Below are 115,343 nucleotides of genomic sequence, written 5' to 3' on the forward strand. Positions count from 1 at the left end.
GAATTTATGGTGCTTTCAGAAATTGGGGAGGATACCATTGCATATAGCGATGCTTCCGATTATGCGGCAAATACGGAAATGGCGCCCGTTTTACACATGGAAAAAAAATCTCATGAAAAAGAAGCGGAACTTGAAAAAGTAGCGACGCCTGAAAAACGAACCATTGAAGATATTGTTTCGTTTTTAGAAATTCCAATTGAAAAAACGTTGAAATCAATGTTGTTTGATGTGGATGGCGAAATCATCATGGTACTCGTTCGCGGCGACCATGAAGTGAATGATATTAAAATTAAAAATGCGCTTGATGCGAAAAGTGTTGAACTTGCGGATCCTGCTGTGGCGATTCAATTGCTTGGCGCGGATTTTGGGTCGCTTGGGCCAGTCGGTGTGCCGGATTCGATTCGGATTTATGCGGACAATGCGGTGGCAGATATTGTGAATGCGGCAACTGGGGCAAATGAAAATGACTACCATTATATAAATGTAAATCCAGAACGTGATTTTACGGTCAGCAGTTATTTTGATCTTCGGATGATTCAAGCGGGGGACTTATCGCCTGACGGTCAAGGCATTATTAAATTTGCTGAAGGTATTGAAGTAGGCCACATTTTTAAATTGGGAACAAAATATAGTGAAGCGATGAATGCGACATTTTTAGATGAATTCGGTCGTGCGAATCCTTTAATTATGGGCTGCTACGGAATTGGCGTATCGCGACTTTTATCTGCGGTAGCAGAACAGCATCATGATGAGAACGGTTTAGTCCTAGAAAAAGGAATTGCGCCGTTTGATATTCACCTGATTCCAGTAAACATGAAGAATGATGAGCAGCGCGAATTTGGGGAAGGGCTTTATGCGAAACTGCAAGAAGCGGGCTACAGTGTGTTGCTTGATGATAGAACTGAGCGCGCTGGCGTGAAATTTGCGGATGCAGATTTGATTGGCTTACCAATTCGTGTGACGGTTGGGAAGAAAGCGGCGGAAGAAATTGTGGAAGTGAAAATTCGGAAGACGGGCGAAATGATTGAAGTGCGTCAAGATGAACTTTTAAATACGCTACCAATTCTTTTTGGCGAAAACTGATTTTTTTAGTACAATAGAGATGACGGAAAAGTACCTTGGCTTTTGTAAGGTACTTTTCAAGTTTTCTGGAAGGAGTGTCAGAGATTGAGTGCTACCGAACAAGATAAAAAAGAACGATTTAAACTTCTTTTAGAACAGGTTGGTTTAAGCGATGTGTCGACTTTTGCCGACTACACGAATGAAACGCAAATTGAAAAATTGATTGCGGATAAGGCAACAAAAACGTGGCAATTTCATTTGAAGACGCCGCAAATTTTTCCGCAAGCGTTTTATCAAATGCTTGATACGGGAATGAAACGTGCTTTTAGTGAGATTGCAGAAACGGAACTGCGAATCATGACGACAGATGCACGCTTGGATGAGGCGCTTATTCAAGATTACTGGAACATGATTGTCGAGCCGATTTTTAAGACGTCGCCAATGATTGGGCAGGTGTTGATGGAACAAAAACCGACTTTGAAGGAACCGCATTTTTTGGAGATTTCGGTTCATAATGAGATGGAGCAAACTAAAATAGCGCAGAGCTTTCAGAATCAGATTCTTGAAGCCTACCGTGATGCGGGGTTCCCGCGTCTTACAATCCGGATGAATATTTTAGCCCAAGAAGAGACGGAAGCGTATAAAGCGTTTGCGAAGGCGAAAGAAGAAGAGGACGCGATGAAGGCGCAGGAGGCTGTTCAGGTGATGCAAAAGCGCCAGATGGAGGCGGCATCTAATGATGTTCAAGCAGCCCCACTTGATGGTCCGTTCCAAATTGGTTATAAAATTAAAGATGATGAAGAAGTGAAACGGCTCGGCGATATTTATGATGAGGAACGCCGGATTACGGTGCAAGGTTATATTTTTGCAACGGAGATTCGCGAGCTTCGGAGCGGAAGAAGCTTACTTCAATTTAAAATAACGGATTATACGAGTTCGATGATTATTAAAATGTTCTCGCGCGATAATGATGATGCGGCGATGTTCCAAAACCTTAAAAAAGGGATGTGGGTCAAAGTTCGCGGTAGCGTGCAAAATGATACTTTTGTCCGCGATTTAATTATGATGGCGCAAGATATTAATGAGATTGCACCGAAAATGCGTCACGATAAAGCGGAAGAAAAACGTGTTGAATTGCATTTACACACGAACATGAGTCAAATGGATGCAACAAATTCCATTAGCGATTTAACGAAACAGGCGGCTGATTGGGGACACAAAGCGATTGCACTTACAGATCATGCGGCGGCACAGTCGTTCCCAGAAGCCTATGCGGCTGGGAAGAAAAATGGCATCAAGATGATTTACGGCATTGAAGCCAATTTAATTGATGACGGCGTTCCGATTGCTTATAACGACCAACATACTGGTTTAAAAGACGCAACTTATGTGGTGTTTGACGTTGAAACAACTGGGCTCTCTGCGGTTTATGATACGATTATCGAGCTTGCCGGAATTAAAATGCATAACGGGGAAGTCATTGATAAATTCGAAGCGTTTATTGACCCTGGGCATCCACTTTCGGCGACGACGATTAATTTGACAGGCATTACAGATGATATGGTAAAAGGCTCTGATCCGATTGAAGTCGTTCTAAAAAACTTCCGCGAATGGTGTGGCGATGATATTTTAGTTGCCCACAATGCATCATTCGATATGGGCTTCATCAACACGGCGTACCGCAAAATTGGTTTGCCTGACGCGCCGAACGCGGTTATTGATACGCTGGAGTTAGCGCGATTTTTATACCCGCATTTTAAAAACCACCGCCTGAATACGTTGACGAAAAAGTTCAACATCATACTCGAACAGCATCACCGTGCCATTTTTGATGCCGAAGCAACTGCGTATTTGGCGTGGAAGCTCATCAAAGATGCGAAGGAAATGCATGATATTGATTTTCACGACGCGCTCAACAATTATATGGGAGAAGGCGACGCTTACAAACGTGCACGCCCATTCCACGCGACCATTTATGCAAAAACGCCTGAAGGTTTAAAGAATTTATTTAAACTGGTTACGCTGTCCAATTTGAATTATTTCTTCCGTGTGCCGCGTATTCCGCGGTCGCAGCTGCAAAAATTGCGCGAAGGTTTAATTGTCGGGACGGCCTGTAGTCAAGGTGAATTATTTGAAGCGATGATGCAAAAAGGTATGGCGGAAGCTGAAAAAGTCGCTGGGTTTTACGATTTCATTGAAGTTCAGCCGAAACCAGTTTATGCGCCGCTGATTGAACGCGAAATGATTCGCGATGAGAAAGCGTTAGAAGAAATTTTGAAAAACATCGTTAAAGTGGGCGAAAAAACGGGGAAACCTGTTGTAGCGACTGGAAACGTCCATTACAAAGATCCAAATGACAAGATTTACCGTAAGATTTTAGTCCATTCAATGGGTGGGGCGAATCCTTTAAATCGAAATGAAATGCCAGACGTGCATTTCCGTACGACGGATGAAATGCTCGCCGAATTTAGCTTTTTAGGAAGCGAGAAGGCACATGAAATTGTCGTAACGAATTCGAATCTCGTTGCTGATTGGATGGAAGACTTAAAGCCGATTAAAGACGAATTATACACGCCTAAAATTGAAGGTGCTGAATACGAAGTCCGCAACATGAGTTACGAAATGGCACACAAATTGTACGGCGAAAAGCTACCTGAAATCGTAGAGGCACGTCTTGAAAAGGAACTAAAAAGTATTATCGGACACGGATTTGCCGTTATCTATTTAATTTCCCATAAGCTTGTTAAAAAATCGCTTAACGACGGCTATTTGGTAGGTTCTCGTGGGTCTGTTGGTTCGTCTTTTGTGGCGACTATGACCGAAATCACCGAAGTAAACCCACTCCCACCGCATTATTTGTGCCCGAACTGTAAGCATTCCGAGTTTTTCGACGACGGTTCGATTGGTTCAGGTTTTGACCTTCCAGATAAAGTTTGCCCACACTGCGGCACGAACTATCAAAAAGAAGGGCAGGATATTCCGTTTGAGACGTTCCTAGGTTTCAAAGGGGATAAAGTGCCCGATATTGATTTAAACTTTTCTGGTGACTATCAACCCGTTGCGCATGCGTACACGAAGGAAATTTTCGGTGAGGAGTATGTGTATCGTGCGGGAACTATCGGTACGGTTGCGGAGAAAACCGCTTTCGGCTTTGTTCGCGGTTACGAAAGAGACATGAATATGAATATTCGCGGAGCAGAAGTGGACCGACTCGTTGCAGGGTGTACGGGCGTTAAGCGTACGACTGGACAGCATCCCGGCGGTATTATTGTTATTCCTGACTATATGGATGTTTACGATTTTACACCGGTGCAATTCCCAGCTGACGCAACGGATTCGGAGTGGAAAACGACGCATTTTGACTTCCACTCGATTCACGATAACGTGTTAAAACTCGACATACTCGGACACGATGATCCGACCGCCATTCGGATGTTGCAGGATTTAAGTGAAATTGATCCGAAAACCATTCCAACTGATGACCCCGAAGTCATGAAATTGTTTGGCGGGACAGAATCATTAGGCGTGAAACCGCAAGATATTGATTCAAAAACAGGAACGCTTGGTATTCCTGAGTTTGGAACGCGTTTCGTACGTCAAATGCTCGAGCAAACAAAACCGACGACATTTTCCGAGCTTGTGCAAATTTCTGGTCTTTCTCACGGGACAGACGTATGGCTTGGCAACGCGGAAGAACTTATAAAAAACAAAATTTGTGAGCTCCCTGACGTTATTGGTTGTCGTGATGACATTATGGTCTTCCTGATTTATCAAGGATTAGACAGCTCACTTGCTTTTAAAATCATGGAATCCGTGCGTAAAGGGAAAGGTTTAACGGAAGAAATGGAAGCTGCGATGATTGAAAATAAAGTGCCGGCTTGGTACATCGATTCTTGTAAAAAAATCAAGTACATGTTCCCGAAAGCCCATGCGGCAGCTTATGTTCTGATGGCCGTTCGAATCGCGTATTTTAAAGTCCATCATCCATTGTTCTTTTATGCGACTTACTTCTCCGTCCGCGCAGACGATTTTGATTTAACGGCAATGGTTAACGGGCGAGAAGCGGTGCGCGCTGTCATGAAAGAAATTAATGACAAGGGACTTGAAGCGAGTACGAAAGAGAAAAACTTGCTTACGGTACTTGAAATCGCGAATGAAATGATTGCGCGTGGTTTTAAATTCCAAAAAGTGGACTTATATAAATCTACCGCAGATGAATTTATCATTGAAGGCGATACGCTTATTCCGCCGTTTAATGCGATTCCAAGTCTTGGAACAAACGTTGCGAAACAAATCGTTGAGGCGCGTCTTGATGGCGAGTTTTTATCAAAAGAAGATTTGCAACAACGCGGGAAAGTATCGAAAACGATTATTCAATACATGGACGATCAAGGCTGCCTAGAAGGTCTTCCTGATCAAAATCAGTTATCATTGTTTTAAAATTAGAGCTGCTTTTGCTTTATCAAGGCAACCTTTTAAAAAAGGGGGAAAACAAATGGATTTAGCTAAACAGCTATGTAAAGTGCTTTATTATTTGGATAAAGGTAAAGAATTAGAAGCGATAAAAACGTTAGATAACATTATTCCCACTGCAAAAAATGAAGGAAATCAAGAAGTGTTTGTCAGGGCAACAATTGTTTTAGCAGACATTTCATATAAGCGGGGCGAACGATTTTCTGAGATGGCGAACAATTTGACAGAAGTTTTGCAACTTGAACGGGGAGATTTTGATGACTCACTAAATGTCGAATTGGAAAAAGCCAATGAATTACAGCAAATTTTTAAAAAGTATTTTGAAGAAGAAGGAAAATTTTTCAAAGGGCTGGATTTAAAAACTTTTTTCAATACTAGCTATGGCGATGAATACCAAGATGCTTACCCGACTGATGAAATTATTCAAGAGATTGAGGCGGAGCTTGGATTTAAGTTGCCTGCTTCATATATTTACCTCATGCGCCATGCACAAAACGGCGGCATACCGTGCAAAGATTCTTTTCCTACAAATGAAGCAACTTCTTGGTCAGAAGATTCTATTGCCATTACAGGCATTATGGGGATAGGAAAACAGGCCACTTCTTCTTTATGTGGGGAATTTTCCACTGAATTCTGGGAATCAATTTGGGGCTATCCTAAAATTGGTGTAAGCATTTGTGATTGCCCATCAGCTGGGCATGATATGGTTTTTCTTGATTACCGTGCATGTGGTTCTGAAGGTGAGCCGACTGTTGTTCATGTTGATCAAGAAGCGGATTATAAAATCACTTTTTTAGCAAAAAATTTTGAGGCATTTATTACAGGCTTATATAGCGAAGTGTACTAAAAATGTTACTAAAGGCGCCAAGTTTCCATTCGAAGCTTGGCGTCTATTTTTGTGCGCATTCATAGTCCAAACTATTGTCATCTGTGCTGACAAATAAAATCATAAGGCATGTTGAACGTTTGAAATCAAACTACTATTATGAAGATGTAATCAAAATATGACAATTTGTGGAGTAAGTTAAATGAGTGGAGGCGTCTTATATGACAGAGGTAAGAAAAATGAAAAACTTTATCGGCGGAAAATGGATAGAGAGTAGCACGGATAATTTTGAAAACGTTATCAATCCGGCAACTGGAGAAGTCATTTGCCAAGTGCCGATTTCGACGCGCGCGGAATTAGATAGCGCCGCACAAATTGCGCAAGCGGCTTTTCTAAAATGGAGTAAAGTGGCGGTTCCTAGGCGTGCAAGGATTTTATTCAACTTTCAACAATTGCTACAAAAAAATAAACAAGAACTGGCTAAATTAATTACGATGGAAAATGGGAAAAATTTGTCCGAAGCACTTGGCGAAGTCGGACGTGGCATTGAAAACGTTGAATTTGCAGCTGGTACGCCGTCACTTATGATGGGGGATTCGCTTGCAAGCATCGCGACAGACGTGGAAGCTGTAAATTATCGTTATCCAATTGGCGTCTGCGGCGGCATTGCACCATTTAATTTCCCCATGATGGTACCTTGCTGGATGTTCCCGATGGCCATCTCGCTTGGCAACAGCTTCATTTTAAAACCATCAGAACGCACCCCACTGTTAATGGAAAAATTGGCCAATTTATTTGCCGAAGCAGGACTGCCAGATGGCGTGCTAAACATTGTATACGGGGCGCATGATGTCGTAAATGGTATTTTGGAAAATGAAACGATTAAAGCGGTTTCGTTTGTTGGCTCGAAGCCCGTTGGGGAATATGTCTACCAAACAGGAAGCGCTCATTTAAAACGCGTTCAAGCTCTTACGGGGGCTAAAAACCATACCATCGTACTGAATGATGCGGACCTTCAGGATACGGTGACAAACGTCATTGCGGCGGCTTTTGGCTCTGCTGGCGAACGTTGCATGGCGTGCGCGGTGGCGACCGTTGAAGATGGCATTTATGATGAGTTTGTCGAAGCTCTAAAACAGAGAGCGTCGGAAATAAAAATTGGCAACGGCCTCGATGATGGCGTCTTTTTAGGGCCAGTCATTCGCGAGGAGAACAAAGAAAGAACGCTTTCGTATATTGAAAAGGGAGTTGCAGAAGGCGCAAAATTGGTTGTTGATGGACGCGAAAAAGTACCAGCAAACGGCTACTTTGTTGGCCCAACCATTTTTGAAGACGTGACAACGGATATGACTATTTGGAAAGATGAAATTTTTGCGCCCGTTTTATCCATCATTCGGGTGAAAAATTTACAGGAAGCGGTTGAGATTGCGAATCAATCGGAGTTTGCTAATGGGGCTTGCTTATTTACAGATAGTGCGAAAGCGGTGCGCTACTTCCGTGAAAATATTGATGCGGGCATGCTTGGCGTTAATTTGGGTGTGCCAGCTCCAATGGCCTTCTTCCCATTCTCTGGTTGGAAGTCATCATTTTATGGGACTTTGCATGCGAATGGAAAAGATAGCGTAGATTTCTTCACGCATAAAAAAGTAGTAACGGCGCGTTATTCACAAAAAGGTTACTAGGAGGCAAAGTGAACATGGCAAAACTTTTAAGAAAACCGCAAAACGAGCTTTTAAAGGAAGGGATTACTTGTGTGCACCGCGTGACGGAGGACAATGCGCCGCTGCACTATGTGGCTTTTATGATGCTTGATGTCAAAAAAGGGGCAACGTACGGGGAAACTTTGGCAGATATGGAAGTTTGTATCGTTGCTTTAACCGGAAAAATCACAGTACGCACTGAAAATGAGATTTTTGAACAGATTGGGACGCGAAAATCTGTTTTTGAAAAAATTCCAACCGATAGTGTGTATGTGGGACGCGGTCAGCGGTTTGAAATTGCTGGCGAATCGGAAATGGCGCGCGTGGCACTTTGCTATTCACCAACTGAAAAGGCTTTGCCTGTGCGTTTTATTCCCGCAAGTAGTAATACGATTGAAGCGCGTGGAAAATATCAAAATAGGCGTTTGGTGCATAATATTTTGCCGGATGATTCTGACGTGGCGGATAGCGTTTTAGTAGTGGAAGTATACACAGAAGGCGGCAACTTTTCGAGTTATCCACCGCATAAACATGATCAAAATAATTTGCCAGCGGAATCTTTTTTGGAAGAAAGTTATTATCATGAAATGAATCCAGCGCAAGGCTTTGTGTTCCAGCGTGTGTATACAGATGACCGGTCGATTGATGAAACGATGACGGTGGAAAATCGCGATATGGTACTGGTGCCTGCTGGCTATCACCCGGTTGGCGTACCAGACGGTTATACGTCTTATTATTTGAATGTGATGGCAGGACCAGAGCGGATTTGGAAATTCCATAATGACCCGGCACACGCTTGGATACTGGACCGCAAATAGAGGAGGACTAAAAATGGATTTAAATACACATAAAGAACGAAAATTTGATATTATCGCCATTGGCCGCGCATGCATTGACTTAAATGCGGTGGAGTATAATCGCCCGATGGAAGAAACGATGACTTTTTCTAAATATGTAGGTGGAAGTCCTGCAAATATTGCCATTGGTGCTTCCAAATTGGGCCTCTGTGCTGGATTCATTGGGAAAATTCCAGATGACCAACATGGTCGTTTTATTGAAGGCTATATGAAACAAGTTGGTGTAAATACGGACGGCATGGTCGTGGATACGGAAGGGCATAAAGTTGGGCTTGCCTTCACGGAAATCAAAAGCCCCGACGAATGTAGTATTTTAATGTACCGCGATAATGTGGCGGATTTATATTTGCAGCCAAACGAAATCGATGAAGCATATTTAAGCTCGGCACGCCTTTTGCTCGTATCTGGAACGGCACTCGCCAAAAGTCCATCTCGTGAGGCTATTTTAAAAGCGATTCAGCTTGCACGAAAAAACGATTGCCTTGTCGCGTTTGAACTAGATTACCGCCCGTACACTTGGGTTTCGGAAGAAGAAACCGCGATTTATTATTCGCTTGTTGCCGAACAGGCTGATATTGTCATTGGAACGCGCGATGAATATGATGTGATGGAAGGGCGTTCAGGCGGTGCGAATGAGGTGACGACGAAGCATCTATTTTCCCACCATGCGAAGCTTGTTGTGATTAAACACGGCGCAAGTGGTTCAAACGCATATACGAAGGCAGGCGAGGTTTTCCGAGCTGGGGTGTACAAAACGAACGTCTTGAAAACATTTGGAGCGGGCGACTCGTATGCATCTGCTTTTCTCTATGCTTTATTCACAAATAAAGGGGTGGAAACGGCACTAAAATACGGGAGTGCATCGGCCTCGATTGTAATTAGTAAGCATAGTTCTTCAGATGCGATGCCGACTTCGCATGAAATTGAAGCGCTGATTGAAGCGCAAAAATAGTAAAACTGGAGGTGCGCCTTATGCCAAATGAAAAAATTCGGTTGACGACGGCACAAGCATTAGTGAAGTTTTTGAATGAGCAATATATTGAAATTGACGGTGAAGTGACGCCATTTGTGGAAGGCATTTTCGCGATTTTTGGTCACGGAAATGTGGTCGGCATCGGCCAAGCGCTTGAAGAGCACCAGGGACATTTAAAGATTTATCAGGGGAAAAACGAGCAAGGCATGGCGCACGCCGCGATTGGTTTTGCGAAACAGAACAACCGTAAGAAAATTTTCGCCTGTACTGCATCAGCTGGCCCAGGGAGCGCCAATTTCGTGACGGCGGCTGGAACAGCACTTGCGAACAATATTCCGGTGCTCTTCTTGCCGGCGGATACATTTGCCACACGCCAGCCTGATCCTGTGTTACAGCAACTTGAACATGCGTACAGTGCCGATGTGACAACAAATGATGCGCTCCGCCCGGTTTCGCGCTACTGGGATCGAATTGAGCGCCCAGAACAAATCATGAGCGCGCTTATCCGCGCGTTTGAAGTGATGACCGACCCTGAAACCGCAGGCCCCGCAACAATTTGCATTGCGCAAGATACAGAGGGTGAAGCGTATGATTATCCGGTTGAATTTTTCAAAAAGCGAATTCACCACATGAATCGCAGAATACCGACTGAACGCGAATTAATTGGTGCGGCGGATTTAATTACAGCGAGTGAGCGCCCGGTCATCATTGTGGGCGGCGGGGCGCGCTATTCTGGCGCACGTGAGGCATTAATCGCGCTTTCAGAGCGGCATAACATTCCACTAGTGGAAACGCACGCCGGGAAATCGACGGTGGAAAGTACATTTGCGAACAATTTGGGTGGCAGCGGCATTCTAGGTACGCTTGCGGCGAATAAAATCGTGCAGTCGGCCGACCTCGTCATTGGCGTTGGCACGCGCTACACGGATTTTATCACCAGTTCAAAAACAGCCTTTCAAGCGCAAACGAAATTTTTGAATATTAATGTGAGTCGGCAACAAGCGTATAAATTTGATGCGTTTCAAGTGGTAGGGGATGCTAAAACGGCGCTTACCGCGCTACAGCCGCGCCTAGAAGGTTATCTCACGTCTTACGGGGATGAACTGCAAATTTTACAAGAAGAGTGGGACAAAGAGCGTGAACGTCTGGCAAATGTGAAGTTTACGCGTGAGAATTTTGAACCCGAAATCAAAAATCAATTTGCGACCGCAACATTAAACGAATATGCCGATGCTTTGAACACAGAATTTACCCAAACAGAAGCACTGCTCACGATTAATGAGGTGGTAGATGCAAACAGCATTGCGCTCACTTCGGCTGGTTCGCTGCCTGGCGATTTGCACCGTTTGTGGAACACAGAGGTGCCAGAAACGTATCACCTTGAATACGGCTACTCGTGCATGGGCTACGAGATTAATGGGGCGCTTGGGGCGAAAATCGCGGCGCCGGAGCAAGAAGTTTACGCCATGGTGGGAGATGGCAGCTTCAACATGCTTCACTCAGAGCTTCTAACATCTCTCCAGTACGGCCATAAGCTCAACATTATGCTGTTCGACAATTCTGGTTTCGGCTGTATCAACAACCTACAAATGGCAAACGGGAGCAAAAGCTTTTACTGCGAATTTCGGGATGAAAATGACCGGATTTTGAATGTCGACTATGCAAAAATTGCAGAAGGCTACGGGGCAAAAATATATCGGGCGAACAACAAAAAAGAGCTTACGCAAGCGCTCTTAGATGCGAAAAAGCAAACACGTACAACGCTCATCGAAATGAAAGTCCTCCCAAAAACCATGTCCGACGGCTATTTAGGCTGGTGGAACGTTGGCGTCTCCGAAGTTTCTGGAAAAGAAAGCATTCAAAAAGCCTATAAAGACAAGCAGGAAATGTTGAAGAATGCGCGGTTGTTTTAATAAAAGTTCTTATTATTACAATACAGGTTGTGGATAAAACAAAACTATTAATTCTATAATATATTTTAGGAATAGAGGAACATATTGCCTCTATTCTTTTTGTTTTATTGTCACGCGGTATAAAATTGTATATAATCAAATTGTGAGATAATAAACAAAGGAAGGTGGCACCATGTCAAAATATGACGAAGAAATCACATATTGCAAACAAATGCTTTCTAAACAACAGACCAGGCAACAACGGCTAGAATCTTTTCTAAACCAAACTAAAGAAAAAGAAGGGCAAATAAATCAGCTTCAAATCCGAAGTCATTCTTTAGCGGAGGATTTTTGGCGGGATAGCTCTTCAAATACTATTAGTCAAATGATGAATCAAAACAAGCATTATTATTCTAGCCAAGTGTCGCGAGTGGAAACTATGATATGGGGAATTCAAAAAGAAATCGAGTTAGGAAACGGGCATATGGCAGAGTATAAAAATAATGTCCAACACTATGCCAATTTAAAGCGACTGGAGGAGGCAAAGAATGTCTAGCATAAAATTAAATGAAGCTAACCTTTTGCAAAGTACCCAGCAGTTCTCAGCTAAACAAACGATATTAATCAAGAAAACAACGATACCTATGCGGAAAAACCAATTGGAGAGTTGTAAAAGGATGGACGCTATTTTGCGTATAAGAACAACGCAACTTGACCAAGTCCAGCAGTTTGGAACAGATACAACAAAAGATATGGAAGAGAACTGTGCTGAATTTGTTCAGCTGGACAAAAGTCTACTAGACAATATTGAAATTACGGGGTGAAAATAACCTATGAGGATAGATGTACAAGCATTACGGGATCATGTACAAGAAACAATAGCTGACTTGAATGAGGAACAAACGAGTTTAAACGACGCCTTGCAGGCTACCGACACATTTATTATAGAAACAAAGGATAGTTTTGAGGGGAAAACAGCAGATGCAAGTCGGGCATACTTAGAAGAAGTGTATAAACCAGTTCAACAAAAGACACTAGAAATTAACAAACTCATGATAGCGACATTGCAAAAATATATGGCAGATGCTGAGGCCCAGTTTGGGAGATATGGTATTGTTGATATACCAGCTATCAAGCATGAATATAAGCGCGAATTAGAACAAATGATGCAAGAGGAGATGCACGTATATCGGGAATTAAATCAACTCATTGATGAAGTGAATGAATTTGTTCCGATTGAATCTGCGAATTTAGGTCAACTTGAGCAATTGCATTATGATGTTCTGCGAGAAATCACTTTGGTTGAAGCGAAATTGGCAGACTTTGATATAAAGTGGAACAGAAAGTTTAGAAATGTGGAAGTTCTACAAGAAGAACTTGCCAACATGCTAACTAAAGTTGGAAATCAAACAATTACTCCAACGACTTATCAAAAAGGGACAATAGTTTTTAATGATATAGAAGCAGAATTTTTATTGACTATGCAAGCTCAATTTGGATTCAGCGAGGAAGAATCTGAGATTATGTATAAAGTATATGAGTCTTTACGTAGTCAATCAATTAATGAGGAAGAAACTTTTAAACTTTTTTTTGCTTACATGGGGTCTTTCTTTTATGGTGATACTGAGAAATACGGTGTTGAAGCATGGGGAATTGTTTCGGGGACATTAAATAATGAAGAACTAAAAAAGAAACTACTTGCCTTAGGTATCAATGAAGAAGAATTTAGTACTCTAGAAAAAGCAATTATTAATCAACATAATGCTTGTGCATGGAATAGTCCAGCAAATTATGTGGAAGCAATTTTTGATTTAGATTATGATGCATTGTCCCCTGAGGATAAAGCACGCTACAACAAAATATATAATCAGTATAAAAATACTGGTGATTTTGCTCATATGTCTGTTACGCTTGCCGCACAACTTCATTCAGATTCATTGAAATGGGGAGCAAGTGCATACAGTGGTTTTGAAAATGGTGTTTTCTCAGCAGAAGATAATGCGGGATATGCGGGTGATATATTTGGCGTATTTGGAGCAGATCCGAGTATGAGTAACGATGATTATAAAGCCGATTTAGATGCTGTTAATTTAGCTTTTACAATGAAAAATAATCCTACTGATGGTCTGGAAATTATAAATACTTATTATGCTGATATTAATTCTGGAGAACGGAATAGATCGATAGAATTTCTATCTAATATTGGTAATGGTTCTGTTGAAGAAGGTCATAAAATTTTAGAAAATCAATTTAAAGACCATACAATGAACTACGTACAAACTGACCTTCCGTTTACCTATCTACTGGAAGGAGAAGAAGGTTTGGAGGAACATTTTAGTATATCGCTTCAATTTATGCTGAATTTAAGAAATGAAAATAATGAGTGGGTGGAGTATGAAGAGAAAGAATAGATTAGGCATTAAAATATTTTGTTGGATATTTTTAATTGGAGTAGTGGTATGGATTTTATCAATACCAGTTAGGAATATATTGTGGCTCGAACATGCAACTGAGAAAGAACGAACACAATATTTTCTACAAACAAAATTCAATGATGAATGGAGAGAAATTGATTCTCAAATTTCCTTTGAATTTAATGTTGAAAGTGGTCGAAATAAACTCACTACTAAACAGTTTAGTTTATCTGCACAAGTGGAAAATAAAAAAGATGATTTTCATACTTTTCGCACTAAAAATTTTGAAGATTTAAGTAAACTAATACCGTTTACTGTTTCTTTGGAAAATAATTTAGTTGCGCGCACAACAATTGAACCATTAAATGTTATTTATGTGAGTGTTCCAATAATTGATGGAAGTGAGGAAGTCTACGAAATCTCAGCAGTTGGTGGCAAGTATGTTACGAATGAAAAAATGGAGCAATCTTTGGATATAGAAACAAGTCATGTTGTACAGCAAGTTCGGAACGGGCAGGAATCTTATAAGTCTTTACTTACAAAAATAACTGAAAATTGGTTAGCTAGAACGAGATTGATTACCTATGTATTAGTAATCGTAGGCATCATTCTTAACACAGCGTTTTATTATTTCTTCTTTCATTCTAAAAATAAGAAAGATAAATCTAATAGCAATTCAAAGAATACATAACTTGAAATGAAAGTTTATGAGTTATCTAATGACTGCATCTATTTCACTAGGCAGACCTTTTCATTTTAGGTATACTGCACATAGAGGTGATAAAAAATGGCGAAAGTAAAATGTGAGTTTTTTTCAGAGGTGCTCGGGATTTCGACTTCAATGACGGTGCTCCTTCCTGAAGTTGGAAAAAATCGAATTGGGATGGCAGGAGCTAAAAAACAGGAGGCTTATCCCGTTTTGTATTTATTACATGGACTTTCTGACGATGATAGCACGTGGACTCGTCGGACGGCGCTTGAGCGCTATGTCGCTGAACTTGGAATTGTTGTCGTCATGCCAAATGGGTATCGGGGATTTTACACGAATACGAAAACCGGCGAGAACTATTTTGACTACATAGCAAACGAAGTGCCAAGTCTAGTGCAACATTACTTTCCAATTAGCAGTGCGCGAAATGAAACGTTTGTTGCGGGGCTCTCCATGGGCGGTTACGGAGCGATGAAATTAGCACTCCATTTTCCGGAGCGGTACGCTGCTGCAGCTAGTTTTTCAGGTGCTTTAGACATGGAAAGTTATTTAAAAGAGGTTTCAGGAGAAGCAGCTCGGGAGAAAAATAATACGTTTGGAACGGCGGCGGACTTTGTTGGAAGTGAAAACGATTTGTTCGCGCTGGCGAAAAATGTGTCTGGGGAATCGCCAAGACTGTACCAGGCGTGCGGGACGGAAGATTTTTTATATGCGCATAATCAAAATTTCCGTAAATTTGTAACAACGGAAACGAACTTGCCGTTAACATACGAGGAAGGCCCAGGTAGTCATACGTGGGATTACTGGGATTCGCAAATTCAAAAGGCGTTGCAATTTTTTTCTTTTACAAAATAAGGAAAAAACCCGTAAATTTGCTTAATTGCGCCGTTTGTGATATGATTACTTATGAAATACTACGATAACTCAGCTAAGAGTGGGCATTTGCCCACTCTTTCGTTTTGCGAAAAGCAAGCGAGCGAGAATCTAGAAGGAGGCTGAAATGAGTAAAGTCCTAGACCAAGTAGAGTCCATCGTAAAGCCTATTACGGAAGAGCTCGGCTTTGAACTTGTCGATTTAGCTTTTGAAAAAGAAGGGAAAAATTGGTTTTTACGTATCTTTGCTGATAAAGAAGGTGGCATTGATATCGATGATTGCGCCGTAATTAGTGAACGCGTTAGCGAAAAGCTAGACGAAGCTGATCCGATTTCTGAAAACTACTTTTTAGAAGTATCATCACCAGGTGCAGAACGCCCGCTTAAAAAAGAAGCTGATTTTGAAAATGCTGTAGGGGCTTACGTACATGTCACATCTTACGAGCAAATTGAAGGTCGTAAAATGTGGGAAGGCACGCTAACTGCATATGATGGAAGCACGTTAACGGTAGAAATTATGGATAAAACACGCCAAATTATTTGTGTGATTCCAAAAGACAAAGTTGCCAAAGCAAGACTAGCCATTAAATTTTAAAATTAAATAAGGAGTGAGCAAAAAATGAGCTCAGAACTACTAGACGCTCTTCATGTGTTAGAACATGATAAAGGAATTTCGCGTGATGTCATTGTGGAGGCGATTGAAGCCGCACTGGTATCCGCCTACAAACGAAACTTTAACCAAGCCCAAAACGTTCGGGTGGAACTAAACTTAGAAAATGGTTCGATTCGCGTTTTTGCAAGAAAAGATGTTGTGGATCAAGTGTTTGATTCGCGCCTTGAAATTTCGCTTGAAGAAGCACACAAAGTAAATCCGGTTTATAAAACAGGGGATGTTGTGGAGCTTGAAGTAACACCAAAAGACTTCGGCCGAATTGCAGCACAAACGGCAAAACAAGTCGTGACGCAACGAGTTCGCGAAGCTGAACGCGGTATTATTTACGATGAATTTATCGACCGCGAAGATGATATTATGACGGGGATTGTCGAGCGTCAAGATTCACGATTTATTTATGTAAACTTAGGTAAAATTGAAGCGATTTTATCTCAAAATGAGCAAATGCCAAATGAAACATACCGTGCGCATGACCGCATTAAAGTTTATTTAACGAAAGTTGAAAAAACAACAAAAGGTCCGCAAATCTTTGTTTCAAGAACGCATCCTGGATTATTAAAACGTCTTTTTGAGATGGAAGTTCCAGAAATTTATGATGGCATTGTAGAAATTAAATCTGTCGCACGTGAAGCGGGCGATCGTTCGAAAATCTCGGTGTACACATCGAATCCAGAAGTGGATCCTGTTGGTGCATGTGTTGGCCCTAAAGGTGCACGTGTGCAAACGATTGTAAATGAATTGAAGGGTGAGAAAATCGATATTGTGGAATGGTCAGATGACCCGTTCACATTTGTCGCTAGCGCGCTCAGTCCGTCAAAAGTGTTAGATGTTATTGTGGACGAAGAAGAGCAAGCGACAACGGTTGTCGTACCGGATTATCAACTTTCACTTGCTATCGGTAAACGCGGTCAAAACGCGCGTCTTGCGGCAAAACTGACTGGTTGGAAAATCGATATTAAGAGCGAAAGTGTCGCGCGTGAAATGGGTATCTATCCGCGCGAAGGTGCACCAATTTTGGAAGAAGAATTACCAGTTTCTGACGATGAAGAATAAAAGGAGAAACCAAAATGCGTAACAAAAAAATTCCACTTAGGAAATGTATGGTTACAGGGGAGCGTCTGCCTAAAGGAGAGCTTCTTAGAATCGCGTATTCGAAAGAAGGCACGCTAACGATTGATCCTACTGGTAAAGCGCCTGGACGTGGTTTTTATATTAAAAAAGATGTTACAGTTGCAGAGCGCGCCAAGCAAAAAAATGCGCTTTTTAGAGGTCTTAAAATAGATGAGCAGGAAAGTTTTTATGATGAACTTATTTCATACTTAAAAGCGGTAGAGGATGCAAATCATGAATGATAAAGCACTTGCACTTCTCGGACTTGCAAATCGAGCGAAGAAATTAACGACCGGAGAAGAATTAGTTTTGAAAGCTGTTCGAAGCGGAAAGGCGAAATTAGTCATTATCGCAGAAGATATTTCAGAGAGAACAGCGAAAAAAATCCATGATAAATGTGAGTACTATGAAGTGGCTATAAAACAAGCTGGCACAAGAGATGAACTAGGGGGTGCCATCGGGAAAGAGTCACGAGCAATTATTGCAGTACTTGATGCTGGATTTGCAAAAAAACTAAAAGAACTCCTCGGTTGATTACCTAATGGAGGTGTACGGCATGAGTAAAATTCGTGTATATGAGTACGCAAAAAAACAGCAGTTGTCTAGCAAAGATGTTATTGAAAAGTTACGTGGGTTAGGTGTAGAGGTCGCCAATCATATGTCGACGATTAACGATAATGCACTTAGACAACTCGACGAATCTTTTTCGAAAAAAAATCAGCCTGTAAAAGATACGAAAGAAACGAAGCAGAGCACAGGGACAAGTAGGGAGCCAAACAAACTGAATAGTCAAGGAAACAAAAAACCAACGAATCAAAATCGTGCGGAAAAACCGCAAACAAATACGCAAAATAAAACGCAAGGTCAAGCGAGTCGTGGGACTCAAACTGTGCAAAATGCGAACCGTTCGAATAATCAAAACAGTAATTCGGGTGGCAATAGAAACAACAATCAAGGCGGTAAAAATAATAATCAAAATCGCGGTGGGAAAAACAATAACCAACGCGGTGGATTTAATCAGCAAAATCGTAGCGGTAAAAATACGAAGCGCAAAGGGAAAACAAATTTCAGCACGACACCACCAACTCCGCCGAAACCAAAAGAGCTTCCAGAAAAAATTGTTTTCAGCGAATCTTTGACGGTTGGCGAATTGGCGAAAAAGCTATATCGTGAACCATCAGAAATTATCAAAAAACTCTTCTTACTTGGCGTAGTTGCCACAATTAACCAATCTTTAGACAAAGATGCTATTGAACTTATTTGTTCTGAGTACGGTGTTGAAGTAGAAGAAGAAATTAAAGTGGATATTACGGATTTAGATGTTTACTTTGAAAATGCAGTTGAAGAAGACGCTGGACTATTAAAAGAACGTCCTCCTGTTGTTACAATTATGGGACACGTTGACCACGGGAAAACAACGCTTCTTGACTCCTTGCGCAATACGAAAGTGACGCTTGGTGAAGCAGGCGGGATTACGCAACATATCGGGGCTTATCAGCTTGATGTGCGCGGGAAGAAAATCACGTTCTTAGATACGCCTGGTCACGCGGCTTTCACTGCGATGCGTGCGCGTGGTGCCCAAATTACGGATATTACGATTCTTGTTGTGGCTGCTGATGATGGCGTTATGCCACAAACGATTGAGGCAATCAACCATGCGAAAGCTGCTGGTATGCCAATTATCGTTGCTGTAAATAAGATTGATAAACCACAAGCGAATCCTGATCGCGTCATGCAAGAATTAACAGAGTATGAGCTTATTCCAGAAGATTGGGGTGGCGATACGATTTTTGCGCCGATTTCAGCGAAGTTTGGTGAAGGTTTAGATAACCTATTAGATATGATTTTACTTGTATCTGAGGTAGAGGAACTAAAAGCGAATCCTGAACGCCGTGCAATTGGTACAGTTGTCGAAGCGGAACTTGATAAAGGCCGCGGATCAGTGGCAACACTGCTTGTTCAAGATGGAACGTTAAATATCGGCGATCCAATTGTTGTCGGAAATACGTTTGGACGTGTTCGGGCGATGGTGAATGATTTAGGACGTCGTGTGAAAAAAGTTGGACCAAGTACACCAGTTGAAATTACTGGTTTAAATGGTGTGCCACAAGCGGGCGATCGTTTCGTAGTCTTTGAAGACGAAAAAACAGCTCGTAGCGTCGGGGAAACTCGTGCATCGAAAGCACTCCAAGAGCAACGTTCAGCAACAAATCGCGTCAGCTTAGACAACTTGTTTGAACATATGAAAGCCGGCGAAATGAAAGAAGTTAACGTCATTATTAAAGCAGACGTTCAAGGTTCTGTTGAGGCGCTCGCAGCATCACTTCGTAAAATTGAAGTGGAAGGCGTTAACGTTAAAATCATTCATACAGCAGTAGGGGCTATTAACGAGTCGGATATTACCCTCGCGGCTGCTTCAAATGCCATTGTGATTGGATTTAACGTTCGTCCAACTGCTCAAGCACGTGAAGGTGCGGAAAATGAAGGCGTAGATATTCGCTTACACCGCGTTATTTACAAAGCGATTGAAGAAATTGAAGCAGCGATGAAAGGAATGCTTGATCCTGAATTTGAAGAAAAAATCATTGGACAAGCGCAAGTTCGCCAAACATTCAACGTATCTAAAATTGGTACAATTGCCGGCTGTTATGTGACAGATGGTAAGATTACACGCGATAGCGGAGTCCGCTTAATCCGCGATGGTATCGTTGTATTTGAAGGCACACTTTCTACGCTGAAACGCTTTAAAGATGATGCAAAAGAAGTAGCTAAAGGCTTTGAATGTGGGATTACTATTGAAAACTTTAATGATATTAAAGAAGACGATGTGATTGAAGCATTCATTATGGAAGAAATCGAAAGAAAATGATCATTTACAGTGCCGCTCTTACATTTCACATTTATGAAGCCCAAAATTTAAAAGAAAAGCGTGCCGTATTACAACGTGTTTTAATGCGCGCCCGCCAGAAATTTAATGTGTCTATGGCTGAAATAGGCTTCCTAGATAAGTGGCAGCGCACGGAAATTGGTTTTGTGATTGTCGGAAGTTCGCGAGTTCAAACGGAGAAGGAAGGTCAGGAAGTGTTACGCTTTCTAGACTCCTTCCCCGAATGGGAGCGCCTTTTGACGGACATTGAATGGTTATGAGGTGAACAAAATGAGTTTGAGAGCAAATCGTGTTGCGGAGCAAATGAAGAAAGAACTCGGCGACATTTTAAACCGAAAATTAAAAGATCCTCGTCTTGGCTTTATCACGATTACTGATGTGGAAGTGACAGGCGATTTGCAGCAAGCGACGGTATTTATTTCGATTTTAGGGAATGAAAAAGAGCGTGAAGATACGCTTCTTGCGCTTGAAAAGGCACACGGCTTTATTCGTTCTGAAATTGGCAACCGGATGCGCCTGCGAAAAGTTCCAGAGCTGCTGTTTGAAATGGATAGCTCGCTAGAATACGGCAATCGTATCGATGAACTTTTAAGAGATTTAAATAAAGGTGAATAACTTTCTAGAGGGGCGCTGTTTGCCTCTCTTTTTGTGAAAGGAGGATTTTTTAATGGACGGAATTATTCCGCTATTTAAAGAGCGTGGCATGACGAGCCATGATTGTGTGTTTAAACTGCGCAAAATTTTAGGAACAAAAAAAGTTGGGCACACCGGAACGCTCGATCCAGAAGTTGAAGGAGTACTGCCGATTTGTGTTGGCCGGGCGACAAAGCTTGCCGAATACATAACAAGTGAAGGAAAAGAATACGTTGCGACAGTCACGCTCGGCACAAGTACGACGACAGAAGACGCAACAGGCGAAGTCGTTTCAAAAAAAGACCTTCAAACGGCGATTTCGGAGGAAAAACTAGTTGCGGTTTTAGATAAATTGACAGGCGAAATCGAACAAGTTCCGCCAATGTATTCTGCTGTAAAAGTAAACGGCAAAAAACTCTACGAATACGCACGTGCTGGGCAAACCGTGGAACGACCAAAACGCACCGTGCAAATTTATGCGCTTGAGCGACTAGATTCAGGCGAGCTGACGGCCGCGAATCCGACGTTCCAAATCCGCATTGCTTGCGGGAAAGGGACGTATATTCGTACGCTAGCCGTGATGATTGGCGAACAATTTGGTTTGCCGGCGCATATGGCTACTCTTGAACGCACAAAAAGCGGCTTTTTTGAAAAAGCAGACTGCCTGACTTTGGGGGAAATCGAAAAACAAGTCAATAGTGGCAATTTTGACTTCCTTCAGCCACTCGAAAAAGGCATTTTTAATATGCCACAGCTCGAATTAGATGACACGCTGTACAAAAAAGTATTGAACGGTGTTGTGCTTGAGACGGCGCTTTTTGGTGCGCCTAGCGGGAATTTATTTGCGATGATGCGAAACGGCAAATTGGTCGCCATCTACAAACCACACCCGACGAAAACGCAGCTTTTAAAACCTGAAAAAGTCATCGAATTAAGAGATGGTCCGCTAAACTAATTTTTTGCCAAAAAGGTGAAAAATAGATATGATATGTAGGAAATGTTACGAGTGAAAAGGAGATTTCATGGAAACTATTTTTATACATCACCCTAATACGTTAAATTCGGATTTACAGCCGAAAACTATTGCGCTAGGCTTTTTTGACGGTGTTCATCGCGGACATCAGGAAGTCATTTTGCGCGCAAAAGAAATCGCTGTGGCAAACAATGAGCAGTGCGCAGTCCTCACTTTTGACCCGCACCCATCTGTTGTGCTTAGCAAAATGCGTAAGAAAGTAAAATATTTAACCCCTTTGGAGGAAAAGGAAGAAAAAATAGCTGCACTTGGCGTTGATATTTTATACGTGGTGCGTTTTACGACTGCTTTCTCCGAATTGTCAAAAGAAGAATTTGTCGAACAATATTTAGTTGGTCTTCATGCCAAACATGTCGTGGCTGGCTTCGACTACTCTTACGGCAAAAAAGGCGCCGGTAAAATGAGTGAGCTACCAGAATATGCAAAAGGGCGTTTTGACGTCATAATTGTCGATAAGCAAGAAGCGTTCAATGCTAAAATTAGCTCAACGAACATTCGCAACTACATCGAAAGTGGCGAATTAGATGAGGCGAATGAACTTTTAGGCTACCCGTATAAAGTGCGCGGCACAGTCATTCATGGCGACAAGCGTGGACGCACGTTAGGCTTCCCAACGGCTAATATGCGCATTGACGGCGACTACCTTATTCCAAAACTCGGAATTTATGCCGTGAAGTTCATCGTAAACGGCGAAAGCTATTTGGGCATGGCAAGCATTGGCTACAATGTTACCTTTAAAACTGACCAAGAGCTTTCCATTGAAGTGTACATTTTGGATTTTGATCGGGAAATTTATGGTGAAAGCGCCGAAATTGAATGGTTCCATTTCTTTAGACCGGAAATGAAGTTCAATGGCATGGAAGGCTTAATCGAGCAGCTAAAAAAAGACGAAGAGAACACCCGTCGTTATTTTGAGGGAGAAAGTTTGATTTAACTTGATTTTATTCCCAAATTAGTGTATCTTTAAATCTGTACGACAAGAACCTTTACTTGGCTATTTGCGAGTCACCGGCGCATTGCTCAGTAAGTGGGGATTAGAAAATTTAGGAGGTGGAGTTAAATGGCTTTAACTCAAGAACGTAAAAACGAAATCATTGCTGAATACCGTGTTCATGATACGGATACAGGTTCTCCGGAAGTACAAATTGCTGTACTAACTGCAGAAATCAACAGCTTAAATGAGCATGTTCGTGTACACAAAAAAGATCATCATTCTTACAGAGGTCTAATGAAAATGGTAGGTCACCGTCGTAACCTACTTACTTACCTACGTAAAAAAGATGTTCAACGTTACCGCGAACTTATTAAACGTTTAGGTTTACGTAGATAATAACGAAACCAAGAAAAGCGGGGAACGATTTTGTCTCCCGCTTTTTTATTAAGAAAAAAGAGAACGATTTTTTATTTATCGCATGAATCCAAAAACGTGCTAAAAAGGACGCTATCTCACTTTTATGGTAGGTTTTTGGATTTATGCGTGCCCCGCATTCGGGGTGTGCATGAAGCATTCTTATGCATGGTAAAGGAAAACGTTCTCTAAAAAAGGAGAATGATTTATGTCGGAAAAACAAGTATTTCAGACAGAGCTCGCAGGCAAAAAATTACAAATCGAAGTAGGACAATTAGCAAAACAAGCTAGCGGCGCAGCACTTGTGCGCTACGGCGATACAGTTGTTCTAACAGCAACAGTTGGATCAAAAAAACCAAGACCAGGAGATTTTTTCCCTCTTACGGTAAACTATGAAGAGAAAATGTACTCTGTTGGTAAAGTGCCCGGAGGATTTTTAAAACGTGAAGGACGTCCAAGTGACCGCGCAACACTAACAGCACGCCTAATTGACCGTCCAATTCGTCCGTTATTCGCTGAAGGATTCCGTAACGAAGTACAAATTACGTCAACTGTATTCAGTGTCGATCAAGACTGTTCACCAGAAATGGCGGCAATGCTAGGTTCTTCCATCTCGCTTTGCATTTCAGACATTCCGTTTGACGGCCCAATTGCAGGTGTTGATGTTGGACGCGTTGATGGCAAATTCATCATCAATCCAACAATTGAAGAAGCTGAAAAAAGCGATATTTCATTAACCGTTGCGGGAACACATGAAGCGATTAACATGGTTGAAGCAGGCGCCAAAGAAGTATCCGAAGAAGCGATGCTTGAAGCAATTATGTTTGGTCATGAGGAAATCAAGCGCTTATGTGAATTCCAGCAAGAAATCATTAAAGCCGTTGGAAAAGAAAAACGCGAAATTGAACTTTTCGTAACAGATCCAGAACTTGAAGAAGAAGTGAAGAGTTTAAGTGAAGCGAAAATGAAAGCAGCAATTCAAACAGAAGAGAAAAAAGCACGCGAAGCTGCGATTGAAGAAGTAAAAGAAGAAATTTTAGAAGGCTATAAAGCAAAAGAACTTGAAGATGAAGAAGCTGTTCTTGCAGAAGTCGCACATATTTTAGAAATAATTGAGAAAGATGAAATGCGTCGTCTTATCTCGCAAGAAAAAATTCGTCCAGATGGCCGTAAAGTAAACGAAATTCGTCCGTTATCCTCTGAAACTGGCCTTCTTCCACGTGTGCATGGCTCTGGTTTATTTACGCGTGGTCAAACGCAAGCGCTAAGTATTTGTACGCTAGCTCCTCTTCGTGAGCATCAAATCATTGATGGATTAGGCGCTGAAGAATACAAACGCTTTATGCACCATTATAACTTCCCGCAATTCAGTGTAGGCGAAACTGGTCCACGCCGTGCGCCTGGTCGCCGGGAAATTGGACACGGAGCGTTAGGTGAGCGTGCGCTTCAATATATTATCCCATCTGAAGAAGACTTCCCGTATACAATTCGTCTTGTATCTGAAGTTCTAGAATCCAATGGATCAAGTTCGCAAGCAAGTATTTGTGGCTCGACACTCGCTTTGATGGATGCTGGTGTACCAATTAAAGCACCTGTAGCTGGGATTGCAATGGGACTCGTGAAATTAGGCGATGACTACACAATTCTTTCGGATATTCAAGGCATGGAAGACCATTTCGGCGATATGGACTTTAAAGTTGCTGGGACAAGCGAAGGAATTACAGCACTTCAAATGGATATTAAAATCGATGGTTTGAGCCGCCAAATTTTAGAAGAAGCTCTTGCACAAGCAAAAGAAGGCCGTCTGCACATTTTGGAACACCTAATGAGCACAATTAGTGCACCACGTACTGAGCTCTCTCTTTATGCACCAAAAATTGTGACCATGACAATTAAGCCAGATAAAATCAAAGATGTTATCGGACCTGGCGGAAAACAAATCAATCAAATTATTGAAGAAACTGGCGTGAAAATTGATATTGAACAAGATGGTACAGTTTATGTTGCTTCTCAAGACGAAGCGATGAACAAAAAAGCAATGGCCATTATTGAAGATATCGTTCGTGAAGTTCAAGTTGGCGAGATTTATACAGGAAAAGTTCGTCGTATCGAAAAATTCGGTGCCTTTGTTGAGCTATTCAAAGGAACAGACGGGCTTGTGCATATTTCTGAGCTTGCTTACGAGCGCGTTGGTAAAGTAGAAGATGTTCTAAAACTTGGCGATGAAGTCACTGTCAAAGTTATTGAAGTCGATCATCAAGGTCGCGTCAATCTATCTCGCAAAGTACTTCTTGAAAAGCCAGAAGGCTACGATGAGAAAAAAGCGCAAGAGAAAAAAGACCGTCCACGCAAACCTCGTTTCAAAAAAGACGAGTCCAAATAAAAAAAACCAAAGTGCTTTGGCACTTTGGGTTTTTTTAATCTTGATGAGTTAATTTTTTCGCGAGTTGATCAAAAGTCATTTTATTTGTGACTTCATATTTACCATCACGAACGTATTTCTCATAATTATTTTGTTTCAAATACTTGTCGAAGTCTTGTGCATTGGCAATAATACCATTATTTTTCAAGTCTTCACTTACTTGAGAAGTAGGTTCACCTTTTGAAACGACTACTGTATATTTTTTTTCTTCATTTTTTTTCTTTTCTTCAGCCGCTTTCTTTTCAGCTTCTTGACGTTCTTTTTCGGCGACTTCATTTTTTTCAAGTTCTTGCTCAGCTAAAAGTTTCTCATATTTTTGCTTCCAAGTATTACTATTTCCAGCTGCTTGTTTCGTTGTTGGTTCCTTTGTTGCTGCATCGGTTTCTGAAGAGAAAAACTCTGAATAAACAAAAAGGACAACAGCAGAAATGAGTAGACCTAGAGCAATCATGCGTAAATTATTTTTCAACGATTTACTCCTTTCTTGCCAGTTGGAATCAATGTTCCAAATATTCTTCTATGATTTGTTCAACTTCTTCTTTCGGAAGAGATGATTGTTCCACGATTTCATCAGTTGCAATCCCCGATGTATAAAGAGTGATAACTTGTTTTTTTAATAGAGATTGCATTTTAGGACTTGGAGTAGAAGAGGATTCTTCAGCTATCATCTCAGTTGTTTCTTCTTTCACTTCTTCAGTCGCTTCTTTAGTTTCAGTAGTCTGCATAGCTTTCTCAAGAGCAGACACACGCTTTTTAAGCTGATAATTTTCATGCATCAGCTGCGACGCAACTTCTTCAAATTCGCTTTCTGTCTGTTCTGTATTTCCCTTTTTCAGGAAAGACACAATGAACAGGACAATAGCAGCAACAAGAAGAATTATTATGATTGCGGTCATTATGTAGTAACACCTCTTTTCACTAAAACTCTACCTTTATTTATAACATAAAGCTTACTAAAAGACCATGCCTTTTAAGATTTGTAAAGAAAATAAAAAGAAAATCACATGTAACCTTGCAGAATCAGCCTAAAAATGATATTATAATACAGGTCTATAAATAATTTTTCTGAATAGAGTTGGAGGGAAAACAATGCGCGTAAATATTACTTTAGAATGCACGGAGTGTGGCGATCGTAACTACATTACGACTAAAAATAAACGTGAAAATCCTGAACGTATTGAACTAAAAAAATATTGTCCAAGATTGCGTCGTGTAACTTTACACCGCGAAACAAAGTAAGCAGCAGGATTTCCCCTGTTGCTTTTTTTATTTAAAAGGGAGGTTTCCTTATGCCAATGAATAAAAATGACTTACGTCAAAACGTTTTGCAACAACTCAATCAGATGAATAAAGAAAAGCATCGCGAGAAATCAGAAAAATTAGCCAATCAACTTTTTGACACAACCGAATGGCAACAAGCAATGATTGTTGGCGTAACAATCTCAAGATTTCCAGAAGTAGATACAACATGTATCATAGAAAAAGCCTTTCAAGAACGAAAAACAATTGTCATTCCTGAAACTATCTATCCAGGTAATAAAATGCAATTTCGCGAGTATCAAAGTGGTGACCAGTTAATCGAGAAAAAACTAGGACTTAAAGAGCCGAGTGAAAAGGCAACCATTGTGCAAAAAGAAAAAATTGATCTACTGTTAGTTCCGGGCGTAGTTTATAACGATGTTGGATACCGTATTGGTTTTGGCGGTGGCTTTTATGACCGCTATCTCGAAAACTATCCTAATCAAACAATTTCACTTTGCTTTAGCGAACAAATAAGTAGCGATTTACAACCAGAAAGACATGATATACCAGTTGGGAAAATTTTGGTTATTTAATCGTTAAGAATTATATTTAGGATTTGTTTACAACGCCTATTTTTTTGCGTATAGTAGTAAATGTAATCTGTATTTTTAGAGAGAAAGCAGGGAATTTTTTGAGCCTCCAAGAAAATTATGTTTTCTGGCTGTTAACGAACTACTTTTTAGGGCAAGAAAACTATCGACTCATTCATTTACATGAAGAAAAACAAGAACTATGGTTAGATAATCCAAATAAAAAGGATCGCCCAGTCATTCGTATTCAAATGCGAGAATTAGGATGGGCAAGTGTAGTGGAGCGCGACGTGACCCATGTCTTTAACGTGGCCGAAAATCTTCGTAAACAAATGGGTAGATTAAAGCTTTCACTCGTGAACATTTACATCAGTCCTTTTGAGCCTGTGGGGGACAAACCTGTATTTGAAAAAATAATAACAGGTAAAAATGATAAAATTTCACTCCAAAACTTTTTAATTTCAACAGAACATACTGAACAAAAGTTACGAGAGTTAGAAAATGAACTTGGGATTCAACAAGGAACTTTCTCTGTAGAAGGTGAAATGACAGAAGCACGTGTCGCATTGGAGCGGCAAACCGTTATCAACTATATCACCAAAAAAGTAACTGAAGAACAACAAACAGCAAGAAAAGAAAAACCTTATATTACGTATACCTTCATTGCGATGCAAATCGCGTACTTTCTTTGGGTGTTTTTTAAAGATATGTCGCTTAGTACCTTTACTTTAGTTGAATATGGTGCTAAGTTTAACCCGCTAATTTATCAAGGCGAATGGTGGCGTCTAATTACACCTATTTTCTTGCATACCGGACTCATGCATATCGCAGCAAATTGCCTCATGCTCTATATAGTTGGTCCATGGGCAGAGAAAATTTATGGGAAATGGCGCTACGCCACAATTCTTCTCATCGGCGGAATTGCTGGAAATATCGCAAGCTTTGCGTTAAACAATAATGTGGCTGTTGGCTCGAGTACAGCTGTTTTTGCTCTATTTGGCGCGTTGCTCTACTTAGTTGTTTTAAAACCACATCTTTATGCTAAAACAATAGGTTCTAGTATTGCGGCATTGGTTGCAGTAAATTTAGTCATCGATATTTTTGCAACTGGAATTGATTTGGCTGGACATGTGGGTGGCCTTGTAGGAGGATTCTTTTTAGCAGGAGCATTATCTTTACCACTACAATATTTTCACTGGCGGCGACTTTTTTACGGAATTGGCTTTGTTACGCTAGCCATTCTATTTCTAGTCATGGGATTTGATAAAGCTGGTGAAGTGCAGAATCCTGCTATTAGTAATAGTGTAGCCCAATCTTATTTTCAAGAAGGAAATCATAAAGAAGCCAATAAAATACTTGATTATTTAGTAGAAACAAGAAGTGCTGATGAATATAGCTATACCCTTATGGCCACAGAAGCTTTACAAAACAGGCACTATTCAAAAGCAGAAGCAGCTGCTAGAGAAGCCATTCTACTGAATCCAGAAATTCCGCAAGCTCATTATATTTTAGCAGTGACCTATTTGCATAAAGGCGACCGAGAAAATGCTTTAAAAGAAGCTGAAATAGCTAAAGATTTATCTGATGAAAAGTTCTTTTTAGATTTCTATAATCAATTAAAAAATTCTAACCAGTTAGAGGGAGCACTATGAATTCTGTTTACGATGTAGCACAGCTATTAAAAAAGTATGGCATTATTGTTTATCTTGGCAAACGCGAGTATGATATCGAAATGATGGAGCATGAACTGACAGAACTTTTTAAACACCAAATTTTAGATAGAGAGCTATATGCTAAAGCGCGAGGTATTCTAAAACAAGAGTTAATAAAAGAACAGAAGAAAAATAGTAAATAAAAGGAGAATAAGGGACATGGACAAAAAGTTAATTGGTATTGATTTAGGCGGAACAACAGCAAAAATTGCGCTTTTAAACAAAGAAGGCGATATTACTGAGAAATGGACAATTAAAACGAACATCGAAGACAACGGCTCAAACATTGTTCAAGATATTGGGAATAGCTTAAATCAAAAATTGGCTGAGCTTCAAGTTAAAAGCGATGAATTCTATGGCATCGGTATGGGAACTCCAGGCGCTGTAAACTCTGAAAAGGGAACTGTAAAAGGCGCTTATAATTTGAACTGGGTAGAAGAACAAAATGTGTCAGAAGATCTGGGTCGTATAACTGGATTAAAAGTTCACTTAGATAATGATGCAAACGTTGCAGCACTTGGTGAACGCTGGAAAGGTGCTGGTGAAGGCGGTGCAAATGTAGTATTCGTCACATTAGGTACAGGCGTTGGCGGCGGAATCTTTGCTGAAGGCAAAATTCTTCATGGCGTAAGAGGCGCAGCTGGCGAAATTGGTCATGTTACGGTCGTGCCTGAAAACGGTTATGATTGTACATGTGGTAAGAAAGGGTGCCTAGAAACAATCGCTTCTGCAACAGGTATCGTACGGGTTGCGAAAGACTTAGCAAAAGACTTTTTAGGTAAGTCTAAACTCCGTGATGCGATTATAAATGATGAAGAAGTAACAGCTAAACTTGTTTTTGATTTTGAAAAAGAAAATGATGAGCTAGCTAAACTTGTTGTCGATAAAATTTCATTCTATTTAGCTTTAGCACTTAGCCATATTGGTAATATGTTAAATCCTGAGAAGATTATTATCGGTGGAGGTGTTTCAGCTGCTGGTGATGCTTTATTAAAACCAGTTATTGCTTATTTTGAAACAATGGTATTTCCAGCAGTTAGGGAATCAACTAAAATTTCAATTGCTACAAAAGGCAATGATGCAGGCGTTATTGGAGCTGCATGGTTAGCGCTCCCAAATGAGGAAGCGTAATAATTAAAAAAGCGCCATCTAATCTAGTTTTAGCTTATTCTAAAAAGGGTATTTTTATGGATAGATAAACAGATTGGAGGCTTGAGATGAAGAAAAAACAAGTACTTATCCTAGTTGTGTTCGTTGTCGTAATCACTTCTATTTCATTTGGCTGCTCTCCTCCTAAGCAGAAAGATGCGAAGAAAGATGAGCATATGGTTGTCAAGCCATTTCAAACAAGTAAGCAGAAGTTTGTTCGCATTGTCGGTTGGCTAAATAATGATAGTGTCTTAGTGCAAGCCCAACAAGGAAAAAGCACAAACTTCGTCAACTACAATATTTATACAGGAAAAGAAAAACCAATATTAGCTGTAGACAGCTTAATTTCTGATGTGCAATTAAGTCCAGATGGTTCTCAGTTTCTCGTGTATGCTATTCAAAAAAACAATAAAGTGAATTTATCTGTTCATTCGACATCAGATGGTAGTACTCTTATGAGTAAAGAGATGGAACCATTATCTGCCAATTTTTATTGGAATCCGGATTCGATAAACAAAATAATGATGGTTCTCTTTGATCAAAATTTTGCTTATACAGTAAATGTTATTGATACAGAAACGAGTGAAATTTCAAAAGTGACAACTACATCGCAGTTTGTCAGTTGGTATAGTGATAATTTGTATGTAGTAAACCGGAAAGAACCTGGGATTGAACTCGGTAATTTGTATTTGGAAGATACTAGAGAACAAGAACCAGAAAGTCTTATCGTGGCCAATATTTTGCAATTTGCGGTAAGCCACAATATGCTTCTTACAACTGAACGACCTGATGACCCATCAAAAGTCATGTATGATTTTCGAACAATAGGATTTCAAACCATTTATAAATATGAGATGCCTAGAGAATACGATGAATTAGGAACCTTTATTCCGTATTTCGACAAAAATTTTACGGCCAAAACATTCCTGACGTTTGAACCGTATGAAAGTAAAAAAATAAGTCCACAAGGTAATGAATATCGTCTTGTATTGATTAATCCAGAAGAGAAATCACATCGTGTTATCGTAGAACTCATGGATAATAAACCAATTGTTAGTTCACCAGATGGCCAAAAAGTTTTATACGGCTATCAGTTTGAACAACTTATTTCCACTAAAGATGGGAAAATTTCAAACTTAGTTTCGTCTTCTGAACGAATTTATTAATGGCACACTGTCTGTTAAAAAGTAGACAGTGTGTCATTTTGTATATAATGAAGTAAATTGGTTTTCAGCTATCTGCTGGTTTGTTTTATTTGCTCCATGTAATAGTTCTGCCACCGCTGTTCGAATTCCATTTGGCGATTAAAGAGAGTAATAACACTTGTTAAAATAAGAAAACTAATGAAAAGGATAAATAGAGTAATCGGGAGAGAAAAGCCGTTCTTCAAAATTAACTCACTCCCTTTCCATCATAAGCATGGTAGTGAAATTTTTATTTGCAGTTGTTTTGATTTTCAAACTTAGTTCCGCATCATTTAAATACATTGAAAATTGAGCGACATTTGTAAGCAACGTTTCATGACCTTTCCCGTCAACTTGCTTGCGAATCACATCTTTATAGAATTCGTAACAAATTTCTTTGTTTGAAATCGAACAGAATTTATTGTCTGAACGAATATGAATTTTCCCGTTTCCAATCTCTTCGCGTAATTGTTTCACAAAAATATGCCATTCTGCACTATGAGAAATATTCGTCACATTCAATATCTTTTTTTCGGTCTGCAGTAAGAAAGGGATCATTGTAAAAATAATGATTGTTACTAAAAGAGCCATGATAGATTCTAGCAGACTAAAGGCATTTTTATTCGGCGAGAGGGAGACATTTTTTATTTTTACTCGACCAACCACAAATCTCCTCCTTTTTTAATTGCTCAATATAATAACCATCAATTTCTTTTTTGAAAGGGGGAGATTGATGGGCCCGAGCTTGATCGTGTAGGTGCTGATAAAGTATCGTTAAATCTCGCTCGGTTTCAAGTTGACTAAGCATGAACAAAATTAATGGCGTAATAAAAGACGTGATCAAAACTAAAATACTAAGCGAAAAAATACTTTCAAGCAGCGTAAAACCGTTAGGCTTCTTCAATTCTAAAACGTCCTTTCCCAATTTGAAAGATCCACTTGTAGTCACGTGTAAGCCCTTTAAAGTGTACGGTTGTAAAACGATTAATATGACCAGAATCTGGTAGAAATTGGAATTTTTCTAGTTGAACAACTTTTAGCGACTTAGGAAATTTTTCTGTATAGCGTGTTTGCCCACCTACAACCATTTGAAATTGATAGGGATTAAAAATGATTTCTGTTCGTTCGCCGTTTGTAATCGCGATAGTTTGGGCCAAAAAAATATCCGCTTTGATTTGCTCAAGCATCTCTTTTTCTGCAATTTGATCGATAAGGCGGTGAACAGGAGTAATTGTTAATTGAATGGTTAAACTGCAAATCAGTAAAACAAACAACATTTCAATGAGTGTAAAGCTATTTCTTTTCACTAATTTTCCTTTACATTTCCTGAAGCATCAATTTGAACGCTTTTTCCATTCGGGCAGCTTTTTTGATCTTGAGATAGATAACCTTTCGCGAGTAAATCAGCGAAACTAGGAACTTGATTGAATTCTAATTGATAAGCTTGGACTTGACTTTCTACAACAGAAATAAAAGCAGTACAACCTTTATCATTAATAGATTTACTTTGCTTCACGATGTTCGGAATCGTTAGGAGTAACAGAACACTGACGACGAGCAGAACGATTAACATTTCCACTAAAGTAAACGCTTGATTGTCTTTCCAATTAATTTTAAACATGAAAACACTCCTTTTAGATTTGATTAACCATTGAAAACATGGGATAGAGGATTGATAAATAAATCGAAATAATTAAAATGCCGATAATAAGAAATACAGCTGGCTGAATATAGCCAAAAAGTTTTTCTGTTTTTTCGAGCATTTTACTATGACAAAAATCATAATAAAATAAAAGTTCATCTGACAAAGTACCATTTTTCTCGCCGTGTTTAATAATATAAACAAGCTCTTTTTCAAAGATTCCAATAGATTTTGCAGCTTCCGTAAAAGAAAGCCCTTTTTCTAAGGAAATCGTAAATTTTTCGCCTATATTCATAAAAAAAGAAGTGGATTTCTTTTGCATGAAGAGCTGAAAAGTTTGTTGAATAGAAAGACCGCTCTTCAATAAATAACCACATTCTCTCGCGAATAGTTGAGAATAGTGAATACGCGTAAAACTTGAAACGATAGGGATTTTATTGAAAAACAAGGCGCGTTTTAAAGCATCTTTTCGTTTGCTCCTGCTTAAAATGAATAAGAATAGGAAGAAGCAACCTAGCATCAGGCCAAATAATATAATCGGTAATTGTTGTAGTAAGAAATATGAGAACTGACCAGATGCATTTTCACCGTTAGCAATTTGCTTAAACAGCAGGTCAAACTTCGGCAGCAAGAAAATCCGTAACAAGAAAAATACGATGATAACAGTTGAAAAGAGAACAGCCGGATATTGAAATGTCTTTTTAAGAGATTTTTGTTGTTCGGCTTTTCTTTTTAGTAGCTTGCCGCACTCTAACAGGGTTTCGTTAAAATAGCCATGTTCATTTGCATAAAGGACAGGTGCCGAAATGAAGGAAGGAAAACCTGCTTTTTGTAAAGCGATTGAAAAGTTTGCACCCGTATTCAATGTTTCAAGCATGATAAGATAGCGTCTTTTTTCTTTTTTTGAAGTGATGGCTAGATAGGCGATAGCTGTATCAATTGGAAAACCTTTGTCTAAAAGTTCGGAAAGGCGAACTAGGAAATCGCCATCTTTATTCCAGTCAGATTGATTAAAAAAAGCCATAGCAGAGTCCTTTCTGAAATTGTTTGTTAAGTGATAATGTGGGGGTATTTCGTTGTCCTTCTAGCATTTGCAGAAGATTGATTTGCCGAGTTTCGATTTCATAAAGAACCGTACGTTTTCTTGAAAGATGTGTACAAAAAAGTTGGCAAGAACTTAAGCATAGCGGGCAATAAAGCGCATGTATTGTTTGAAAACTTATGCCAAGTAAGCAATGCGCCAAATTTTCTTTGGATATGCCTAATTCAGCTAACCTGGCAATGATGCCATCTAAACTACTTGCGTGGATAGTACTAATAACAAGATGCCCTGTTAGAGCTGCTCGAATTGCCATCTGTGCGGTCTCACTATCACGAATTTCACCAATAATAAGAATGTCTGGATCATGTCTTAGAATCGCACGGATAATAGTTCCATAAGTGAGGCCCGCGCGTTCGTTCACTTCAATTTGTAAAAATTCTTGATGAAGATGTTCGACAGGATCTTCAATAGTGATAACTTGTTTATGTGTATGCCGCGTTAATTCAGTAGCAAGACTATACATAGATGTTGACTTACCGCTTCCGGTACTGCCAGAAAATAGAAATAAACCTGATTTAGAAGCACAACATTCGAAAATAGATTTTGCTGTAGCATAAAAAAGAGTTGTTTCTAAAAATGGCAGTGGCTTCTCATAATGATAGAGTCGCAAAACCATACTTTCCCTTCCAGTTTTATTTGGAAGTGTAGATACTCTAAGAGCGATTGTCTGATTTTTGATGATGCGCTCGTATTGTCCAGATTGCGGCTTACGCTTTTCGCCGATATCCATTTGAGCATTAAATTTTAAGAAAGAAATTAACTTATCGCCAAGATCAAATGGGATAGTGGCTAGCGGGTGGAGCTTACCGGAAACACGAATTCTCACAAGGTAACAAGTTATAGAAGGGTGCAAGTGCAAATCGCTTGCACGCAGCTCAAAACATTGTTCTAACATACTATCAAAAAAAAGTTGGGGCATAAAATTCACCTCTTGCTAATTATATTCGCCACATACACAACAACTCCTTTTTGGTATAAAAGGGGTTTTCCGCCCGAAAATGAAATTTCGACAACTTTATAAAAATGCAAACGCTTAATTGACGCCAAAAACAAATAATCACTTCATAAAAAAATTTTCCAGTAGCAAAACTTTGTGAATTCGATAACTATGCGTACGTTTTTATGAGTGGAAATAAATAAAGCCCTTTCATTACGAACGAATCCTTTGGAAAATACTTTTATATACGCTAGAACGTATAATTTGCCGAACGTTGCAAGGCGTGATAAGCTATAGGAAAAGGCAGGATACATATGTAAAACGCGGTTGAAAATAAACAGAGAGACTGTTAAAACAGCGCCGACGGGGAAAGCATGAAGTATGTGAAACTCTCAGGCAAAAGGATGTTTATGGGACGCAACTCTGGAGTTTTTTACGACAGGGCTTATGATTTAGTAAGCCTTTTTCCTATGCTTAAATTTAAAAGGAGGTTTTCATTTTGGCAGAGCTATTACAGACACCGCTTCACTCCATTTATGGGAAGTACGGAGCCAAGACAATTGATTTCGGGGGATGGGATTTACCAGTACAATTTGCAGGGATAAAAGCCGAGCATGAAACAGTTCGCACCGATGTTGGAGTATTTGATGTTTCACACATGGGGGAAATTCATGTGACAGGGAAAGAGAGCACCGCATACTTAGAAAAAATGTTAACAAATAATATTGCGAACATAAAAGATGGACGCGCGCAATATAATATTATGTGTTACGAAGACGGGGGCACCGTAGATGATTTAGTTGTTTATAAACGCAACGATGAAGATTATCTACTCGTTGTCAACGCTGCGAATACAGAAAAAGACTTTAACTGGCTAAAAGAACATGCTAGTGAAGATGTAGAAGTTAAAAATGTTTCATCAGAATATGGCCAACTAGCGGTTCAAGGACCGAATGCCGAGAAACTTGTGCAAAGCCTGACAGATGCCGATTTGGCGAGCATTCCATTCTTTGGTTTTGTAGAGGAAAAGGTAGTTGGAGTAGACGCAATCATTTCGCGAAGCGGCTATACAGGTGAAGACGGATTCGAAATTTATATGGCGGCTAAAGATGCGGTTACCGTGTTTGAAGCAGTTGTGAGTGCAGGAGCAAAACCAATTGGGCTTGGCGCACGTGATACGCTTAGATTTGAAGCCAATTTAGCACTTTACGGTCAAGAGTTATCAAAAGAAATTTCGCCACTTGAAGCAGGCGTTAATTTCGCCGTAAAGCTAAAAAAAGAGCCTGACTTTATTGGAAAAGCAGCGCTCATTTCACAAAAAGAAGCGGGCGTACCGCGTAAGATTGTTGGGGTGGAGCTGCTTGACCGCGGGATACCAAGACACGATTATCCTGTTTACTTAGGCGAGAAGGAAATCGGGAAGATTACATCGGGCACACAATCACCTACTTTAGGGAAAAACTTAGGTCTTGCCTTGATTGACTCGAATTACGCAGAACTTGGAGTTGAGCTTGAAGTCGGAGTGCGCAACAAGAAACTTAAAGCAGTCGTTGTTGAAACGCCGTTTTATAAGCGAGGAAAATAAACTTTACGCCATTAAAAGGAGGAAAGAACATGTCAAAATTTCGCTACTTACCAATGACGGAGCAAGATGAAAAAGAAATGTTAGAAACAATTGGGGTCAGTTCCATCCAAGATTTATTCACGGATATTCCTGAGAAAATTAGATTCAATCGGGATTATGATTTAAAACCGGCCATTTCGGAACCCAACTTATTGCGTGAACTTACGAAACTCGCTGCACAAAATGTGAATACGCAAGAAACAGCCTCATTTTTAGGGGCGGGCGTGTATTCGCACTACATTCCAACAATTGTGGACCATGTTATTTCGCGTTCTGAATTTTACACGGCTTATACGCCGTACCAACCAGAAATTTCGCAAGGGGAATTGCAGGCGATTTTTGAGTTTCAAACGATGATTGCAGAGTTGACGGGAATGGATTTAGCGAACTCGTCGATGTATGACGGCGGAACATCACTCGCTGAAGGGGCTATGCTTGCATCAGGGCATACAAAGCGGAAGAAAGTGTTAGTATCTGAGGCGGTTCACCCTGAATCCATTAACGTGTTAAGGACGTATGCAAGTGGGCAACATGTCGAAGTAGAGCTCATCCCTGAAAAGGACGGAAAAACGGATTTAGCGGCCCTTAAATTGGCTATGAACGATGAGGTTGCCGGTGTCGTTGTCGGTTATCCTAATTTTTATGGACAAGTAGAAGATCTAGCGGCAATTGAAGCGATTGTTCACGAACAAAAAGGACTACTCATTGTTTCAAGTAATCCGCTCGCTTTAGGAATTTTAACCCCACCTGGGAAGTTTGGGGCGGATATTGTGGCTGGCGATACGCAGGTGTTTGGGATTCCTGAATCGTTTGGTGGCCCGCACTGTGGCTATTTCGCGTGTACGACAAAATTAATGCGTAAAGTTCCAGGACGATTAGTCGGTGAAACGGTTGACGAGAACGGAAAACGTGGCTATGTATTGACACTCCAAGCGCGTGAACAGCACATTCGCCGTGATAAGGCAACATCAAATATTTGTTCGAATCAGGCGTTAAATGCGCTTGCTTCTTCTGTTGCAATGGTCGCGCTTGGTCAGAACGGGCTTCCAGAAATGGCCAAGCAAAACATTGATAAAGCTCATTATGCTAAAAGTGCGTTTCAAGCGGCTGGTTTTACCGTTTTATTCTCGGACGCTTTCTTTAATGAATTTGTCGTGAAGTTAGATGAGCCAGTGAAACACGTTAATGAAATGCTACTTGAGCGCGGTTTTATTGGCGGTTTTGATCTAGGGCTCTATGCGCCGCAATACGCGAATCATATGCTTGTCGCCGTAACTGAAATGCGCACGAAAGACGAAATCGATGCCTTTATTACAGCATTAGTAGAGAGTTTGGAGGGAGTAAAATGAGTGAAACGATGAAACTTGTATTCGAACGTTCCGTGCCTGGGCGTATCGGTTTTAGTCTGCCAGAGCAAGATGTTCCTGAAACGAACTTAGAAGATATTTTTGAGTCGAGCTATATTCGTTCGGAAAAAGCTGATTTACCAGAGCTTAGCGAACTTGAAATTATGCGTCACTACACCGAGCTTTCCAACCATAACTTTGGCGTAGATTCAGGCTTTTATCCGCTCGGTTCATGTACGATGAAGTACAATCCAAAAATTAATGAAAAAGTAGCACGTTTTCCTGGATTTGCGAACATTCACCCGTATCAGCCTGAAAGTTCCGTGCAAGGCGCGATGGCTCTTTTATATGATTTGCAAACGAGTCTAGTGGAAATTACGGGCATGGACGAAGTAACATTACAGCCAGCAGCAGGGGCGCAGGGCGAGTGGACTGGCCTGATGCTGATTCGCGCTTATCACGAAGCAAACGGGGATACGAAGCGTACGAAAGTGATTATTCCTGATTCTGCGCACGGCACGAACCCAGCTTCTGCAACCGTCGCAGGCTTTGAAGTAGTGACCGTGAAATCGAACGAAAAAGGACTTGTTGATGTTGAAGATTTGCGCACTGTCGTTGGCGAAGATACAGCCGCGCTCATGCTGACAAACCCAAACACACTCGGTCTTTTTGAAAAAGACATCGTGGAAATTGCGGAAATCATTCATGCTGCGGGAGGAAAGCTATACTACGATGGGGCAAATTTAAATGCGATTATGGCAAAGGTGCGTCCAGGGGACATGGGATTCGATGTGGTGCATTTAAATCTGCATAAAACATTTACCGGTCCGCACGGCGGCGGTGGACCTGGCTCTGGTCCAATTGGAATCAAAAAAGATTTAATCCCATTCTTGCCTACGCCTGTTTTAACGAAAGAAGGGGAAAACTACACGTTTGATTACAACTACCCGCAATCTATCGGCCGTGTAAAACCTTATTATGGGAACTTCGGAATTAACGTCAGGGCGTATACGTATATCCGCACCATGGGCCCAGACGGACTCAAAAAAGTAACCGAGTACGCCGTTTTAAACGCCAATTACATGATGCGCCGGCTTGAAAAAGCGTTTGATCTCCCGTTCGACCAAGTCTGCAAACACGAATTTGTCCTTAGCGGCAATCGTCAAAAGAAACTTGGCGTCAGAACGACAGATATCGCGAAACGTCTGTTAGATCATAATTTCCATCCGCCAACAGTTTACTTCCCACTCATTGTGGAAGAGGCGATGATGATTGAGCCAACAGAAACGGAATCAAAAGAAACGCTTGATAAATTCATCGATACGATGTTACAAATTGCAAAAGAAGCAGAAGATGATCCTGAAATCGTCCAAGAAGCGCCGCATGATACGTATGTAAAACGTCTTGATGAAACGCGTGCTGCAAGAAAACCAGTACTTCGTTATCAGAAATAATAAAAACCGGGAAGTAAGAGGTTAGCTCTTCTTCCCGGTTTTTTTAAGCAATTTTATTGTCTTTTTCAAAAATTGGATAGTCTTTCAATTGCCCAGAGAAAACTTCATTCAATGGTTCAAACGCTGTAAAGTCACTTGGCTTTAACAATTCAGGAGGGATATTATCAATTTTAATATCAGCCTCAAGCAGTGTCTGCCCAACAAATTGACTGCAGAACATGTGGTTTTCCCGTTTATAGGGAATTTGGAAAAGCATAGCGAACAGACCTAAGAAGTTATAGCGATAAAGTTTTTCTCGGCGTTTCATTTTATGGATGGAGCGTTTAATTTGTGCATATTTTTCTTTTGAAACTTGAAGTTCGTAAATGATGCAGGTTGCGTTTTGGAATATTGGCTCATGCATGTTTTCTCGAACAAAACCAGCTTGAAATGGATTTAAATCACTTTTTCTTCCAAAACTATATGTATTAAAAAGTGAAGCATCTAATGCAAGTGATACGTGTGAGAACGGAAATCCTGTTGATTTTTGAATCGTTCTTGCGAGTAGAGTATTGGTGCTAGTTAAAAGTATGTATATCTTCATTTTTGAAATCCCCTTTTTATATCGATACCATTATTTTAACGAGAAAATAGAGGATTTATAACCAACGATAGATGGAAACTAAGTCAGTATTTAGTCTGATTTTATTCAATAATGATGCCGAGCAGGGTGGATAATTTTAAGGCTTGTCCCTCGTTCACTTTTAGTCCTTTTAGTGATTCAATCGAAGCAATTAGTTTTTCAAATGTGCAGCTTGTGAAGTCAAGCCCGCTTAGCGAAGTATTAGCAAAAAGGCAGTCCGTTAAAAGGCAATTTTGAAATGAAAATTGTTTGAATTCAGTGCTTTCAAATTCTGCGCCAGTCAATTGGCAATCTATAAATGTGGCATTTTTAAATTTTGAAAAACTAAACCCTGCTAAATCGAGCAAACAATTCTGGAAGGTCACATTGTGTAGCAAGCTGTCGGAAAAATCAACGCCAGTCAATTTGCAATCGCTAAATGTTACGCGATGAACAGTGCTTGAATAGAGGGTTACGTTTGATAAATTGCATTTTTCAAAAAGAACATCAGTCAGGTCAAATTTCGGATAATAACGACCTTCGAAAAAGACATTTTCAAATTTTGACTGATTAATGACAAGACTTTCTGTTTCTGGAAGTGGGAAAGCGCCTGTAAAAAGGATGTGCTGCATATAAGAATCGGTTAAGTCTGCTTCAAACGCATTTGTTAAATGATGAGGAATTTTCGGTGCTACTATTTTAGACATATATAGGCTCCTTTATAAAATTTGAGCCGCCTCGTAAACGGAGACGGCTTTCATGATTATTTCGCTTTTGTTTTACCTGACCATTTACGGAAACCGCTTTTTAGCTGGTAAATATTCCGGTAGCCGCGCTTATAAAGCATGATGCCTGCACGATTACTACGCTGTGCGGACTGACAATATAAGTAAATGGGCTGATCTTTGCGGAACTCAGAAATACGCTGTTTAAGTTGCGTCACAGGAATGTTTCGTGCTCCTAAAATGTGACCGCCGTCAAACTCATTAGGCTCGCGCACATCAATAAGCTGTGCTTTGCGATACCCCTCCTTAAACTCTTCTTCTGATAAAACGGTGATTGCTTTTCTGCGCATAATTAGCTGATATACTTCATAACCAAGTAAAATCAGTAAAATGGCAATGGCTAAAATCCAACTGAAATCCAATTCTGTAAACTCCTTTCCAATACAACATCAATTCTATTATAACTTATTTTTTCCCACCATCAATGACTTTGAACGAAGATTTTTTCTTTTTTGAAATGCGATTTTCTTCGTTTCGGCGAAGTTGCTTAGATTGCTTCACCGCTTTTTTGTATCCTGACGCTTTTGGAGCTGCAATAAAATGAAATAAAACAAAGAGTAAAAGAGCGGAAATCGCCCCAATGATAATGAGTGTGACAAGTGAAATCGCGCCACCTGTAAAGATGCCAATCAGGCACAGTACAACAATTAGAGTCAAAATGATTTTGGATGATTTTTTCATATTCATCTACTCCAGTAACTCTAAATTTTGAGGCAATTCATCTTCTGGAACGCCTTCTTTTTCAACGCGCAAAAGTTCATTAAAAGAAGCGATAGCAACTTCAACTTGTGAATCGTCAGGCTCTTTTGTTGTGATAAGTTGAAGCCAGAGTCCTGGATAGCCTAGGAAGCGCAAAACGGGAATGTTCCGACACTTGTTTGTTAGTTGCAGCACTTCAAATGCAACGCCTAGCACAACCGGAATGAGCAAGATACGATCCACAACACGGAGCCACAGCGGGTCAGTTGGCACTAAGAAGTAAATGAACATCCCGACAATTACGGTGAATAAAATGAAGCTGCTCCCACAACGATAATGAAGCCGCGACTGCTTTTGAACATTTTCTACCGTAAGAGGGAGGTTGTTTTCATAGCAGTTGATCACCTTATGCTCGGAACCGTGATATTGGAAAACCCGCTTGATAATGGGGGTTTGTGAAATGGCAAAAATGTAAGTTAGCAACAATAAAAGTTTAAAAAAGCTTTCTAAAATGACTTGTCCAACATCACCTGGAACAAGAAAACGGAAAAACTGTGCGAGAAACACTGGAATCAGCGTCATCACGAATTTCGCGAAAACAAATGAAAGGACGCCAATAACCGCAACGCCGAGCCAGAGGGCAACTTTCGATTCTTTTTTCTCAATTTTTTCTTCCACTTCAGGTTGATTTGGATCTTCATCATAGCGATCAGTTGCAAACGTTAAATGTTTGGAACCAATGGCACTAGATTCAACGAGTGCCACAATACCTCTTAAAAAAGGAATGCGCTTTAAAGTCGTAACCCATTGAGGGCTATTTTTTTCTAAATAAAAGTACTCCATCGTACCGTCTAGTCTGCGAATGGCTGTAACGGTTTGCTTTTTGCCGCCAAACATGACGCCTTCAACGACTGCTTGACCACCATAAGCAGGTTTTTGTCTATCTTCCAACAAGTTCACCAGCCTTTATGATTTCTAAAAACTAATTATAACACAGGAAGCACAGGTTGTTGCTGACTTTTTCTTGAATGTTTTAATTTTATAAAAAAAGGCTATAAAAAGAGTAGTCCAATGCGTTTTGGGCTGTTCTACCTCACTTCACTAAAAAATGGTATACCGCAAAAACTCATCCAGCTCTCGGATGAGTTTTTGTGCGCGACTTATGGTAAAATAAAAAACGAAACTTACATATAGGGAGGAAGTTAAAAATGAATCGATTATCAAGGATACAGCAAGCACTTGTCAATGAAAAAATGGAAGCCGTTCTTGTGACGAGCGAATATAATAGACGTTACGTTTCTAGCTTTACTGGTACGAGTGGTGTGGCGCTAATTTTGCCCCAAAAAGCTTATTTTGTGACGGACTTCCGTTATACGGAACAAGCCGCTAAACAAGCTGTAGGTTATGAAATTGTGAAGCACCAAGGACCAATCTTTGAAACTGTCGAAGAATTACTCCAAAAAAATGGTGTAAAAACATTGGCTTTTGAAGAAGCTTATGTTACTGTTGCTGAATTTAAAGGAATGGAACAAATATTTTCTGCAGCACTTTCTCCAGTTCAAGGATTTTTTGAAAAGATGCGCCAAGTGAAAACAGAAGCCGAATTAAAAGAAATTCGAACTGCATGCGAAATTGCAGATGCCGCGTTTGAACATATCATTCGCTTTATGAAAGTTGGCATGACAGAGCTTGAAGTATCCAATGAACTTGAATTCTTTATGCGCAGACAAGGCGCGACTTCATCTTCGTTCGATACCATTGTGGCAAGCGGTATTCGTTCGGCGCTTCCACACGGAGTGGCATCTGATAAAAAAATTGAAACAGGCGACTTTGTAACAATGGATTACGGTTGCTATTACAATGGATACTGTTCCGATATGACGCGAACAGTTTCGATGGGCGAACCAAGCGAAAAATTAAAAGAGATTTACCAAATTACGCTAGATGCGCAACTTAAAGTTATTGAGGCATTAAAACCTGGTATGACTGGCATCGAGGCGGATGAAATTGCGCGTGATCACATTGCTTCTTTCGGCTATGGTGAGGATTTTGGACACTCTCTAGGTCATGGTATCGGACTTGAAATCCACGAAGGTCCAAACTTATCGATGAAGAGTCCGCAAAAATTAGTTGCCGGCAATGTAGTGACTGACGAACCAGGCATCTACCTACCTGGAATTGGCGGTGTACGTATCGAGGACGATATTTTAATTACAGAAACAGGGAATGAGGTTTTAATTCATTCGCCAAAAGAGCTCATTATTTTATAAAATTTCTTTGTAACTTTTAGCCATTTGTGGTTAAATAAGTAAGAACTAAGAAAATGGGATTTACAGGAGGAAAAAAGATGATTTCAGTTAACGATTTTCGTACTGGTCTTACAATTGAAGTAGATAATGGGATTTGGCGCGTTTTGGATTTCCAACACGTGAAGCCAGGTAAAGGAGCCGCTTTTGTTCGCTCTAAACTACGCAATCTACGTACTGGCGCGATTCAAGAAAAAACATTCCGCGGCGGCGAAAAAGTAGCCAAAGCACAAATTGATAACCGTAAAATGCAATATCTATATGCAGATGGCACAAATCACGTGTTCATGGATAACGAATCTTATGAACAAATTGAATTGCCAGCAACGCAAATTGAATATGAGTTGAAATTCCTAAAAGAAAATATGGAAATCAACATCATCATGTATCAAGGCGAAACAATTGGTGTAGACTTGCCAAACACAGTTGAGTTAGAAGTAACTGCAACTGAACCCGGAATTAAAGGTGATACTTCATCTGGAGGCTCTAAACCAGCAACACTTGAAACAGGCTTAGTTGTTCAGGTGCCATTCTTCGTAAACGAAGGGGACACACTTGTGATTAATACAACAGAAGCTAGTTACGTATCACGTGCTTAGTAAAAGAAGTAGTACTTATCCACCGATAGGTACTATTTTTTTGTGAAAAAATTGAAATATGAGCGTGTGATTTATCCATTTAAAAAGAAATTATGGTACAATGAAATTAGTTTGTGAACTAGATATGTTAAGGAGTGTAGAAAAAAATGCTATCATTTGATGATATTAAACAGCTTATTGAGCTGATTGACGATTCCAATTTAAATGAATTTGAATTAGACCAAGAGGGAACAAAGCTTTCTATAAAGAAAAACAGTGGCGTAGTTTCCCATGCACTAAGTGAAGTAGGACAAGTCGTTCTGCCTGAAGCTGCACCAAAAGTAAATGTTGTAGAAAATACGCCATCTCCAGTCGTGTCCGAAGCACCAGTGGAAACAAGCGATTTAGAAGTAATTACCTCTCCAATGGTAGGAACGTTTTATACATCTGGTAGCCCAGGCGAACCGCCATTTGTTGAAATTGGCTCTCAAGTGTCAAACAACACAATTGTTTGTGTCGTAGAAGCGATGAAATTATTCAATGAAATTACAGCTGACTTAAACGGTGAGATTGCTGAAATTTTAGTTTCTAATGGGGAACTTGTTGAATTTGGTCAACCTCTCTTTAAAGTTAGAAAAAAATAAGGAGTAATGCGAAATGATTAAAAAAGTATTGATTGCCAATCGTGGCGAAATTGCCGTTCGTATTATTCGTGCTGCAAAAGAGATGGGAATTGAAACGGTTGCGATTTATTCTGAAGCTGACCGCGATGCTTTACATAGTCAATTAGCTGATGAAGCTTACTGCGTTGGTCCAGCCGCAACAAAAGATAGTTATTTAAACATGTCAAATATTATTAGCGTCGCTGTTTTAACAAATTGTGATGCTATTCATCCCGGATACGGCTTTTTAGCAGAAAATGCCGATTTTGCGGATTTATGTGCTGATTGCAATATTACCTTTATCGGCCCAAGCGCGGAAGCTATTTCGCAAATGGGAACGAAGGATGTTGCACGCGAAACGATGCGGAAAGCCGGAGTTCCAGTTGTTCCCGGCTCACAAGGAATCGTTCAAGATGCCGAAGAAGGTAAGAAAATTGCTAAGAAAATTGGCTATCCAGTCATCATTAAAGCAACAGCTGGCGGCGGCGGAAAAGGAATTCGCGTTGCGGAGAGTGAAGAGAAATTAATTTCTGGTATCAAAACGACCCAAGCAGAAGCTGAAGCAGCATTCGGTGATCCGGGTGTTTATATTGAAAAATTCATCGAAGACTTTAGACATGTGGAAATTCAAATTATGGCGGATAATCATGGCAACGTTATTCACCTCGGGGAACGCGACTGCACCATTCAACGCCGCTTACAAAAGCTAATTGAAGAAAGTCCATCACCAGCCCTCGATGAAAAAACACGACAAAAAATGGGACGCGCTGCAGTTAAAGCGGCAAAAGCTGTTCATTATTCAGGCGCCGGCACAATTGAGTTCATTTACGAACCAAAAGAAAAAAGCTTTTATTTCATGGAAATGAATACGCGTATTCAAGTTGAACATCCTGTTACTGAACTTGTTACAGGGATTGACCTCGTGAAACAACAGTTTTTAGTAGCTTCTGGTGAAGAATTAACCATCAAGCAACAAGACGTGAAATTAAGCGGTTGGGCAATGGAATGCCGCATTAATGCTGAAAATCCAGAACGCAACTTTATGCCAGCGCCAGGTGAAATTAAATTTTACTTGCCGCCAGGTGGAAACGGTGTTCGAATCGATTCGGCAGCCTATCCAAATTATAAAATTCCGCCGTTTTACGACTCAATGATTGCAAAATTAATCTGTTACGCCGATACACGCGAAGAAGTTATCGAAAAAATGAAACGCGCGCTTTCCGAATTTGCGATTGATGGAATTCCTTCCACCATTCCATTCCACATAAAAGTGCTTGAAACAGAGGCGTTTCGTTCAGGAGATTTCAATACGAAGTTTTTAGAAAAAAATGATGTAATGAAAAACACTGAGGAGGAGTAATTTATGGCCTATACAAAAGATTTACGTAAAGGACAGGACGAACCACTTGGGAAGATTGAAATTGCGCCTGAGGTTATTGGTGTCATTGCTGGACTTGCAGCAAATGAAGTAGAGCAAGTGGCGGCCATGCAAGGCGGTTTTGCGACAGAAATGCGTGAACGTTTTGGCGGGGCAGTGAACTATCGTAAAGGTGTCAAAGTGGATTTACTAGAAGAAGGCATCACGGTTGAAATCTATTGCACAGTTTTATTCGGTGCAAGCATTCCGCTAGTCGCTGAAAGCATCCAAAATACGGTTCGCGATACAATTTTCAGCATGACAGGACTTCATGTTTTAGAAGTCAATGTGCACATTGTAGGCGTTCAATTTGAAAAAACCGAATCGCTTTCTTTTGATGACCTAACATTTTAAGAGACGTTTTTAAAGGAGTATTAAAATGAAAAGAAGAGAAGCACGCGAAAGAGCGCTTCAAGCTTTATTCCAAATGGAATTGAATGAAATGCCAGTCGAGCAGGCGATTCAAAATGTGATGGATGAGGAACAAGATGATTATGTTGAAACACTTGTAAATGGAGTGACAGAACATAAAAGCGAACTTGATCAAAAAATCGAAGCACATCTAGATAATTGGCAACTAAGCCGCTTAAATAAAGTTGACCTCTCCATTTTGCGAGTTAGCGCATTTGAAATGCTCTTTTTAGAAGATGTGCCAGATCGTGTAAGTTTAAATGAATCAATTGAAATCGCAAAGATTTATAGCGATGAAAAAGCAAGCAAATTTATCAATGGCGTACTCGCAAATATTGCACAAAACGATTAATGGTTTTACTGTAGATTTGGTGAAAAAAGTATTTTTCGCCAAGTCTATTTAATCATAAGTTTTCAAGGGGGCAATGAAGATGGCACAAGTTATTGATGGTAAAAAATTAGCAAAAGAGATTCAGGAACATGTAACGAAAGAAGTTAGCGCGCTAAAAAGCGAAGGCAAACAACCAGGGCTTGCAGTTGTGCTCGTAGGAAATAACCAAGCGTCACGTACATATGTAAGAAATAAACAAAAGCGCACAGAAGAAAGCGGCATGAAGTCAGTACTTATCGAACTTCCAGAAGATGTTTCAGAAGAAAAGCTGCTCCAAACCGTCAAAGATCTAAACGAAGACGAAACCATTCACGGGATTCTAGTGCAACTGCCACTTCCTAAACATATTTCGGAGGAAAAGGTCATTGACACGATTTCCGTACTGAAGGATGTAGACGGGTTCCATCCTCTTAACGTCGGCAACTTATTCGTTGGCAAAGATTCGCTTGTTCCGTGCACGCCAGCAGGGATTATTGAGCTCATCAAATCAACAGGTGAAACAATTGAAGGTAAGCGCGCGGTTGTCATTGGACGAAGTAACATCGTCGGAAAACCAGTTGCGCAACTTTTATTGCAAGAAAATGCAACCGTAACAATTGCGCATAGCCGAACAAAAAATTTAGCAGAAGTCGCAAGTGAAGCGGATATTTTAGTTGTCGCAACCGGCCTTGCTAAATTTGTGAAAAAAGACTATGTCAAAGCAGGCGCAATTGTCATCGATGTCGGCATGGACCGCGATGAAAACAACAAATTGTGCGGCGATGTCGATTATGACGATGTCTTCCAACAAGCAGGCTATATCACACCTGTTCCAGGCGGCGTTGGTCCAATGACGATTACAATGCTCCTTACGAACACGCTAAAAGCCGCAAAACGAATTTATAATAAGCAATAAAAATTGGACGTGATGATTTTGCAAGAAAAATATTTAACAGTTGAAGCACTTACAAAATACATTGAACGCAAATTTGAGGCAGACCCATATTTAAAACAAGTTTTTGTCAAAGGGGAAATTTCGAATTTAAAAACACCTGCGAGCGGCCACATTTATTTTACGTTAAAAGATGAAGCGGCCATGCTTCGTTCTGTCATGTTTGCAAAATCAGTTGCCAAATTGCCATTTCAACCAGAAGATGGCATGAACGTTCTCGTGACCGGTCGAGTGTCCGTCTTCAATAAGGCAGGACGCTATCAATTTTACGTGGACAGCATGGAACCAGACGGCGTCGGTGCGCTATACGTTCAATTTGAACAATTAAAAGCTAAATTAGACAAGGAAGGACTTTTTGATGCAGCGCATAAAAAAGTGCTTCCTTCTTTCCCTTCTAAAATTGCTGTCGTGACAAGTGCAACTGGGGCTGCGGTACGCGATATTTTGACGACGATTCACCGCAGAATGCCCAGTGTGGAAGTACTCGTTTTCCCAACACTTGTTCAAGGAGAAACGGCTGCTCGTAAAATAGCAGAAAATATTGCCCGTATTAATGCGCGCAACGACATTGATCTGATGATTATTGGACGAGGCGGTGGCTCACTCGAAGAGCTTTGGGCATTCAATGAAGAAATCGTAGTACGCTCGGTTTTCGATTCCGACGTGCCTATCATTTCAGCGGTGGGGCATGAAACGGACTTTTCGCTTGCTGATTTTGCGGCGGACGTTCGGGCGGCGACTCCAACTGCTGCTGCGGAACTCGCGGTGCCACACTATCAAGATTTAAATGAACGTTTACTTGAACGGAAGTATCGGCTAACAAATTTAATGCGGCAAACTTTAGAGCGTTCTGAAGTCAATTTGCGAGCGAAGCGGGAGCGACTTTTGCTACGTGGGCCAAGAAAATTGCTTGATGAGCAGACTGAACGTTTGGATTATTTTTCGGGGCGGATGCAAAATGCATTTTCGCGGGTTATTTGGCAACAAGAAACGCGTCTGACACAATTTTCCAATCGGCTACAACTGGTTTTACCCGAACGCCTAGTGGCGGATGCAAAACGCGACACAAAGGAACTGGCGGGGCGATTACAAGTTGCTACGACTGATATCATCAAATTGAAGCGATATGAGTTTGAAAAGCATATTTCGGCGTTGGAACTTTTAAGTCCGCTTTCCCTCCTAAAAAGAGGTTACGGGGTGACATATAAAGCCGGAAAGGTCGTGAAAGAAGTGCGCGAACTTTCTGCGGGTGATGAAGTGAAGGTTGTTTTAAGCGACGGAGCCTTTCTGGCAAATGTGATGAGCAAAGAGGAGGAAAAATAAATGGCAACAAAAAAACAACAAAGTTTTGAAGAAGCGATGAAGGAACTAGAAGCAATTGTGGAAGCTTTAGAAAGTGGCGATGCATCTTTAGAGGAATCGCTTGATATGTATCAAAAAGGAATCGAGTTAACGAAACTTTGCCAAACGAAGTTACAAGCGGCTGAGGAGAAGATGGCTAAAGTGGTAACGGAAACGGACGAAGAGAAGCCGTTTGAAGTGGAGGGCGAATAACATTGTCAAGCATTGATGCTTTTATAGATACGTATAAAGCAAAACTTGAAGAACGCCTCTTTTCCGCAGTTGAAAACGAAGCGATTGAACCACTTTTAAAAGAAGCGATGCACTATTCGCTTCAAGCTGGTGGAAAGCGAATTCGTCCACTTTTGCTATTTGCGACAATCGATGCTTTATCAGGCGACAAAAACTTAGGTAGCCACGCGGCGAGCGCGATCGAAATGATTCATACATACAGCTTAATTCACGATGATTTACCTGCGATGGATGATGATGATTATCGCCGCGGCAAACTAACGAACCACAAGAAATTTAATGAAGGAACGGCTATTCTTGCAGGAGATGCTCTCCTAACGATGGCTTTTTCGGAAGTAGCAAACGATGAAACGATTGATGCTAATAAACGGATAAAAATTATTCAATGTTACGCCAAAAACGCTGGCGCTCTTGGTATGGTAGGCGGACAGCAAGCAGATTTAACGGGCGAGGGCAAACAACTCACGCTTGAGGAGCTAGAATCAGTCCATGTGCGGAAAACGGGAGCACTGCTCCATGCGGCTGTCTATGCGGGCAGCGTGCTAGGAAATGCGTCAGCTAGTCAGCAGGAACGCTTGAGTGCGTACGCTCAAAATATTGGAATCGCTTTTCAAATTTGCGATGACATTTTGGATGTGACAGGGGATAAAGCGAAATTAGGTAAGGAAACAGGTTCTGATGAGCGAAACCAAAAGAGCACCTATCCAAGTTTATTAACACTTGACGGTGCAAAGCAAGCGTTAGACGAGCATTATCATTTGGCAATTGCAGCACTTCAAGGTAGCGATTTAAAAACGGATTTCTTAATTGATCTAGCTGATTTAATTGTGAAGCGAGATGATTGAATAGTTGTAAAAATTGTTTCACTATTTTGAGGTAAACATTTGCTTTTTTGATTCTTACGTGATATGCTTAAATAGCATTATTTTTGTGGGTAAGGATACGATTGTGAACAGCATTCCATCTCGTGCCATAAGCAAGAATAGTACAATATAATGTGCTCGGGAGCACGAGGAGGAATATTTAAAATGGAACAAGGTACAGTAAAATGGTTTAACGCAGAAAAAGGTTTTGGATTTATCGAACGTGAAGGTGGAGACGATGTATTCGTACATTTCAGCGCTATCCAATCTGATGGTTTTAAAAGCTTAGACGAAGGTCAAGCAGTTACTTTTGACGTAGAAGAAGGCGCTCGTGGACCACAAGCGGCTAACGTTAACAAAGCGTAATTACTATTTTAAAATCAAAAGCAAATCTCAATTTTGAGGTTTGCTTTTTTTGTTGTCTAAAAGTATTTTCACTTGAATTCACTTGGTGAAACAGATTGAAAATGATATAATGATTTCAAGTAATGGCAAATAAGCCCAAATAGAATGGGCACTTTTTATTAAATTATGAAGAAAGAGAGCTGTTTCTATTGGATCTTTTTAAAATTAAGGATCCTGCCTTCTTAAAAGATATGGCGATACCTGAAATGGAAGAGTTAGCCGCAGAGATTAGAAAGTTTTTGATTGAATCTACTTCGGTTACAGGTGGCCATATTGGACCTAATTTAGGTGTAGTTGAACTGACGATTGCACTTCATTATGCTTTCCAAAGCCCAGATGACAAATTTATTTGGGATGTTGGGCATCAGTCATATGTGCATAAAATTTTAACGGGTAGGGCAGATAAATTTGATACACTTAGGCAACAGGGCGGATTAGATGGTTTTCCAAAAAGAAAAGAATCTCCTCATGACGTTTTTGAAACGGGACATAGTTCTACTTCTCTTTCCGCAGCAGCAGGGATGGCAATTGCGCGAGATATAAAAAACGAACATTTTCATGTCGTGCCTATTATCGGTGACGGTGCTTTGACAGGCGGAATGGCGCTAGAGGCACTTAATCATATAGGCGATATGGGAAAAGAAGTGATTGTAATTTTAAATGATAATAATATGTCGATTGCACCAAACGTTGGTGCGATGCACAATATGCTCGGAAAGCTACGAACTTCGGGTAAATTTAAACGTGCCAAAAAAGATTTAGAGGCGGCAATGAAAAAAATTCCTACAGCGGGAGATAAAATCGCTGGTTTTGCAGAAAGAGTAAAAGATAGCGTAAAATATTTGCTCGTCCAAGGAACTTTCTTTGAAGAAATGGGTTACACATATTTAGGACCGGTGAACGGTCACGACTATCAAGATTTAATTACGAATCTTGAATTTGCTAAAAAGGTGAAGGGGCCAACGCTTATTCATGTTGTCACGACGAAGGGAAAAGGCTATGCTCCTGCTGAAACTGATAAGCGAGGAACATGGCACGGCACGGGACCGTACAAAGTTGAAACAGGTGCTTTTATTAAACCTGTAACAGATGCGCCGGCATGGAGTGAGATCATTAGTGAAGGCATTTTGGAACTAGCGAAAAAAGATGAGCGAATTGTTGCGATTACACCAGCTATGCCAGTCGGCTCTAAGCTAGAAAAATTTGCTTTAGAATTTCCAGAACGCTTTTTCGACGTAGGGATTGCCGAACAACACGCCGTTACGCTCGCTGCTGGAATTGCTGCGGAAGGTTTAAAGCCGTTTTTAGCAATTTATTCCACTTTCTTACAGCGCGGCTACGACCAAGTTGTCCACGATGTTTGCAGACAAAACTTAAATGTGATAATTGGAATTGACCGAGCTGGCCTTGTAGGCGGGGACGGTGAGACGCATCAAGGTATTTTTGACATTAGTTTTTTACGCGGAATTCCAAATATCGTGATTGCGATGCCAAAAGATGAATTTGAAGCACGCCAACTGATTCAGACTGCTTATGAGTTTGAAGGTCCATTCGCACTTCGTTACCCAAGAGGCAACGGATTAGGCGTTGATTTGAGCGGAGCAGCAGAAGCTCTTCCCATTGGGGAATTTGAAACATTGATTGAACCAGTAGATGCTGCAATTTTGACATTTGGCACAACCATTTCTATCGCTTGTGAGGCGGCTCTCCACTTACGCAAACAAGGATTACGCGTCGGCGTTATTAATGCTCGCTTCATCAAACCGCTTGACGAAGTTCTTTTACACCAACTTTTTGCGAAAAAAATGCCGATTTTAACGGTTGAGGAAGCCCTTTTAGCGGGTGGATTCGGCAGTGCGGTCTTGGAATTTGCAGAAGAACATGGGTATAGCGACAGTGTTATTAGTCGACTAGGCTTGCCAGATGAATTTATAAGCCACGGTTCAGTAGAAGTCATTTTAGAGGAATATGGCTTATCGGTTTCTGGCATTGAAATGAAAATAAAAGAAATGCTTGCGCGTTTCGGGAAGCAAAAGGCGAATTTATTATGAGTGTAAAAAAAGAACGCGCGGATGTTTTGCTAGTGGAACAAGGCCTTTTTGAAACGAGGGAAAAAGCAAAACGCGCCATTATGGCGGGAATTGTTTTCCGGACGGATACGAGAATCGACAAACCTGGCGAGAAAATTCCTGTGGATAGCGCACTACGCGTGAAAGGAAAAACTTTGCCGTATGTCAGTCGAGGCGGATTAAAACTTGAGAAAGCACTGCAAGTTTTTGATTTTGATGTGCGGGATAAATTGATGCTTGATATTGGCTCATCTACAGGAGGATTCACAGATTGTGCGCTTCAAAACGGGGCGAAACATTCATATGCGCTTGATGTAGGCTATAACCAGTTAGCTTGGAAGCTGCGCAATGATTCGCGGGTTACCGTGATGGAGCGAACTAATTTCCGGCATGTCACACCCGTAGATTTCGCGCTTGGCTTAGCAGATTTTGCGACCATTGATGTCTCATTTATTTCTTTAAAGCTTATATTGCCTGTTTTGCGTACGGTGCTTGTAACTGGCGGCGATGTGATGACACTGATTAAACCGCAATTTGAAGCAGGGAAAGAAAATGTTGGGAAAAAAGGTATTGTGCGCGATCCTAAAATTCATTTAGCGGTTTTAGAAGATATTTTAACGGAAGCCGCAAAGCTTGGTTTTAATGTGCTAGGCATTGATTTCTCACCGATTACAGGTGGCGAAGGGAATATTGAATTTATTGCGCATCTTAAATGGACGGGAAATGAATCAGGTGAAATTTTATTAGAGAGCCACGCGCTAGAAAAAATTGTTGCGCTTGCACATACACAATTAGACTAGAAAACCAGTTTTTTATGCTGGTTTTTTTATTTTATACGCATTTTACAAAAAATATAAACCCTCATGAATAAATAAAAATTTGTCAATTCAAAAAATATTTGCGTTAAATCCGTGACTTTATGCGATTTTTTCGTTAATATGGAGATATAAAAAATAACGCGAGGTGAAAAATAGTGAATAAAGGTCATCGACACATTATTATCCGTGAACTTGTAACTTCAAATGAGATTGATACGCAAGAAGAATTAGTAGAACTTTTGCAAAAGCGTGACGTGAAAGTTACGCAGGCAACCATTTCTCGTGACATTAAGGAACTTCATTTGGTGAAAGTGCCAACACAAAATGGAACATATAAGTATAGTTTGCCTGCTGATAACAAATTCAACCCACAGCAAAAATTAAAGCGTACGCTAGTTGACTGCTTTATTAGTATTGATACAGTTCAGTTTATATTGCTTTTAAAAGTAATGCCGGGAAACGGAAACGCAATCGGCGCCTTGCTCGATAATTTAAATTGGCCTGAGAAAGCCGGAACACTTTGTGGCGATGATACTTGTCTAATTATTTGTCGCTCGGAAGAAGACGCACAAAAAGTTTCAGAACGTTTAGTGGAAATGTTATAAAAAGGAGGACTTCGGCAGGTGTTACAAGAATTAACGATTAAAAATTTGGCTATCATTGAATCTCTTTCTCTGTCTTTTGAAGAAGGAATGACCGTTTTAACCGGTGAAACAGGTGCTGGGAAATCGATTATTATCGATGCTCTCGGTTTACTTGTAGGTGGCCGGGGATCAAGTCATTTCATTCGCCACGGCGAAGATAAGCTTTCTTTAGAAGGTTTATTTATCCTTGCAGAAGATAACATCGCTGCGCAAAAAACACTTGCGGAGAACGGTATCGATGCAACGGATAATATGGTTGTTTTAGAGCGAACCATGTTTAGAAGCGGGAAAAATGTTTGTCGCATAAACGGGAAGCTTGTGACAACAGTGCTTCTTCGAGATATTGGTTCCAAATTAATTGATATTCATAGTCAGCATGAGCACCAAGAGTTGATGCATGACGAGTTTCACCTTACACTTCTCGACCGGTACAGCGGCGAAACAAAACCGCTTCAAGAATATGAAGAAACTTTTACTTTGTATAAAAAGGCGCAAAAAGAATTTCGCGATTTCACAAAAAATGAACAAGAACTCGCTCAGCGTTTAGATATGCTTCAATTTCAAAATCAGGAAATTGAAGCTGCCCACTTGGAAGCTGGCGAAGAAGAAACCCTTCTTGCGGAAAAAAATATTCTGGCCAATTTCGAGAAATTAAATGAAAATTTGAATGGCGCGTATAGTGCGCTTCAAGCAGACTCTGGCGGACTTTCAGCTGTGAGTGAGGCGATGCATCAGATGGAAACGGCAAAAGGCGTGTCGCCCGATTTTGATAGCGTACACGAAACCATTGCATCAAGCTATTACCAATTGGAAGATGCGGCGATGCAAATTAGACAGGCGCTTGAGCAGATGGAATTCCAGCCAGAGCAATTGAACGAAATTGAAAATCGCTTGGCGGAAATGAACCAATTGAAACGGAAATACGGGAAAAAGGTGGAAGACATAATGGCTTACCATCTTGAAATCCAAGATGAAATTCAAAAACTCGCGAATAGCGAAGCACATGTTGGTGAACTTTCGGAAAACGTCGAACGGCTGGCAAAACAAGTCGCTGAAAAAGCCACGCGCCTAACTTCCCTAAGAAAAAAAGCCGCCACCCAATTGGAAGCGCAAATTAAGCAAGAACTCAGTCAACTGTATATGGAAAAAGCCATATTTGAGGTCCATTTTTCAACCAAAGAAGAGTATTCAGAAACGGGGCAAGATGAAGTGGTTTTTTATATGTCTACAAATCCCGGGGAGCCGGCAAAACCGATGACGAAAATTGCTTCAGGCGGTGAGCTATCGCGTATGATGTTGGCGCTGAAAACGATTTTTTCGAAGCATCAAGGGATTACGTCGATTATTTTTGATGAAGTGGATACGGGAGTAAGCGGGCGCGTGGCACAGGCTATTGCTGAAAAAATTTACGCGGTTTCGGTGGGATCACAAGTCCTTTGTATTACGCATTTACCGCAAGTTGCGGCAATGGCGGATCATCATTACTATATTACGAAAAATATTGAAAATGAACGAACGTCTACTAACGTGGAAATTCTTCACGGAGCTGAAAAAAGTTTGGAGATCAGTCGGATGATTGCGGGGACAGAAGTTACTGAGCTAGCGAAACAACATGCGGAAGAAATGCTTTCCCAAGCAAGTAAGACGAAATCCGCACGATAAAAAAATAAAATTGCTTGCATACGAAAAGCTTTTTGTTTAAAATATAAGAGTAAGTTTTATTACCTACCTATAAAAACAACTACTAATTTTTAATGTAGCTATCTTTTTTTATGGGAAAGCCAAGAGTGATGCAATCATTTTAGGGACGGTAAAACTTGCTTTCATCCAAAAGTTAAGTTTTTGTGTTAGTCGTCATGGTGGTTTGGAAGTTTTCAAACGAGTTCGGACGAAGAGGTTGTTCTGCCATATCATCTTATTTGCAACAGATTACGTGATGAAAAAGTGCACCTGATTTAGGAGAAAAAATAGATGATGCGGAGTATGAGGAAATAGTAACGAAGAAAATAACTTTAAGCAGATTAGTGGAAAACTCTAAATTCACGTAAATTAAAACGCAGCTCCTCGTTATTAGAATGATGAAATTCTTAGCAAGGTCAAGTGCGCTTTGAGGCTTTAGCGAGAAAGTCTCAAAGCATGAGCCGCCTGTGAAAGACACTATTTAGAATTCCTTCTGTGAAGAGTGCAGATATTTTATGAGGCCTACTGAAAATGCGGATTAAGTTCATTTATGACAGCATTGTTGATTCGAAAGTCCTGATGGTAATTTTTTTGCAAGTGATTCAAAATTAAATGTAATATTGCCCTTTTTATTAACTGGCAGAATGGTCTGAATATGTTATAAAAATCGGAATAAAGCGTTTTCTTTGTTTTTGATGCAAAGAGTTTTTGGATTGTGAAGCGTGCATGTTACAATAGTGCTGAAATAACTGATAACACATAATAAATTTCACAAATTTAATTCAGTAGGCGATTAGCGCTAGAAGGGGGCAGAAATGAGCTTTACAGTACTTGCGATTAATCCAGGTTCAACATCAACAAAACTCGCAATTTTTGATGGACATACTTTACGTTTTGAAGAAGAAATAAGGCATTCACATGAAGAATTAAAGGGGTTTCGAACAATTCTTGAACAGCTTCAATTTCGTAAGGAAATCATCATTCGAACGTTGCGAAGCAAAGCATTTTCGCTTGAGGAACTTGATGCTATTGTGGGACGTGGAGGGCTTTTAAGGCCACTAAAAGGTGGCACGTATAAGGTAACGGAGAACATGATTCAGGATTTACGAATTGGTGTTTCAGGGCAGCATGCATCTAATTTAGGTGGTTTAATTGCGGCTGAATTAGGCGAGGGCTTTCAAATTCCGATTTATATTGTGGATCCGGTTGTGGTTGATGAATTAGAACCAGTAGCGCGTATTTCTGGTCATAAGGATTATGAAAAAATTAGTATCTTTCATGCGCTAAATCATAAGGCTACGGCGCGTAAGATAGCAAGTGAGCTAGGCCAGGAGTATGAAGCGAGTCGCTTTATTATTGCACATCTAGGCGGTGGTATTTCGGTTGCGGCGCATAAGGACGGGTTTGCTATTGATGTGAATAATGCGCTAGGCGGCGAAGGTCCATTTAGCCCTGAACGCGCTGGAACTATACCGCTTAACGCATTTCTAGACGCGTGTTTTGACCAAAATCATTCAAAAGAAGAATTGCAAAAGCAACTTATGGGTGAGGGCGGCGTTGCTTCGTATCTAGGTACGACGGACATGCGTGAAGTTGAAAAGATGATTGCAAATGGTGATGAATACGCAGCGCTCATTTTTGATGCGATGGCCCTTCAAGTGAGTAAGGAAATCGCGAGTCTTGCTGTGCATTTTACTGGTGAAGTGGATGCCATTATTTTAACTGGCGGGCTTGCAAGGAGCGCTTCTTTTACGAAGAAAATAACGGAGCTGACGTCTTGGATTGCCAAGGTTATTGTCTCACCAGGTGAAGACGAAATGAAGGCTTTAAATGAAGGCGCACAGCGAATTTTGTTAGGACAAGAGATTGCTTTAGAATACTAGGAGGAGGATTTTTAGATGGCGAAAGAGTATGATGTAGTCGTTTTGGGCGGCGGAACAGGTGGTTATGTTGCAGCGATTAGTGCGGCAAAAAATGGCTTATCTGTAGCGGTTGTTGAAAAAGATAAACTAGGCGGAACATGCTTACATCGAGGTTGTATTCCGAGTAAAGCACTACTGCGCTCTGCTGAAGTTTTTCAAACTGTAAAAAAAGCAGAAGAATTTGGTGTTACAGTTGAAGGTGGTGCATCGCTTAATTTCTTAAAGGCACAAGAACGCAAAGCGAAAATTGTGGAGCAATTAACAAATGGTATCCATCAACTGTTTAAACAAGGGAAAATCGACCTATACGAAGGAAAAGGAACGATTTTAGGTCCATCTATTTTCTCGCCTACAGCAGGAACGGTATCCGTCGAATTTCTTGACGGCTCTGAAAATGAAATGCTTATTTCAAAAAATCTTATTATCGCAACAGGCTCAAGACCACGCTCTTTAAAAGGACTCGAACTTGATGAAAAAGATGTATTCTCATCTGACGGGGCGCTCCAAATGGAAGCTTTGCCGAAGTCAATTTTAATCGTTGGTGGCGGCGTAATCGGTATGGAATGGGCTTCGATGCTGCACGATTTTGGCGTTGATGTTACGGTTCTCGAATATGCAGACCGAATCATCCCAACGGAAGATAAAGAAATCTCGAAAGAACTCATGAGGCTCTTTAAAAAGAAAAAAATTAAAATGGTTACGAGTGCAGAAGTTCAGGCGGATTCTTTAATCAAAAAAGGTGGCTCTGTCACGATTGATGCGCTTGTTAAGGGCGAAAAGCAAACATTTACAGCTGAAAAAATGCTTGTGTCTGTTGGTCGCGCGGCTAATGTTGAAAATATCGGTTTAGAAAATACAGATGTTGTTGTTGAAAAAGGTTTTATTCAAGTGAATGATGTTTATCAAACAAAGGAAAGCCATATGTTTGCAATTGGCGACTGTATCCCAACGCTTCAACTGGCACATGTTGCGATGCACGAGGGAACGATTGCGGCGAACTTCATTGCTGGCAAGCAGGTGGAAAAATTAAATTACGACTTGGTTCCACGTTGTATTTATACTTCACCAGAAATTGCGAGTGTCGGAATGAGCGAAGACATCGCAAAAGAACGTGGACATGCGGTGAAAAAAGGGAAATTCTTTTTCCGCGGCATTGGGAAAGCACTTGTTTTTGGGGAATCTGACGGATTTGTTAAGGTTTGCTCAGACAAAGAAACAGATGATCTCCTTGGTGTGTCGATGGTTGGACCGCATGTGACGGACATGATTAGTGAAGCAGCTCTTGCACAAGTGCTTGATGCGACAGCTTGGGAAATTGGGGCGACGATTCATCCGCATCCAACTTTATCAGAGGCTTTTGCAGAAGCAGCTCTTACTGTTGATGGGAATCAAATTCACGGGTAATAAATACCTTGATTGATAATTAGGAGGAAAGATAATGGCTTTAAAAGATACTGGATTATCTGATGAAAAATTACTGGAAATGTTTCGTACGACTTTATTAGCGCGTCGTTTAGATGAACGTATGTGGCTATTAAATCGCTCAGGGAAAATTCCATTTACAATTTCTGGGCAAGGGCAGGAAATCGCACAAATTGGTGCGGCTTATGCCTTTGATTTAGATGCAGACTATTGTTTGCCGTATTACCGAGATTTAGCAGTTGTTCTTGCATTTGGAATGACAGCGAAAGATATTATGCTTTCTGCGTTTGCCAAAGCAGAAGATCCGAATTCAGGTGGACGACAAATGCCCGCCCATTTCGGGCATAAAGCGCAGCGCATTGTCACCCAAAGTTCTCCTGTTACGACACAATTCCCACATGCGGCAGGGATTGCGTTAGCTGCTCGTATGGCTGGCGAAAATATTGTCGCTTATACATCAACAGGTGAAGGTTCTTCTAATCAAGGTGATTTCCATGAAGGAATTAACTTTGCTAGTGTGCACAAATTACCTGTGGTTTATGTCATTCATAATAATAAATACGCGATTAGTGTACCAGCAGAAAAACAATATGCGGCGAAACAGCTTTCTGACCGTGCCATTGGTTACGGCATGCCGGGTGAACGTGTGGATGGAAATAATATTACCGAAGTCTATACAGCATTCAAACGCGCTGTGGACCGCGCTCGTGCGGGTGAAGGCCCATCGTTAATTGAAACAGTTTCATACCGTTTTACGCCACACTCTTCTGATGATGATGATAGCGCGTACCGTTCGAAAGAAGAAGTGAATGATGCGAAAGCAAAAGATCCGCTGCTTATCTTCCAAAACGAGCTTTTAGAAGCAGGCGTTTTGACAGAAGAAATTTTGCAAAAACTTGAAAAAGAAATTGCAAAAGAAGTGAATGAGGCGACAGAATATGCGGAAAATGCACCATACGCGGAGCCGGAATCAGCACTTCTACATGTATACGAAGAGAATGCGGAGGAGGAGTAAAAATGCCAGTCATTTCATATATTGATGCCATTACGATGGCGCTTCGCGAAGAAATGGAACGCGATGATAAAGTATTTATTTTAGGAGAAGATGTCGGTAAAAAAGGCGGCGTTTTTAAAGCAACAGCAGGACTTTATGATAAATTTGGTGAAGAACGTGTTATCGACACGCCGCTCGCTGAATCAGCGATAGCAGGTGTTGGCATCGGGGCGGCTATGTATGGCTATCGTCCTGTAGCTGAAATGCAATTTGCGGACTTCATTATGCCAGCAGTCAATCAGATTATTTCCGAAGCCTCAAGAATTCGCTACCGTTCAAACAACGACTGGACTGTTCCGATGGTCATTCGCGCGCCTTTTGGTGGCGGCGTCCACGGAGCACTTTATCACTCGCAGTCCGTCGAAAAAGTATTCTTCGGCCAACCGGGGCTAAAAATCGTCGTTCCATCGAACCCCTACGACGCAAAAGGGTTGCTAAAAGCGGCGATTCGCGATAACGACCCAGTGCTTTTCTTTGAACATAAGAGAGCTTATCGTTTGCTTAAAGGGGAAGTTCCAGAGACGGACTACACGGTTCCAATTGGAAAAGCCAATGTTGTACGCGAAGGGGATGATATTACGATCATTACCTACGGGCTTGCCGTTGAATTCGCGCAACAGGCGGCAGAAAGGCTAGCTAGTGACGGGTATGAGGCGCATATTTTAGATTTGCGGACGATTTACCCGCTTGATGAGGAAGCCATTATTGAAGCGGCTAAAAAGACTGGGAAAGTCCTTTTAGTGACCGAAGACAATAAACAAGGTAGCATTATTGGAGAAGTGGCGGCAATTATTTCAGAACATTGTTTATTCGACTTGGATGCGCCAATTGCGCGTTTAGCTGGTCCAGATACGCCAGCAATGCCATTCTCACCAACAATGGAAAAATATTTCATGATCAATCCGGATAAGATTTTAGATAAAATGCGGGAACTTGCGGAATTTTAAAGAAGGAGTGAAGAAGTGTGGCTGTTATGGAAATTACAATGCCAAAACTTGGTGAAAGTGTCACGGAAGGAACGATTAGTTCTTGGCTTGTAGAACCGGGACAAAAAGTTGAAAAATATGATGCTTTGGCTGAAGTATTAACAGATAAGGTGACGGCAGAAATTCCATCTTCCTATAGTGGTGTCATTAAAGAAATTATCGCCAAGGAAGATGAAACGCTTGAAGTTGGTGCGATTATTTGTACGATTGAAACGGACGCAGACGGTGCTGAATCTGCGGAAGCTCCTAAAGAAGAACAAACGGCGCAAGTTGAACCTAAAGTGGAACAAAACGGCGGTAGTCTAAAAGAAGCGAAAGCAAGTGCCCCGTCTGGCGCGCGCTTTTCCCCAGCCGTGTTGCACTTGGCTTCAGAACATCAAATTGACTTGGCTGATCTTACAGGAACTGGTGCAGGTGGTCGGATTACGCGTAAAGATGTGCTTCGTTTTGTCGAAAATGGCGGTGTGAAAGCTGCTCCTGCTAAGCAAGCGACGCCTGAAAAAGCTGTTAAAGAAGCGCCGAAAGACTATCCGCGCGCGGCGAATGGCGACCGTGAAATCCCTGTAAATGGCGTGCGCAAAGCTATCGCTAAACATATGGTGGAAAGTAAACATGAAATTCCACATGCTTGGATGATGGTTGAAGCTGATGCGACGCGTTTAGTATGCTATCGTGACAGTATTAAAGAGTCATTTAGAAAAGAAGAAGGCTTTGGCATTACGTATTTTGCGTTCTTTATTAAAGCTGTGGCACGTGCACTTAAAGAGTTCCCAGCGCTTAATAGTACGTGGGCTGGTGACAAAATTATTGAGCATAAAGATGTCAATATTTCGATCGCTATTGCAGCGAACGACTTACTTTACGTGCCAGTTATTAAAAATGCCGATGAGAAATCAATTAAGGGTATTGCGCGTGAAATTAGTGAGCTTGCTGCCAAAGCGCGTGCGAATAAGCTAACAAATGACGATATGTCAGGTGGAACATTCACAGTAAACAGTACGGGTTCATTTGGCTCCGTTCAGTCCATGGGAATCATTAATCATCCGCAAGCAGCCATTTTACAAGTGGAAGCGATTGTGAAACGTCCGGTTATTGTGGGCGATATGATTGCTGTTCGTGATATGGTAAATCTATGTTTATCCATTGATCATCGTATCTTAGATGGCCTGTTAGCAGGACGTTTCTTGCAGTCCATTAAAAAGTCTGTGGAAGAGATGACGCAAGATAACACACCGCTTTATTAACGTTTTATTTTGTGAATATAGGGGTATGGTACTGTACATCTAGATCCATACCCCTAAACTCCCTAGATGTTTTTGGGTAGTACTCTTTGCAGTGCTGCTCTTTTTTTGCATTAAAAAAGCCGGAGAACCTCCGACTTTTTGGCGATTGTGATTATTTTTAAAGAAACATCAATACTCCAGCCATGACACTTGAAAGAACGATGGCGATAAGCATTAAGATGACCACAAAACGGACAAATTTTTTGTTGGACATGCAGCATAAGCTCCTCTCGAAACATTGTTACCTTATTTTACCAAGATAGTAGTAACTGTTCAAGAAGAATTATGTTATTCTATATAAAAACAAAGGAAAGAAGGAGAGAATGATGGCCGCATCCGATTTTTTTGAAAAGCTCGTAAAAATTTATTCCCCGTCTTACAACGAAGCGGAAGTACTGGACTACATCGAGTCAGAACTCAAAAAGCGGAATGTGCAAATACTTGTTAAATCAGACGACGGGATTATGGCGCGCTTAGACAAAACGGATGAACACTTTCCTGCGCTGTTCTTTAATGCTCACGTGGATACAGCAACGAACGGGGAGGCTCCGAAGCTGGAAAAGCGGAATGGAGTTTACACAAGTGAGAATGGTTTTTTAGGGGCAGACGATAAGGCTGGCGTCGCAGTTATGCTCGAGCTGATTGACACGCTACAAACGAATTCAGAAGCGAAGCACGGAACACTTGAGTTCATTTTTTCAGCAAAAGAAGAGGTAGGGATGCTCGGGGCTAAAATGCTCGATTTAAATGTGCTGACGTCACGCTTCGGATATTCGCTGGACGCACCGGGAGAAGTGGGGAGCTTTCAAATCGCCTGCGAGTCACATGTCGTGCTCGATTTTACGATTATCCAAAATTTCAAAAAATCACAAATATCCGCGATTAATGTTGCTAGAACTATCATCCATAAGTTGAAACAAGTCAATTTGCCGCCAGCTGTAAAACATGCGGTGAAGCAATTTGAAGGCACAATTAATGAAAATGCTGATGAAACTGTTTTCATGAAATTGGAGCTATCTGGTTACATGCCGCTTGAAGAATTGATGCCGTATATGGAAGAAGTGAAGCAACTATTTTTTGAGGCGGGTATCAAATACGACGTTGAAATTGAAGGGGAGTCGCATGTGACACATCCCGGTTTCCGTTTAGAAGAGCGCCATCATAGCGTGGCATTACTAAAGCGGGCGTTAAACCGCTTAAAATGGCCAGTCGAATCCGTTTGTTTTGCGGGCGGATCAGACGCGAGTGTGTTTAACGAGCGCGGGCTTGTTACCGTACTCCTTTCTGCTGGGTATCAAAATCCGCATTCAAAGGAAGAACAAATTTCTGAAAATACGCTTGAACGGTTAACAGAACTGGTGTTAGCCCTTGCTTTATCCGGAGAAAATCTTGGGGAAACGATTTCTTTTTCAAAAAATTTGTAAAATGTTGTGAATGGCTAGAAACATTCATTTGCCGTGATTCTCAATATTTGGTATAGTAGAGTGGTTGAAAGAAAATGTAAGACAGGGGACTTCTGCCTTAAAAATACGAGGAAGGGAAGAATTTTCATATGGCAAAACAAGAAATTGGCGTTATTGGAATGGGTGTAATGGGGCGTAACCTTGCACTAAATATTGAAAGTCGCGGGCACACGGTATCGATTTTCAACCGTTCTACTGAAAAAACAAAAGCGGTTATGGAAGCAAATCCGGATAAAAAATTAGTTCCGACTTATAGTTTAGAGGAGTTTGTTGAATCTCTTGAAGTACCGCGCCGTATTTTGATTATGGTTCAAGCAGGTAATGCGACGGACATGATGATTGAAGCGGTAAAACCTTTCCTAACAGAAGGCGATATTTTAATTGATGGCGGAAATGCATTCTTTGAAGACACAATTCGTCGTAACAAAGAGTTGAGCGAAGAAGGTTTCAACTTCATTGGAACAGGCGTTTCTGGCGGAGAAGAAGGCGCACTTAAAGGCCCATCTATTATGCCTGGTGGACAAAGAAAAGCGTACGATTTAGTGGCGCCAATTTTGCGTGAAATCGCAGCTGTTGCAGACGGTGAACCGTGTGTCACTTACATTGGTCCAGATGGTGCTGGTCACTACGTTAAAATGGTGCACAACGGCATCGAATACGGCGACATGCAACTCATCGCTGAAGCCTACACGATTTTAAAAGATATTGTTGGTTTAAATCACGATGAATTAGCTGACGTTTTCGCAGAATGGAACGAAGGCGAACTAGATAGCTACTTAATTGAAATTACGAAGAACATTTTAAAAGTGCGTGACGATGAAACTGGGAAACCAATCGTTGACGTCATTTTAGATAAAGCCGGCCAAAAAGGTACTGGTAAATGGACAAGCCAAAGCGCGCTTGATTTAGGCGTACCGCTTTCGCTCATTACAGAATCTGTTTTCGCGCGTTATATTTCTGCGCTTAAAGATGAACGTAAATACGCCAGCACCATTTTAAGCGGCCCGTCTAGCTATCATTTTGATGGTGATAAGAAGGCGTTTGTTGAATCTGTACGTCGTGCTTTGTACTTCAGTAAAATCGCTTCTTATGCCCAAGGTTTTGCGCAAATGAAAGCGGCGAGCGACGAGTATGAGTGGGATCTTCAATACGGGGAAATTGCGAAAATTTTCCGCGCGGGTTGTATTATTCGTGCCCGTTTCTTACAAAAAATTACAGATGCCTACAATAATGATAAGCATTTAAGCAATCTTCTTTTAGATCCATACTTTAAAGATATTGCGCATAACTATCAAGGAGCACTTCGCGAAGTAGTTTCTGAAGCTGTAAAAGCTGGGATTCCGGTTCCAACGTTCACAGCGGCAATCAGCTATTATGATAGCTACCGTTCCGAAGTTCTACCAGCGAACTTAATCCAAGCTCAACGCGATTATTTCGGCGCTCATACGTACGAGCGTGTCGACAAACCTGGCGTGTTCCATACAGAGTGGCCAGAAGTTGATGAATAAAAATAACTAAGACACATCTCTTTTAAGAGGTGTGTTTTTTGTTTACAGCTTTTTATGGAGGCTGGTATACTTACAGCAATAAGTCTGATTTCTTAAAATCAGCTAAGATTTTATCAAAAAAGTTGTCATAAAGGGATTATTAGTTGTTTTATCTGCAAAGTTAGTTACAATAGTAATAGGTATGATGTTTTTGAAACCGAAAGAGAGGTTTTTCAGATGAGTAAAATTTTAATCGTTGAAGATGAAAAAAATTTAGCACGTTTTATCGAGCTTGAACTTCAACATGAAAACTATGAAACAAAAGTGGCTAATGATGGAAGAGCGGGGCTAGAACTTGCACTCGAAGAAGACTGGGATGCCATTTTACTTGATTTAATGTTACCGCATTTAAATGGTGTAGAAGTATGCCGACGCGTTCGTCAAGTGAAGCAAACACCAATTATAATGATAACAGCAAGAGATTCAGTTATTGACCGAGTTTCAGGACTGGATCACGGGGCAGATGATTACATCGTAAAACCATTTGCGATAGAAGAACTTCTTGCGCGCTTGCGCTCACTCCTTCGTCGCGTTGAAAATGCTGAGCAATCCTTAAAACAAACGACGCTCGAATATCGTGATTTAGTTGTAGAAAAGGAAAGCCGCATTGTTCGCCGAGGTGAGGAAGTTATCGACTTAACAAAAAGGGAGTATGAGTTACTTTTAACCTTAATGGAAAACATCAACATTGTTTTAACCAGAGAAGTGCTTTTAAATAAGGTTTGGGGTTACGAAACTGAGGTTGAAACGAACGTGGTGGACGTATATGTCCGTTATTTGCGGAATAAAATCGATCACCCTGATGAAGAAAGCTATATTCAGACCGTTCGGGGCACAGGCTATGTGATGCGTACATGACGACGAGTAACTTTTCACTAAAGAGCCGTTCTTTAAAGTTTAAATGGACATTCGGCGCCAGTGCCGCCATTTTCCTTACATTTTTCCTGTTTTCATACGCAATTTATCAAGGCATTGGACAAATGCTTTTAAATGAAGAAGAGCAGAAAGTCGATTCGTTGTTAGCTGAAACAACAGCCAATGAAGTGCTGAAAAGCGGAAATCTTGATAATACGGATTTGCTGGTCGAAGTTTTCGATAAAAATCCGAACATCAGCCGTAAAATACAAGACCAAGTCATTGCGCTTTATGATGCAGATGGGCAATATATTCAAAAGTACTTTTTAACGGCCAGTACAAAAACGGCCAACAACGATTTTACACAATATTTTCGGCAAACGAATGAACGGGTGACAAGTAAGCCCACGATTAATGGGGATAAAATGTTGATTTCACAAGGTCCAATTACATCCATAAGTGATAATTCTACTGTTATCGGTTATGTTCAAATTATTAATCCGTTAACAAGTTACAACAAAATTATGGGTAAATTGCTTGTAACGATGTTCATTCTTGGCGGGGTTGCACTATTTATTAGTGGAATGTTGGGTTATTTGCTCGCACAAAACTTCCTGAGTCCGTTAACGAAACTGGCGAAAGGAATGAATGATGTTCGCAATAATGGTTTCCAAAAACGAATTGAAACGACATCCAAGTCGCGTGACGAGATTACTGAGCTTACCGTTATTTTTAACGACATGATGACGCGAATTGAAACGAGCTTTGAGCAGCAAAAACAATTTGTGGAAGATGCCTCGCATGAACTGAGGACACCAGTGCAAATTATGGAAGGTCATTTGAAACTACTTAATCGGTGGGGGAAAAGTGATCCAGAGGTGTTAGACGAATCATTAAATGCTTCGCTAACCGAACTCAACCGAATGAAACGCTTAGTGCAAGAAATGCTTGATTTATCGCGCGCTGAACAAGTTTCTCAAACAAAAGAACTTCAAATCGTCAATGTGAACGATGTTGTGGAGCAAGTAAAACGCAATTTTGAAGTCATGTATGAAGATTTTACTTTTACTTTAGACGAGAAAGAAACCGATTTACATGCGATGATTCAGCACAATCATTTGGAACAACTACTCATTATTATTATGGACAACGCTGTGAAGTATTCGGACGGAGCGAAAGAAGTGAATATGAATGTTTTCAAAGTGAAAGACAAAATTCACATTTCAATTCGCGATCACGGTGTCGGAATTTCTGCTGATGAAATTGATAAAGTATTTAATCGTTTTTACCGCGTAGATAAGGCACGCAGTCGCGAAAAAGGTGGGAACGGCTTAGGACTAGCTATCGCCAAACAGCTAGTTGAAGGCTATTTAGGAACCATTAACGCAAAAAGCGAAGAAGATAAAGGCACAGAAATTACCATCACGTTACCTGTTATTCAAAAAGAAGAAGCTGAGGTAACTAAATAAAAAAAAGCTGGGGTTATAACGCCCCAGCTTCTTTTTATTGTTGTTTCTTTTGTTCCTCGACAATTTTTTCGAATTCGCGTTCTTCTTTCGCCATTTCTTTAACTTCTGGATGTTTGTTCATATAAAGTTTTTTCGTAAGTAACGTTTGACCAGCTAAGAAAATCCCACCGACAGCCCAGTACAAAGCAAGTGCAGAAGGCGCTGAAAACGAAATAAATAAAATCATCGCAGGGGATAGTAATCCCATGATACGCATTTGTTTTTTCTGTTCAGGAGTATAACCAATCATTGAAATAAAATATTGACCAAGATAGACGAGCCCGGCTATAATAGCTAGAATCGTGTCTGGTGAGCCCAAATTAAACCATAAGAAAGTGTGGCTTGCGATTTCTTCTGATCCACGAATAGCATAGTAAAACGCCATTAAAATCGGCATTTGAATGAGAAGTGGCAAACAACCCATTTGCATCGGATTAATATCATATTTTTTATAGACGGTCATCATTTCTTGTTGAATTTTTGATTGTTCTTCTTTTGTTGCCGCACGTTTTAAGCGCGCTTGAATATCATCAATTTCAGGTTTCGCAACAGCCATTTTGGACTGCATGGACATTTGTGCTTTCGCTGTACGCAAGTTTAGCGGCATGATAATGGCCCGGATAATAAGAGTTGTAATAATGATAGAAATCCCGTAATTATCGTTAAAGAATGATGCCACAAACTGAATAAACCAAACAAGTGGTGCAATTAAATACGTATAGAAAAAGCCGTCCTGATTTTGTGATGGATCCATGCTACATCCAGAAAGGACGAGTAGCGCCACCGCAAGCATGCTAATGAGTATAATTTTTTTCTTCTTCACTGTTCTTATTTCCTCCTAAAAGTTCATTCTGCTTGAAAGATTAAGAACGATGGCTTTCTTCGTCATCGGACTGACTTTTTTTCAAAGTAGCAACAATCCAATTAACGACGAAACTAACATGCTCATTGACCATTTCTATTCGCCTATCAATCGTTAAATGAGAAACATGGATTGCTTCAGCGCGCGATAACATTTTAGGTTTAAACAGTGTGATAACTGGCCAAAAACGAAATAGCGCAAGCATAAGTAAAAATGTCACAGTAAGTGATACATACTCTGGCTCTGAAAACATTTGAACAAGAATTGTCACGACGCGCATCAGCTCCTTTCCCGGTTCATTCCTTAACTATAATTCAAATAGTACTGGAATTCAAGCCCTCATTTTAGTAAACGATATCAAAAGTTTTCGTTTCAGGAACAGGAGCGCCTTTGTAGATGAAAACTTCTTGAATGCGCGCACTAGGCGAGGGGCCTTTTTTTACAGCCTCAATAAATTTTTCAAGCTTGTCACTTTCCGCACGCGCCGCAATTTCAACAGAACCATCATCTAAATTTTTTACAGTCCCGCAAACATCATATTTATAGGCCACATGTTTTGTCGTATAGCGAAAGCCAACACCTTGCACAAAGCCAGTAACGCGAATAATTGCTGTTTCAATTGCCATCCTGATACACACCCTTCATTTATCCTTTACATCTTAGTTTAGCGCTTTTTCTCCCGAGTTTCAAAAATTTACTTTCCGCAGTCCAATTGCTATAATTTAACTATTCTGTAGTGTGGGAGATGTTTTCAAATGACTGAATGGAAAGTGCTTTTAACAACAGGTGACTACGAACCATGGTGGTTTTTTGAAGAATGGGAAGAAAATATCGTTTCAAGTTTTACTTTTGAGAAGAAAGAAGAAGCCTTCTCAAAATATCGCGAAATCGCCCAACAACTCATTTTAGATTATCCGCATCAAGCGTTAAAAAAAGACGTTCTCTTCGCAGTTTGGAATGAAGATGAGATTGCCTACTGCGAGGACTGTGAGGACGATATTCAGACATTTCACGGTTTAATTTTAATGGAGAATAATGCCGTTTACACCCCGACAGAAGGGGAAAAAGCAAAATGGTTTAGCGAGATTAGCCCGTTTGAAGTCAAGTTTTCAAATGAAGAAAGTGGGGAAGAAATTGGATAAAAAAGAAGCGCTGCTTAGAGAACGCAGAAAAGACGAACATGTGACGCTTGCTTTAAAAAACTATGAGCGAACGGAATATGTTTTTCGAGATTTACAAATCTTAGGAACGTCACTTCCTCGCTTAGACGTACAAGACGTTTCACTACAAACACAATTTGCAGGGCACACGTTTGATGTCCCTTTCTATATTAACGCTATGACAGGTGGCAGTGCACACACGAAAAATATCAATCAAGATTTAGCCGAAATCGCACGTGAAGCCGGCCTTGCGATGGCTGTCGGTTCACAGTCTGCTGCTCTTTCAAATCCGGATTTAATTCCCACCTATGAAATTGTCAGGAAGACACACCCAAACGGCATTTTATTTGCAAATGTAAGCCCGGAAGTTTCCGTTGAAAAAGCGAAGCGTGCCATCGAAATGTTAGAAGCAAATATATTACAAATTCATATTAATCCGGCGCAAGAGCTCGTGATGCGTGAAGGTGACCGTCATTTTGCGCACTGGGCAGAGGCGATAAAAAAATATACGGAACAAATAAATATCCCGATTATCGTCAAAGAAGTCGGCTTTGGTATGCGCTTTGAAACGGTTCGGCTTTTAAAAGAACTTGGGGTTCAAACTGTGGATCTTGGCGGACGTGGTGGAACTAATTTTGCAGAAATTGAAAATGACCGAAGACGAGATCAAGGTTATGATTTTATGCAAGAGTGGGGGTTAACAACGGCAGAGTCTTTGCTTGATGTTAAGCGACCAGAGTTTAGCGACATGGAATTTATCGCGTCGGGAGGAATCAAAACGCCACTTGATATGATGAAAAGTTTTATTTTAGGTGCAAAAGCTGCTGGTATCGCTGGCCTTGTTCTTCATTCTTTGAAAAAAGAAGGGAAGGGGGCAACTATTCAGAAGCTGAGACTTTTTAAAGAAAATTTGGCGGCTTTATTCGTGCTTGCTGACGCTAAAAATATGCTTGAAATTTCTGGCACGCCGCTCATTGTGAAGGGTGAGTTGCAAGATTTTTGTATGGCACGAGGAATTGATTTTCAGAAGTTGGCAAAATAAAAAGCAAAAATGCAAAGACGCATTTTTGCTTTTTCCATTTAACGAATGGATTTTGATAACGTTTCGCCAATTGCAAGAAGGCGAGTTTCTAGGTCTTCTTGAGAAAGGTGGTTATTTTTTACATAGAGGTTTTCAGGATGAACGCGGCATTCATGAGAACAACTGTGCAAATATTTTTCATCATTTTCTTCTGAAGCAAGAATTTGCTTGTTGCAATAAGGATTCGCGCAGTTAATATAGCGTTCGCACGGTGTCCCGTCAAAATGGTCACGGCCAACAACTCGGTGTTCAACACGGTTGATAGGTACAGAAATACGTTCATCAAACACATACATCATGCCGTCCCATAAATCGCCTTTTGTATTTTCGTTTTTGCCGTATGTGGCAATACCGCCGTGGAGTTGCGAAACGTCTTCAAATCCTGCCGTTTTCAGCCAGCCAGAAAATTTTTCACAACGAATTCCGCCTGTACAGTAAGTAACGATTTTTTTACCATCAAATTGTTCGCGATTTTCTTCTACCCATTCTGGTAAGTCGCGGAATGCTTTAATATCTGGACGAATGGCACCGCGAAAGTGTCCCAAATCAAATTCATAATCATTTCTTGCATCTAGGACAACCGTGTCTGGATCTTTTAGAGCTTCGCGAAATTCTTCAGGTGCCATGTAGTTTCCCGTTACTTCGAGAGGGTTTACATCATCTTCTAAATGAAGCGATACAATTTCCGTACGAGGCCGGACATGCATTTTTTTAAAGGCATGTTTGTCGGTTTCATCTATTTTAAAAACCATATCCTGGAAGCGAGCGTCGGCATGCATATGCTCCATATATTGCTTGGCAGCTTCTTTTGTGCCTGAAACTGTTCCGTTAATCCCTTCGGTCGCTACTAAAATTCTTCCTTTTAATCCAATTTCTTTACAAAAAGCACTATGCTGTTTTGCAAATGTTTCAGGATCATCAATTGTCGTGTATTTGTAGTATAACAACACTTGATAGTCACTCATTTTTTATCACCCTTATTTTATTAATTTATTATGTGAAAAGATACGCATTGTTATGCTATTCTCCACAAGTTGCGCACCTTTTATCTTACTATAAGTAAGGAGAATTCGGCAAGTGTAAAAGTACTTCACCAAATGAAGTTTCTATACAACTTAAAAGTGGCTATGCTATACTAAAAAGAGATAAAATGCGGAAAACAGGAAGTGATGGCTTTGCAAGTAAACTCGGATTTTTTAGAAGAACAAGCATTACGAGAAGTGAAGATTCGTAGGCGTAAAAAAATAAAGTGGCTGTTCTATAAAATTTTTATTATTACTGTCGGCGCAATATTAATGGGTGTCGGCCTTGAACTTTTCCTCGTAAATAATCAAATTTTAGATGGTGGCGTAGTGGGGATTTCCATTATTATCTCGCAACTTTCGCCGCTTCCTCTAGGTATATTAACCTTTGTTTTAAATATTCCTTTCTTTATTCTCGGTTACCGGCATATTGGTAAAGTATTTGCTTTATTCACATTGTATGGCATTGCGGTCATGTCTATTGTGACACTTTTACTGCATGATTTTGAACCTGTAACAGATGATTTACTGCTCGCAACTGTTTTTGGCGGTGTGACGCTTGGACTAGGCGTGGGACTTGTAATTCGTAACGGAGGGGCGCTTGACGGGACGGAAATTGTTTCCATCATCATTAATGGTAAAACGCCTTTTTCTACAGGACAAATCATTATGGTCATCAATATTATTATTTTTTGTGTAGCAGGATTTGCTTTTAATTGGGATAGAGCGATGTATTCTCTCATTACATACTTTTTAGCGTATAAAGTCATTGATATTGTCATTCAAGGAATGGACGAATCAAAAAGTGCTTTTATTATCAGCAAGTACTATGAAGAAATTGGGCTTGAAATTATGGAGCAAATTGGCAAAAGTGTGACCTATCTTGATTCTACTGGCGGTTATTCAGGCCATACGGGCAAAGTGATTTTTGTTATTATTTCTCGGTTTGAAGAAGTCAAATTAAAAGCGATTTTAGACGACATTGATCCAGAGGCCTTTTTGGCAGTTGGCGGAAGTATGTCAGAAGTCCGCGGCGGTAAAATGAGACCGAAACGGACGCCGCATTTATAAAATGCACCGAACTCTGACAAACAGCAAATTTCGGATTTCTGGCCTCGGGGAAACTGTTAGTTCAATGCACGCAAATTCTCTCGTTCATTGTCTGTGGAAGGTGTGCTTGCGTTTTATTTTGAAGTTTTCTATAGTCTACTACACATATCTTTTGAACTTGTTTGCTCAAAAAGGTACAATGAACAAATAAATTGTTTTGAAGAGGAGTGCAGAATGGAAGTAGACAGAAACCAAGACATTAATCATTTATTAACACGAAAAATGATTGATAATCGGACCATTTTAATATACGGCGAAATTAATCAAGATTTAGCCAAAGAAGTTTTTAGTCAGTTGTTGCTTTTAGAATCTTTGAATGATAATCCGATTACAATCTTTATTAATAGCCTAGGTGGCCATATTGAAGCAGGAGATACAATTCATGATATGATACGTTTTGTCAAACCGGAAGTCCGTATTATCGGCACTGGCTGGGTGGCTAGTCCAGGCATCACAATTTATTTAGCAGCTAAAAAGAAAAATCGTTTTAGCTTGCCGAACACGCATTACATGATTCATCAGCCTCTTGGTGGGGGGCAAGGTCAAAATAGCGAAATCGAAATTGAAGCGCGTGAAATTATTAGAATGCGTGAACGAATTAACCGTATGATTAGCGAAGCAACTGGACAACCGCTTGACAAAATTGCAAAAGACACCAATCGTAATTTTTGGCTTTCTGCTAATGCAGCGATTGAATACGGCATTGTCAATAAAATTATTCAAAGTGGTGCCGAATTGTAACAAGAAAACCGCGACTTTTCCATTAAGTGTTGCGGTTTTTTACGTACATTTGTTTGGTAAATAGGACTTTTGAATGAGTCAAGCGAAGTTGAAATATGTTATAATAAAGCAGGATTTTCATGAGAAACTGAGAATAAGGTGGGGAAAATATTGGCAACTCAAAAGAAAAAAACGGCGACGCGCAAACGAACAAATTCGCGTTCAAAGAAAAAAAATAATCCTATTTTTCGTTTCGAAATTACAGGTCTTATTTTAATTGCATTAGGACTCGTTGGTATATTCAAATTAGGGTTTATCGGCCAACACGTCTACGCGCTCGGCGAACTATTAGTTGGCTCGCTTAGCTATGGCCTGCTAATTGGCCTTGTTATTCTCGGTGGCTATTTGATGATTAAACGCGTGCGACCGAAAATGTTTTCGAAAAGACTCATTGGCATTTACTTAATATTTATCGGACTCGCAACCCTTTTACATATGACTTTTATCGCGCAAAACCTTCCAGCAGACAGAGCGTTTTTGGAATATTCTTGGGAAGTTGCGTTCACAAACCTCATTCACCCAAGCACTGTCCTAACCGTTGGGGGCGGAATGATTGGGGCTTTCGTGTCCTCGATTACTTATTTTCTCGTGTCTAAAGTAGGAACAAATATAATCGGACTTATTCTTGTCTTCGTAGGTTTGTGTTTTGCCTCTGGAGTTCCGCTTGCTGTTGTGAAAGAAAAAGTCAAACAAGCGGTAACTTTCGTCGTCCAAAAATGCAAAGCTTGGAATGAAAAAAGCAAAGAAAGAAAAGCTGAGCGCGAGCAAAAACAGCTAGCAAAAGAAAATGAATTACCAAAAGAAAATGAATTACCAAAAGAACTAGCTGAGGAACCTAAAAAAGAAAACGTCGAAGAAAAATTGCCACCGATTATTTCTAATTTCAGCCAAAATCAAGCTCCAGAACCTGTTGTAGAAACTATCGCGGAGGAGAAAAAAGAGGAAGTTGTTCAAGCTGAATTGAAATTTGAACAAGAGTCTTTTGAAAATGAAATCTATCAATTGCCTTCTCTTGATTTATTGGTAGAAGCTAAGCCGACCGATCAATCTGCGGAGTATGACCAAATTAAAGCGAATGCTAGGAAACTGGAAGAAACATTTGAAAGTTTCGGTGTAAAGGCGAAAATAACACAGGTGCATTTAGGACCCGCTGTTACCAAATATGAAGTGCAACCCGCAGTTGGTGTGAAAGTAAGCCGAATTGTTTCGCTAAACGACGATATTGCGCTTGCCCTTGCAGCGAAAGATATCCGTATCGAGGCACCAATTCCAGGGAAATCGGCTATTGGTATTGAAGTTGCCAACCAAAATGTGGCAGTCGTCACATTGCGTGAAGTGCTTGAGAATAACAGCCAAAATAAACCTGAAGATAAACTCCAAATTGCGCTCGGGCGTGATATTTCCGGCGAGGCAACGTTAGCCCATTTAAACAAAATGCCTCATCTACTCGTTGCAGGTTCAACAGGTAGCGGGAAATCAGTTTGTATTAATGGCATCATCACAAGTATTTTACTCCGTGCCAAGCCGCATGAAGTGAAAATGATGATGATTGACCCTAAAATGGTCGAGCTAAATGTATATAATGGCATTCCACACTTATTAGCACCTGTCGTAACCAATCCGAAAAAAGCGGCACAAGCCTTGCAAAAAGTAGTCGCTGAAATGGAACGACGCTATGATTTGTTCTCACATACTGGGACACGAAACATGGAAGGATATAATGAACATGTTCGCCGCCATAACGAAGAAAATGAAGAAAAACAAGCAGAATTGCCATTTATTGTCGTCATTGTCGATGAGCTTGCTGATTTAATGATGGTTGCTTCAAATGATGTGGAAGATGCCATTACGAGACTCGCCCAAATGGCGCGTGCCGCTGGTATCCACCTCATTATTGCAACGCAACGTCCTTCTGTAGATGTCATAACGGGTGTAATTAAAGCAAATATTCCTTCACGCATTGCTTTTGCGGTTTCTAGCGCAACGGATTCGCGAACAATTCTAGACATGGGAGGCGCTGAGAAGTTACTAGGCCGTGGTGATATGTTGTTCTTACCTGTAGGTTCAAGTAAGCCAACACGTGTACAAGGTGCGTTTTTATCCGATGAAGAAGTAGAAAAAGTGGTGAATTTCGTGATTGCGCAACAAAAAGCGCAGTATAACGAAGAAATGATTCCAGATGATGTGCCTGATGTAGCAGAAGAAAGTGAAGATGAACTTTACAATGAAGCCGTCCAGCTTGTCATAGAGATGCAAACCGCTTCTGTTTCGATGTTACAACGGAAATTCAGAATTGGCTATAACCGGGCTGCTAGACTCGTTGACGAGATGGAGCAACGCGGAGTAGTCGGTCCACATGAAGGTAGTAAACCCCGCCGAGTGAACGTTGAACGAATTGAAGGGGAAGAATAATAACGAAAACCAGCTCATTTTTTGAACTGGTTTTTCTTTAGAAATAAATGTAAACGCTTACTAAGTGAACGGGTTTAGAATAAAAATAAATTTTCGGAATTTACTTGTATTTAAAAAATGTGACTTTCATTGTTTATTTCTAAGGCAGAACATGGTATATTAAAAACAGTTAGAGGTATACGTTTACAAAGAATTTTCGTTTTTAGCAAAAAGGGAACTTACATATCCTAAAAAGATACGAATGTTCGTAGTAAACCGTTAAATCTAGCTGACATTTTATCTCTTGGGAGGGGTTTGCAGGTGAAAAAGCGTACATTTGCTTTAGCACTAACAACAGTTTTAGCTTCTGCTTTAGTTTTGGGAGCTTGTGGTTCGAATGATTCGGATAGTAAAAGCGGAGGTAGCAAAGATAGTGATAAAAACTTCACTGTTGCTATGGTTACTGATACTGGCGGTGTAGATGATCGTTCATTTAACCAATCAGCTTGGGAAGGTCTTCAAGCGTTCGGTAAAGATAACGACATGAAAAAAGGTACAGATGGCTATAACTACTTGCAATCTGCATCTGAAGCTGATTACAAAACAAACTTAAACACAGCTGTTCGTTCTGATTATGATTTAATTTTCGGTATTGGTTACAAATTAAAAGAAGCGATTGAAACAGTTTCTAAGCAAAATCCAGATAATCACTTTGCTATTGTCGATGATAACATTGATGATCGTGATAATGTTGTAAGTATCGGATTTAAAGACAATGATGGATCTTTCTTAGTTGGTGTAGTAGCTGGACTTACTACGAAGACTGATAAAGTTGGTTTTGTCGGCGGTGTTAAGGGTGAAGTTATTGACCGTTTTGAAGCTGGTTTCACTGAAGGTGTAAAAGCTGTAAATCCTGATGCGAAAATTGATGTTCAATATGCAAATGATTTTGCAAAAGCAGATAAAGGACAACAAATTGCTTCGACAATGTATTCAAGCGGCGTAGATGTTATCTTCCATGCTGCTGGCGGCACTGGTAACGGTGTGTTTGCAGAAGCGAAAAACTTGAAGAAAAAAGATCCTAGCCGTGCTGTTTGGGTAATCGGTGTTGACCGTGACCAATGGGACGAAGGAAAAGTTAAAGCAAACGATGGTAAAGAGTACAATGTTACTTTAACTTCTGAAATTAAACGTGTTGATATCGCTGTTAAAGACTTATCTACTCGTGCTAAAGCAGGGGATTTCCCTGGCGGCGAGAAAATCGAATATGGTTTAGATAAGGATGCTGTTGGACTATCTCCACATCAAGAAAATATTTCTGCTGATATTCTGAAAAAAGTTGACGAATATAAGCAAAAAATTGTTGATGGTGAAATTAAAGTTCCAGAAAAACCGTGATGAAATAAAGACTGGCAAGGCCGCCTCCACTGGCGGCCTGTCATTCAATTTCTAAATGAAACCGCTTTCTAGTGATAGGTAAACCCTTTTACTAAGAAACCCAAAAGATATTTTTGTTTTTTTATAAATTATGATTGCATTGGAAAGCAAATAGAAATAAAATAAAGTGATGCCTTTTTTATTGATACTAGGATTTATCGTACATACATATTTTTACAGAAAAGTGCATTGATATAAACGGATAAAAAACTCGAGAATCGCTTTTAGACTGATCGGGGAGAGGCGGCGTCTTTCGTGAGAAATGCGCGAGTGGCTGTTTTTCCGTTTTGAAGAAGCGGATAAAGGGAGTGAGAATGTGGATTATGTTATTGAAATGTTAGGAATCAGAAAGGAGTTTTCTGGATTTGTAGCTAACGATAACATTACCTTACAGTTAAAGCAGGGAGAGATCCATGCTTTGTTAGGTGAAAATGGCGCAGGAAAGTCGACACTAATGAACGTACTATTCGGTTTGTATGAACCAGATGGTGGTGAAATTCGCGTAAGAGGTCAAAAAGAAGATATTCATAGCCCAAATAAAGCTAATGATCTCGGTATTGGAATGGTCCACCAACACTTTATGCTTGTCGACAAATTCACAGTGGCAGAAAATATTATTTTAGGTAAAGAACCTAATAAATTTGGCGTCATTGAACAGAAAAAGGCCATTCAAGAAATTCAAGAAATTTCTGATCGTTATGGTTTACGTGTAGATCCGCATGCCGTTGTACGAGATATCTCAATTGGAATGCAGCAACGTGTTGAAATTCTAAAAACACTTTATCGTGGTGCAGATATTTTAATTTTTGATGAACCAACAGCGGTGCTTACGCCGCAAGAAATTAAAGAGCTCATTCAAATTATGCGCGCTTTAATTAAAGAAGGGAAATCGATTATTTTAATTACGCACAAATTAAAAGAAATTATGGATGTATGTGACCGTGTCACTGTTATTCGACGTGGTAAAGGAATGGGAACTGTTAATGTTTCCGAAACAAATCCACAAGAACTAGCGAATATGATGGTTGGTCGTGAAGTCGTCTTTACAACGGAGAAAAAACCAGCTACTCCCGGTAAAGATGTTCTTGAAGTGAAAGACTTAGTAGTAAAAGAAGCACGAGGCGTTGAAAGCGTCCGTGGTTTAAACTTGTCTGTTCGTGCAGGAGAAATTGTTGGGATTGCTGGTGTAGATGGAAATGGACAAAGTGAATTGATTCAAGCCATTAGCGGTTTGACAAAAGTTTCGGCAGGCACGATTAAATTAAACGGACAATCTATTGAAAACAATAAACCGCGTAAAATTACAGAATCTGGGTTAGGACATATTCCAGAGGATCGCCATAAACATGGTTTAGTGCTCGAGATGAGTTTAGGCGAAAATATTGCGCTTCAAACGTATTATAAGAAACCAATCTCAAGTAAAGGCTTTTTAAATCATAAAGCGATGTATGATTTTGCGCGTGGTTTAATTGAAGAATATGATGTGCGCGCAAGTAGCGAATACGTGGCAGCAAAAGCCCTTTCAGGGGGGAATCAACAAAAAGCGATTATAGCTCGGGAAGTAAGTCGCGACCCTGATTTTCTTATTGCGGCTCAACCAACACGTGGGTTAGATGTTGGGGCAATCGAGTTTATTCACCGTCGCTTGATTGAGCAGCGCGATAAAGGAAAAGCGGTTCTTTTAATGTCGTTTGAACTTGATGAAATTATGAATGTGAGTGACCGAATCGCGGTTATTTACGAAGGCAAAATCGTAGCTATCGTGAAGCCAGAAGAAACAACGGAACAAGAACTAGGACTCTTAATGGCTGGCTCGAAAGTAAAGGCAGAAACGGAGGAAGAAGTTCATGAGTAAAGTCAAAAGTATGTTAAATGCACTTGTTATTCCCGTGACTGCCGTTATTTTGGGACTCATCTCCGGAGCTATCATCATGCTTGTTTTTGGCTATGATCCAATTGCTGGTTATTCCGCTCTGATTGACGGCGTTGTCGGTCAACCTTACTACATTGGTGAAACCATTCGTCAATCGACGCCTTACATTTTAGTCGGGCTTTCAGTAGCGGTTGCGTTTAAAGCAGGGCTTTTCAATATCGGAGCAGAAGGGCAAATGCTTATGGGCTGGCTAGGATCGATTATCGTCGCGCTACAATTTGACGGCTTAACGAAATGGATTCATTTGCCACTAGCCGTTATTGCCGGTATCCTTTTTGGCGCATTTTGGGCGTTCATTCCAGGGATATTAAAAGCAACTTTGCGCGTAAATGAAGTTATTGTAACTATCATGCTTAACTATACGGCGCTTTATATTTTCAACTATGTCGTTCAAAATCTCTTAACCGATGGGCTTGATAAAACCAAAACTGTTGGCGAAAGTGCTTCGCTACAATCCGCGTTCTTGCAAGAAATCACACAATATTCGACCTTGCACTGGGGGATTTTAATTGCACTTGGCTTCGCTTTAATTATTTGGCTGATGCTAAATAAAACAACATTTGGTTATGAAATTGAAGCAGTTGGTTTTAACGAAAACGCTTCCCAGTATGCCGGAATGAGCGTTAAGAAAACAATCGTTATGTCAATGGTCATTGCAGGTGGTCTAGCAGGACTTGGCGGCGTTATGGAAGGCCTTGGTACATATGGAAATGCATACGTCCTGAGTGCCTCGCCTGGTATCGGCTTTGACGGAATCGCCGTAGCCCTACTCGGCGGAAGCTCTCCGATTGGAATTATCTTCGCGGCTTTACTATTTGGTGCCCTTAAAATTGGTGCGCTCAATATGCCAGCTGTTGCAGGAGTTCCAAATGAATTAGTTAATGTCATCATCGCCCTTATTATTTTCTTTGTAGCATCTAGTTATATCATTCGTTGGACGATGGCGAAATTTAAGAAAGGGGCGAAAGCAGAATGACTGCGATTTTAGCAACGATAGTTTCCAGTACGTTACTCATGGCAGGACCACTAATTTTCACAGCACTTGGCGGCGTTTATTCTGAACGAGGCGGTGTCGTTAACATCGGGCTAGAAGGTATGATGGTCATGGGTGCATTCTCGGCAATCGTCTTTAACCTTACTTTTCAAGATGTCTTTGGTGCGTTAACTCCGTGGATATCACTAATTGCAGCGATGCTTGTTGGTGGGATATTTTCCCTTGTCCATGCAGTTGCAACGATTAATTTCCGTGCTGATCATGTTATTTCGGGTGTAGCGATTAACTTTTTAGCTACAGGACTTTCACTTTTTCTCGTAAAAGTCATTTATGATAAAGGTCAAACGGATCAAATCACCTATTATTTTGGGAAACCGGATATTCCTGGTTTAAAAGATATTCCATTCATTGGTGAAATTTTCTTCATGAATGTGCCAGTTATGAGTTATGTGGCGATTTTATTCGCAATACTCTCTTGGTTCATCATTTATAAAACACGTTTTGGACTTCGTCTTCGTTCGGTTGGGGAGCATCCGCTTGCGGCTGACACGATGGGGATAAAAGTACGCTTCATGCGTTATCAAGGTGTGATTATTTCTGGTATTTTAGGTGGCCTAGGTGGTGCTGTATACGCACAGTCCTTTACGTTAGACTTCGGTCATGCAACAATTTCAGGACAAGGTTACATGGCGCTAGCTGCCATGATCTTTGGTAAATGGAATCCGCTTGGCGCAATGGGCGCTGCTATTTTCTTTGGATTTGCACAATGTCTTGCCATCACGGGAGGCTCATTGCCATTCTTCAAAGAAATCCCAGATATCTATTTACAAATTGCACCTTACGTCTTAACAATCTTGGCACTTGTCGGCTTCATTGGTAAAGCAGAAGCGCCAAAAGCAGACGGCATCAATTACATTAAAGGAAAATAATACCCTTATAAATATGCGCACAAGCTGAGCCTCTGCATTTTGCAGAGGCTCAGCTTTTAGAATTGTACTTCCGCAGCAGTTACGCTAAAATGAGGGGTAGGGTAAAATCGGAAGGAGCCTTCAATATGGATTATTATCAAGAAAAATTAGGAACAATACATACAACATTTATTCAAACGGGAAAATTTAAATCAAATCGTATTGTATTTAAGTTTCGTTCGCCGTTAAAACGTGAAACAATTACGAAACGATCGCTTCTTGCTATGATGCTTGAAACGAATAATGCTACATATAAAACGCAAACGACCTTTAGGCGGCGGCTTGCTTATTTGTACGGCGCCAATTTTTTTACTTCGGTCGAGAAAAAAGGCAATGAGCATATCATTACGGCTGTCTTAGATATGGTGGACGGGCAGCTTGTGCCAGAAGGAGAACAACTTTTAGCCGATGCGTTTGCTTTTTTAAACGAAGTGTTTTTCAACCCAAATGTGTCTGAAAAAGCTTTTGATGTAGAAACGTTTGCTCGGGAAAAAGTGAACTTGAAGAGTCGACTTGAGAGCGTTTATGACGATAAAATTCGTTATGCGAATATGCGCCTTATCGAGGAAATGTTCGCAGATGACGTTTTTCAATATCCGGCTGCGGGCATTCTTTCAGAGCTTGAGGGTATCACCGCAGAAAATCTTTATTCTTATTATCAAGAATTTCTTCGCGAAGATACGATTGAACTGTTCATATGTGGTAATTTGTCACGTGATGAAGTAGCTCCTTTTGTGAAAAAATTAGGTTTTAGTGAACGCGAAATGAAAGAGCTAACGGTTGTCCCGTCAAAACCAGCAACTGCTGAACGTTTGATTACCGAAAACCAACCCATCAACCAAGCAAAGCTCGTGTTAGGCTACCATACGGGCGTTTTATTCGGTGACCCTGATTTTGTCCCACTGCAAATTGCAAACGGCTTATTGGGTGGCTACGCGAATTCGAAAATTTTTATCAATGTCCGTGAAAAAGCGAGTCTGGCGTATTATGCCTCTAGCCGAGTAGATTCCTTTAAAGGATTTATGCTCATTTCAGCAGGCATTGACGAAAAAAATCGCGAACAAGCAATGACGATTATTAAAGAACAAGTCGCCGCAATGAAAGCTGGAGATTTTACGGAAGAAGAGCTTGAGCAAACAAAAGAATTGTATATCAACCAATTGCTTGAAACAAGTGACGGCGCCCAAGGACTAATTGAGCTGGCGTATAGTAACGTGCTTAAAAAGAGCGATTTAACGCTTGAAAATTGGATCCGAAAAATTAGAGCGACGACAAAAGCAGAAGTTGTTGCCGCGATACAAAAAATTCAAGAAGATACGATTTATTTCTTGGAGAAAGGTGAGTGAGTTTGATGGAAAAAATCGATTTTAAACAAGTTGGCGAAAGCGTTTATCATGAACAGCTTGATAATGGTTTGAAAGTGTACTTGCTGCCCAAAAAAGGATTCAGTAAAACATTTGCGATTTTTACAACGAATTACGGTTCGATTGATAATACCTTTGTTCCACTTGGCGAAACGGAAATGAAACATGTTCCAGACGGTATTGCTCACTTTTTAGAGCATAAGATGTTTGAAAAAGAGGAAGGCGATATCTTCTTTAAATTCGGGGAAAAAGGGGCTTTTACAAATGCCTTTACATCTTTTACTAGAACCGCTTACCTGTTTTCGGGGACATCAAACATTCCGGAAAACTTAGAAACACTACTTAATTTTGTACAAGAACCTTACTTTACAAAAGAAACGGTTGAGAAGGAAAAAGGAATTATCGGTCAGGAAATTCGAATGTATGACGATGATGCTGACTTTCGCGCTTATTTCGGCGTAATTGAAAATATGTATAAAGAGCATCCAGTTAAAATTGACATTGCGGGAACGGTTGAATCCATCGCGGAAATCGACAAAGATTTGCTATATCTTTGCTACCACACGTTTTATCATCCAAGCAATATGGTGTTATTTGTTGTCGGACAACTTGAGCCAGAGGAAATGATGGCAGACATTCGTAAAAATCAAAGTGAAAAATCGTTTGCTCCGCCAGCTGAAATAAAACGTTCTTTCCCGAACGAACAAAAACAAGTGGCTATGAAGCATAGAAATGTATCATTTCCTGTGCAAGTAGCGAAAGTTTTAGTGGGCGTGAAAGAGGATATCGGGTTATTGCGTGGTTTTGAAGCAGTTAAACATGAAATGACGGCGGATATTGCGCTAGAAATTTTATTTGGAACAACATCAGAAAACTATTTAAACCTTTACAATGCGGGCGTCATTGATGACACATTTGGGTTTGATTATTCGCTACAAGACAGCTTTTCGTTTGTGATTATTGGTGGGGATGCCGAGGACCCTGATGCACAGTCAAAAGCGATTCAAGACGCTATTTTTAAAAGCGCCAAAGAAGGTGTATCAGCAGAAACGATAGAACTTGTTAAGCGTAAAAAAATCGGGCAATTTTTGAGATCGCTTAATTCACCTGAATTTATTGCCAATCAGTTTAGTCAATATATTTTAGAAGATGCCTCATTATTTGATATTCCAGAAGCACTTGAAGCGGTGACTAAATCGGACATCGATTCTTTTATCCAATCTCTGGCTGATGAGGATAAAATTACAACTTTCACCCTTTTACCTGAACAAAATTAAAGAAAAGTATAAAATCTCAAGTTTTTATGAGCAAACTCAACGAAAAAATGGTATTATAAACGAAGTCATGCTATTATGAATTTAATAGGTTTTCAGGGAGTTTTAAAATGGATAAAACATATAAATATGCTTTTATAACTGGAGCAAGTGGTGAAATTGGACAAGCAATTGCGAGGCGTCTTGCAAAGGATGGTTTCCATCTTTATTTGCATTATCACAAGAATTTCGAAAGTATTAAAGAAATTATGGCTGAATTTGCTAATTCGCAAGTCGATATTTTTCCAATCCAAGCTGATTTTAGAAATCCTGAAAGTTTAATAAACATTGTGGACTCCATTTTTCAACTTGATGTTTTTGTTCATGCTGCTGGGGAATCTGAATATACACTTTTTATGGATAGTTCAGATGCATCATTGAAACATCTTTATCAAATACATGTTGAAATGCCGCTCCGCTTAGTTCGCACTTTTTTACCCAAAATACAAAAGAGCGAGTGTGGCAAAATTCTTTTTATAAGTTCTATTTGGGGAGAAGTTGGAGCAGCAATGGAAGTTGTATACTCAACAATGAAAGGTGCACAGCTTGCTTTTGTAAAAGCGTTAAGCAAAGAAATAGCGTATACTGGAACGACCGTCAATGCGATTACACCAGGCGCTGTAGATACGACGATGCTAGAGCGTTTTTCTGAAAGTGAAAAGGCTGACTTAAAGCAGGAAATTCCGTTAGGACGACTTGCTACACCTGTTGATGTTGCAAATGCCGCTTCTTATTTGCTGAGTGATGAAAATAATTATATTACTGGACAGACTCTGGGTGTTAATGGTGGCTGGAACATGTGATAGATAAATTAAGATTTAATATGGTAGGTGTTTTATATTGACTGATTTAGGCGACAAACTGAAAGCTGCACGTCGAGAAAAAGGACTCAGTTTGGATGATTTACAGCAAATTACTAAAATTCAAAAAAGATATTTAGTTGCAATTGAAGAGGGCAACTATTCGGTTATGCCTGGTAAATTTTATACGCGTGCTTTTATTAAACAATATGCGGAAGCAGTCGATTTAGACAGCGCAGAATTATTTACTGAATTCGAATCGGAAGTTCCTTATTCGCAACAAGAAGTGGTGAACCAAGAGCAAAGTAGGGCACAAAAAAAGGCGGCGCCACTTACAACGCATTCTGTTGGCGGGTCTGCTTCAACGCGAAATCGTTTTTTTGATATTTTACCAAAAGTGCTTATTGCGCTCTTTATCCTGTTTATTCTCTTTATTATTTGGTATTTTGTTTTTGCCAATAAATCAAATGATGATCAGGTGACTTCGACGAACGATAATCAAACGGTTAAAGTTCAGGACGATACCGGTTCTTCGACAAAAAAATCAACTAATAGTGATGATGAGGCGAAGAAAAAAGAAGAAGAGCAAAAAGCTGCTGATGCTAAGAAGAAAGAAGAAGAAGCGAAAAAAGAGGAAGACAAACAAGTTACGATTACAAAAGGTGAAACACAAGGTAATGCAACAACGTATACAGTCGCAAATGCGGATAAGCTAACGATTGAATTATCAGCATCTGGTGGCGATAGCTGGGTAGGCGTTTCTACAGAAGCAGGCGCTAACATTTATAACGGTATTTTAAAAGACGGGGAAAAGAGTGAAGCCATTGATGGTGGTGAAAACAAAACCATTTCGATTGTTGTTGGTAATGCCCCTGTAACTACTGTTAAAATAAACGGCGAAACGCTCGAACTTGCACCAACGCTAGTGAAGCAAGTATTAACTGTGACACTTCAAGACAATAGTGATGACAGTACAAATAGTTCAACGACATCTAATTAGTAACATAAAAGAGGTATAGGTGATTGCTTGCCTATACTTTCTTTATGAATAATAGTAAAAGATGGGAGATGGAAGAATGAATTTACCTAATAAACTCACGGTGGCACGTATTATTTTAATTCCGATTTTTGTCATTATTTGTGTTGTGCCATTTTCATGGGGAAATGTTGAATGGTTGGATTCTACAATTCCTGTAACAAGTTTAATTGCGACAATCATTTTTGTTGTTGCGGCACTAACGGATTGGTTTGATGGGCACCTAGCTCGGAAATACAATCTCATTACCAATTTTGGTAAATTTGCGGATCCAATGGCGGACAAACTACTTGTTACAGCGGCATTTATCATTTTGGTCGAAATGAATATCGCGCCAGCTTGGATTGTCATTTTAATTATTAGCCGTGAACTTGCCGTAACAGGCTTGCGTTTACTTCTTGTTGAGGGAGGCGAAGTGCTTGCTGCTGGGCAACTTGGAAAAATAAAAACATTTACACAGATGATTGCAATTCCGTTAATGTTTTTAGACAATTTCCCATTTGCTTGGACGGGAATTCGCGTCGATATGATTTTCCTATATGTCTGCGCATTTTTCGCAGTTTGGTCGGGAATCGACTATTTTTATAAAAATCGTGGAGTTTTCAAAGGCTCTATGTAACAAACAGAAATACTTCAGCCAAGCAATTTTTGGAGGAAGTATTTTGTTTTTTCTCGTTAAATTAAAAGGGGTGTGGATATGGTACGTGCAGAAATCATTGCGGTCGGAACAGAAATTTTAATGGGTCAAATTGTAAACTCAAACGCCGCTTTTTTATCCAAAGAGTTAGCGAATGTTGGCATTTTTGTTTATCATCATACGGTGGTAGGAGATAATCCTGAGCGCCTTCATGAAGTCATTACGATTGCTGAGAAGCGGAGTGACCTCCTTATTTTTACTGGCGGCTTAGGGCCAACGCAAGACGATTTGACGAAACAAGTTTTAGCGAGTCATCTTCATAAAAATTTGGTGGAGGATGCGTTTCATCTAGATAAAATAACGAACTACTTTGCCGCAAGCAAGCGGGCGATGACGGAAAACAATAAATTGCAGGCGCTAGTCATTGAAGGTTCCACTGTCTTACAAAATGACTTTGGGTTTGCAGCGGGCATGTTTTTCGAGTTGGAAAACAAAAATTATATGCTCCTGCCTGGACCTCCGTCGGAAATGAAGCCAATGTTTCAGCAGTATGCGAAACCGCTCCTCAAAAGTTCACTAGGGGAAGCAGTTCATTTAGAGTCGAAAATAATGCATTTTTTCGGTATCGGCGAGTCAAAACTAGCTGCTGATTTACATGATTTAATTGAGAAGCAGACGAACCCGACTATCGCAACATATGCAACGGATAATGAAGTTGAAATTCGAATTACAGCTTCAGCCGCAACAAAAGAAGAAGCGAATAAATTACTTTTCGAAACGGAGCAGGAAATTTTAAAACGAGATGGTGAATTTTTATATGGTTACGGTGAGGCGTCCCTTGCAGATGTAGTCATTTCGAAGTTGTTAAAAGAAAAAATAACGATTTCTGCGGCCGAAAGTTTAACGGCAGGGCTTTTTCAAGCTGAATTAGGAGCTACAACAGGTATATCGGATATTTTTAAAGGCGGTATGGTGACATACAGCACTGAAATGAAAAAGGATGTTCTTGGTGTTTCAGAAAATATTATTGCTGAACACGGCGTAGTAAGTTCAGAATGTGCGAAAGCGATGGCTGAAAATATACGCAAGCTGTGTGATGCAAAAATGGGAATTAGTTTTACTGGCGTAGCTGGACCAGGTGAATTAGATGGACACTTACCAGGAACAGTTTTTATTGGCCTTAGTGTTGCAGGCTTCAAAACGGAAACATATTCTTTTGTTTTTGGGCGAGATCGGAATCATAATCGAAATCGTGCGGTAAAACAAGGATTTCAAATTATTAATCACTTTTTAGCGGAAAAGATGGGTTTTTGATTAAGGCGAAAAGGCTGTGAAGTACTGTAAAAAGTAAGAAACGGCGCTGAAAAAAGAGTTGGACGAACAGCTATAGCACGCGTTATAATACTTGTGTGAGAATGTTAAAAAGCGATTTTTAAAAAATGCGAATAAATGTTCGCTTTTTGCTTGATTCTTAATTTGAAATAAGGTATAGTTACTTTAGGAATTTAAATTAAGAGAATTTCAAATTGAGAAATATGACTAAGAGAGATATATAGAGGAGGCAATAACGTGAACGATCGTCAAGCTGCTTTAGACCAAGCTTTAAAATCCATTGAAAAACAATTTGGTAAAGGTTCTATTATGAAATTAGGTGAACATAGTGACCAAAATATTTCCACTGTTTCAAGCGGCTCATTAGCTCTTGATATTGCTTTAGGCGTCGGTGGGTATCCTAGAGGAAGAATTATTGAAACTTACGGGCCAGAAAGTTCTGGTAAAACGACCGTTGCCCTTCATGCCATTGCTGAAGTGCAAAAACAAGGTGGAACAGCTGCCTTTATTGATGCTGAACATGCTTTAGATCCAACATATGCGAAAAATTTAGGTGTCAATATCGATGAATTATTGCTTTCACAACCAGATACAGGTGAACAAGCGCTTGAAATTGCAGAAGCACTTGTAAGAAGTGGCGCAGTAGATATGTTAGTTATTGACTCCGTTGCTGCATTAGTTCCACGCGCGGAAATTGAAGGGGAGATGGGGGACGCCCATGTAGGTCTTCAAGCTCGTTTGATGTCGCAAGCTTTGCGTAAATTATCAGGTGTTATTAATAAATCCAAAACCATTGCGATTTTCATCAACCAGATTCGTGAAAAAGTTGGTGTAATGTTTGGTAATCCAGAAACAACGCCAGGTGGACGTGCATTGAAATTCTATTCGACAATTCGTTTAGAAGTTCGTCGCGCTGAACAGTTGAAACAAGGAACCGAAGTGATTGGGAATAAAACGAAAATTAAAGTCGTTAAAAACAAGGTGGCACCACCATTCCGAGTGGCTGAAGTAGATATCATGTACGGGGAAGGAATTTCTCGTGAAGGTGAACTTGTTGATATGGCTTCTGAAGTAGATGTAATCAATAAGAGCGGTTCATGGTACTCCTACAATGAGGAACGTATTGGTCAAGGTCGTGAAAACGCGAAACAATTCTTAAAAGAGCATCCAGAAATTCGGGATGAAATTTCAACGCGTGTTCGTGCGGAGTATGGCATTGACGCGAGTTCAGAACAAGCTAGTACACCAGATGCAGATGAAGAATTTAGTCTTTTAGAAGACGAATAAAATAAAAGTAAAGCCTAGTTTATAGTTGAATATAAACTAGGCTTTTTGTATAAAACAGGCGAAAAGGTATTTTTTCTCGTATTATTCTGCCCTTTCCTTGACAATACGTATATTCAAATATAAAATTAGATTGTATATTTTACATTTGCTAAAGAGTGATGATGGAAAATAAAACTGCTTTTTAGTAAAGTTGGAGTCTATCCAGCTAATGATAGAAAATACACTTTGTGCCAATCATTTTTGGCCACCGACATAATGATAACGAAAACTGAATAGCGAAGGAGGTGTAAGGATGAGCGTAGTAGTCGCAATCATCTCCGGTTTGCTTTTCTTAATCGTCGGTTTGGTTGTCGGCTCACTTATTTATAAAGCTAGTTCTGAAAAGAAACTGGTTGCTGCTCGTGGAACAGCTGAATTAATCGTTGAAGATGCTAAAAAAGAGGCGGAAACAACGAAAAAAGAAGCGTTGCTAGAAGCAAAAGAAGAGAGCCATAGAGTACGTACTGAAATCGAAAATGAACTTCGTGGGCGAAGAGGAGAGTTACAGAAACAAGAAAATCGCTTATTGCAAAGGGAGGAAAACCTCGACCGTAAAGATACTTCTTTAAGTAAAAGAGAAGGTACACTCGAGAAAAAAGAGGAGAATATCAGTAAACGACAACAACATATTGAAGAGAAGGAAAGCAAAATTGATGAGATGATTCAAAAAGAGCAAGATGAGCTCGAACGCATTTCCGCACTCACTAAAGAAGAAGCGAAAAAAGTCATCCTTAACCAAGTAGAAGAGGAGCTTTCTCATGATACAGCTATCATGGTGAAGGAATCTGAAAGCAAGGCGAAGGAAGAAGCGGACAAAAAAGCGAAAAACATTTTATCACTTGCCATTCAACGATGTGCGGCAGATCATGTTGCTGAAACGACAGTATCTGTTGTAACACTTCCAAACGATGAAATGAAAGGTCGAATTATTGGTCGTGAAGGACGAAATATCCGTACGCTTGAAACGCTAACTGGTATTGATTTAATTATCGATGATACGCCAGAAGCTGTAATTTTATCAGGTTTTGATCCGGTTCGCCGTGAAATTGCGCGAATTGCACTGGAAAAATTAGTTCAAGATGGACGAATTCACCCGGCACGTATTGAAGAAATGGTCGACAAAGCACGTAAAGAAGTGGATGAGCACATCCGTGAAGTTGGGGAACAAGCTACTTTCGAAATTGGGATTCATTCGATTCACCCAGACTTAATTAAAATTTTAGGTCGTTTGCGTTACCGTACAAGTTACGGACAAAATGTTTTAAATCATTCACTGGAAGTTGCTAAACTGGCTGGAATTTTAGCTGGGGAGCTTGGTGAAGATGTGACACTGGCAAAACGCGCTGGCTTACTTCATGATATTGGGAAAGCAATTGACCATGAGATTGAAGGTAGTCACGTTGAAATTGGTGTCGAATTAGCGACGAAATACAAAGAAAATGATGTTGTCATTAACAGTATTGCTTCCCATCACGGGGATACTGAGCCGACATCTGTCATTGCTGTTTTAGTTGCTGCTGCGGATGCGCTTTCTGCTGCTAGACCTGGCGCGCGTAGTGAAACACTTGAAAATTACATCCGTCGTTTAGAAAAACTGGAAGAAATTTCGGAATCTTACGAGGGTGTTGAAAAATCGTATGCCATTCAAGCTGGACGTGAAGTTCGGATTATGGTTGAGCCAGACGAAATTGATGATTTAGCATCATATCGCCTAGCTAGAGATATTCGCAAACGTATTGAAGAAGAACTTGATTATCCGGGACACATTAAAGTAACGGTGATTCGGGAAACAAGAGCGGTTGAATACGCGAAATAAAGAAGAGCACTCGGAGAAATCTGGGTGCTTTTCTTTTGCCTATAAACTTGCATGGCTAGATTGAATACGTTAGAATTTTAATGAAGGAGTGAGCGGATTATGGCGGGGCATTCAAAATGGAAGAATATTCAAGGAAGAAAAAATGCGCAGGATTCAAAACGGGCGAAGGTTTTTCAGAAGCTTGCCAAGGAAATTTATGTGGCGGCGAAAAGTGGAGCTGATCCCGCATTAAATCCTGCACTCAGACTTGTTATGGATAAGGCGAAAGCGGCGAATATGCCAAATGATAATATGGAACGCGCAATTCAAAAGGCGGCTGGCAATCAGGCGGGGGAAAACTATGACGAAATTTCCTACGAAGGGTATGGTCCAGGTGGTGTGGCTGTTTTGGTGCATGCGCTTACGGATAATAAAAACCGTACGGGGACGAATGTGCGCGTTGCTTTCAATAAAAATGGCGGCAGTTTAGGGGAAACGGGTAGTGTGGCTTATATGTTTAATCGGAAAGGCTACTTAGTTGTGCTGCGGGAAAATTTAGACCTCAGTGAAGATGAATTCATGCTACTTGCGATTGAGGCGGGCGCTGAAGATATTATTACGAGTGATGAAGCGTTTGAAGTCTTTACGGCGCCAGCGGATTTTACGGTGGTGAAAGATGAGTTGGAGCAGGCAGGCTTAAAATTTGAAGCGGCAGAACTTACGATGCAACCTACGCTTTATCAGGAAGTTCCAGAAAATAAGCGCGCTGAATTTGACAAGATGATTAGCATTTTAGAAGACGATGATGATGTGCAAGAAGTTTATACAAACGCGAATAACGACTAAACGAGAGAGGTGCCGACAAAATGTGGCGCCTTTTTTAGGAGGGAAAACCATGCAAATTAGTGATATTATGGGGCGGCAAAAAGCTTATTTTGATGAGGGGCATACGAAGCGTTTTCTACACCGAAAAACAACGCTTGAAAATTTGGCGATGCTATTGAAAGAAAACGAAAAACTGTTTTTGGAAGCACTCGAAAAGGACTTGGGGAAGAGCAATTCTGAGGCATACATGACAGAGATTGGGATTATTTATGAAGAGATTTCTTTTGCTTTAAAGCATTTGAAAAAATGGATGCGTGTCGAGAAAGTGAAGACGAGCTTGACGCATGTTGGTTCCAAGGGGTTTATTCAGCGTGAGCCGTACGGTACGGTGCTTGTAGTCGCCCCGTGGAATTACCCGTACCAATTAGCGCTCGCACCACTGATTGGGGCCATTGCAGCTGGGAATACGGTGATTTTAAAACCATCGGAACTCGCACCTCATACAGCACAAGTGCTGATGCACGTTTTATCGCGCTTTCGTGAAGAAATCATTGCGGTTGTAAATGGTGGCGTGGACGTGACGACGGAATTGCTAGATCAAAAAATGGACTATATTTTCTTTACGGGTTCGACGCACGTTGGGAAAATTGTGATGCAAAAAGCGGCGAATCATTTGACTCCTGTCACGCTTGAACTTGGTGGAAAGAGTCCGCTTGTTGTGATGAACGATGCAAATATGAAGCTGGCTGCAAAACGCATTGCTTTCGGAAAATGGGTGAATGCTGGGCAAACGTGCATTGCACCGGATTATGTTTTAGTTCAGGACGACATTTATGATGAATTTAAAGCGGAGCTTCGAGAAGCGATAACGGAACTTTACGGTGGAAACCCTCTGATGAATGAAGCATACGGAAGGATTGTAAACGAGGCGCATTTTAAACGGCTTCAAAGCTATGTGCCAGATGCATTCGTCGATGAAGCGAATTTGAAAATGGCGCCGTACCTTTTGGAAGCGCCAGATTTGGATAGTCCTGTGATGCGGGAGGAAATTTTTGGTCCGATTTTGCCACTCATTCGTTTTGCGGAGACAGAAGATGCGATTCGGTTTATTCGTGAGCGTCCTAAGCCGCTTGCGCTTTATCTTTTTACTGCAAGTCGAAAAATCGAGCGGAAGTTTCTTTTTAAAACATCTTCTGGTGGTGTGTGCATTAATGATACGCTGATGCACATTGCTACGCCTTATTTGCCGTTTGGGGGTGTGGGTGATAGCGGCACGGGGAACTATCACGGGGAAGCCAGTTTTCGGACGTTTTCGCACGAGAAAAGTGTGCTGCGGCAGACGACTGCTTTTGATATGAAATTTCGTTATCCGAATTCGAAATATCGGGAAAAATTATTGCGTTTCTTTTTAAAATAAGTTGCGGAAGCTTCTACTTTTTTTGTAGAATAGAGAGCGTAGTGAAATAATGAAGGGAAGTAAACGAATGAAACCACGGAAAGTTATGATTATTGGGGCGGGGAACGTTGGAACTGCAGCGGCTCACGCTTTTGTGAATCAGCGTTTTATTGAAGAGCTTATTTTAGTTGACATAAATCAAGATCGTGTGGAAGGAAATCGGAAAGACTTGGCTGATGCGGCTGCGTTTATTCCGGGAAAAATGGATATTTCTGTACGTGAAGCAAAAGATTGTAAAGATGTGGATATTGCGGTCATTACGGTGACAGCAGGTGCTTTAAAGGAAGGGCAAACGCGGCTTGATGAGCAAAAAAGCACATCGAAAATTGTTGCGAGTATTGTTCCGGAAATGATGAAAGGAGGCTTTAATGGCATTTTTTTGGTGGCTACAAATCCTTGTGACATCATTACCTATCAAGTTTGGAAGTTATCAGGGCTACCTAAAAATCGCGTTTTAGGTACTGGTGTATGGCTTGATACAACGCGGCTTCGGAGGCTACTCGCGGAGCGTCTTGATATTGCGGCGCAAAGTATTGATGCCTTCATTTTAGGTGAACATGGTGATTCGCAGTTTCCTGTTTGGTCGCATTCTTCCATTTACGGGAAACCGGTGAACGAATATAGCGCGGAGAAGCTAGGCGATTCTCTTGATTTGAAAGCAATCGGGGAGATTGCACGCGATACTGGTTTTGAAATTTATCACCAAAAGGGTTGTACGGAATACGGAATTGGTGGCACAATCGTTGAGATTTGTCGGCATATTTTTAGCGGAAGTCAACGTGCACTTACGGTGTCGTGTGTGTTAGAAGGCGAATACGGGGAGCGCGATTTGGCGATTGGTGTTCCAGCGGTTCTTAATCAGGACGGCGTCAAAGAAATTATTGAGTTAAAGCTGAACGGCGAGGAAGAAGAGGCATTCAAGCATTCAGCACATGTCATTAAAGACTGCATTGCACAACTGTAAGACGATTGTTAGCACAAATGTTCGTAATATGCTATCATGAAAGGTATGGTATGACAGAAGGGACGAATTGACGTGTATGATTATATGAAAGGCCAAGTTGCGGCCATTACACCTGAATATATCGTTGTAGAAGTTTACGGGGTCGGCTACCAAATTGTTGCCGGCAACCCGTTTGCTTTTGCGGCGCAAGAAGGAAAAGAAGCGAAAGTCTATTTACATCAACATGTTCGTGAAGATAATATTACGCTTTACGGATTTCAAACGACGGAAGAGCGTTATTTGTTTAAAAAACTGCTCGGTGTTTCAGGAATTGGGCCTAAAAGCGCGCTCGCTATAACGGCCGCAGGAGATGCTACGCAGCTTATTAATGCGATTGAAATCGAAGACGATGTGTATTTAACAAAATTCCCTAGTGTTGGGAAAAAAACAGCGCGTCAGATTATCCTTGACCTAAAAGGAAAATTAGGCGACGTGGTGACAAGTGAGATTCCTCATTTTGTGGCTAAAAAAGAAATTACAGATGGGCTTCCGCCGCAGCTCGAGGAGGCGGTTCTTGCCTTACAGGCACTCGGTTATAGTGAGCGCGAACTGAAGAAAATCGTGCCGAAACTGCAAGATGAGATGCTTACAAGTGACGGCTATATTAAACTAGCTTTGAAATTAATGACAAATTAAGGAGGGATGTGGCATGGATGAGCGTATTGTTTCTTCCGAAAATGTGAGTCCTGAAGAAATCTCGTTTGAAACAAGCTTGCGGCCACAATTGCTTGCAGAATACATCGGTCAAGACAAGGTCAAACATAATCTTGGCATTTTTATTGAGGCAGCAAGAAGAAGGGAAGAAGCACTGGATCATGTGCTTTTATACGGCCCTCCTGGTTTGGGGAAAACGACGCTTGCGATGGTCATTGCGAACGAGCTTGGAACAAACATCAAAACGACAAGTGGACCCGCGATTGAACGTCCAGGGGACTTAGCGACAATTTTAACATCACTCGAACCGGGCGATGTGCTTTTCATTGATGAAATCCACCGGCTATCAAAATCCATTGAGGAAGTGCTTTATCCTGCGATGGAGGATTATTGTTTGGACATTGTTATCGGAAACGGGCCATCTGCGCGGTCGGTACGCCTCGATTTACCACCATTTACGCTGATTGGAGCGACAACGCGTGCAGGGCAATTATCGGCGCCACTGCGCGACCGCTTTGGTGTAATTGACCACTTGGAATTTTATACGGAAGAACAATTGATGGATATCATTTTACGGACGGCTAAAATTTTAACGACGGAAATTAATGCAGACGGCGCGCTTGAGCTTGCTAGGCGTTCGCGCGGAACCCCGCGGATTGCCAATCGTTTATTAAAACGCGTGCGTGATTTTGCCGAAGTTAAAGGCGATGGACTTGTTTCTTATGAAGTAGCAAGAGATGCGCTAACGCTTCTACGTGTTGACCCGCGCGGACTTGATACGATTGACCAGAAGCTTTTGCAAACGATTATGACATCATTTCGTGGTGGCCCAGTTGGACTTGATACAATTTCAGCAAGCATCGGTGAGGAACGCGAAACGATTGAAGATATGCATGAGCCATATTTACTGCAAATTGGTTTTTTGCAACGTACACCAAGAGGTCGGCTCGCAACACAATTAGCGTACGACCATTTTGGAATTCAAAACGAAAAAGGTGTCCATGAATGAAAGTTGAAGATTTTGATTTTGATTTGCCAGAATCCCTCATTGCTCAAACGCCATTACTTGACCGCACGTCAAGTCGCTTAATGGTGCTGGACAAAAAAACGGGGGATTTAAGCGATAAAAAATTTACGAATATTATCGATTATTTAAACGAAGGAGATGCGCTTGTATTAAATGATACGCGCGTTCTACCTGCTCGCCTCCACGGAATTAAAGAGGAGACGGGCGCACATATCGAAGTGCTTTTATTAAAACAAAAAGAAGAAAATAAGTGGGAAACGCTTGTGAAGCCTGCGAAACGCATTCGTGTAGGTGCGAAAATCACATTTGGTGAGGGTGAACTTTCGGCGACGTGTGTTGAGGAGCTTGAGCATGGTGGTCGTATTTTGGAGTTTCACTATACGGGCATATTTTATGAGGTGCTCGAAAACCTCGGAGAAATGCCGCTTCCGCCTTACATTAAAGAGCAGCTAAGCGATCAGGACCGCTATCAAACGGTTTATGCGCGCGAAAATGGCTCTGCTGCCGCTCCAACTGCGGGTCTGCACTTTACTGAAGAACTTTTAGAGGCGATTCGGTCTAAAGGAGTTCACGTGTGTTTTGTGACGCTCCATGTTGGTCTTGGCACGTTTCGTCCGGTAGACGTTAGCGATACGGAAAACCATAAAATGCATTCGGAATTTTATCGTCTGACGGAAGAAACTGCAACGGTTTTAAATCAAGTGAAAGCAAGCGACAAAAAAATTGTGGCTGTTGGTACGACTTCCATTCGGACACTAGAAACAATTGCAACAAAATTTGACGGCGAATTAAAAGCCGATTCTGGCTGGACGGATATTTTTATTTTCCCCGGCTATACGTTTAAAGCGGTAGATGCGTTAATTACTAATTTCCATTTACCGAAGTCGACACTCATCATGCTCGTTTCCGCTTTATCCACGCGTGAAAATATTTTGCGAGCGTATCAGCATGCTGTAGAAGACAAGTATCGCTTTTTTAGTTTTGGCGATGCGATGTTTATCCATTAATTTTGTGAAAAACCTTGTTTTCTATGTTTATTTTCGTTATGCTATTTAGTAGAGTAAAAAGAAAGAGGTAACACATGACAGCTATTCGTTATGAATTAATTAAAACTGATAAAAAAACAGGTGCGAGGTTAGGAAAACTACATACTCCGCATGGTACGTTTGATACGCCAATGTTTATGCCTGTTGGCACGCAAGCAACTGTCAAAACAATGTCGCCAGAAGAGCTTAAACAGATGGGTGCGGGTGTTATTTTAAGCAACACCTATCACTTATGGCTAAGACCCGGTGAGCAATTGATTGAGCAGGCTGGTGGTTTGCACAAGTTTATGAACTGGGACCAACCTATTTTAACCGATTCAGGTGGCTTTCAAGTCTTTAGCTTAAGCGATATGCGCGACATCAAAGAAGAAGGCGTTCATTTTCGCAATCATTTAAATGGCGACAAACTATTTTTATCACCTGAAAAAGCTATTCAAATTCAAAATGCACTCGGTTCTGACATCATGATGAGTTTTGACGAGTGTCCACCATATCCAGCCACACATGAATACATGAAGCGCTCTGTAGAACGCACGTCCAGATGGGCAGAACGCGGCTTAAAAGCGCATATGAAGCCTAATATTCAAGGTCTATTCGGCATCGTACAAGGCGGCGCTTATGAAGATTTACGACGTCAAAGTGCGGAAGATCTCGTTTCACTTGATTTTCCAGGCTATTCGATTGGCGGCCTTTCAGTAGGCGAACCAAAAGACGTCATGAATGAAGTGCTTGAATTCACAACACCTTTTCTTCCAAGTGGAAAACCCCGCTATTTAATGGGTGTTGGTTCGCCAGATTCATTAATCGATGGGGTCATTAGAGGCATCGATATGTTTGACTGTGTCTTGCCGACACGCATTGCGCGTAATGGTACATGTATGACTTCAAACGGACGCCTTGTTATTAAAAACGCCAAATTCGCAAACGACTTTGGACCGCTTGATGAAAACTGCAATTGTTACACCTGTCAAAACTATTCCAGAGCCTATATTCGCCATCTAATTCGCTGCGATGAAACATTTGGAATAAGACTTACGACTTATCATAATTTGCATTTTCTGTTAAACTTAATGGAGCAAGTACGTGAAGCAATTCGCTTTGATCGTCTGCTAGAATTTCGTGAAGAATTTTTTGAGCAATATGGTTTTAACGGACCAAATGCGAAAAATTTTTAATAAATATTTTTTTAAAGGAGCTGACAATTTTTGGGTGGTTTAACAGCATTTATTCCAATTATTTTGATGATTGTCTTGTTCTACTTCTTACTAATTAGACCTCAACAAAAGCGTCAAAAAGAAGTAACAAACATGCAAAATAGTTTAGCAAAAGGCGACAAAATTATTACGATTGGTGGTCTTCATGGCGTAGTTGAAGCAATTGAAGATGGCACTGTCGTACTAAAAACTGGCAACACGAAGCTGACATTCGATCGCAATGCGATTCGTACGGTTCTTGAAAAAGGAAACGCTGCTCCTGCAGTAGCACCTACTGAGCCAGTTGAAGAAGTAGCAGAAACTGAAAAAGAAACTGAAGAAAAATAAAGAAATCGCTCTAGTTCAAACTAGGGCGGTTCTTTTTTGTTAGGAAGTACCAATTTGAACAATTAAATGTGTCATTTATGTGGATTTTTCACTTTCTGCTTTTCATTTGGTTGATTTTTAGATAAAATGGGAATAGTTGATTGTAAAATGAGGGAGGGGAAGTGCGATGTCGCACGAAGACTGGTATGAAAGTTTGGAACCAGCTATTTTAATTAAAGTGGAAGATTTCCATCTTCTTAGTTATAGAGAAATCAAACCAGAACACATTTGGTCATTTTTAACAGAAGTTAAATGGGCTACAAATCCCACTCCGAATTTGCATGAACGTGTCAATGATATAATGCAGATGAACATTGGACAATTAATGGACTTTATTACAAAAACATCTAACGAGCCAGCAATTAGCGCTAGCGCAAACAATGAAACAGAGAATTTGGAAGATAATGAAGCGACATCTTCTGAACTTTCTAAATAGCATTTCATGGTTTAGATGAGGGAGGAAAAGAAATGATTAAGAAAAGTAGGTTAGTAACCTTCTTCCTAGTCGTGGCAATTATTTTTGGGGTCGTTTTCAGCACAGGGAAAATGGTTTTACAAAATATTAACTTGGGACTAGATTTACAGGGCGGATTTGAAGTGCTTTATCAAGTAGAGCCTGCTTCTGGAAAAGGTGAAGTGACTAAACAGACACTTACGGATACTGTAAGTGCCCTCGATCGCCGGATTAACAGTATCGGCGTAGCTGAGCCTAGCATCACAATTGAAGGAAATAACCGTATTCGTGTCCAGCTTGCTGGGGTGACGGATCAAAATGAAGCACGAAAAATGTTATCGACAACAGCGGAACTTTCTTTTAGGGACGCAAACGATAAACTTATGATGGATGGTTCTGATTTAGTTCCTGGGGGAGCAAAACAAGCTTTCGATCAAAATAATCAACCGATTGTCACACTGAAACTAAAAAGTGCTGATAAATTCGCTGATGTGACGAAAACAATTTTGGCTGAAAAACCTGACAACCAACTCGTTATTTGGTTAGACTGGAAAGAGGGCCAAAAATATAAAACAGAGAGAACTAAAAAAGATCCTGCTTACTTATCGGCACCAAATGTCAACCAAGTTTTAGACACAAATAAGGTTGAAATCTCGGGTAATTTTTCTGTTGAAGAAGCAAAAGACTTAGCGAACTTGCTAAATTCGGGTGCTTTACCAGTTAAGATGACCGAGGTATACTCGACATCTGTTGGGGCACAATTTGGTCAAGATGCGCTTGATGAAACAATTCTTGCTGGAATTATCGGGGTTGCAGCTATTTTCATCTTTATGATGCTTGTATACCGTATTCCTGGGATTATTGCATGTGTAACACTTGTTGCTTACACATACATTGTTTTACTCGTTCTAGCCTTGCTGAACGCAACGCTGACGCTTCCAGGGATTGCCGGGCTGATTCTCGGGATAGGGATGGCCGTCGACGCGAACGTTATCACCTATGAGCGAATAAAAGAAGAACTGAAAGTCGGGCGATCGACGAAAGCGGCGTTTGAAGTCGGCGTAAAAGAAGCCTTCCGTGCCATTTTCGATGGAAACATTTCGACTTTACTTGTTGCTTGTGTATTGTTCTACTTTGGAACAAGCTCGATTAAAGGTTTTGCGACGGTTCTAATTATTAGTATTTTAGTCAGCTTCCTAACGGCCGTTTGGGGTTCGCGTGTACTGCTTGGCTTGCTTGTTAAGAGCAACGTATTAAACAATAAACCACGTGCCTTTAGTGTGAAACCTGATGCCATTCATAATTTGCATGATGGTATTAGCACGTATGACTTAAAAACACCATTTGATCGTTTTGATTTCGTTAAGAATCACCGGTTGTTCTTGTGGATTTTTACGGGCATCGCCATTATTGGGATTGTTGTTTTAAGTTTCTTTAAACTTAATCTGGGCATTGATTTTGCGAGTGGTACGAGAGCAGAAATTACGTCTGATTCACCGCTAACAGAACAGCAGATTAAAAAAGATTTAGATGACATTGATATGCCGTCTGATAATATTGTTTTCCAAGGTAAGGATAACAAAACGGCGGTAGTTTCCTACAAAGGTGCTCTTTCGCAAGATGAAATTGCGAAATTTAAAACGCATTTTGAGAAAGAATATAAACATGAACCAAGCATTAGCACAGTAACGCCGACTGTCGGGAAAGAACTCGCGAAAAACGGCTTGTACGCAATGGCAATAGCTTCGGTACTCATAGTTATTTATATTGCGATCCGCTTTGAATTTTATATGGGGATTGCGGCGATTCTATCGTTACTATTTGACGCCTTTACCATCTTCATTTTCTTCAGTATCTTCCAGATTGAGGTTGATCTGACATTCATTGCGGCGGTTCTAACTGTTATCGGGTATTCGATTAATGATACGATTGTAACAGCGGACCGGATTCGAGATATTGGACGCAAGATGGGGCGTTATAAGACGAAAGAAGATGTGGCATTTGCTGTTAATCACGGTTTACGTCAAACATTCACGCGTTCGATTAACACTATCTTGACGGTTATTTTCACGGTTGTGGCGCTTGTCATTTTTGGTAGTGAATCGATTTTAAGCTTCTCAATCGCTTTACTTGTTGGGCTTGTTTCAAGCGTATTCTCTTCCATTTTCATGGCCATGCAGTTGTGGTATGTCTTTAAAGCACGTCAAGTGAATAAAAAAGGACCAATTGCAACGGTTAAGAAAAAGAAAAGAAATAGCCCATCGCAACCTATGGTATAAAAACGAGTAACGAAAGTCGGACGAGTTGTCCGGCTTTTGTTTTAGCATAATTTTTTGCGGGAATAAATTTGTATAATTAGAAAAAAGGAGACAGATGCTATGAAAAATCAATGGCAGGTTATTGTAGGAATTATTTTAGCGATTTTAATTGCTGTTTTTGCGATTATTAATGTTGAATCAGTTGAAGTCAATTTCTTTTTCGCAAAACTAGAGTGGCCGCTTATATTAGTTATTTTAGGCTCAGTGCTTATCGGAGGCTTGATTATTTTCTGTTTGAATATTGCTAAAGTACGAGGGATGAATAAGCAAGTCAAACAACTTCATGAAGAAAAAACAAATCTAGAACGCCAACTTGCGGCGGCGAAAGCGATGCAAACAAAAACGTCCACGATTTCAATTCGCGACACAGAAGAAACAGAAGTAGCCGATGCGAAAGTTGAAAATCAGGATGAGCAAAACTAATATTTGAATACAAAACGCAGCTCGCAAAATCAGAGTGATGCTAAACGGTAAGACTTTATTGCCGTTTAGCATTACTCTGGAGCCCAAATCGATTTTGATTTGGGCTTTTTACTATTGGTTTTTCCGATGTTTTCCGATATAATAGGAGGGTTGAAAGGTGGGGGAATTGTGATTCATTCAAAATACAGATGGAAGACCGAAGAAGTTGACGGCGAAAAAGTAGCAAACCTAGCTAAAGAGTTGAATGTGTCGCTTCCGCTTGCGAAAATGCTTGTGAAACGTAAGATTACGACGGAAGGGCAGTACGATAAGTTCATGAATCCTTCCAAATATGCGAGTTATGATCCTTTTTTACTTGCAGAAATGGAGCAAGCTGTAGAACGGATTAAGTCTGCGATTCAAGCGGGCGAAAAAATTATGATTTACGGTGATTATGATGCGGACGGCGTAACGAGCATTGCGGTGCTTTACAAGACGTTAGAAAGTTTGGGGGCACTTGTACAGTTTTATATTCCAAATCGCTTCACGGAGGGTTACGGGCCGAATCAGAACGCATTTCAAATGATTAAGAACCAAGGCTTCGATTTGATTATTACGGTTGATAATGGGATTGCGGCTCTTGAAGTGATGGATTTTGCTCAAGAAATCGGGATGGATGTCATTATAACCGACCACCACGAAATGCGCGAAACCTTGCCGCAAGCAGTTGCGGTTATCCACCCAAAGCACCCCGACTCGAACTATCCTTTTGAAGATTTAGCGGGGGTCGGCGTTAGCTACAAACTTTCGCACGCGCTGCTTGGCGAAGAGCCGACGCACTTATTAGACATGGTAGCCGTAGGGACCGTAGCGGACCTTGTTTCATTAACAGATGAAAATCGTCTTCTTGTACAAAAGGGACTTCAAGTGCTTCGTGAAAAGCCAAACACAGGCTTGCGTGTTCTCGCATTGAAAGCAAGTGTCAAATTGGAGGAGGCAAACGAAGAAACAATTGGGTTTGCCATCGCCCCAAGATTAAACGCTGTCGGTCGTTTAGGCGCTGCTGACCCGGCTGCGGAATTGCTACTCGCTTTTGATGAGGAGGAAGCGGAATATTTGGCCGAGGAAATTGATGAAGCAAACGTCAATCGACGGAAACTCGTTAGTGACATCACCGCGAGCGCCGTTGCAATTTTGGAGGCGAAAACTGAAATTCCGAGTATCATTGTGGTTGCTGAAAAGGATTGGAATCCAGGCGTGCTAGGAATTGTTGCGTCTAGATTAGTAGAAAAATTTAATCGTCCGGTCATTTGTCTTGCCATTGATGAGGAGGCGGGGATTGCTAAAGGTTCTGGCAGAAGTGTACCGCATTTCCATTTGTATCAAGAGCTTGATAAAAACAGGGCGATTCTTGAAGCGTTTGGCGGGCACCCCATGGCAGCTGGTATGACGGTGTCGCTTCATAATTTAGCGGCGCTTGAAGCGGCTTTAATTGCGCAGGCTGATGCGTTAGATGTAACGAGTGTAAAACGAGAGCTTAGCGTGGAAGACACGTTGCAACTCGCTGACGTTTCACTGCCATTCATTCAGATGATTGAAAAGATGGCGCCATTTGGAACGGGCAATGTGAAACCAGTTTTCCAATTTGAAGAGATTAATTTGAAAGATACGAAACGAATTGGTGCGGATAAAACGCATTTGAAAACGGTGCTGACCGACCAAAACGTGCTTTTAGATGGCATTGGTTTCAATTTAGGTGACTTGGCGGATAATGTGGCACAAAATGCGCTTGTTAGCGTTGTAGGCGAACTGAATGTGAATGAATGGAATCATATTCGGAAGCCGCAACTTAGGTTGGTTGATCTTGAAGTCAATGAGTTCCAGCTTTTTGATGCGCGTAACCGAACAGAATGGCAACGTTTATTAAAAGAATCTGAGCGCGAACGGGTTTTCATCTGCTTTAACCAAGAAACCGTAACGAAACTTCCGGCGATTGCTGCGAATGTGGTGTATACGCCTGATGACAGGGAGAGCGCGCGTGAAGTGGTTTTTGTTGATTTACCGAAAGAAACGGGTCACGTGGAGGCGTTCATTAAAAAGTTCCAGCCTGAGCGGATTTATGTCCATTTCGGAGCATCTGAAAATCAAGATTTCCAGGCGCTGCCAGATAGAAAGGCATTTGCGAATCTTTTTGCCCTGATTAAAAAATATCAACCTTTTTCGCTTGAAAAGTATGGTCCTGCTTTAAATCAAAAGTTCGGTTGGAGTAAACAACAAATTGATTTTATGTCAAACGTGTTTTTTGAGCTGGATTTTGTTAAAATAGAAAGTGGCGTGATTTTACTAAATAACCTTTCAGAAAAACGAAATTTAGAAGAGGCCGAAATTTATCAGTCGAAAAAACAAGAACTTGCAACACGAGAAAAACTGCTTTATGCGAGCTTTAATGAACTATTTAGCTGGATGAAGCGCATTATGGAGGCCTAGTGCCTACCCACTTTGGAGGAATAAACATGGATTTAAATGATCTTAGAAAATTTGTCGCAATCGTGGAGGATTGGCCAAAAGAAGGCATTGTATTTAAGGATATTACACCGCTTATGAATGACGGTGAAGCTTATAAATTTGCGACAGATCAGATTGTTGAGTATGCTGAAAAACTACAAGTAGATTTGATTGTTGGGCCAGAAGCGCGTGGCTTTATTATTGGTTGCCCGGTTGCTTATGCGCTTGGTATTGGTTTTGCACCAGTACGTAAACCTGGCAAATTGCCGCGTGCAACAATTGAAATGGAGTATGAGCTTGAGTACGGTACAAATACGCTAACGATGCATAAAGATGCGATTAAACCGGGGCAACGTGTGCTCATTACAGATGATTTGCTTGCAACGGGTGGTACGATTGAAGCAACGATCAAACTTGTGGAAAAACTTGGTGGAATTGTTGCTGGGTGCGCCTTTTTAATTGAACTGACAGAATTAGAAGGACATAAAAAATTGAACGGGTATGATCGCTTGATTTTGATGGACTTTTAAGTTAGAAAAAACATTTTCCTTTTGGAAAGTGTTTTTTTCTAGTGGCGCATGAAAACTACTTTCTAAAGCCACTTTAGTTGTGTATAATAGTAACTAAGAATCTATTTTAGACAAGGGGAAAAGAAGGGGGTGGATAAAATGGCGAAAGAGCAAAATTTGACAGCAGAGCAAGTCATCGAAATGGCTTCGAATTATATGAATGAAACGCATCTGGAAATTGTGAAAAAGGCTTATGAATATGCGCGAGATGCACATAGTGAACAGTTTAGAAAATCGGGAGAGCCATATATTATTCATCCAATTCAAGTAGCAGGAATTCTTGTTGAGCTAAGAATGGACCCTGAAACGGTAGCGGCAGGTTTTTTACACGATGTTGTCGAAGATACGGATGTGACACTTGAGGATTTAACAGAAACGTTTAATGCTGAAGTGGCGATGCTTGTGGACGGCGTTACAAAACTTGGGAAAATTAAATATAAATCGCATGAGGAACAGCAAGCTGAAAATCATCGGAAAATGTTCATTGCGATGGCGCAAGATATTCGAGTTATTTTGATCAAGTTAGCAGACCGACTGCATAATATGCGTACTTTAAAACATCTTCCGGTAGAAAAACAGCGCCGGATTTCGACGGAAACACTTGAAATTTTCGCACCGCTTGCTCATCGACTTGGGATTAGCCGCGTGAAATGGGAACTTGAAGATACAGCATTACGCTATTTGAATCCGCAACAATACTACCGCATTGTACATTTGATGAAACAAAAACGCGGTGCGCGTGAGCGCTATTTGCAAGATGTGATTGACGGCGTTTCAGACAACTTGGATGAATTAAATATTCAGGCGGATATTTCTGGTAGGCCGAAACATATTTATTCGATTTATCGCAAAATGTCGGAACAGCATAAGCAATTTAACGAAATTTATGATTTATTGGCGGTACGGATTCTAGTTAGTAGCATTAAAGATTGTTATGCGGTACTGGGCGTCATTCATACGCGCTGGAAACCGATGCCGGGACGGTTTAAGGATTATATTGCGATGCCGAAATCGAATATGTATCAGTCGCTGCATACGACGGTTATTGGACCGCAAGGCGAACCGCTTGAAGTGCAAATTCGGACGCATGAGATGCACCAAATTGCAGAATACGGGGTTGCCGCGCACTGGGCGTATAAAGAAGGAAAAGTCGTTAACTCGAAAACGTCATTTGATAATAAAATGACTTGGTTCCGTGAAATTTTGGAGTACCAAAATGAGTCTGATAATGCGGAAGAGTTTATGGAATCGTTAAAATTAGATTTATTTGCGGACGTTGTGTATGTGTTTACACCGAAAGGCGATGTTTACGAGCTACCAAACGGCTCGGTTCCACTTGATTTCGCATACCGAATTCATACGGAAATTGGGAATAAAACGATTGGCGCGAAAGTGAATGGCAAAATTGTCACACTCGATTATAAGCTGAAGACTGGGGATATTATCGATATTTTAACGTCGAAGCATTCCTACGGGCCAAGTCGTGACTGGTTAAAACTCGTGCAGACGTCGCAGGCGCGAAATAAAATCCGTCAATTCTTCAAACGGCAAGCGAAAGAAGAAAATGTCGAAAAAGGCCGGGATTTGGTTGAAAAAGAACTTCGGCAAATGGATTTTGAACCTAAAAAGATTATGACGAACGAAAATCTCAAACGTCTCCTTGAGAAGCTGAATTTTTCCCATGAAGATGATTTGTTTGCTGCTGTTGGATATAACGGGATTACGGCGCTTCAAGTGGCGAATCGTTTGACGGAGAAAGAGCGGAAGGAGCGCGACCAAGAGGAGCAAACGGAAAAATTGCTTTCGCAAGCGGAAGCGCGGAATAGCAATGCGGAGGCCAATAACGAGAAGCTTAAAATCAAGCATAATGCGGGTGTAGTTGTTCAAGGTGTTGGCAATCTGCTTATTCGTTTGTCCAGATGTTGTAACCCTGTTCCGGGCGATGAAATTGTGGGCTATATTACGAAGGGGCGCGGGATTTCGATTCACCGTTCGGATTGTCCGAATGTGCAGTCCATCGAAAGTGAGCGGCTCATCGGCGTAGAGTGGGAAGATGCAGATTTTCAGGCGAAAAATGATTATAATGTGGATATTGAAATTTATGGTTATAATCGCAATGGCTTATTGAATGATATTTTGCAAGTAATTAATAGTTTGACTTCAAACATTAATGGCGTGAATGCGAAAGTTGATAATAATAAAATGGCAACGCTCGTATTAACTTTGCAAATTCATAATATTAATCATTTACAGCGCGTTGTAGATAAAATTAAACAAATTCCAGATGTTTATACGGTAAGACGATTGATGAGCTAGGGAGGATGATTGGCTATGCGTGTTGTGCTTCAAAGGGTTACAAGTGCAAGTGTGACGATAGATGATGAAATTATTGCGGAAATTCCACAAGGATTCTTGCTTCTTGTTGGTTTTACTCATACGGATACAGAACGAGAAATTGATGTTTTAGTACAAAAAATTGCAAATCTCCGTGTTTTCGAAGATGAAAACCAGAAAATGAATTTATCCATTCAAGAGGTTTCGGGAAACGTGCTTAGCGTATCGCAGTTCACACTTTATGCAGACGCAAGAAAAGGGCGCCGACCAAGTTTCACGGACTCGGCACCGGGTGCGGAAGCGGAAAAGCTTTATAATCGATTTAATAAAGAGTTGGAAAAAGCTGGTTTAGGTGTAGACGCCGGGGTTTTCGGAGCGGATATGAAAGTTTCGCTTGTTAATGACGGGCCAGTCACGATTTTGCTTGATTCAGCTGATTTAATGAAATAGAAAAACCGGAAAGTAAGCTTAACACTTACTTTCCGGTTTTTTTAGTTTGCGAAATAGTTTGCGAGTCCTTCTGTTACGCCTTCAGCAATTTTTGTGCGGTATGAATTAGAATTGATGTTGGCTTCGTCAGTTTTTGAACTTAAATAGCCAAGTTCTAATAAAACAGCAGGTTGCGAGTTTTCGCGTACAACGTAAAAGTCGCCAACACGAGCACCGCGATTTGTTGTTGGAAGGGTATTGCCAAGACTCTTATTAATGCTTTTTGCGAGCCCTTTATCACTGCTATCATAATAGTAAGTAGTTTGGCCGCTTACGCTTTCGTCGTTGTTTTCAAGGCTATCAAAATGCAAGCTGACAAATGCATCAGCATTGTTTTTCGAAGCTACTTTTGTACGCTGACGTAATGAAATATATTCATCGTGGTCACGCGTCATAATCACTTTTGCGCCAGCTTGCTCTAGTCGAGCTTTAATGGCATTTGCTGTTTTTAACGTTGCTTTCTTTTCTATGGTTCCATTTTCACCTTTTGCACCGGGATCGTTTCCACCGTGGCCTGGATCAAGGACGATAGTTGCTTCAGAAAGTTTCGTCGTTTTTGATTTAGCGGGTTTTTCATTTTCATTTCCTACATCGACAACCCAGTTTGCTACATAACCAGTTTGTCCATCAGCTGTTTGAACTTGATACCAGTCACCTTGGACACCTTGAATTCCGTAAGCATGACCAGAGTTTGCTTTTTCAATCACTTCACCGCTTAAATCAGGCTTGCTTCGAATATTTGTAGAGTCATCACGAATCGTTAAACTTTGCAAATTATTTTGGTCAACTTTTGTCGTTGATTCACGAATTGTTATGTAACTCGCATTTACCCAAGCGTTTTGCCCTTTATATTGAATTTGAGCCCAGCCGTTTTGTTCACTCACAACATTGATTTGATCACCTGTATTTAATATGCCTAAAACTGTGCTATCAGTTGACGGTTTGGACCGGACATTTAAGCCGTTTTCAGAACTTACGATCGCCATACTATTACTTGCAGCGCTCACATCTGTGTTTTCAACGAGCCAGCTGGCTACCCAACCGCTATTTCCGTTATCTAAACGAACTTTATACCATTTATTTTCTTCTCCAATGACGCGAAGCACGTCACCTTTACGGACTTGACTTGTTACGTCATAAGCAAGACCTGGACCGTTTCGCACGTTTAAAACTTCCGCCTGAACGCGAACGGCATTTGCATTCGCCATCGCAATCGTTGTAATAACCCCCGCTGCAATGAGTAACGCCGATAAAACGGTGATAAATAAAAATTTATTCTTCACGAAATTGCTACACCACCTTTATAAAAACTTCTTCAGGTCATTAAAATGGTACCACAAATTAAGCTTTCATGGAACTATTAACCATAATTTTTTGAAAAAAGAAAACAATTTTACGCACTACTGAATGTTATTTGATATAATTTTACAGTTTTTCTTTTAGCTAATTGACTTTAGTCGTTTTTTTTAGTAACCTAGAAATAATTCATATTTAAACTGATGACGAAGAAAAGTACAAAGAATCACTCCCATACAAAGAGAGAATTTCATTTGCTGAGAGAAATTCATGGTGAAACTTTTTGGAAAGACACTTCCGAGGTTTTGATCGAAAACGAGTAGGTCGAAACGTAGTCCGGCGTTAACGGAAGAGTGGGAATTTCAAAAATTCCAATTAGGGTGGTACCACGGGTGAATCTACATCTCTCGTCCCTTGTTTTCGGACAAGTGACGAGGGATTTTTTTATATTCAAAAAAGGAGGAAATGTGATGAAAATTCAATTACCACGAGGCACGCGAGATATTTTACCTGAAGAGGTACAAAAATGGCATTTTCTTGAAGATAAATTTCGCGAAATCTGTGAAAACTACCGTTATGAAGAAATTCGTACTCCAATTTTTGAGCACACGGAGTTATTTGAACGTGGTGTCGGAGATTCAACGGATATTGTTTCAAAAGAAATGTACACATTTCATGATAAAAAAAATCGGAGTTTAACACTGCGTCCAGAAGGAACTGCTTCGGTTGTACGCGCGTTTGTTGAACATAAAATGTTCGGTGATGTCAATCAACCAGTGAAGCTATACTATAATGGACCGATGTTCCGTTATGAGCGGCCACAAGGCGGGCGGCAGCGTCAATTCACACAAATTGGCGTGGAGGCAATTGGGAGTGCGGATCCTGCGATTGATGCGGAAGTCATTGCGCTTGCGATGAATTTTTATAAATCCATTGGTCTTAAAAATATTTCGCTAACGATTAACAGTCTAGGGGATAAAGAAAGCCGGTTGAAACATCGGGATGCTCTGATTGCGCATTTCGAACCGCGCATTGACGAGTTTTGTTCGGATTGTCAAAATCGATTGCATAAAAATCCACTTCGTATTTTGGATTGCAAGACGGACCACGCACATCCACTTGTGGCAACGGCGCCATCTATTTTAGATTTTCTAAATGAAGATTCCCGTCTCTATTTTAGCCAAGTAAAAGGGTTTTTAGAGGCAATTGACATTCCGTTTGTAGTGGATCCAACGCTTGTCCGCGGGCTTGATTACTATAATCATACGACGTTTGAAATTATGAGTGATGAGGAAGGTTTTGGGGCTAAAACGACACTTTGTGGCGGCGGTCGCTATCACGGACTTGTGCAAGAATTTGATGGTCCAGATACTCCGGGAATTGGTTTTGGTATGGGCGTTGAACGTGTGCTTCTTGCACTTCAGGCGGCAGAAATTGAAATTCCAAAAGATAAGGAACTTGCTTGTTATGTCATTGTAGCGAGCGAGGAAGCAGAACTTGAAGCAGTTAAAATCGTGAATCAGTTGCGAAATGCTGGTATAAGTGCTGATAAAGATTACCAAAAGCGCAAATTTAAAGCGCAAATGAAAGATGCGAATCGTAAAGAAGCAAAATATACGGTTATCATTGGAGAAGAAGAGCTTGCATCGGGTGAATACCCGCTTAAAAATATGGAAACGGGTGAACAAATTTCAGTTTCAGCTGAGGAACTTGTAAGCCGTTTAACGAAATCCTAAGGAGGAAAAAACGTGGAAAAGAGAACAGCATATTGCGGAGAAATAACAGAAAAATTCATTGGTCAAGAAGTCGTATTACACGGTTGGGTACAAAAACGTCGTGATTTAGGTGGGCTTATTTTTATCGATATGCGTGACCGCGAAGGAATTGTCCAAGTCGTCTTTAATCCGGAGTTTTCCGAAGAGGCGCTTCGTATTGCGGAATCCATTCGTTCAGAGTTTGTCATTACCGTAAAAGGAAAAGTGGCCGCGCGTGATGAGGCGGTTATCAATACTAAAATTGCAACTGGGAAAGTAGAAATTGTGGCATCAAGCGTGACGATTTTAAATCGTTCCAAAACGCCACCATTTTACATTGAAGACGGCATCAATGTTTCCGATGAGCTACGTTTAAAATATCGCTATCTTGATTTGCGCCGCAATGAAATGGCAGAAACATTTAAAATGCGCCACACGGTGACGCGCGTTTTCCGTGAAACATTAAACAAACTTGGTTTTTATGATATTGAAACACCGTATTTAACGAAAAGCACGCCTGAGGGGGCGCGTGATTATTTAGTTCCAAGCCGCGTTTATCCGGGGAATTTTTACGCGCTGCCGCAATCACCGCAAATCTTGAAACAGCTTTTAATGACAGCTGGATTTGACAAGTATTACCAAATTGTTCGTTGTTTCCGCGATGAAGATTTAAGAGGCGACCGGCAACCTGAATTCACCCAAGTTGACCTTGAAACTAGCTTTTTATCCAAAGAAGAAATTCAGGGCATGACCGAAGAAATGCTCGTAAACGTTGTACGGGAAGCGAAGGGGATTGAAATCAGTGCACCATTCCCGCGCATGACCTACAGTGAAGCGATGTCACGTTTTGGTAGCGATAAACCAGATGTACGCTTTGGCCTAGAGCTAATCGATATTTCAGCTCTTGTAAGCGATGTGGCATTCAAAGTGTTCACGTCTGCGATTGAAGCTCGCGGCGTTGTTAAAGCAATTAACGCAAAAGGAGCGGCTGATAAATACTCGCGTAAAGAAATTGATGCGCTAGGTGAATTTGTCGGCACTTACGGCGCGAAAGGACTGGCATGGCTTAAAGTTGAAGAAGGCGAGTTAAAAGGTCCAATTGCGAAGTTCTTTGACGAAGCAAAGCAGGCTGAATTACGCGCAGCACTTGATGCAGAAGCTGGCGACTTACTCCTTTTTGCAGCAGATAGAAGCGAAGTAGTTGCGGCTTCTCTTGGGGCACTCCGCTCAAAACTTGGGAAAGAGCTGGAACTGATTGACGAAAGCAAATTCGCTTTCTTATGGGTAACAGATTGGCCACTATTTGAGTACGATGAAGAAGCAAAACGCTACGTTTCTGCACATCATCCGTTCACTTTACCAAGAGCAGAAGACATTCCTCTTTTGGAAGAAAAGCCAGGGGAGGCGATGGCGGAAGCCTATGATATCGTGCTAAACGGCTATGAAATTGGCGGCGGCTCGCTTCGTATCTATCAAAAAGAAGTACAGCAAAAAATGTTCCGCGCGCTCGGCTTTACGGACGAAGCAGCAGAAGAACAGTTCGGCTTCCTCATGGATGCGCTTGACTACGGCACGCCACCTCACGGCGGCATCGCGCTAGGACTCGACCGCATTGTGATGATTTTAGCTGGAAAAAACAATTTGCGCGACACAATTGCGTTCCCTAAAACAGGAAGTGCAGTTGACCCACTAACAAACGCGCCTGGTGAAGTAAGCAAAGCACAGTTAGAGGAGTTAGGTTTGACTGTTCCTGAAAAAGAATAAGAACCATGACAATGGAGGAGAAAAACAACAATGACAACTTTTACAGCGTTCATTCCAATACTTGTGATTTACGTTCCAATTATTATTTTATTTTTCGTTCTTGTCCATCTGTACCGAAAAAAACGGAAGTCATCAAATAAATAAAAAAAGTGGTGTGAAGTTTTTAGCTTCGCACCACTTTTTTAAAATCCAGTCGTAATGGCTTCCATATTATCGACTTTAACTTTATTTACAAGTAGACCTTGATTGGCCTCGTTTTCCCAGAAAGGACCTTGTAAATTTTTAGCTACTTCTTTACTGACTTTATTTTTATTATAGAATGTCGCTTCTACGTTATAACGACTGCCCTTTTTAACGGTCTTCCACATTTCTTCAGAGAGCGGGATAGTAACTTCTTCAGTACCCGCGCCGTCAATTGTGCCGCTAACAGTATGATCTGCTGATTTTTTGGTTGGTGTAAAATTAAACGTAATATCAACTCTTGTGCTCATGTGTTGATAGTAGAAATATCCGCCACCAATTAGCAAAACAGCAATTATAGTGAAAATGGGAATCTTACGCATAAAATGAGCTCGCGCCTCCAATCTAAATACATCTCACTATCAATTATAGCTGTATTCCGCCCATAGTAAAGGGGAAAAGACAATTTCTCATGATTTTTTTAGAAAAGGAGGCATTTATTTGGTTAATTTTAATTTTCAGTAGGTGAATCTTGAAGTGCTTGGGTTCCAGTTTCGCCTGTGCTAATTTTAATCACTTCGCTAAGCGGATAAATAAAAACTTTCCCATCGCCTGGTTCTCCAGTTCGGAGTGTATTTTCGACGACGCGTAAAACGTCTTCTACAGGAACAGTACTTACGACGATTTCAATTTTCATGCGTTCATGAATATTATTTTCTTTCTTTTTGCCGCGGTACAATTCGATGAAGCCTTTTTCAAGACCTGTGCCGAGTGCTTTTGTTACAGTTAAACCGCTAACGCCGATTTTAGCCAATTCTTTTTGGAAGGCTGCAAATCGGTTGGGGCGCGTAATAATCTCAATTTTTGTTAAATTTGCCATTGTAAAACCTCCTTTTAATCCTGATAAGCTTTTTCGCCGTGAAGTGTCAAATCTAGGCCTTTGTATTCTTGTTCTTCGCTAACACGAAGCGGGAGGACGAGTTTGATAAGTACAACGATGATGATGGTTGCGATTGCAACGAAGACAACGGTTATGGAAATGGCTGCCAGTTGTTTAAATAATAACGCCGGATTTCCATAAAATAAACCGTCGGCTCCTGCCTCATTGATTTTAGTTGTGGCGAACAAGCCGGTTGCGATACCGCCCCAGATGCCACCGATTCCGTGAAGGCCAAATGCATCTAGAGCATCATCATATTTGACTTTTCCTTTTAGCCAGTAGACACCCCAGAAACAAAGCGCGCCGCCAAGAAGGCCGATGAGCATGGAAGCAGGAACGGTGACAAAACCAGCGGCGGGAGTGATGGATACAAGACCCGCGATAGCGCCTGAAATTGTTCCAAGCATAGTGGGACGCTTATTCGTTAGCCACTCGACAAGGCACCAGCCGATAATGCCGGCCGCAGCCGCTGTGTTTGTGTTGACAAATGCCGCCATTGCGACGTTATCAATTGTGAGCGCACTGCCGACATTGAAACCGTACCAACCAAACCAAACGAAGATTCCCCCGATTAAAGCAAGGGGAAGATTGTGTGGTGAAGCCGTATCGACTTCCTTTCTTCGTCCGAGCATGATGGCGAGTACAA

General features: G+C 40.7%; 111 protein-coding genes, 1 pseudogene, 1 riboswitch and 1 other annotated feature (2 of these 114 cut by a window edge). Of the genes and pseudogenes, 90 read left to right on the plus strand and 22 right to left on the minus strand.

The window, feature by feature from the left end; genetic code table 11:
• The 23 genes from CFS04_RS07035 to pnp form a co-directional block, all read left to right on the plus strand.
• Nucleotides 1-1,083 carry the 3' portion of a proline--tRNA ligase gene (locus CFS04_RS07035; RefSeq protein WP_088809900.1) on the plus strand. It extends 624 nt beyond the left edge of the window, so only the last 1,083 of its 1,707 coding nucleotides appear in the window; its start codon lies beyond the left edge, outside the window; it ends in the stop codon at nt 1,081-1,083.
• An 84-nt stretch (nt 1,084-1,167) separates the two neighbouring features.
• Nucleotides 1,168-5,502, plus strand: a complete 4,335-nt coding sequence (locus CFS04_RS07040) for a PolC-type DNA polymerase III (protein WP_088809901.1) — start codon at nt 1,168-1,170, stop codon at nt 5,500-5,502.
• A 55-nt stretch (nt 5,503-5,557) separates the two neighbouring features.
• Nucleotides 5,558-6,382: an SMI1/KNR4 family protein gene (locus tag CFS04_RS07045; protein ID WP_088809902.1), complete on the plus strand. Its 825-nt coding sequence runs from the start codon at nt 5,558-5,560 to the stop codon at nt 6,380-6,382.
• 200 nt (nt 6,383-6,582) lie between these two features.
• A complete protein-coding gene (locus CFS04_RS07050; protein WP_088809903.1) occupies nt 6,583-8,043 on the plus strand; it encodes a CoA-acylating methylmalonate-semialdehyde dehydrogenase in 1,461 nt (486 codons plus the stop codon).
• 14 nt (nt 8,044-8,057) lie between these two features.
• Nucleotides 8,058-8,879: a 5-deoxy-glucuronate isomerase gene (iolB, locus tag CFS04_RS07055; protein WP_088809904.1), complete on the plus strand. Its 822-nt coding sequence runs from the start codon at nt 8,058-8,060 to the stop codon at nt 8,877-8,879.
• A 13-nt stretch (nt 8,880-8,892) separates the two neighbouring features.
• Nucleotides 8,893-9,870, plus strand: a complete 978-nt coding sequence (gene iolC / locus CFS04_RS07060; RefSeq protein WP_088809905.1) for a 5-dehydro-2-deoxygluconokinase — start codon at nt 8,893-8,895, stop codon at nt 9,868-9,870.
• A 20-nt stretch (nt 9,871-9,890) separates the two neighbouring features.
• The gene (iolD, locus tag CFS04_RS07065; protein ID WP_088809906.1) at nt 9,891-11,804 is read left to right on the plus strand and encodes a 3D-(3,5/4)-trihydroxycyclohexane-1,2-dione acylhydrolase (decyclizing); all 1,914 of its coding nucleotides are present in this window, start codon (nt 9,891-9,893) and stop codon (nt 11,802-11,804) included.
• Nucleotides 11,805-11,976: 172 nt separating this feature from the next.
• A complete protein-coding gene (locus tag CFS04_RS07070; RefSeq protein WP_088809907.1) occupies nt 11,977-12,339 on the plus strand; it encodes a hypothetical protein in 363 nt (120 codons plus the stop codon).
• The gene (locus CFS04_RS07075; protein WP_088809908.1) at nt 12,332-12,607 is read left to right on the plus strand and encodes a hypothetical protein; all 276 of its coding nucleotides are present in this window, start codon (nt 12,332-12,334) and stop codon (nt 12,605-12,607) included. The genes CFS04_RS07070 and CFS04_RS07075 overlap by 8 nt, the downstream gene beginning before the upstream one ends.
• A 9-nt stretch (nt 12,608-12,616) precedes the next feature.
• Entirely contained in the window at nt 12,617-14,194 is a 1,578-nt protein-coding gene (locus tag CFS04_RS07080; RefSeq protein WP_088809909.1) for a T7SS effector LXG polymorphic toxin, read from the plus strand.
• Nucleotides 14,178-14,888, plus strand: coding sequence for a hypothetical protein (locus CFS04_RS07085; protein WP_159457887.1), 711 nt, complete (start codon nt 14,178-14,180; stop codon nt 14,886-14,888). Before CFS04_RS07080 ends, CFS04_RS07085 begins: the two co-directional genes overlap by 17 nt.
• Nucleotides 14,889-14,984: 96 nt before the next feature.
• Nucleotides 14,985-15,761: an alpha/beta hydrolase family protein gene (locus CFS04_RS07090; RefSeq protein WP_088809911.1), complete on the plus strand. Its 777-nt coding sequence runs from the start codon at nt 14,985-14,987 to the stop codon at nt 15,759-15,761.
• Nucleotides 15,762-15,906: 145 nt separating this feature from the next.
• Entirely contained in the window at nt 15,907-16,374 is a 468-nt protein-coding gene (rimP, locus tag CFS04_RS07095) for a ribosome maturation factor RimP (protein ID WP_088809912.1), read from the plus strand.
• Nucleotides 16,375-16,398: 24 nt separating this feature from the next.
• On the plus strand, nt 16,399-17,505 hold the full coding sequence (nusA, locus tag CFS04_RS07100; protein WP_088809913.1) for a transcription termination factor NusA: 1,107 nt from the start codon (nt 16,399-16,401) through the stop codon (nt 17,503-17,505).
• Nucleotides 17,506-17,519: 14 nt separating this feature from the next.
• Nucleotides 17,520-17,804 (plus strand): RNase P modulator RnpM, encoded by a 285-nt coding sequence (gene rnpM, locus CFS04_RS07105; RefSeq protein WP_088809914.1) that lies wholly within the window; start codon nt 17,520-17,522, stop codon nt 17,802-17,804.
• On the plus strand, nt 17,797-18,096 hold the full coding sequence (locus tag CFS04_RS07110) for a YlxQ family RNA-binding protein (protein ID WP_088809915.1): 300 nt from the start codon (nt 17,797-17,799) through the stop codon (nt 18,094-18,096). The genes rnpM and CFS04_RS07110 overlap by 8 nt, the downstream gene beginning before the upstream one ends.
• A gap of 22 nt (nt 18,097-18,118) precedes the next feature.
• Nucleotides 18,119-20,431, plus strand: a complete 2,313-nt coding sequence (gene infB / locus CFS04_RS07115; RefSeq protein WP_088809916.1) for a translation initiation factor IF-2 — start codon at nt 18,119-18,121, stop codon at nt 20,429-20,431.
• Nucleotides 20,431-20,709, plus strand: coding sequence for a DUF503 domain-containing protein (locus CFS04_RS07120; RefSeq protein ID WP_369821475.1), 279 nt, complete (start codon nt 20,431-20,433; stop codon nt 20,707-20,709). Before infB ends, CFS04_RS07120 begins: the two co-directional genes overlap by 1 nt.
• Before the next feature lie 10 nt (nt 20,710-20,719).
• A complete protein-coding gene (gene rbfA, locus CFS04_RS07125) occupies nt 20,720-21,064 on the plus strand; it encodes a 30S ribosome-binding factor RbfA (protein ID WP_088809918.1) in 345 nt (114 codons plus the stop codon).
• Between the two features lie 52 nt (nt 21,065-21,116).
• Nucleotides 21,117-22,037 carry a tRNA pseudouridine(55) synthase TruB gene (truB, locus tag CFS04_RS07130; RefSeq protein ID WP_088809919.1) on the plus strand — a complete coding sequence of 307 codons (921 nt, stop codon included), beginning with the start codon at nt 21,117-21,119 and terminating at the stop codon, nt 22,035-22,037.
• Between the two features lie 67 nt (nt 22,038-22,104).
• A complete protein-coding gene (locus CFS04_RS07135; RefSeq protein WP_088809920.1) occupies nt 22,105-23,049 on the plus strand; it encodes a bifunctional riboflavin kinase/FAD synthetase in 945 nt (314 codons plus the stop codon).
• A gap of 126 nt (nt 23,050-23,175) precedes the next feature.
• Complete coding sequence (gene rpsO / locus CFS04_RS07140; RefSeq protein WP_003719603.1) at nt 23,176-23,445, plus strand: 30S ribosomal protein S15; 270 nt, start codon at nt 23,176-23,178, stop codon at nt 23,443-23,445.
• A 226-nt stretch (nt 23,446-23,671) separates the two neighbouring features.
• A complete protein-coding gene (pnp, locus tag CFS04_RS07145) occupies nt 23,672-25,846 on the plus strand; it encodes a polyribonucleotide nucleotidyltransferase (protein ID WP_088809921.1) in 2,175 nt (724 codons plus the stop codon).
• A 34-nt stretch (nt 25,847-25,880) separates the two neighbouring features.
• Here pnp and CFS04_RS07150 read toward each other — a convergent pair whose 3' ends face one another.
• Nucleotides 25,881-26,354: an endolytic transglycosylase MltG gene (locus CFS04_RS07150; protein ID WP_088809922.1), complete on the minus strand. Its 474-nt coding sequence runs from the start codon at nt 26,352-26,354 to the stop codon at nt 25,881-25,883.
• Between the two features lie 28 nt (nt 26,355-26,382).
• Entirely contained in the window at nt 26,383-26,781 is a 399-nt protein-coding gene (locus tag CFS04_RS07155; RefSeq protein ID WP_088809923.1) for a hypothetical protein, read from the minus strand.
• A gap of 193 nt (nt 26,782-26,974) precedes the next feature.
• On the opposite strand from CFS04_RS07155, the gene rpmG reads away from it, so the two are divergent.
• The 6 genes from rpmG to CFS04_RS07185 all read left to right on the plus strand — a co-directional run bounded on the left by rpmG (nt 26,975) and on the right by CFS04_RS07185 (nt 31,744).
• Nucleotides 26,975-27,124, plus strand: a complete 150-nt coding sequence (rpmG, locus tag CFS04_RS07160; RefSeq protein WP_003719608.1) for a 50S ribosomal protein L33 — start codon at nt 26,975-26,977, stop codon at nt 27,122-27,124.
• A gap of 50 nt (nt 27,125-27,174) precedes the next feature.
• A complete protein-coding gene (locus tag CFS04_RS07165; RefSeq protein WP_244169943.1) occupies nt 27,175-27,720 on the plus strand; it encodes a 5-formyltetrahydrofolate cyclo-ligase in 546 nt (181 codons plus the stop codon).
• A gap of 98 nt (nt 27,721-27,818) precedes the next feature.
• The gene (locus CFS04_RS07170) at nt 27,819-29,369 is read left to right on the plus strand and encodes a rhomboid family intramembrane serine protease (RefSeq protein ID WP_088809924.1); all 1,551 of its coding nucleotides are present in this window, start codon (nt 27,819-27,821) and stop codon (nt 29,367-29,369) included.
• Nucleotides 29,366-29,572: a YqgQ family protein gene (locus CFS04_RS07175; RefSeq protein ID WP_088809925.1), complete on the plus strand. Its 207-nt coding sequence runs from the start codon at nt 29,366-29,368 to the stop codon at nt 29,570-29,572. Before CFS04_RS07170 ends, CFS04_RS07175 begins: the two co-directional genes overlap by 4 nt.
• Before the next feature lie 16 nt (nt 29,573-29,588).
• Nucleotides 29,589-30,560 (plus strand): ROK family glucokinase, encoded by a 972-nt coding sequence (locus CFS04_RS07180; protein ID WP_088809926.1) that lies wholly within the window; start codon nt 29,589-29,591, stop codon nt 30,558-30,560.
• Nucleotides 30,561-30,646: 86 nt separating this feature from the next.
• Nucleotides 30,647-31,744 (plus strand): hypothetical protein, encoded by a 1,098-nt coding sequence (locus CFS04_RS07185; RefSeq protein ID WP_088809927.1) that lies wholly within the window; start codon nt 30,647-30,649, stop codon nt 31,742-31,744.
• A gap of 231 nt (nt 31,745-31,975) precedes the next feature.
• Here the strand turns inward: CFS04_RS07185 and comGF are convergent, their stop codons facing one another.
• The 6 genes from comGF to comGA are packed head-to-tail and all read right to left on the minus strand — an operon-like array spanning nt 31,976 to nt 35,425.
• Nucleotides 31,976-32,428, minus strand: a complete 453-nt coding sequence (gene comGF / locus CFS04_RS07190) for a competence type IV pilus minor pilin ComGF (RefSeq protein ID WP_088809928.1) — start codon at nt 32,426-32,428, stop codon at nt 31,976-31,978.
• Nucleotides 32,382-32,666 (minus strand): type II secretion system protein, encoded by a 285-nt coding sequence (locus CFS04_RS07195; protein ID WP_088809929.1) that lies wholly within the window; start codon nt 32,664-32,666, stop codon nt 32,382-32,384. Before CFS04_RS07195 ends, comGF begins: the two co-directional genes overlap by 47 nt.
• Complete coding sequence (comGD, locus tag CFS04_RS07200) at nt 32,653-33,069, minus strand: competence type IV pilus minor pilin ComGD (protein ID WP_255377776.1); 417 nt, start codon at nt 33,067-33,069, stop codon at nt 32,653-32,655. Before comGD ends, CFS04_RS07195 begins: the two co-directional genes overlap by 14 nt.
• A complete protein-coding gene (gene comGC, locus CFS04_RS07205) occupies nt 33,069-33,383 on the minus strand; it encodes a competence type IV pilus major pilin ComGC (protein WP_088809930.1) in 315 nt (104 codons plus the stop codon). The genes comGD and comGC overlap by 1 nt, the downstream gene beginning before the upstream one ends.
• A gap of 13 nt (nt 33,384-33,396) precedes the next feature.
• The gene (gene comGB, locus CFS04_RS07210) at nt 33,397-34,428 is read right to left on the minus strand and encodes a competence type IV pilus assembly protein ComGB (protein WP_088809931.1); all 1,032 of its coding nucleotides are present in this window, start codon (nt 34,426-34,428) and stop codon (nt 33,397-33,399) included.
• Nucleotides 34,415-35,425 (minus strand): competence type IV pilus ATPase ComGA, encoded by a 1,011-nt coding sequence (gene comGA / locus CFS04_RS07215; protein WP_088809932.1) that lies wholly within the window; start codon nt 35,423-35,425, stop codon nt 34,415-34,417. Before comGA ends, comGB begins: the two co-directional genes overlap by 14 nt.
• Before the next feature lie 345 nt (nt 35,426-35,770).
• Nucleotides 35,771-35,861: riboswitch (glycine riboswitch) on the plus strand.
• 81 nt (nt 35,862-35,942) lie between these two features.
• On the opposite strand from comGA, the gene gcvT reads away from it, so the two are divergent.
• From gcvT to gcvPB, 3 genes are read left to right on the plus strand one after another with little or no spacing between them, the layout of a single operon-like run.
• Nucleotides 35,943-37,028: a glycine cleavage system aminomethyltransferase GcvT gene (gene gcvT / locus CFS04_RS07220; RefSeq protein WP_088809933.1), complete on the plus strand. Its 1,086-nt coding sequence runs from the start codon at nt 35,943-35,945 to the stop codon at nt 37,026-37,028.
• Between the two features lie 29 nt (nt 37,029-37,057).
• A complete protein-coding gene (gene gcvPA / locus CFS04_RS07225; protein ID WP_088809935.1) occupies nt 37,058-38,416 on the plus strand; it encodes an aminomethyl-transferring glycine dehydrogenase subunit GcvPA in 1,359 nt (452 codons plus the stop codon).
• A complete protein-coding gene (gene gcvPB / locus CFS04_RS07230) occupies nt 38,413-39,867 on the plus strand; it encodes an aminomethyl-transferring glycine dehydrogenase subunit GcvPB (RefSeq protein ID WP_088809937.1) in 1,455 nt (484 codons plus the stop codon). The genes gcvPA and gcvPB overlap by 4 nt, the downstream gene beginning before the upstream one ends.
• A gap of 43 nt (nt 39,868-39,910) precedes the next feature.
• Here gcvPB and CFS04_RS07235 read toward each other — a convergent pair whose 3' ends face one another.
• The 5 genes from CFS04_RS07235 to CFS04_RS07255 form a co-directional block, all read right to left on the minus strand.
• A complete protein-coding gene (locus tag CFS04_RS07235) occupies nt 39,911-40,450 on the minus strand; it encodes a hypothetical protein (protein WP_088809939.1) in 540 nt (179 codons plus the stop codon).
• 101 nt (nt 40,451-40,551) lie between these two features.
• A complete protein-coding gene (locus CFS04_RS07240; protein WP_088809941.1) occupies nt 40,552-41,175 on the minus strand; it encodes a pentapeptide repeat-containing protein in 624 nt (207 codons plus the stop codon).
• Nucleotides 41,176-41,231: 56 nt separating this feature from the next.
• Nucleotides 41,232-41,615: a rhodanese-like domain-containing protein gene (locus CFS04_RS07245; protein ID WP_088809942.1), complete on the minus strand. Its 384-nt coding sequence runs from the start codon at nt 41,613-41,615 to the stop codon at nt 41,232-41,234.
• Nucleotides 41,616-41,658: 43 nt separating this feature from the next.
• Nucleotides 41,659-41,934, minus strand: a complete 276-nt coding sequence (locus CFS04_RS07250; protein ID WP_088809943.1) for a hypothetical protein — start codon at nt 41,932-41,934, stop codon at nt 41,659-41,661.
• A 6-nt stretch (nt 41,935-41,940) separates the two neighbouring features.
• Nucleotides 41,941-42,849: a DUF1385 domain-containing protein gene (locus CFS04_RS07255; protein ID WP_088810045.1), complete on the minus strand. Its 909-nt coding sequence runs from the start codon at nt 42,847-42,849 to the stop codon at nt 41,941-41,943.
• Between the two features lie 311 nt (nt 42,850-43,160).
• Between CFS04_RS07255 and CFS04_RS07260 the strand changes: the two genes are divergently transcribed.
• The 20 genes from CFS04_RS07260 to CFS04_RS07355 all read left to right on the plus strand — a co-directional run bounded on the left by CFS04_RS07260 (nt 43,161) and on the right by CFS04_RS07355 (nt 63,348).
• Complete coding sequence (locus tag CFS04_RS07260) at nt 43,161-44,222, plus strand: Xaa-Pro peptidase family protein (protein WP_088809944.1); 1,062 nt, start codon at nt 43,161-43,163, stop codon at nt 44,220-44,222.
• 77 nt (nt 44,223-44,299) lie between these two features.
• Complete coding sequence (efp, locus tag CFS04_RS07265; RefSeq protein WP_088809945.1) at nt 44,300-44,857, plus strand: elongation factor P; 558 nt, start codon at nt 44,300-44,302, stop codon at nt 44,855-44,857.
• A gap of 146 nt (nt 44,858-45,003) precedes the next feature.
• On the plus strand, nt 45,004-45,480 hold the full coding sequence (gene accB / locus CFS04_RS07270) for an acetyl-CoA carboxylase biotin carboxyl carrier protein (RefSeq protein WP_088809947.1): 477 nt from the start codon (nt 45,004-45,006) through the stop codon (nt 45,478-45,480).
• A gap of 13 nt (nt 45,481-45,493) precedes the next feature.
• On the plus strand, nt 45,494-46,858 hold the full coding sequence (gene accC, locus CFS04_RS07275; protein WP_088809949.1) for an acetyl-CoA carboxylase biotin carboxylase subunit: 1,365 nt from the start codon (nt 45,494-45,496) through the stop codon (nt 46,856-46,858).
• 3 nt (nt 46,859-46,861) lie between these two features.
• Nucleotides 46,862-47,269 (plus strand): Asp23/Gls24 family envelope stress response protein, encoded by a 408-nt coding sequence (locus CFS04_RS07280; RefSeq protein WP_007543544.1) that lies wholly within the window; start codon nt 46,862-46,864, stop codon nt 47,267-47,269.
• Between the two features lie 25 nt (nt 47,270-47,294).
• A complete protein-coding gene (nusB, locus tag CFS04_RS07285; protein WP_088809951.1) occupies nt 47,295-47,678 on the plus strand; it encodes a transcription antitermination factor NusB in 384 nt (127 codons plus the stop codon).
• A gap of 79 nt (nt 47,679-47,757) precedes the next feature.
• Nucleotides 47,758-48,612: a bifunctional methylenetetrahydrofolate dehydrogenase/methenyltetrahydrofolate cyclohydrolase FolD gene (gene folD / locus CFS04_RS07290; protein WP_088809952.1), complete on the plus strand. Its 855-nt coding sequence runs from the start codon at nt 47,758-47,760 to the stop codon at nt 48,610-48,612.
• Nucleotides 48,613-48,627: 15 nt separating this feature from the next.
• On the plus strand, nt 48,628-49,971 hold the full coding sequence (xseA, locus tag CFS04_RS07295) for an exodeoxyribonuclease VII large subunit (protein ID WP_255377780.1): 1,344 nt from the start codon (nt 48,628-48,630) through the stop codon (nt 49,969-49,971).
• Nucleotides 49,972-50,202, plus strand: coding sequence for an exodeoxyribonuclease VII small subunit (gene xseB / locus CFS04_RS07300; RefSeq protein ID WP_088809956.1), 231 nt, complete (start codon nt 49,972-49,974; stop codon nt 50,200-50,202). It abuts the gene before it with no gap.
• A gap of 2 nt (nt 50,203-50,204) precedes the next feature.
• Nucleotides 50,205-51,086 (plus strand): polyprenyl synthetase family protein, encoded by an 882-nt coding sequence (locus CFS04_RS07305; protein ID WP_088809957.1) that lies wholly within the window; start codon nt 50,205-50,207, stop codon nt 51,084-51,086.
• A 183-nt stretch (nt 51,087-51,269) separates the two neighbouring features.
• Nucleotides 51,270-51,470 (plus strand): cold-shock protein, encoded by a 201-nt coding sequence (locus CFS04_RS07310; protein ID WP_007474297.1) that lies wholly within the window; start codon nt 51,270-51,272, stop codon nt 51,468-51,470.
• Between the two features lie 188 nt (nt 51,471-51,658).
• Nucleotides 51,659-53,560 (plus strand): 1-deoxy-D-xylulose-5-phosphate synthase, encoded by a 1,902-nt coding sequence (dxs, locus tag CFS04_RS07315; protein ID WP_088809959.1) that lies wholly within the window; start codon nt 51,659-51,661, stop codon nt 53,558-53,560.
• A complete protein-coding gene (locus tag CFS04_RS07320; RefSeq protein ID WP_088809961.1) occupies nt 53,557-54,378 on the plus strand; it encodes a TlyA family RNA methyltransferase in 822 nt (273 codons plus the stop codon). The genes dxs and CFS04_RS07320 overlap by 4 nt, the downstream gene beginning before the upstream one ends.
• Nucleotides 54,379-54,551: 173 nt before the next feature.
• A complete protein-coding gene (gene ahrC, locus CFS04_RS07325) occupies nt 54,552-55,001 on the plus strand; it encodes a transcriptional regulator AhrC/ArgR (protein ID WP_088809963.1) in 450 nt (149 codons plus the stop codon).
• Between the two features lie 18 nt (nt 55,002-55,019).
• Nucleotides 55,020-56,702, plus strand: a complete 1,683-nt coding sequence (recN, locus tag CFS04_RS07330; protein ID WP_088809964.1) for a DNA repair protein RecN — start codon at nt 55,020-55,022, stop codon at nt 56,700-56,702.
• A gap of 833 nt (nt 56,703-57,535) precedes the next feature.
• Nucleotides 57,536-58,603, plus strand: a complete 1,068-nt coding sequence (buk, locus tag CFS04_RS07335; RefSeq protein ID WP_088809965.1) for a butyrate kinase — start codon at nt 57,536-57,538, stop codon at nt 58,601-58,603.
• 15 nt (nt 58,604-58,618) lie between these two features.
• The gene (lpdA, locus tag CFS04_RS07340; protein ID WP_088809967.1) at nt 58,619-60,046 is read left to right on the plus strand and encodes a dihydrolipoyl dehydrogenase; all 1,428 of its coding nucleotides are present in this window, start codon (nt 58,619-58,621) and stop codon (nt 60,044-60,046) included.
• Between the two features lie 34 nt (nt 60,047-60,080).
• Entirely contained in the window at nt 60,081-61,079 is a 999-nt protein-coding gene (locus CFS04_RS07345; RefSeq protein WP_088809969.1) for a thiamine pyrophosphate-dependent dehydrogenase E1 component subunit alpha, read from the plus strand.
• 2 nt (nt 61,080-61,081) lie between these two features.
• Entirely contained in the window at nt 61,082-62,065 is a 984-nt protein-coding gene (locus CFS04_RS07350) for an alpha-ketoacid dehydrogenase subunit beta (RefSeq protein ID WP_088809970.1), read from the plus strand.
• Nucleotides 62,066-62,082: 17 nt separating this feature from the next.
• A complete protein-coding gene (locus CFS04_RS07355; RefSeq protein ID WP_088809972.1) occupies nt 62,083-63,348 on the plus strand; it encodes a dihydrolipoamide acetyltransferase family protein in 1,266 nt (421 codons plus the stop codon).
• Between the two features lie 157 nt (nt 63,349-63,505).
• Here the strand turns inward: CFS04_RS07355 and prli42 are convergent, their stop codons facing one another.
• Nucleotides 63,506-63,601 (minus strand): stressosome-associated protein Prli42, encoded by a 96-nt coding sequence (gene prli42, locus CFS04_RS07360; protein ID WP_088809974.1) that lies wholly within the window; start codon nt 63,599-63,601, stop codon nt 63,506-63,508.
• A 109-nt stretch (nt 63,602-63,710) separates the two neighbouring features.
• Here prli42 and CFS04_RS07365 point away from each other — a divergent pair, with 109 nt between their 5' ends.
• The 4 genes from CFS04_RS07365 to CFS04_RS07380 all read left to right on the plus strand — a co-directional run bounded on the left by CFS04_RS07365 (nt 63,711) and on the right by CFS04_RS07380 (nt 68,721).
• The gene (locus CFS04_RS07365; RefSeq protein ID WP_255377777.1) at nt 63,711-64,811 is read left to right on the plus strand and encodes a M20/M25/M40 family metallo-hydrolase; all 1,101 of its coding nucleotides are present in this window, start codon (nt 63,711-63,713) and stop codon (nt 64,809-64,811) included.
• Nucleotides 64,812-64,939: 128 nt separating this feature from the next.
• Entirely contained in the window at nt 64,940-66,358 is a 1,419-nt protein-coding gene (gene gndA, locus CFS04_RS07370; RefSeq protein WP_088809982.1) for an NADP-dependent phosphogluconate dehydrogenase, read from the plus strand.
• A gap of 216 nt (nt 66,359-66,574) precedes the next feature.
• Complete coding sequence (locus CFS04_RS07375) at nt 66,575-67,255, plus strand: response regulator transcription factor (protein WP_088809984.1); 681 nt, start codon at nt 66,575-66,577, stop codon at nt 67,253-67,255.
• Complete coding sequence (locus tag CFS04_RS07380; protein ID WP_088809986.1) at nt 67,252-68,721, plus strand: HAMP domain-containing histidine kinase; 1,470 nt, start codon at nt 67,252-67,254, stop codon at nt 68,719-68,721. Before CFS04_RS07375 ends, CFS04_RS07380 begins: the two co-directional genes overlap by 4 nt.
• A 34-nt stretch (nt 68,722-68,755) precedes the next feature.
• On the opposite strand, the gene yidC is transcribed toward CFS04_RS07380, so the two are convergent.
• The 3 genes from yidC to CFS04_RS07395 form a co-directional block, all read right to left on the minus strand.
• The gene (gene yidC / locus CFS04_RS07385) at nt 68,756-69,583 is read right to left on the minus strand and encodes a membrane protein insertase YidC (protein ID WP_088809987.1); all 828 of its coding nucleotides are present in this window, start codon (nt 69,581-69,583) and stop codon (nt 68,756-68,758) included.
• 40 nt (nt 69,584-69,623) lie between these two features.
• Nucleotides 69,624-69,902, minus strand: a complete 279-nt coding sequence (locus CFS04_RS07390) for a hypothetical protein (protein ID WP_255377330.1) — start codon at nt 69,900-69,902, stop codon at nt 69,624-69,626.
• 64 nt (nt 69,903-69,966) lie between these two features.
• Complete coding sequence (locus CFS04_RS07395; RefSeq protein WP_088809989.1) at nt 69,967-70,248, minus strand: acylphosphatase; 282 nt, start codon at nt 70,246-70,248, stop codon at nt 69,967-69,969.
• Nucleotides 70,249-70,377: 129 nt separating this feature from the next.
• On the opposite strand from CFS04_RS07395, the gene CFS04_RS07400 reads away from it, so the two are divergent.
• A complete protein-coding gene (locus tag CFS04_RS07400) occupies nt 70,378-70,764 on the plus strand; it encodes a DUF1033 family protein (RefSeq protein ID WP_088809990.1) in 387 nt (128 codons plus the stop codon).
• Nucleotides 70,757-71,824, plus strand: a complete 1,068-nt coding sequence (gene fni, locus CFS04_RS07405) for a type 2 isopentenyl-diphosphate Delta-isomerase (protein WP_088809992.1) — start codon at nt 70,757-70,759, stop codon at nt 71,822-71,824. The genes CFS04_RS07400 and fni overlap by 8 nt, the downstream gene beginning before the upstream one ends.
• Before the next feature lie 38 nt (nt 71,825-71,862).
• On the opposite strand, the gene CFS04_RS07410 is transcribed toward fni, so the two are convergent.
• A complete protein-coding gene (locus CFS04_RS07410) occupies nt 71,863-72,828 on the minus strand; it encodes a rhodanese-related sulfurtransferase (RefSeq protein WP_088809993.1) in 966 nt (321 codons plus the stop codon).
• A 201-nt stretch (nt 72,829-73,029) separates the two neighbouring features.
• On the opposite strand from CFS04_RS07410, the gene CFS04_RS07415 reads away from it, so the two are divergent.
• The 30 genes and pseudogenes from CFS04_RS07415 (at nt 73,030) to dtd (ending at nt 108,724) form a co-directional block, all read left to right on the plus strand.
• Nucleotides 73,030-73,956, plus strand: coding sequence for a YitT family protein (locus CFS04_RS07415; protein WP_088809994.1), 927 nt, complete (start codon nt 73,030-73,032; stop codon nt 73,954-73,956).
• A 213-nt stretch (nt 73,957-74,169) separates the two neighbouring features.
• Entirely contained in the window at nt 74,170-74,736 is a 567-nt protein-coding gene (locus CFS04_RS07420; protein ID WP_088809996.1) for an ATP-dependent Clp protease proteolytic subunit, read from the plus strand.
• A 150-nt stretch (nt 74,737-74,886) separates the two neighbouring features.
• Nucleotides 74,887-77,187, plus strand: coding sequence for a DNA translocase FtsK (locus CFS04_RS07425; RefSeq protein ID WP_088809997.1), 2,301 nt, complete (start codon nt 74,887-74,889; stop codon nt 77,185-77,187).
• A gap of 300 nt (nt 77,188-77,487) precedes the next feature.
• Nucleotides 77,488-78,564: a BMP family protein gene (locus CFS04_RS07430; protein WP_088809999.1), complete on the plus strand. Its 1,077-nt coding sequence runs from the start codon at nt 77,488-77,490 to the stop codon at nt 78,562-78,564.
• A gap of 355 nt (nt 78,565-78,919) precedes the next feature.
• A complete protein-coding gene (locus CFS04_RS07435; protein WP_088810047.1) occupies nt 78,920-80,458 on the plus strand; it encodes an ABC transporter ATP-binding protein in 1,539 nt (512 codons plus the stop codon).
• 10 nt (nt 80,459-80,468) lie between these two features.
• Nucleotides 80,469-81,512, plus strand: coding sequence for an ABC transporter permease (locus tag CFS04_RS07440; protein ID WP_088810048.1), 1,044 nt, complete (start codon nt 80,469-80,471; stop codon nt 81,510-81,512).
• On the plus strand, nt 81,509-82,459 hold the full coding sequence (locus CFS04_RS07445) for an ABC transporter permease (RefSeq protein WP_088810000.1): 951 nt from the start codon (nt 81,509-81,511) through the stop codon (nt 82,457-82,459). The genes CFS04_RS07440 and CFS04_RS07445 overlap by 4 nt, the downstream gene beginning before the upstream one ends.
• Nucleotides 82,460-82,584: 125 nt before the next feature.
• A pseudogene (yfmF, locus tag CFS04_RS07450) lies at nt 82,585-83,869 on the plus strand (EF-P 5-aminopentanol modification-associated protein YfmF).
• Nucleotides 83,850-85,139 carry an EF-P 5-aminopentanol modification-associated protein YfmH gene (gene yfmH / locus CFS04_RS07455; protein WP_088810004.1) on the plus strand — a complete coding sequence of 430 codons (1,290 nt, stop codon included), beginning with the start codon at nt 83,850-83,852 and terminating at the stop codon, nt 85,137-85,139. Before yfmF ends, yfmH begins: the two are co-directional and overlap by 20 nt.
• 107 nt (nt 85,140-85,246) lie before the next feature.
• Entirely contained in the window at nt 85,247-85,978 is a 732-nt protein-coding gene (gene ymfI, locus CFS04_RS07460; protein WP_088810005.1) for an elongation factor P 5-aminopentanone reductase, read from the plus strand.
• A 37-nt stretch (nt 85,979-86,015) separates the two neighbouring features.
• A complete protein-coding gene (locus CFS04_RS07465; RefSeq protein ID WP_088810007.1) occupies nt 86,016-86,975 on the plus strand; it encodes a RodZ family helix-turn-helix domain-containing protein in 960 nt (319 codons plus the stop codon).
• 76 nt (nt 86,976-87,051) lie between these two features.
• On the plus strand, nt 87,052-87,630 hold the full coding sequence (pgsA, locus tag CFS04_RS07470) for a CDP-diacylglycerol--glycerol-3-phosphate 3-phosphatidyltransferase (protein ID WP_088810008.1): 579 nt from the start codon (nt 87,052-87,054) through the stop codon (nt 87,628-87,630).
• 78 nt (nt 87,631-87,708) lie between these two features.
• Entirely contained in the window at nt 87,709-88,962 is a 1,254-nt protein-coding gene (locus CFS04_RS07475) for a competence/damage-inducible protein A (protein ID WP_088810010.1), read from the plus strand.
• 255 nt (nt 88,963-89,217) lie between these two features.
• Nucleotides 89,218-90,267 (plus strand): recombinase RecA, encoded by a 1,050-nt coding sequence (gene recA, locus CFS04_RS07480; protein WP_088810012.1) that lies wholly within the window; start codon nt 89,218-89,220, stop codon nt 90,265-90,267.
• Nucleotides 90,268-90,559: 292 nt separating this feature from the next.
• Nucleotides 90,560-92,122 carry a ribonuclease Y gene (gene rny, locus CFS04_RS07485; RefSeq protein ID WP_088810013.1) on the plus strand — a complete coding sequence of 521 codons (1,563 nt, stop codon included), beginning with the start codon at nt 90,560-90,562 and terminating at the stop codon, nt 92,120-92,122.
• Between the two features lie 99 nt (nt 92,123-92,221).
• Nucleotides 92,222-92,947 carry a YebC/PmpR family DNA-binding transcriptional regulator gene (locus CFS04_RS07490; RefSeq protein WP_088810015.1) on the plus strand — a complete coding sequence of 242 codons (726 nt, stop codon included), beginning with the start codon at nt 92,222-92,224 and terminating at the stop codon, nt 92,945-92,947.
• Between the two features lie 49 nt (nt 92,948-92,996).
• Nucleotides 92,997-94,343, plus strand: a complete 1,347-nt coding sequence (locus tag CFS04_RS07495) for an aldehyde dehydrogenase (protein ID WP_088810017.1) — start codon at nt 92,997-92,999, stop codon at nt 94,341-94,343.
• Nucleotides 94,344-94,410: 67 nt separating this feature from the next.
• Nucleotides 94,411-95,346 carry an L-lactate dehydrogenase gene (locus CFS04_RS07500; protein ID WP_088810018.1) on the plus strand — a complete coding sequence of 312 codons (936 nt, stop codon included), beginning with the start codon at nt 94,411-94,413 and terminating at the stop codon, nt 95,344-95,346.
• A 72-nt stretch (nt 95,347-95,418) separates the two neighbouring features.
• The gene (gene ruvA / locus CFS04_RS07505) at nt 95,419-96,021 is read left to right on the plus strand and encodes a Holliday junction branch migration protein RuvA (RefSeq protein ID WP_088810020.1); all 603 of its coding nucleotides are present in this window, start codon (nt 95,419-95,421) and stop codon (nt 96,019-96,021) included.
• A 13-nt stretch (nt 96,022-96,034) separates the two neighbouring features.
• Entirely contained in the window at nt 96,035-97,048 is a 1,014-nt protein-coding gene (gene ruvB, locus CFS04_RS07510) for a Holliday junction branch migration DNA helicase RuvB (RefSeq protein ID WP_088810021.1), read from the plus strand.
• Nucleotides 97,045-98,073 carry a tRNA preQ1(34) S-adenosylmethionine ribosyltransferase-isomerase QueA gene (queA, locus tag CFS04_RS07515; RefSeq protein WP_088810022.1) on the plus strand — a complete coding sequence of 343 codons (1,029 nt, stop codon included), beginning with the start codon at nt 97,045-97,047 and terminating at the stop codon, nt 98,071-98,073. Before ruvB ends, queA begins: the two co-directional genes overlap by 4 nt.
• Before the next feature lie 74 nt (nt 98,074-98,147).
• Nucleotides 98,148-99,287, plus strand: a complete 1,140-nt coding sequence (gene tgt / locus CFS04_RS07520) for a tRNA guanosine(34) transglycosylase Tgt (RefSeq protein WP_088810023.1) — start codon at nt 98,148-98,150, stop codon at nt 99,285-99,287.
• Nucleotides 99,288-99,317: 30 nt separating this feature from the next.
• A complete protein-coding gene (yajC, locus tag CFS04_RS07525) occupies nt 99,318-99,653 on the plus strand; it encodes a preprotein translocase subunit YajC (protein ID WP_088810024.1) in 336 nt (111 codons plus the stop codon).
• A gap of 166 nt (nt 99,654-99,819) precedes the next feature.
• Complete coding sequence (locus tag CFS04_RS07530; protein ID WP_088810025.1) at nt 99,820-100,128, plus strand: post-transcriptional regulator; 309 nt, start codon at nt 99,820-99,822, stop codon at nt 100,126-100,128.
• Nucleotides 100,129-100,160: 32 nt separating this feature from the next.
• Nucleotides 100,161-102,425 (plus strand): protein translocase subunit SecDF, encoded by a 2,265-nt coding sequence (gene secDF, locus CFS04_RS07535; RefSeq protein ID WP_088810026.1) that lies wholly within the window; start codon nt 100,161-100,163, stop codon nt 102,423-102,425.
• A gap of 99 nt (nt 102,426-102,524) precedes the next feature.
• Complete coding sequence (locus tag CFS04_RS07540) at nt 102,525-102,887, plus strand: lipopolysaccharide assembly LapA domain-containing protein (protein WP_088810027.1); 363 nt, start codon at nt 102,525-102,527, stop codon at nt 102,885-102,887.
• Nucleotides 102,888-103,055: 168 nt separating this feature from the next.
• Complete coding sequence (gene recJ / locus CFS04_RS07545) at nt 103,056-105,353, plus strand: single-stranded-DNA-specific exonuclease RecJ (RefSeq protein WP_159457886.1); 2,298 nt, start codon at nt 103,056-103,058, stop codon at nt 105,351-105,353.
• Between the two features lie 26 nt (nt 105,354-105,379).
• Nucleotides 105,380-105,901 carry an adenine phosphoribosyltransferase gene (locus CFS04_RS07550; protein ID WP_088810029.1) on the plus strand — a complete coding sequence of 174 codons (522 nt, stop codon included), beginning with the start codon at nt 105,380-105,382 and terminating at the stop codon, nt 105,899-105,901.
• Nucleotides 105,902-106,039: 138 nt separating this feature from the next.
• A complete protein-coding gene (locus CFS04_RS07555) occupies nt 106,040-108,256 on the plus strand; it encodes a bifunctional (p)ppGpp synthetase/guanosine-3',5'-bis(diphosphate) 3'-pyrophosphohydrolase (RefSeq protein WP_088810030.1) in 2,217 nt (738 codons plus the stop codon).
• 15 nt (nt 108,257-108,271) lie between these two features.
• Entirely contained in the window at nt 108,272-108,724 is a 453-nt protein-coding gene (gene dtd, locus CFS04_RS07560) for a D-aminoacyl-tRNA deacylase (protein ID WP_088810031.1), read from the plus strand.
• A 41-nt stretch (nt 108,725-108,765) separates the two neighbouring features.
• Here dtd and CFS04_RS07565 read toward each other — a convergent pair whose 3' ends face one another.
• On the minus strand, nt 108,766-110,046 hold the full coding sequence (locus tag CFS04_RS07565; RefSeq protein WP_088810032.1) for an N-acetylmuramoyl-L-alanine amidase: 1,281 nt from the start codon (nt 110,044-110,046) through the stop codon (nt 108,766-108,768).
• Between the two features lie 207 nt (nt 110,047-110,253).
• Nucleotides 110,254-110,477: a binding site (T-box leader), on the plus strand.
• Between the two features lie 52 nt (nt 110,478-110,529).
• Here CFS04_RS07565 and hisS point away from each other — a divergent pair.
• Both hisS and aspS read left to right on the plus strand, forming a co-directional pair.
• Nucleotides 110,530-111,795 carry a histidine--tRNA ligase gene (gene hisS / locus CFS04_RS07570; protein WP_088810033.1) on the plus strand — a complete coding sequence of 422 codons (1,266 nt, stop codon included), beginning with the start codon at nt 110,530-110,532 and terminating at the stop codon, nt 111,793-111,795.
• Between the two features lie 12 nt (nt 111,796-111,807).
• Nucleotides 111,808-113,577, plus strand: a complete 1,770-nt coding sequence (gene aspS, locus CFS04_RS07575) for an aspartate--tRNA ligase (RefSeq protein ID WP_088810034.1) — start codon at nt 111,808-111,810, stop codon at nt 113,575-113,577.
• A gap of 182 nt (nt 113,578-113,759) precedes the next feature.
• Here the strand turns inward: aspS and CFS04_RS07580 are convergent, their stop codons facing one another.
• The 3 genes from CFS04_RS07580 to CFS04_RS07590 form a co-directional block, all read right to left on the minus strand.
• Entirely contained in the window at nt 113,760-114,140 is a 381-nt protein-coding gene (locus tag CFS04_RS07580) for a hypothetical protein (RefSeq protein WP_088810035.1), read from the minus strand.
• A 128-nt stretch (nt 114,141-114,268) separates the two neighbouring features.
• Nucleotides 114,269-114,637 (minus strand): P-II family nitrogen regulator, encoded by a 369-nt coding sequence (locus tag CFS04_RS07585; RefSeq protein WP_088810036.1) that lies wholly within the window; start codon nt 114,635-114,637, stop codon nt 114,269-114,271.
• Between the two features lie 14 nt (nt 114,638-114,651).
• A protein-coding gene (locus CFS04_RS07590; protein ID WP_088810037.1) for an ammonium transporter crosses the window boundary here: on the minus strand, nt 114,652-115,343 show its 3' portion. 514 nt of this gene lie beyond the right edge of the window; only the last 692 of its 1,206 coding nucleotides appear in the window; its start codon lies off the right edge, out of view; its stop codon occupies nt 114,652-114,654.

It is taken from the genome of Listeria sp. ILCC796, assembly GCF_900186175.1.
Taxonomy (GTDB): Bacteria; Bacillota; Bacilli; order Lactobacillales; family Listeriaceae; genus Listeria; species Listeria goaensis.

Coding starts and splice junctions, on each gene's coding strand:
- CFS04_RS07045 (WP_088809902.1), top strand. CDS start 5,558: ATGGATTTAGCTAAACAGCTATGTAAAGTGCTTTATTATTTGGATAAA.
- CFS04_RS07050 (WP_088809903.1), top strand. CDS start 6,583: ATGACAGAGGTAAGAAAAATGAAAAACTTTATCGGCGGAAAATGGATA.
- iolB (WP_088809904.1), top strand. CDS start 8,058: ATGGCAAAACTTTTAAGAAAACCGCAAAACGAGCTTTTAAAGGAAGGG.
- iolC (WP_088809905.1), top strand. CDS start 8,893: ATGGATTTAAATACACATAAAGAACGAAAATTTGATATTATCGCCATT.
- iolD (WP_088809906.1), top strand. CDS start 9,891: ATGCCAAATGAAAAAATTCGGTTGACGACGGCACAAGCATTAGTGAAG.
- CFS04_RS07070 (WP_088809907.1), top strand. CDS start 11,977: ATGTCAAAATATGACGAAGAAATCACATATTGCAAACAAATGCTTTCT.
- CFS04_RS07075 (WP_088809908.1), top strand. CDS start 12,332: ATGTCTAGCATAAAATTAAATGAAGCTAACCTTTTGCAAAGTACCCAG.
- CFS04_RS07080 (WP_088809909.1), top strand. CDS start 12,617: ATGAGGATAGATGTACAAGCATTACGGGATCATGTACAAGAAACAATA.
- CFS04_RS07085 (WP_159457887.1), top strand. CDS start 14,178: ATGAAGAGAAAGAATAGATTAGGCATTAAAATATTTTGTTGGATATTT.
- CFS04_RS07090 (WP_088809911.1), top strand. CDS start 14,985: ATGGCGAAAGTAAAATGTGAGTTTTTTTCAGAGGTGCTCGGGATTTCG.
- rimP (WP_088809912.1), top strand. CDS start 15,907: ATGAGTAAAGTCCTAGACCAAGTAGAGTCCATCGTAAAGCCTATTACG.
- nusA (WP_088809913.1), top strand. CDS start 16,399: ATGAGCTCAGAACTACTAGACGCTCTTCATGTGTTAGAACATGATAAA.
- rnpM (WP_088809914.1), top strand. CDS start 17,520: ATGCGTAACAAAAAAATTCCACTTAGGAAATGTATGGTTACAGGGGAG.
- CFS04_RS07110 (WP_088809915.1), top strand. CDS start 17,797: ATGAATGATAAAGCACTTGCACTTCTCGGACTTGCAAATCGAGCGAAG.
- infB (WP_088809916.1), top strand. CDS start 18,119: ATGAGTAAAATTCGTGTATATGAGTACGCAAAAAAACAGCAGTTGTCT.
- rbfA (WP_088809918.1), top strand. CDS start 20,720: ATGAGTTTGAGAGCAAATCGTGTTGCGGAGCAAATGAAGAAAGAACTC.
- truB (WP_088809919.1), top strand. CDS start 21,117: ATGGACGGAATTATTCCGCTATTTAAAGAGCGTGGCATGACGAGCCAT.
- CFS04_RS07135 (WP_088809920.1), top strand. CDS start 22,105: ATGGAAACTATTTTTATACATCACCCTAATACGTTAAATTCGGATTTA.
- rpsO (WP_003719603.1), top strand. CDS start 23,176: ATGGCTTTAACTCAAGAACGTAAAAACGAAATCATTGCTGAATACCGT.
- pnp (WP_088809921.1), top strand. CDS start 23,672: ATGTCGGAAAAACAAGTATTTCAGACAGAGCTCGCAGGCAAAAAATTA.
- CFS04_RS07155 (WP_088809923.1), bottom strand. CDS start 26,781: ATGACCGCAATCATAATAATTCTTCTTGTTGCTGCTATTGTCCTGTTC.
- rpmG (WP_003719608.1), top strand. CDS start 26,975: ATGCGCGTAAATATTACTTTAGAATGCACGGAGTGTGGCGATCGTAAC.
- CFS04_RS07165 (WP_244169943.1), top strand. CDS start 27,175: ATGCCAATGAATAAAAATGACTTACGTCAAAACGTTTTGCAACAACTC.
- CFS04_RS07175 (WP_088809925.1), top strand. CDS start 29,366: ATGAATTCTGTTTACGATGTAGCACAGCTATTAAAAAAGTATGGCATT.
- CFS04_RS07180 (WP_088809926.1), top strand. CDS start 29,589: ATGGACAAAAAGTTAATTGGTATTGATTTAGGCGGAACAACAGCAAAA.
- CFS04_RS07185 (WP_088809927.1), top strand. CDS start 30,647: ATGAAGAAAAAACAAGTACTTATCCTAGTTGTGTTCGTTGTCGTAATC.
- comGC (WP_088809930.1), bottom strand. CDS start 33,383: ATGTTTAAAATTAATTGGAAAGACAATCAAGCGTTTACTTTAGTGGAA.
- comGB (WP_088809931.1), bottom strand. CDS start 34,428: ATGGCTTTTTTTAATCAATCTGACTGGAATAAAGATGGCGATTTCCTA.
- comGA (WP_088809932.1), bottom strand. CDS start 35,425: ATGCCCCAACTTTTTTTTGATAGTATGTTAGAACAATGTTTTGAGCTG.
- gcvPA (WP_088809935.1), top strand. CDS start 37,058: ATGTCAAAATTTCGCTACTTACCAATGACGGAGCAAGATGAAAAAGAA.
- gcvPB (WP_088809937.1), top strand. CDS start 38,413: ATGAGTGAAACGATGAAACTTGTATTCGAACGTTCCGTGCCTGGGCGT.
- CFS04_RS07235 (WP_088809939.1), bottom strand. CDS start 40,450: ATGAAGATATACATACTTTTAACTAGCACCAATACTCTACTCGCAAGA.
- CFS04_RS07240 (WP_088809941.1), bottom strand. CDS start 41,175: ATGTCTAAAATAGTAGCACCGAAAATTCCTCATCATTTAACAAATGCG.
- CFS04_RS07250 (WP_088809943.1), bottom strand. CDS start 41,934: ATGAAAAAATCATCCAAAATCATTTTGACTCTAATTGTTGTACTGTGC.
- CFS04_RS07255 (WP_088810045.1), bottom strand. CDS start 42,849: ATGTTTGGCGGCAAAAAGCAAACCGTTACAGCCATTCGCAGACTAGAC.
- CFS04_RS07260 (WP_088809944.1), top strand. CDS start 43,161: ATGAATCGATTATCAAGGATACAGCAAGCACTTGTCAATGAAAAAATG.
- efp (WP_088809945.1), top strand. CDS start 44,300: ATGATTTCAGTTAACGATTTTCGTACTGGTCTTACAATTGAAGTAGAT.
- accB (WP_088809947.1), top strand. CDS start 45,004: ATGCTATCATTTGATGATATTAAACAGCTTATTGAGCTGATTGACGAT.
- accC (WP_088809949.1), top strand. CDS start 45,494: ATGATTAAAAAAGTATTGATTGCCAATCGTGGCGAAATTGCCGTTCGT.
- CFS04_RS07280 (WP_007543544.1), top strand. CDS start 46,862: ATGGCCTATACAAAAGATTTACGTAAAGGACAGGACGAACCACTTGGG.
- nusB (WP_088809951.1), top strand. CDS start 47,295: ATGAAAAGAAGAGAAGCACGCGAAAGAGCGCTTCAAGCTTTATTCCAA.
- folD (WP_088809952.1), top strand. CDS start 47,758: ATGGCACAAGTTATTGATGGTAAAAAATTAGCAAAAGAGATTCAGGAA.
- xseB (WP_088809956.1), top strand. CDS start 49,972: ATGGCAACAAAAAAACAACAAAGTTTTGAAGAAGCGATGAAGGAACTA.
- CFS04_RS07310 (WP_007474297.1), top strand. CDS start 51,270: ATGGAACAAGGTACAGTAAAATGGTTTAACGCAGAAAAAGGTTTTGGA.
- CFS04_RS07320 (WP_088809961.1), top strand. CDS start 53,557: ATGAGTGTAAAAAAAGAACGCGCGGATGTTTTGCTAGTGGAACAAGGC.
- buk (WP_088809965.1), top strand. CDS start 57,536: ATGAGCTTTACAGTACTTGCGATTAATCCAGGTTCAACATCAACAAAA.
- lpdA (WP_088809967.1), top strand. CDS start 58,619: ATGGCGAAAGAGTATGATGTAGTCGTTTTGGGCGGCGGAACAGGTGGT.
- CFS04_RS07345 (WP_088809969.1), top strand. CDS start 60,081: ATGGCTTTAAAAGATACTGGATTATCTGATGAAAAATTACTGGAAATG.
- CFS04_RS07350 (WP_088809970.1), top strand. CDS start 61,082: ATGCCAGTCATTTCATATATTGATGCCATTACGATGGCGCTTCGCGAA.
- prli42 (WP_088809974.1), bottom strand. CDS start 63,601: ATGTCCAACAAAAAATTTGTCCGTTTTGTGGTCATCTTAATGCTTATC.
- CFS04_RS07365 (WP_255377777.1), top strand. CDS start 63,711: ATGATGGCCGCATCCGATTTTTTTGAAAAGCTCGTAAAAATTTATTCC.
- gndA (WP_088809982.1), top strand. CDS start 64,940: ATGGCAAAACAAGAAATTGGCGTTATTGGAATGGGTGTAATGGGGCGT.
- CFS04_RS07375 (WP_088809984.1), top strand. CDS start 66,575: ATGAGTAAAATTTTAATCGTTGAAGATGAAAAAAATTTAGCACGTTTT.
- CFS04_RS07380 (WP_088809986.1), top strand. CDS start 67,252: ATGACGACGAGTAACTTTTCACTAAAGAGCCGTTCTTTAAAGTTTAAA.
- CFS04_RS07390 (WP_255377330.1), bottom strand. CDS start 69,902: ATGCGCGTCGTGACAATTCTTGTTCAAATGTTTTCAGAGCCAGAGTAT.
- CFS04_RS07395 (WP_088809989.1), bottom strand. CDS start 70,248: ATGGCAATTGAAACAGCAATTATTCGCGTTACTGGCTTTGTGCAAGGT.
- CFS04_RS07400 (WP_088809990.1), top strand. CDS start 70,378: ATGACTGAATGGAAAGTGCTTTTAACAACAGGTGACTACGAACCATGG.
- CFS04_RS07410 (WP_088809993.1), bottom strand. CDS start 72,828: ATGAGTGACTATCAAGTGTTGTTATACTACAAATACACGACAATTGAT.
- CFS04_RS07420 (WP_088809996.1), top strand. CDS start 74,170: ATGGAAGTAGACAGAAACCAAGACATTAATCATTTATTAACACGAAAA.
- CFS04_RS07440 (WP_088810048.1), top strand. CDS start 80,469: ATGTTAAATGCACTTGTTATTCCCGTGACTGCCGTTATTTTGGGACTC.
- CFS04_RS07445 (WP_088810000.1), top strand. CDS start 81,509: ATGACTGCGATTTTAGCAACGATAGTTTCCAGTACGTTACTCATGGCA.
- yfmH (WP_088810004.1), top strand. CDS start 83,850: ATGGAAAAAATCGATTTTAAACAAGTTGGCGAAAGCGTTTATCATGAA.
- ymfI (WP_088810005.1), top strand. CDS start 85,247: ATGGATAAAACATATAAATATGCTTTTATAACTGGAGCAAGTGGTGAA.
- pgsA (WP_088810008.1), top strand. CDS start 87,052: ATGAATTTACCTAATAAACTCACGGTGGCACGTATTATTTTAATTCCG.
- CFS04_RS07475 (WP_088810010.1), top strand. CDS start 87,709: ATGGTACGTGCAGAAATCATTGCGGTCGGAACAGAAATTTTAATGGGT.
- rny (WP_088810013.1), top strand. CDS start 90,560: ATGAGCGTAGTAGTCGCAATCATCTCCGGTTTGCTTTTCTTAATCGTC.
- CFS04_RS07490 (WP_088810015.1), top strand. CDS start 92,222: ATGGCGGGGCATTCAAAATGGAAGAATATTCAAGGAAGAAAAAATGCG.
- CFS04_RS07495 (WP_088810017.1), top strand. CDS start 92,997: ATGCAAATTAGTGATATTATGGGGCGGCAAAAAGCTTATTTTGATGAG.
- CFS04_RS07500 (WP_088810018.1), top strand. CDS start 94,411: ATGAAACCACGGAAAGTTATGATTATTGGGGCGGGGAACGTTGGAACT.
- ruvB (WP_088810021.1), top strand. CDS start 96,035: ATGGATGAGCGTATTGTTTCTTCCGAAAATGTGAGTCCTGAAGAAATC.
- queA (WP_088810022.1), top strand. CDS start 97,045: ATGAAAGTTGAAGATTTTGATTTTGATTTGCCAGAATCCCTCATTGCT.
- tgt (WP_088810023.1), top strand. CDS start 98,148: ATGACAGCTATTCGTTATGAATTAATTAAAACTGATAAAAAAACAGGT.
- CFS04_RS07530 (WP_088810025.1), top strand. CDS start 99,820: ATGTCGCACGAAGACTGGTATGAAAGTTTGGAACCAGCTATTTTAATT.
- secDF (WP_088810026.1), top strand. CDS start 100,161: ATGATTAAGAAAAGTAGGTTAGTAACCTTCTTCCTAGTCGTGGCAATT.
- CFS04_RS07540 (WP_088810027.1), top strand. CDS start 102,525: ATGAAAAATCAATGGCAGGTTATTGTAGGAATTATTTTAGCGATTTTA.
- CFS04_RS07550 (WP_088810029.1), top strand. CDS start 105,380: ATGGATTTAAATGATCTTAGAAAATTTGTCGCAATCGTGGAGGATTGG.
- CFS04_RS07555 (WP_088810030.1), top strand. CDS start 106,040: ATGGCGAAAGAGCAAAATTTGACAGCAGAGCAAGTCATCGAAATGGCT.
- dtd (WP_088810031.1), top strand. CDS start 108,272: ATGCGTGTTGTGCTTCAAAGGGTTACAAGTGCAAGTGTGACGATAGAT.
- hisS (WP_088810033.1), top strand. CDS start 110,530: ATGAAAATTCAATTACCACGAGGCACGCGAGATATTTTACCTGAAGAG.
- CFS04_RS07580 (WP_088810035.1), bottom strand. CDS start 114,140: ATGCGTAAGATTCCCATTTTCACTATAATTGCTGTTTTGCTAATTGGT.
- CFS04_RS07585 (WP_088810036.1), bottom strand. CDS start 114,637: ATGGCAAATTTAACAAAAATTGAGATTATTACGCGCCCCAACCGATTT.